This is a genomic window from Lactiplantibacillus sp. 3062, from assembly GCF_055413545.1.
This window is the reverse complement of sequence record NZ_JBVAYE010000001.1, coordinates 403,201-518,543: the sequence shown is the minus strand read 5'-3', so window position 1 is coordinate 518,543 and position 115,343 is coordinate 403,201. Positions and strand designations below refer to the sequence as shown.

At 44.3% G+C, this 115,343-nt stretch carries 103 protein-coding genes and 1 tRNA gene (1 of these 104 running past the window's edge); 60 read left to right on the top strand and 44 right to left on the bottom strand.

The window, feature by feature from the left end; genetic code table 11:
* Positions 1 to 22: 22 nt before the first annotated feature.
* From ACWQAU_RS02350 to ACWQAU_RS02290, 13 genes are all read right to left on the bottom strand, one after another.
* On the bottom strand, positions 23 to 400 hold the full coding sequence (locus tag ACWQAU_RS02350; protein ID WP_003641596.1) for a PTS glucitol/sorbitol transporter subunit IIA: 378 nt from the start codon (positions 398 to 400) through the stop codon (positions 23 to 25).
* A gap of 27 nt (positions 401 to 427) precedes the next feature.
* Positions 428 to 1,447 carry a PTS glucitol/sorbitol transporter subunit IIB gene (gene srlE, locus ACWQAU_RS02345; RefSeq protein ID WP_015826192.1) on the bottom strand — a complete coding sequence of 340 codons (1,020 nt, stop codon included), beginning with the start codon at positions 1,445 to 1,447 and terminating at the stop codon, positions 428 to 430.
* Between the two features lie 23 nt (positions 1,448 to 1,470).
* On the bottom strand, positions 1,471 to 2,022 hold the full coding sequence (gene srlA, locus ACWQAU_RS02340; RefSeq protein ID WP_003641598.1) for a PTS glucitol/sorbitol transporter subunit IIC: 552 nt from the start codon (positions 2,020 to 2,022) through the stop codon (positions 1,471 to 1,473).
* A gap of 4 nt (positions 2,023 to 2,026) precedes the next feature.
* On the bottom strand, positions 2,027 to 2,533 hold the full coding sequence (locus tag ACWQAU_RS02335; RefSeq protein ID WP_003641599.1) for a transcriptional regulator GutM: 507 nt from the start codon (positions 2,531 to 2,533) through the stop codon (positions 2,027 to 2,029).
* Entirely contained in the window at positions 2,533 to 4,398 is a 1,866-nt protein-coding gene (locus tag ACWQAU_RS02330; RefSeq protein WP_027821611.1) for a BglG family transcription antiterminator, read from the bottom strand. The genes ACWQAU_RS02335 and ACWQAU_RS02330 overlap by 1 nt, the downstream gene beginning before the upstream one ends.
* 33 nt (positions 4,399 to 4,431) lie before the next feature.
* Positions 4,432 to 5,235, bottom strand: a complete 804-nt coding sequence (locus tag ACWQAU_RS02325; protein WP_003641601.1) for an SDR family oxidoreductase — start codon at positions 5,233 to 5,235, stop codon at positions 4,432 to 4,434.
* Between the two features lie 304 nt (positions 5,236 to 5,539).
* Positions 5,540 to 6,424, bottom strand: coding sequence for a ribose/proton symporter RbsU (gene rbsU, locus ACWQAU_RS02320; RefSeq protein ID WP_003641602.1), 885 nt, complete (start codon positions 6,422 to 6,424; stop codon positions 5,540 to 5,542).
* Positions 6,425 to 6,453: 29 nt separating this feature from the next.
* Positions 6,454 to 6,849 (bottom strand): D-ribose pyranase, encoded by a 396-nt coding sequence (gene rbsD, locus ACWQAU_RS02315; RefSeq protein WP_003641603.1) that lies wholly within the window; start codon positions 6,847 to 6,849, stop codon positions 6,454 to 6,456.
* Between the two features lie 2 nt (positions 6,850 to 6,851).
* Positions 6,852 to 7,772: a ribokinase gene (gene rbsK / locus ACWQAU_RS02310; RefSeq protein WP_013356083.1), complete on the bottom strand. Its 921-nt coding sequence runs from the start codon at positions 7,770 to 7,772 to the stop codon at positions 6,852 to 6,854.
* A gap of 103 nt (positions 7,773 to 7,875) precedes the next feature.
* Positions 7,876 to 8,874, bottom strand: a complete 999-nt coding sequence (gene rbsR, locus ACWQAU_RS02305) for a ribose utilization transcriptional repressor RbsR (protein ID WP_003643604.1) — start codon at positions 8,872 to 8,874, stop codon at positions 7,876 to 7,878.
* Positions 8,875 to 9,133: 259 nt separating this feature from the next.
* Positions 9,134 to 11,737 carry a bifunctional acetaldehyde-CoA/alcohol dehydrogenase gene (gene adhE / locus ACWQAU_RS02300; RefSeq protein WP_027821609.1) on the bottom strand — a complete coding sequence of 868 codons (2,604 nt, stop codon included), beginning with the start codon at positions 11,735 to 11,737 and terminating at the stop codon, positions 9,134 to 9,136.
* A gap of 288 nt (positions 11,738 to 12,025) precedes the next feature.
* The gene (locus ACWQAU_RS02295; protein ID WP_003641607.1) at positions 12,026 to 12,487 is read right to left on the bottom strand and encodes a universal stress protein; all 462 of its coding nucleotides are present in this window, start codon (positions 12,485 to 12,487) and stop codon (positions 12,026 to 12,028) included.
* 190 nt (positions 12,488 to 12,677) lie between these two features.
* On the bottom strand, positions 12,678 to 13,223 hold the full coding sequence (locus ACWQAU_RS02290) for a PadR family transcriptional regulator (protein ID WP_003641608.1): 546 nt from the start codon (positions 13,221 to 13,223) through the stop codon (positions 12,678 to 12,680).
* A gap of 115 nt (positions 13,224 to 13,338) precedes the next feature.
* Between ACWQAU_RS02290 and ACWQAU_RS02285 the strand changes: the two genes are divergently transcribed.
* Positions 13,339 to 13,875, top strand: coding sequence for a phenolic acid decarboxylase (locus ACWQAU_RS02285; protein WP_003641609.1), 537 nt, complete (start codon positions 13,339 to 13,341; stop codon positions 13,873 to 13,875).
* Positions 13,876 to 14,036: 161 nt separating this feature from the next.
* Here the strand turns inward: ACWQAU_RS02285 and ACWQAU_RS02280 are convergent, their stop codons facing one another.
* Complete coding sequence (locus ACWQAU_RS02280; protein ID WP_027821608.1) at positions 14,037 to 14,831, bottom strand: 2-keto-4-pentenoate hydratase; 795 nt, start codon at positions 14,829 to 14,831, stop codon at positions 14,037 to 14,039.
* 794 nt (positions 14,832 to 15,625) lie between these two features.
* Positions 15,626 to 16,108: a GNAT family N-acetyltransferase gene (locus tag ACWQAU_RS02275; protein WP_003641611.1), complete on the bottom strand. Its 483-nt coding sequence runs from the start codon at positions 16,106 to 16,108 to the stop codon at positions 15,626 to 15,628.
* Positions 16,109 to 16,265: 157 nt separating this feature from the next.
* Between ACWQAU_RS02275 and ACWQAU_RS02270 the strand changes: the two genes are divergently transcribed.
* Positions 16,266 to 17,132: a DegV family protein gene (locus tag ACWQAU_RS02270; RefSeq protein WP_003641612.1), complete on the top strand. Its 867-nt coding sequence runs from the start codon at positions 16,266 to 16,268 to the stop codon at positions 17,130 to 17,132.
* A gap of 98 nt (positions 17,133 to 17,230) precedes the next feature.
* Here ACWQAU_RS02270 and ACWQAU_RS02265 read toward each other — a convergent pair whose 3' ends face one another.
* The 12 genes from ACWQAU_RS02265 to rpmH form a co-directional block, all read right to left on the bottom strand.
* Positions 17,231 to 17,653, bottom strand: a complete 423-nt coding sequence (locus ACWQAU_RS02265; RefSeq protein WP_003641613.1) for a helix-turn-helix domain-containing protein — start codon at positions 17,651 to 17,653, stop codon at positions 17,231 to 17,233.
* A gap of 12 nt (positions 17,654 to 17,665) precedes the next feature.
* Complete coding sequence (locus ACWQAU_RS02260) at positions 17,666 to 18,982, bottom strand: C1 family peptidase (RefSeq protein WP_003641614.1); 1,317 nt, start codon at positions 18,980 to 18,982, stop codon at positions 17,666 to 17,668.
* A gap of 227 nt (positions 18,983 to 19,209) precedes the next feature.
* On the bottom strand, positions 19,210 to 19,797 hold the full coding sequence (lepB, locus tag ACWQAU_RS02255; RefSeq protein WP_003641616.1) for a signal peptidase I: 588 nt from the start codon (positions 19,795 to 19,797) through the stop codon (positions 19,210 to 19,212).
* Between the two features lie 208 nt (positions 19,798 to 20,005).
* The gene (locus tag ACWQAU_RS02250; protein ID WP_003641617.1) at positions 20,006 to 21,544 is read right to left on the bottom strand and encodes a cell surface protein; all 1,539 of its coding nucleotides are present in this window, start codon (positions 21,542 to 21,544) and stop codon (positions 20,006 to 20,008) included.
* Between the two features lie 380 nt (positions 21,545 to 21,924).
* Positions 21,925 to 22,950: a DUF916 and DUF3324 domain-containing protein gene (locus ACWQAU_RS02245; RefSeq protein ID WP_003641619.1), complete on the bottom strand. Its 1,026-nt coding sequence runs from the start codon at positions 22,948 to 22,950 to the stop codon at positions 21,925 to 21,927.
* 182 nt (positions 22,951 to 23,132) lie between these two features.
* Complete coding sequence (locus tag ACWQAU_RS02240; RefSeq protein WP_003641620.1) at positions 23,133 to 23,870, bottom strand: WxL domain-containing protein; 738 nt, start codon at positions 23,868 to 23,870, stop codon at positions 23,133 to 23,135.
* A gap of 255 nt (positions 23,871 to 24,125) precedes the next feature.
* On the bottom strand, positions 24,126 to 26,036 hold the full coding sequence (gene mnmG / locus ACWQAU_RS02235) for a tRNA uridine-5-carboxymethylaminomethyl(34) synthesis enzyme MnmG (RefSeq protein WP_003641621.1): 1,911 nt from the start codon (positions 26,034 to 26,036) through the stop codon (positions 24,126 to 24,128).
* 18 nt (positions 26,037 to 26,054) lie between these two features.
* A complete protein-coding gene (gene mnmE / locus ACWQAU_RS02230; RefSeq protein ID WP_003641622.1) occupies positions 26,055 to 27,446 on the bottom strand; it encodes a tRNA uridine-5-carboxymethylaminomethyl(34) synthesis GTPase MnmE in 1,392 nt (463 codons plus the stop codon).
* 231 nt (positions 27,447 to 27,677) lie between these two features.
* Positions 27,678 to 28,646 (bottom strand): RNA-binding cell elongation regulator Jag/EloR, encoded by a 969-nt coding sequence (jag, locus tag ACWQAU_RS02225; RefSeq protein WP_003641623.1) that lies wholly within the window; start codon positions 28,644 to 28,646, stop codon positions 27,678 to 27,680.
* A 433-nt stretch (positions 28,647 to 29,079) separates the two neighbouring features.
* On the bottom strand, positions 29,080 to 29,913 hold the full coding sequence (gene yidC, locus ACWQAU_RS02220; protein WP_003641627.1) for a membrane protein insertase YidC: 834 nt from the start codon (positions 29,911 to 29,913) through the stop codon (positions 29,080 to 29,082).
* Positions 29,914 to 29,928: 15 nt separating this feature from the next.
* Entirely contained in the window at positions 29,929 to 30,273 is a 345-nt protein-coding gene (rnpA, locus tag ACWQAU_RS02215) for a ribonuclease P protein component (protein ID WP_003640224.1), read from the bottom strand.
* Between the two features lie 110 nt (positions 30,274 to 30,383).
* A complete protein-coding gene (gene rpmH, locus ACWQAU_RS02210; RefSeq protein ID WP_003640225.1) occupies positions 30,384 to 30,518 on the bottom strand; it encodes a 50S ribosomal protein L34 in 135 nt (44 codons plus the stop codon).
* Between the two features lie 506 nt (positions 30,519 to 31,024).
* Between rpmH and dnaA the strand changes: the two genes are divergently transcribed.
* From dnaA to ACWQAU_RS02095, 23 genes are all read left to right on the top strand, one after another.
* Complete coding sequence (dnaA, locus tag ACWQAU_RS02205) at positions 31,025 to 32,392, top strand: chromosomal replication initiator protein DnaA (RefSeq protein ID WP_003641628.1); 1,368 nt, start codon at positions 31,025 to 31,027, stop codon at positions 32,390 to 32,392.
* A 177-nt stretch (positions 32,393 to 32,569) separates the two neighbouring features.
* Entirely contained in the window at positions 32,570 to 33,709 is a 1,140-nt protein-coding gene (gene dnaN / locus ACWQAU_RS02200; RefSeq protein ID WP_003641629.1) for a DNA polymerase III subunit beta, read from the top strand.
* Between the two features lie 523 nt (positions 33,710 to 34,232).
* Positions 34,233 to 34,466: a S4 domain-containing protein YaaA gene (gene yaaA, locus ACWQAU_RS02195; protein ID WP_003641630.1), complete on the top strand. Its 234-nt coding sequence runs from the start codon at positions 34,233 to 34,235 to the stop codon at positions 34,464 to 34,466.
* The gene (gene recF / locus ACWQAU_RS02190) at positions 34,467 to 35,591 is read left to right on the top strand and encodes a DNA replication/repair protein RecF (protein ID WP_003641631.1); all 1,125 of its coding nucleotides are present in this window, start codon (positions 34,467 to 34,469) and stop codon (positions 35,589 to 35,591) included.
* Positions 35,588 to 37,534: a DNA topoisomerase (ATP-hydrolyzing) subunit B gene (gyrB, locus tag ACWQAU_RS02185; protein ID WP_003641632.1), complete on the top strand. Its 1,947-nt coding sequence runs from the start codon at positions 35,588 to 35,590 to the stop codon at positions 37,532 to 37,534. Before recF ends, gyrB begins: the two co-directional genes overlap by 4 nt.
* A gap of 164 nt (positions 37,535 to 37,698) precedes the next feature.
* Entirely contained in the window at positions 37,699 to 40,260 is a 2,562-nt protein-coding gene (gene gyrA / locus ACWQAU_RS02180) for a DNA gyrase subunit A (protein ID WP_079111760.1), read from the top strand.
* 622 nt (positions 40,261 to 40,882) lie between these two features.
* Positions 40,883 to 41,182, top strand: coding sequence for a 30S ribosomal protein S6 (gene rpsF / locus ACWQAU_RS02175; RefSeq protein WP_003637271.1), 300 nt, complete (start codon positions 40,883 to 40,885; stop codon positions 41,180 to 41,182).
* Between the two features lie 36 nt (positions 41,183 to 41,218).
* A complete protein-coding gene (gene ssb / locus ACWQAU_RS02170) occupies positions 41,219 to 41,821 on the top strand; it encodes a single-stranded DNA-binding protein (RefSeq protein ID WP_003641634.1) in 603 nt (200 codons plus the stop codon).
* Positions 41,822 to 41,859: 38 nt separating this feature from the next.
* Positions 41,860 to 42,096: a 30S ribosomal protein S18 gene (rpsR, locus tag ACWQAU_RS02165; protein ID WP_003641635.1), complete on the top strand. Its 237-nt coding sequence runs from the start codon at positions 41,860 to 41,862 to the stop codon at positions 42,094 to 42,096.
* Between the two features lie 180 nt (positions 42,097 to 42,276).
* Positions 42,277 to 44,289 (top strand): DHH family phosphoesterase, encoded by a 2,013-nt coding sequence (locus ACWQAU_RS02160; RefSeq protein WP_003643610.1) that lies wholly within the window; start codon positions 42,277 to 42,279, stop codon positions 44,287 to 44,289.
* A gap of 12 nt (positions 44,290 to 44,301) precedes the next feature.
* Positions 44,302 to 44,754 carry a 50S ribosomal protein L9 gene (gene rplI / locus ACWQAU_RS02155; RefSeq protein WP_003641637.1) on the top strand — a complete coding sequence of 151 codons (453 nt, stop codon included), beginning with the start codon at positions 44,302 to 44,304 and terminating at the stop codon, positions 44,752 to 44,754.
* 15 nt (positions 44,755 to 44,769) lie between these two features.
* Positions 44,770 to 46,194: a replicative DNA helicase gene (gene dnaB, locus ACWQAU_RS02150; RefSeq protein ID WP_003641638.1), complete on the top strand. Its 1,425-nt coding sequence runs from the start codon at positions 44,770 to 44,772 to the stop codon at positions 46,192 to 46,194.
* 221 nt (positions 46,195 to 46,415) lie between these two features.
* The gene (locus ACWQAU_RS02145; protein ID WP_003641639.1) at positions 46,416 to 47,639 is read left to right on the top strand and encodes an MDR family MFS transporter; all 1,224 of its coding nucleotides are present in this window, start codon (positions 46,416 to 46,418) and stop codon (positions 47,637 to 47,639) included.
* Positions 47,640 to 47,660: 21 nt separating this feature from the next.
* Positions 47,661 to 48,458, top strand: a complete 798-nt coding sequence (proB, locus tag ACWQAU_RS02140; RefSeq protein WP_003643611.1) for a glutamate 5-kinase — start codon at positions 47,661 to 47,663, stop codon at positions 48,456 to 48,458.
* Between the two features lie 18 nt (positions 48,459 to 48,476).
* Entirely contained in the window at positions 48,477 to 49,715 is a 1,239-nt protein-coding gene (locus tag ACWQAU_RS02135) for a glutamate-5-semialdehyde dehydrogenase (RefSeq protein ID WP_012778280.1), read from the top strand.
* 460 nt (positions 49,716 to 50,175) lie between these two features.
* A complete protein-coding gene (locus ACWQAU_RS02130; RefSeq protein ID WP_003641642.1) occupies positions 50,176 to 51,792 on the top strand; it encodes a peptide ABC transporter substrate-binding protein in 1,617 nt (538 codons plus the stop codon).
* Positions 51,793 to 52,143: 351 nt separating this feature from the next.
* The gene (gene glgB, locus ACWQAU_RS02125) at positions 52,144 to 54,027 is read left to right on the top strand and encodes a 1,4-alpha-glucan branching protein GlgB (RefSeq protein ID WP_033608078.1); all 1,884 of its coding nucleotides are present in this window, start codon (positions 52,144 to 52,146) and stop codon (positions 54,025 to 54,027) included.
* Positions 54,017 to 55,156, top strand: coding sequence for a glucose-1-phosphate adenylyltransferase (locus ACWQAU_RS02120; protein ID WP_003641645.1), 1,140 nt, complete (start codon positions 54,017 to 54,019; stop codon positions 55,154 to 55,156). The genes glgB and ACWQAU_RS02120 overlap by 11 nt, the downstream gene beginning before the upstream one ends.
* On the top strand, positions 55,153 to 56,325 hold the full coding sequence (gene glgD, locus ACWQAU_RS02115) for a glucose-1-phosphate adenylyltransferase subunit GlgD (protein ID WP_003641646.1): 1,173 nt from the start codon (positions 55,153 to 55,155) through the stop codon (positions 56,323 to 56,325). The genes ACWQAU_RS02120 and glgD overlap by 4 nt, the downstream gene beginning before the upstream one ends.
* Positions 56,318 to 57,757, top strand: coding sequence for a glycogen synthase GlgA (gene glgA / locus ACWQAU_RS02110; protein WP_016511086.1), 1,440 nt, complete (start codon positions 56,318 to 56,320; stop codon positions 57,755 to 57,757). Before glgD ends, glgA begins: the two co-directional genes overlap by 8 nt.
* A gap of 19 nt (positions 57,758 to 57,776) precedes the next feature.
* Positions 57,777 to 60,173, top strand: a complete 2,397-nt coding sequence (locus tag ACWQAU_RS02105; RefSeq protein WP_027821604.1) for a glycogen/starch/alpha-glucan phosphorylase — start codon at positions 57,777 to 57,779, stop codon at positions 60,171 to 60,173.
* A gap of 17 nt (positions 60,174 to 60,190) precedes the next feature.
* Positions 60,191 to 62,008, top strand: coding sequence for a glycoside hydrolase family 13 protein (locus ACWQAU_RS02100; protein WP_027821603.1), 1,818 nt, complete (start codon positions 60,191 to 60,193; stop codon positions 62,006 to 62,008).
* Positions 62,009 to 62,340: 332 nt separating this feature from the next.
* Positions 62,341 to 63,108, top strand: coding sequence for a Cof-type HAD-IIB family hydrolase (locus ACWQAU_RS02095; RefSeq protein ID WP_021357483.1), 768 nt, complete (start codon positions 62,341 to 62,343; stop codon positions 63,106 to 63,108).
* Positions 63,109 to 63,259: 151 nt separating this feature from the next.
* Here ACWQAU_RS02095 and pgmB (ACWQAU_RS02090) read toward each other — a convergent pair whose 3' ends face one another.
* From pgmB (ACWQAU_RS02090) to ACWQAU_RS02080, 3 genes are all read right to left on the bottom strand, one after another.
* Positions 63,260 to 63,931, bottom strand: coding sequence for a beta-phosphoglucomutase (gene pgmB, locus ACWQAU_RS02090; protein WP_003641651.1), 672 nt, complete (start codon positions 63,929 to 63,931; stop codon positions 63,260 to 63,262).
* A 17-nt stretch (positions 63,932 to 63,948) separates the two neighbouring features.
* Entirely contained in the window at positions 63,949 to 66,669 is a 2,721-nt protein-coding gene (locus ACWQAU_RS02085) for a glycoside hydrolase family 65 protein (protein WP_027821602.1), read from the bottom strand.
* Between the two features lie 387 nt (positions 66,670 to 67,056).
* Positions 67,057 to 67,506: a pyridoxamine 5'-phosphate oxidase family protein gene (locus tag ACWQAU_RS02080; protein ID WP_003641653.1), complete on the bottom strand. Its 450-nt coding sequence runs from the start codon at positions 67,504 to 67,506 to the stop codon at positions 67,057 to 67,059.
* 197 nt (positions 67,507 to 67,703) lie between these two features.
* On the opposite strand from ACWQAU_RS02080, the gene ACWQAU_RS02075 reads away from it, so the two are divergent.
* Positions 67,704 to 67,904 (top strand): cold-shock protein, encoded by a 201-nt coding sequence (locus ACWQAU_RS02075; RefSeq protein ID WP_003643615.1) that lies wholly within the window; start codon positions 67,704 to 67,706, stop codon positions 67,902 to 67,904.
* Positions 67,905 to 67,995: 91 nt separating this feature from the next.
* Positions 67,996 to 68,220, top strand: coding sequence for a hypothetical protein (locus ACWQAU_RS02070; RefSeq protein WP_003641655.1), 225 nt, complete (start codon positions 67,996 to 67,998; stop codon positions 68,218 to 68,220).
* 177 nt (positions 68,221 to 68,397) lie between these two features.
* On the opposite strand, the gene ACWQAU_RS02065 is transcribed toward ACWQAU_RS02070, so the two are convergent.
* Positions 68,398 to 68,470, bottom strand: a tRNA-Lys gene (locus ACWQAU_RS02065).
* Positions 68,471 to 68,794: 324 nt separating this feature from the next.
* On the opposite strand from ACWQAU_RS02065, the gene yycF reads away from it, so the two are divergent.
* The 12 genes from yycF to ACWQAU_RS02005 all read left to right on the top strand — a co-directional run bounded on the left by yycF (position 68,795) and on the right by ACWQAU_RS02005 (position 81,914).
* Complete coding sequence (gene yycF, locus ACWQAU_RS02060; protein WP_003637294.1) at positions 68,795 to 69,502, top strand: response regulator YycF; 708 nt, start codon at positions 68,795 to 68,797, stop codon at positions 69,500 to 69,502.
* Positions 69,503 to 69,515: 13 nt separating this feature from the next.
* Positions 69,516 to 71,390, top strand: a complete 1,875-nt coding sequence (walK, locus tag ACWQAU_RS02055) for a cell wall metabolism sensor histidine kinase WalK (protein ID WP_003641656.1) — start codon at positions 69,516 to 69,518, stop codon at positions 71,388 to 71,390.
* Complete coding sequence (locus ACWQAU_RS02050; RefSeq protein WP_027821601.1) at positions 71,371 to 72,696, top strand: YycH family regulatory protein; 1,326 nt, start codon at positions 71,371 to 71,373, stop codon at positions 72,694 to 72,696. The genes walK and ACWQAU_RS02050 overlap by 20 nt, the downstream gene beginning before the upstream one ends.
* 11 nt (positions 72,697 to 72,707) lie before the next feature.
* A complete protein-coding gene (locus ACWQAU_RS02045; RefSeq protein WP_003646175.1) occupies positions 72,708 to 73,562 on the top strand; it encodes a two-component system regulatory protein YycI in 855 nt (284 codons plus the stop codon).
* Positions 73,563 to 73,920: 358 nt separating this feature from the next.
* The gene (locus ACWQAU_RS02040; protein ID WP_003641659.1) at positions 73,921 to 74,736 is read left to right on the top strand and encodes an MBL fold metallo-hydrolase; all 816 of its coding nucleotides are present in this window, start codon (positions 73,921 to 73,923) and stop codon (positions 74,734 to 74,736) included.
* A gap of 110 nt (positions 74,737 to 74,846) precedes the next feature.
* Positions 74,847 to 76,109 (top strand): S1C family serine protease, encoded by a 1,263-nt coding sequence (locus ACWQAU_RS02035; protein ID WP_003641660.1) that lies wholly within the window; start codon positions 74,847 to 74,849, stop codon positions 76,107 to 76,109.
* Between the two features lie 554 nt (positions 76,110 to 76,663).
* Positions 76,664 to 77,143, top strand: coding sequence for a 23S rRNA (pseudouridine(1915)-N(3))-methyltransferase RlmH (gene rlmH / locus ACWQAU_RS02030; RefSeq protein WP_027821600.1), 480 nt, complete (start codon positions 76,664 to 76,666; stop codon positions 77,141 to 77,143).
* 478 nt (positions 77,144 to 77,621) lie between these two features.
* Positions 77,622 to 78,197 (top strand): TetR/AcrR family transcriptional regulator, encoded by a 576-nt coding sequence (locus ACWQAU_RS02025; protein WP_003641662.1) that lies wholly within the window; start codon positions 77,622 to 77,624, stop codon positions 78,195 to 78,197.
* Between the two features lie 67 nt (positions 78,198 to 78,264).
* The gene (locus ACWQAU_RS02020; protein WP_003646173.1) at positions 78,265 to 79,692 is read left to right on the top strand and encodes a coniferyl aldehyde dehydrogenase; all 1,428 of its coding nucleotides are present in this window, start codon (positions 78,265 to 78,267) and stop codon (positions 79,690 to 79,692) included.
* A gap of 207 nt (positions 79,693 to 79,899) precedes the next feature.
* Entirely contained in the window at positions 79,900 to 80,532 is a 633-nt protein-coding gene (locus ACWQAU_RS02015; protein WP_003646171.1) for a uracil-DNA glycosylase family protein, read from the top strand.
* A 248-nt stretch (positions 80,533 to 80,780) separates the two neighbouring features.
* Complete coding sequence (locus ACWQAU_RS02010; protein WP_003643638.1) at positions 80,781 to 81,431, top strand: nitroreductase; 651 nt, start codon at positions 80,781 to 80,783, stop codon at positions 81,429 to 81,431.
* Between the two features lie 114 nt (positions 81,432 to 81,545).
* On the top strand, positions 81,546 to 81,914 hold the full coding sequence (locus ACWQAU_RS02005; RefSeq protein WP_003641666.1) for a 6-carboxytetrahydropterin synthase: 369 nt from the start codon (positions 81,546 to 81,548) through the stop codon (positions 81,912 to 81,914).
* Positions 81,915 to 81,980: 66 nt separating this feature from the next.
* Here ACWQAU_RS02005 and ACWQAU_RS02000 read toward each other — a convergent pair whose 3' ends face one another.
* A complete protein-coding gene (locus tag ACWQAU_RS02000; RefSeq protein WP_003643639.1) occupies positions 81,981 to 82,628 on the bottom strand; it encodes a FusB/FusC family EF-G-binding protein in 648 nt (215 codons plus the stop codon).
* 347 nt (positions 82,629 to 82,975) lie between these two features.
* A complete protein-coding gene (locus ACWQAU_RS01995) occupies positions 82,976 to 85,345 on the bottom strand; it encodes an FAD-binding protein (RefSeq protein WP_003643640.1) in 2,370 nt (789 codons plus the stop codon).
* 465 nt (positions 85,346 to 85,810) lie between these two features.
* Here ACWQAU_RS01995 and ACWQAU_RS01990 point away from each other — a divergent pair, with 465 nt between their 5' ends.
* From ACWQAU_RS01990 to ACWQAU_RS01980, 3 genes are all read left to right on the top strand, one after another.
* Positions 85,811 to 87,226, top strand: coding sequence for a DASS family sodium-coupled anion symporter (locus tag ACWQAU_RS01990; RefSeq protein ID WP_003641669.1), 1,416 nt, complete (start codon positions 85,811 to 85,813; stop codon positions 87,224 to 87,226).
* Between the two features lie 109 nt (positions 87,227 to 87,335).
* The gene (locus ACWQAU_RS01985; RefSeq protein WP_228402964.1) at positions 87,336 to 87,857 is read left to right on the top strand and encodes a LysR family transcriptional regulator; all 522 of its coding nucleotides are present in this window, start codon (positions 87,336 to 87,338) and stop codon (positions 87,855 to 87,857) included.
* Positions 87,832 to 88,224, top strand: a complete 393-nt coding sequence (locus ACWQAU_RS01980; protein WP_225868869.1) for a LysR substrate-binding domain-containing protein — start codon at positions 87,832 to 87,834, stop codon at positions 88,222 to 88,224. Before ACWQAU_RS01985 ends, ACWQAU_RS01980 begins: the two co-directional genes overlap by 26 nt.
* A 69-nt stretch (positions 88,225 to 88,293) precedes the next feature.
* Here ACWQAU_RS01980 and ACWQAU_RS01975 read toward each other — a convergent pair whose 3' ends face one another.
* A complete protein-coding gene (locus ACWQAU_RS01975) occupies positions 88,294 to 88,719 on the bottom strand; it encodes a flavodoxin family protein (RefSeq protein ID WP_003641671.1) in 426 nt (141 codons plus the stop codon).
* Between the two features lie 335 nt (positions 88,720 to 89,054).
* Here ACWQAU_RS01975 and arsC point away from each other — a divergent pair, with 335 nt between their 5' ends.
* From arsC to pgmB (ACWQAU_RS01945), 6 genes are all read left to right on the top strand, one after another.
* Positions 89,055 to 89,480, top strand: coding sequence for an arsenate reductase (thioredoxin) (gene arsC, locus ACWQAU_RS01970; protein WP_003641672.1), 426 nt, complete (start codon positions 89,055 to 89,057; stop codon positions 89,478 to 89,480).
* Between the two features lie 319 nt (positions 89,481 to 89,799).
* Positions 89,800 to 90,660, top strand: a complete 861-nt coding sequence (locus ACWQAU_RS01965) for an SDR family NAD(P)-dependent oxidoreductase (RefSeq protein ID WP_003641673.1) — start codon at positions 89,800 to 89,802, stop codon at positions 90,658 to 90,660.
* A 31-nt stretch (positions 90,661 to 90,691) separates the two neighbouring features.
* Positions 90,692 to 91,537, top strand: a complete 846-nt coding sequence (locus ACWQAU_RS01960; protein ID WP_003641674.1) for an acetoacetate decarboxylase family protein — start codon at positions 90,692 to 90,694, stop codon at positions 91,535 to 91,537.
* Between the two features lie 27 nt (positions 91,538 to 91,564).
* Positions 91,565 to 92,218, top strand: coding sequence for a nitroreductase family protein (locus ACWQAU_RS01955; protein WP_003641675.1), 654 nt, complete (start codon positions 91,565 to 91,567; stop codon positions 92,216 to 92,218).
* Between the two features lie 168 nt (positions 92,219 to 92,386).
* On the top strand, positions 92,387 to 93,922 hold the full coding sequence (locus ACWQAU_RS01950; RefSeq protein WP_003641676.1) for a PucR family transcriptional regulator: 1,536 nt from the start codon (positions 92,387 to 92,389) through the stop codon (positions 93,920 to 93,922).
* 329 nt (positions 93,923 to 94,251) lie between these two features.
* Positions 94,252 to 94,923 carry a beta-phosphoglucomutase gene (gene pgmB, locus ACWQAU_RS01945; protein WP_003643642.1) on the top strand — a complete coding sequence of 224 codons (672 nt, stop codon included), beginning with the start codon at positions 94,252 to 94,254 and terminating at the stop codon, positions 94,921 to 94,923.
* A gap of 85 nt (positions 94,924 to 95,008) precedes the next feature.
* Here the strand turns inward: pgmB (ACWQAU_RS01945) and ACWQAU_RS01940 are convergent, their stop codons facing one another.
* A complete protein-coding gene (locus ACWQAU_RS01940) occupies positions 95,009 to 96,025 on the bottom strand; it encodes a choloylglycine hydrolase family protein (RefSeq protein WP_027821599.1) in 1,017 nt (338 codons plus the stop codon).
* A 273-nt stretch (positions 96,026 to 96,298) separates the two neighbouring features.
* On the opposite strand from ACWQAU_RS01940, the gene ACWQAU_RS01935 reads away from it, so the two are divergent.
* Together ACWQAU_RS01935 and ACWQAU_RS01930 are read left to right on the top strand one after the other, a co-directional pair.
* Positions 96,299 to 97,642, top strand: coding sequence for a threonine/serine exporter family protein (locus ACWQAU_RS01935; protein ID WP_003641680.1), 1,344 nt, complete (start codon positions 96,299 to 96,301; stop codon positions 97,640 to 97,642).
* A 148-nt stretch (positions 97,643 to 97,790) separates the two neighbouring features.
* Positions 97,791 to 98,537, top strand: coding sequence for a tyrosine-protein phosphatase (locus ACWQAU_RS01930; protein WP_003641681.1), 747 nt, complete (start codon positions 97,791 to 97,793; stop codon positions 98,535 to 98,537).
* Between the two features lie 72 nt (positions 98,538 to 98,609).
* Here the strand turns inward: ACWQAU_RS01930 and ACWQAU_RS01925 are convergent, their stop codons facing one another.
* Together ACWQAU_RS01925 and ACWQAU_RS01920 are read right to left on the bottom strand one after the other, a co-directional pair.
* Positions 98,610 to 100,046 carry a 4-hydroxyphenylacetate 3-hydroxylase N-terminal domain-containing protein gene (locus ACWQAU_RS01925; protein ID WP_003641682.1) on the bottom strand — a complete coding sequence of 479 codons (1,437 nt, stop codon included), beginning with the start codon at positions 100,044 to 100,046 and terminating at the stop codon, positions 98,610 to 98,612.
* Positions 100,047 to 100,128: 82 nt separating this feature from the next.
* Positions 100,129 to 100,578, bottom strand: a complete 450-nt coding sequence (locus tag ACWQAU_RS01920) for an ASCH domain-containing protein (RefSeq protein WP_003646159.1) — start codon at positions 100,576 to 100,578, stop codon at positions 100,129 to 100,131.
* Between the two features lie 143 nt (positions 100,579 to 100,721).
* On the opposite strand from ACWQAU_RS01920, the gene ACWQAU_RS01915 reads away from it, so the two are divergent.
* Positions 100,722 to 101,390: a type 1 glutamine amidotransferase gene (locus ACWQAU_RS01915; RefSeq protein WP_003641684.1), complete on the top strand. Its 669-nt coding sequence runs from the start codon at positions 100,722 to 100,724 to the stop codon at positions 101,388 to 101,390.
* Positions 101,391 to 101,477: 87 nt separating this feature from the next.
* Here the strand turns inward: ACWQAU_RS01915 and ACWQAU_RS01910 are convergent, their stop codons facing one another.
* Positions 101,478 to 102,398, bottom strand: a complete 921-nt coding sequence (locus ACWQAU_RS01910; protein WP_003641685.1) for a helix-turn-helix transcriptional regulator — start codon at positions 102,396 to 102,398, stop codon at positions 101,478 to 101,480.
* A gap of 117 nt (positions 102,399 to 102,515) precedes the next feature.
* Here ACWQAU_RS01910 and ACWQAU_RS01905 point away from each other — a divergent pair, with 117 nt between their 5' ends.
* The 6 genes from ACWQAU_RS01905 to ACWQAU_RS01880 all read left to right on the top strand — a co-directional run bounded on the left by ACWQAU_RS01905 (position 102,516) and on the right by ACWQAU_RS01880 (position 107,706).
* Positions 102,516 to 103,163, top strand: coding sequence for an FMN-dependent NADH-azoreductase (locus ACWQAU_RS01905; protein ID WP_003641686.1), 648 nt, complete (start codon positions 102,516 to 102,518; stop codon positions 103,161 to 103,163).
* Positions 103,164 to 103,424: 261 nt separating this feature from the next.
* Positions 103,425 to 105,443, top strand: a complete 2,019-nt coding sequence (locus ACWQAU_RS01900; protein WP_003641688.1) for an elongation factor G — start codon at positions 103,425 to 103,427, stop codon at positions 105,441 to 105,443.
* A gap of 17 nt (positions 105,444 to 105,460) precedes the next feature.
* Positions 105,461 to 105,736 (top strand): hypothetical protein, encoded by a 276-nt coding sequence (locus tag ACWQAU_RS01895; protein ID WP_003641689.1) that lies wholly within the window; start codon positions 105,461 to 105,463, stop codon positions 105,734 to 105,736.
* A 29-nt stretch (positions 105,737 to 105,765) separates the two neighbouring features.
* Complete coding sequence (locus ACWQAU_RS01890) at positions 105,766 to 106,137, top strand: DUF3658 domain-containing protein (protein WP_003641690.1); 372 nt, start codon at positions 105,766 to 105,768, stop codon at positions 106,135 to 106,137.
* Between the two features lie 5 nt (positions 106,138 to 106,142).
* Positions 106,143 to 107,027: an EamA family transporter gene (locus ACWQAU_RS01885; RefSeq protein ID WP_003643649.1), complete on the top strand. Its 885-nt coding sequence runs from the start codon at positions 106,143 to 106,145 to the stop codon at positions 107,025 to 107,027.
* A 187-nt stretch (positions 107,028 to 107,214) separates the two neighbouring features.
* Entirely contained in the window at positions 107,215 to 107,706 is a 492-nt protein-coding gene (locus tag ACWQAU_RS01880; protein WP_003641692.1) for a GNAT family N-acetyltransferase, read from the top strand.
* 30 nt (positions 107,707 to 107,736) lie between these two features.
* Here the strand turns inward: ACWQAU_RS01880 and ACWQAU_RS01875 are convergent, their stop codons facing one another.
* Both ACWQAU_RS01875 and ACWQAU_RS01870 read right to left on the bottom strand, forming a co-directional pair.
* Positions 107,737 to 108,411: a type 1 glutamine amidotransferase domain-containing protein gene (locus ACWQAU_RS01875; RefSeq protein ID WP_003643650.1), complete on the bottom strand. Its 675-nt coding sequence runs from the start codon at positions 108,409 to 108,411 to the stop codon at positions 107,737 to 107,739.
* 37 nt (positions 108,412 to 108,448) lie between these two features.
* On the bottom strand, positions 108,449 to 109,453 hold the full coding sequence (locus ACWQAU_RS01870) for an NADP-dependent oxidoreductase (RefSeq protein ID WP_003641694.1): 1,005 nt from the start codon (positions 109,451 to 109,453) through the stop codon (positions 108,449 to 108,451).
* 166 nt (positions 109,454 to 109,619) lie between these two features.
* On the opposite strand from ACWQAU_RS01870, the gene ACWQAU_RS01865 reads away from it, so the two are divergent.
* Complete coding sequence (locus ACWQAU_RS01865; RefSeq protein WP_027821598.1) at positions 109,620 to 109,961, top strand: ArsR/SmtB family transcription factor; 342 nt, start codon at positions 109,620 to 109,622, stop codon at positions 109,959 to 109,961.
* Between the two features lie 152 nt (positions 109,962 to 110,113).
* On the opposite strand, the gene ACWQAU_RS01860 is transcribed toward ACWQAU_RS01865, so the two are convergent.
* Both ACWQAU_RS01860 and ACWQAU_RS01855 read right to left on the bottom strand, forming a co-directional pair.
* On the bottom strand, positions 110,114 to 111,448 hold the full coding sequence (locus tag ACWQAU_RS01860) for an MATE family efflux transporter (protein WP_003641696.1): 1,335 nt from the start codon (positions 111,446 to 111,448) through the stop codon (positions 110,114 to 110,116).
* Positions 111,449 to 111,650: 202 nt separating this feature from the next.
* Positions 111,651 to 111,806, bottom strand: coding sequence for a hypothetical protein (locus ACWQAU_RS01855; RefSeq protein ID WP_003641697.1), 156 nt, complete (start codon positions 111,804 to 111,806; stop codon positions 111,651 to 111,653).
* 1,001 nt (positions 111,807 to 112,807) lie between these two features.
* Here ACWQAU_RS01855 and pepI point away from each other — a divergent pair.
* Positions 112,808 to 113,692 (top strand): proline iminopeptidase, encoded by an 885-nt coding sequence (gene pepI / locus ACWQAU_RS01850; protein WP_033608020.1) that lies wholly within the window; start codon positions 112,808 to 112,810, stop codon positions 113,690 to 113,692.
* Positions 113,693 to 113,873: 181 nt separating this feature from the next.
* Here pepI and yaaA (ACWQAU_RS01845) read toward each other — a convergent pair whose 3' ends face one another.
* The gene (gene yaaA, locus ACWQAU_RS01845; protein WP_003641700.1) at positions 113,874 to 114,620 is read right to left on the bottom strand and encodes a peroxide stress protein YaaA; all 747 of its coding nucleotides are present in this window, start codon (positions 114,618 to 114,620) and stop codon (positions 113,874 to 113,876) included.
* Between the two features lie 169 nt (positions 114,621 to 114,789).
* Between yaaA (ACWQAU_RS01845) and ACWQAU_RS01840 the strand changes: the two genes are divergently transcribed.
* Entirely contained in the window at positions 114,790 to 115,224 is a 435-nt protein-coding gene (locus tag ACWQAU_RS01840; protein ID WP_003641701.1) for a pyridoxamine 5'-phosphate oxidase, read from the top strand.
* Positions 115,225 to 115,326: 102 nt separating this feature from the next.
* Here the strand turns inward: ACWQAU_RS01840 and ACWQAU_RS01835 are convergent, their stop codons facing one another.
* On the bottom strand, positions 115,327 to 115,343 hold the end of the coding sequence (locus ACWQAU_RS01835; protein ID WP_027821596.1) for a peptide ABC transporter substrate-binding protein. The gene runs 1,627 nt beyond the window's last position; the window shows 17 of its 1,644 coding nt (coding positions 1,628–1,644); the start codon falls outside the window, past its right edge — the gene reads right to left on this strand; the stop codon is at positions 115,327 to 115,329.

Sequence of the window (115,343 nt, the reverse complement as noted above, 5' to 3'; positions counted from 1 at the left end):
AAAATAGCATCTGCCAAGTTAATTATTCAGCTATAATCCGTACCACGCTACCGACTTTAAAATCAGGATAATCGCCCTGCTCAACATATAACGTCCCAGGCAATTTAGCCTCCTTTGCACCCGTAAAACTAATAGCCGTATGGCCTAATCTTCCAAGGTTAGTCTGGACTTCACCACCAACTGCTGTAATTTGATAGACTTGATTGTCGACTTCAAGTTTCATTCCTGCTGTGATTTGCTCACTTATTGGGACAACTTCGATAATAAAGCAAGAAGGCCGTAATGCGTCTGGAGCTTCATCACCAAATAATACTGCCATGCCAATCGATTTAAAATCAGCAGATTCCGCACCTATTTCTAAGACCTTTGTTGAAAAGATAATTCTCTCTTTTGTCATCATACAATACACCTCAAACCTTCTAAAAATTTATTTTGAATATAATCCAAAACTTGCAATCCAAGCAATAAAGACCCGCGGAACGCCGTTGATAAACCGACTATATAACACTGATGGCACCCCAACTTCAACCGTCTTAGAATCAGCCTCAGCTAGTCCTAAGCCAACTGGAATAAAGTCACAACCATTTTGCGTGTTAATCGCGAATAATGCTGGTAATGCATACTGTGGTGGAATATTACCTTTCCCGATTTCAACGCCAATCAAGGTCCCGATAACTTGACCGATAACTGCGCCTGGCCCAAGCAATGGAGATAAGAATGGTAATGAGCAAATAAATCCTAAAACCATCAAGCCCCAGACATTGCCTGCTAACGGCTCCATGACACTGGCAAAAACCTTACCAATTCCAGAGCCATTAATAATCCCAATAATTAATGCCACAAATGCCATAAATGGAATAATAGTATTAATAACTGTTTGAACAGCATCTTTTGCGGCCTGATTAAACGTCGAAACGACTCGCCCAGCACCAATCCCAATCTTAGTTAAGATCCCAGGATTTTTTGTTTGTGCTGTTAGTGTCTTTGTATTATCGAATTTCGTATCGTCATCTACATTCTCAAATTGGTTAGCGCTTTCATTTTGACTGTCAGAAAATTGCTCCTCCTCAGATGTTACCAACATAATCTGATCAACATCTACATTGGAAACATAATTAGCTTCATTCATAAATTGCGCTAAGGGACCGCTCTTACCAGTCGGTAATACGTTAATTGTTTTGATACCCTTCTTGGGATAAATTCCACACCTTAATGTCCCACCACAGTCTACAACCGCTAATGCTGTTTCTTCATCAGGAATTGACGTCTTAAAGCCATCAACAGCTTCCATTCCTGTCAACTTAGCAATCTTATCAACAATTGCTGGTTTATTACCTCCAGTGACATAAACAAATTTATGCTTCGTGATAGTTGGTGTAATAATTAGCGGGCCACCCCAGCCACCAGAGCCTTTAACAACTTTGATACTATGATATTCCTTTGCCATGATCTCATTCCTCACTCTCTCAATTAGCCGTTAAATTCAACTTTCTTGGACAAGGTAATCCCTTGTTGTTTGCAGACATAGGCTGTTGTAAAGTCAGTAATCCAACCACCGATAAAGTTCATTACTAGGCCGACTAATAGATATCGAATCGCCAAATCCATTGTATTCAATCCTAACTTCTGAACCCCTTGCGCAATCCCTAACCAAATGAAATACTCGGAAGGATTGATATGTGGGAATACCCCATTACTAGTGTGGCAAAATTGAGCAATCGATGCATACCAACTAGGTTTATAGTATTCTGGCAAGAACCGTCCCATTGAGTGCGCCATAGGATTACCGAGCATAAATGCCGAAACAAACGGTAAAATTAAATAACGGGTTACAGGATTCTTTGACGAAGCTCTGGCCAACTTGGCCATCTTCTTGTCACCAACAAAGGCAATAATCGCGTTCATCAAGACTAACAGCAATAGCACAACAGGAATAATTGATGTCATCCATCCAATTAATGTTTTACCACCACTCTGAAACAGCCCCATAAAGCCCGAGGCCAAATCTGTGACTACTTTCATAGTATTAATGCTCCTTTACGTTCACTTGTTTTTTTCGCAAACTTGCTAAGCCTTTATAATAAATAGATTTCAGCTTTTCAATCATTGGTAGGCTCCAAATTTTGACACTACCATCGAAATCTTGTGGCGTTAGCTGATTTGCTTTGTAATTTAAATAGTTCTTATAGGCATCCAATAGACAAACTCGCGTTAGCTTATCGAATTGTTTTAATTGCTGGTATGAAGCAGCAATTTCCGCAATATTTTTCTGCCGAAGTTGATGCAATTCCCTAAACTTTGCAAAAATCGTAACCCCCTTCATCATTTGAGCCTCTAAGATCGTGCCGTCATCCTTTATCGCTAATAGAATTAGTGTCCCCGACCGTAATTTTTTAGGATTTTTGCCAATTGCTACTGGCGCCAACACTCGTAATTGATGAAAGGTTTTAGAAAAATTCTTAATTTGTCTTAGTCCAAGGAAACCTTGTAATAGAAACGCACTGACTAGGATCACGCCAAAATAAATTAACATTAAATCGCCTCCATCAACTGATTTAATCCTTGATTTTCATCATAATTTTTCAAGTTATTATAAATATTGCTGTTAGCTGTGATACTGCGAATTAGATCGTATACTTGTGCTAATATTTTGCTTAATGTTGCATCTAGTTTATACGGAATTGCGACCAAAAAAACCACGTTTACCTTTTGATTATCGAATACTACCGGTTTTTCAAACACTCCTACTGTTACAAGGATTCGATTTAGTCCAGATTTATCAATAACGTGTGGCAATGCAACCCCATCACCAAAAATACTACTCGATTGTTGCTCTCGATTAAGCCAAGCTTGCATAAAATCTGGTGTCAGTTGACCATGTTGTATCTCTTGATTAATTAATTTTTTCACTCCAGTGACGTAGGTCTCCTGTTCATCAAACTGCGTGACATCAAATCGACACTGCCCCTGATTAACAGCTTCATCAACCAACGAAATTTGAAGACGTTCACGTAACGTTCCTTGATTAAAAATAGAATTCAACCGAATAATAGGCGCGTGGTTAATTAATTCATTATCTGTTAAAAAACTGTTAGAAAAAATCAGTAAATATTTTTCTGGACTCTGCTCCCATTCACTAATTGAGTTAAAAACATCAATCTGCAAATCATCATCTAACATTTCTTTCAATTTCTCGGAAATAAACTTTTTCATACTAGTATTAATGGGCTCAACTAGTGCAACCCGATGAATAATTGGCGCTGCCATGTATTCTTCAAGCTCCATCTGAAAATAGACTGTTAAATAACCAACCTCCTGGGAACGAATCCGAATATTCAATTTAGTGGCAATGGTTGATAATGTTAATTGCGCTAACTCCGTTGAAACTGGATACTTACTTAACATGTCTACCGAGATAAATCCTTCTGACTTGACATCAAAAATAGCCCGATTAATGAGAAATAATAAATGATATCGCAACTCCATCAACAACCGTTTAAAGTCCAAATTCACATCTAATTTTTGCTTAAGGATTGGAAAAACCGACTGCATTAAATCCTCAACTTCGACCAATCCCACTTGAACTAACTGATTATCATCCTTCGGTAGCTTTCTGATGTTTAATGGGTATGAAATAAATTCCCATTCGCTAGTGCTTAACGAGCTACCAATTATCTCAGTAACTAGATTCCGCAAGGACGCCATCGTTACATCACTAAGAAGTGGATGATAGTTATTAATACGATCATTGATTTGAATGTTATATTTACGTAACCAATTAATAACCGCAATATTTCTTTTAATCATGGTCACAGTATCATTATTATGATCAAGTTTTTTAACAAGATTAAGCAATTTGACATCTGTCGCTTTATCCCAGGTTGCTTCCAGTTCGTAGTATTTCCCGACTAAAGTTCGTGTAATTACTGCATACATATAATCATGTTCAACCGCTAAATGAATCCCACGATTAGTTTTTGTCTCAATTCTGACTTGGTAATAATCAAGCTGTTGTTTGAGCGCTTTTAAATCCTTATTGATAGTGCCACGACTCACAGCCAATGATTCTGCCAAATCATCCAGAATAACGTAATCCGTGATTTGCTGTAACAATTCTTTTAAAATCGTTGCTTGTCGCTTTGAGGGATCATTGAAATCTAAATCCTTTTTCAAGAAATTAGTTTGTAGCTTAGCCATGGCAGAATAATTATTGATAACTAGGTAAAACTTGGCTTGATTAACGTTGATTTTTGCAATACCCACCAAATAATCATTGATTGCACGAATATTCTTGGTAATTGTGACTCTCGAAACAGAAAAATGGGATTGTAATTCTCTTAGTGTCAATGCATCATTATTAATAAAAAAGTTTAATATTTCAAAACTTTGCCTATCCATTGCCTCACCATGCCCCCAACTAAAATTTAAAGGTTAACCACGACTCTTGCCTCCCGCAACGTTAATCGTAACCCCGGTAATGTAACTGGCACGTTCTGATAGTAAATAGTTAACTGCATCCGCAACTTCTGATAGTTTGCCACTCCGACCAAGAGGTGTGGTTGACGTACTCTTATAGCCTGCCCGAATGTCATCAACAGTTTTATGCCGGGTATAAGCTAACGCCTCTTCATAAGAGCGTGTTCTTAGCCCAGTAGCTTCCATAATACCTGGCGCGACACCAACGACCCGAATATTATGTTCACCTAATTCTTTAGCCCACGAACGAGTGAACCCATTAATCGCTCCCTTAGTTGCTGAATAAACACTCTGTCCTTGTGAACCTTCAAGTCCAGCTTCTGAGGACATATTAACAATAACACCGTACTGTTGCTTCTCGAATTGATGGGTAACTGCCTGCGATACAAGGAAGACGCTTTTCACGTTCACGGCAAACATTTTCGCAAAATCCGATTCTGCAAATTCATACTTACCGTGAGGATCCTTGGCGTCAGCCAATAAACGTGGCAAATTGATACCAGCATTATTTACAAGCCCGTCAATTTTTCCTTGTTCATCAACAACCTTTAAGACCAGCCGATTAACCGCTTCCGCATCTGTGACATTGGTTTCAACAAAGTGTAAATTATCATTTTGCTGATCACCTTGATTGAGGTCAGCATTATAAACAATCGCCCCGTTATTCAATAATTCAGTTACAATTGCTTTACCAATACCGGATGAGCCCCCAGTAACAACGTATACCTTACCCGAAATATTAATCCATGAATTATTCATCAAAATCGCTCCTTAATCATTTCTTTTCTTCACAGATAAATATATACGAAAGCGCATACATTATTAATGCACTCTTTTTTCATTGGCTTTTTAAATTAATGGACTAATGATTCATCAAACATTTAGATGTCTGACATAAACTATAAATATTATGCCGAATTATTTTCATTATCGCCATATCATAAAGCAAATTTTGTAATCGACCATTGTAATCAATAACCGTAAAAATAGAGTCGCTTTAAAGAAGCGTATAACTCCTTCAAAGCGACTCTATTAAATAGTCTTATAGCCATATTAATTTGTTTTAAATCGTCACCGTAACAGCTGCTGCCGCAATAATTAGTATCAGTCCACCAATCGTGACCCACATTTCTTTGGTAGTCTTCTTTTGGCCTAAGAACCAAATACCGGTTAACGTTGCCAATACAACGGAGGTTTGTGAAAGAATAAAGCCGGTTGCTAATCCGTTCATATTTGGTTGCGCAGAGATTAAGTAAGTCAACGCCGCAAACGCGAAGAAGAAACCTGAGATGATGTGCGTGTATGACACCCCTTCAACGAGGGCTAACTTTTCACCTCGTGATGCTAAGAACAGGGCATATACGATCGAAACAATAACCATCCCAATTGCTTGGGGAACGAAGGCTTCCTCCCCACCAATATTGGTTGCTTGGGGCGCAGCCGAATAAGCCCAGTACCCGATTTCACCAACTGCTAACCAGATAACAGCTTGGCGTAAGGTCCGGGCGTTACCTGCATCCTTATGTTCAGACCACACTGTTAGCCAGGCACCAATGATAATTCCAACTAAGGCTAGGCCACCCAAGACCTTGTCCATTGCCCCAGGCCAGTCACCTAAGGCGAAGACGCCCCACAGTGATGCGCCCAACAGCTGGAAGGCCGTCGTAATTGGCATTGCTCGTGAAGAACCAACCATCGTAAACACTTTAAATGTCACGATTTGGGCACTTGCCCAACCGATCCCTGATAGAATTGAAAACCAGAGATTCATGCCGCTTGGAAAAGCAATCCCTTGCACCCATGCATAAATCAGCGCAAAGATTAACGTTCCAATAGTTGAACCCAAGATCTGATTAACAGGCCGACCACCAATTTTCGACGCAATCGTGGGGTAAAGTCCCCAACCAAGTAACGGCCCTAAGCCAATTAGTAAAGCGGTAGTATTCATTCCAATCCCTCCATTAATCACCAACTACTTTAAAAAGTAACGCCACTTTCCAATAAAATATTTGAATAAGGTGTCATTTCACCAGTCCGAACAAAGGCCTTGCAGTCAGCCAAGTCCTTCTTCATTTCTTCATGTGGAATGAAGGTAATTGGGGTGTCTGGTAAGCGCTTCTTGATGGCCGTCAACATCTTAGGATTTTGAACTTTAATTTCTTCTGCCAAATAGATTCGTTGTACTTCAAGCTCTTCCAAGACGTTATTCAAGACTTGCATAAAACTAGGAATACCATTATCAACGGCTAAATCGATTTTTTCGGTTGAACTTGGTACTGGCATGCCAGCATCACCAATACTCAACTTATCGAAATGGCCCATCGTTGCAATAACTCGTGACAAATCTGAATTAATAACTTTTGTTTTTTTCATAATTATTTACCCTCCGCGGCTGTAATTTCATTTTTATAAGGAATTGATGGTTGCGCACCGAAACGTTGTACGGCAATCGATGACGCCCGGTTACCATAGCGAATCGCATCTTCAAGATTACTAAAATCTTTATTTAACACACTACTCATCGCGCCAATAAACGTATCTCCGGCTGAAGTCGTATCCACGGCTTCGACTTTAAAAGCTGGTACGATACCATGTCGCCCATCGATATCATAAAACGCACCCTTACTACCAATCGTAATGATAACAGCTGAAATACCGAGGGCGTGTAATGCAGCGGACGCCTTTAACATGCTGGCTTCATCGGTGATTGCAATCCCAGTCAAAGTTTCCGTTTCCGTCTCATTTGGTACAATCATGTCAGTAACTGCTAAAAGTTCAGCGGGGACTTTTTCCATGGCTGGAGCGGGATTCAAGATTGTTCTTACGCCAGCGGCCTGTGCAATTTTAAAGGCTTCGACCGTACTATCGACAGCGCTTTCAAATTGTGCAACCACAAAATCACTAGTTTCAATGATATCACGGTGGGCTTCAACGTCTGCTGGCGTAAAGGCCATGTTGGCACCACCATGAATCATAATTTGGTTTTCACCGGCATCATCAACCGTGACGTAAGCTTGACCTGTCGATTGATTAGTCATCTTTGTGATCCCTGCCAAGTTGATCTTTTCCTGCGTCAATAAATCAAGCATGGTTTTACCAGCAGCATCGTCACCAACCGCACCAATAAAGTGGGTATTAGCACCAGAACGTTGCGCTGCGACGGCCTGGTTCGCGCCCTTACCACCACCGGCTGAAAAGATTTCCTTAGTGTGAATCGTTTCGCCAGGCTTTGGCATGTTTTCAACCCGAATCGTCCGGTCTAAGTTGATACTCCCAATAACGGTTACCGTATTCATAATGGTCCCTCCAAATAGTTAAATTAATCTGAATTTAGTTTTTATTAAAACGTTTTATGAAAACGTTTTAATAACTCGTAAAAAATATAACACATCTGAATAATTAATTCAAATGTGCCGTCGAATTTCTTTCAATTAATTTAACTGGTAAGTGGTGTTCTTCCCATGGCTGCTGCGGATTAGCAATACGGTCGAGTAACTGGTTGGCTGTCGTTTGCCCCAACTCAAAAATCGGTTGTGCGATGGTTGTAAGCTGTGGCGCGACATATTGGCACATTTCGACATCGTCATAGCCAATGACACTGTAATCATCCGGTATCCGCTTATCATGTTCAGCCATGCCTAAGTATACACCGAATGCGATTTCGTCATTGACTGCAAAGATCCCCGTAACTCCAGTCGCCAAAATTTCCGGAACAACTTGGCGACCACCCACTTTAGAAAGCGGCGTCGCGATGACATGTACCGCTGTCCGCGGATACACACTATAAAAACCACTAAGCCGCTTTTGGACATTGGCTGACGGTTTTGCTGGAATAAGAACGGCGACTTGCCGGTGTCCCAAATCTTTTAAGTGTTGAGCAGCTTGCCGCCCCCCATCATAGTCATCAGTCAACACAGAATCGCTGAACCCTTCGGCGCGCTTTTGGTCTAAGACGATAAATGGGTGACCCTTCTGCCGTAGAATATCATTAATCGCATTATTGGAAACGGCCGAACTTGCGATAATAAAGCCATCCACACCCCGGCGGCTGAGTTCATCCAAATAGACGCGTTCTTTGTCTTCATCCAGATCAGCATTACACAACATCGTGATGAAATTTTGCTGATACAAGACGTTTTCAATGCCTCGAAGCAGCTCACCAAAAAAGGGATTCCGAATATCAGGCACAAGGACCCCAATTGTTTTGCTGGTCTTCTTAATCATCCGCTGAGCAAAGTAATCAGGCTCATAATTTAATTCATCCCGGGCCGCTTCCACCTTAGCAACCGTCGCCGCACTAAACTTATCACCATGCCCGTTTAAAATTTGTGACACGGTCGCAATTGAGCGTTCTGCAAGGCGCGCAACATCTTTGATTGTGACTGCCTTATTTTTCATGGGCTTCTCCTCCGTAAAATTAACTCTTGCATTATTGTAGCCTAGAACGCCGAATTTTCCTAACCGAATCTCAAAAATATTTAGTACACCTATAAGTATATCTATATAGTGTGCAAGCCGATAATTTATCCATATCAAGTCTTCATTTTCTCCTCCTCTGAAAACAAACAGTAAAAACTTTCCAGGTAGTTATTCTAAAACCACATGACAAAAAAGCCCGCGCTCATCATGAGCGCGGGCTCCCTTAATTCACAAAGGGCTATTTTTCAGTACCTTGGCCGTCCCATTCACGTTCAATAATCGCCTTTAATTCACTGATTAAAGGTTCGCGTGGGTTAGCGGTCGTGCATTGGTCTTCATAGGCCAGTTCGGCTAATTCGTCGACGGTGGCGTCAAAGTGCTTCTTTTCGACCCGGTTGGCTTTCAAGGATAAGGTCACATCCATTGAATGAGCCAAGTCAATGTAAGCTTTAACTAAGCTTTCTTTGAGTTCTTCGTCGGTCTTGCCTGGTAACCCTAAGGCCCGGGCAATGTTGGCATAGTCGGCTAAGGCAGTATTATGGTTGTACTTCGGCCACATTGCTAACTTCGTTGGGATTTCAGCATTGTAACGAACGACTTGCGGATAAGTGATCGCAATTGCCAATCCGTGTGGTAAGTTGAATTCCCCGCCTAATTTATGGGCGATCGAGTGGTTGATACCCAAGAAGGCATTGGCAAAGGCCATCCCAGCTAGCGTTGAGGCATTGTGCATCTTCTCACGAGCCATCTTGTCACCATCATAAGAAGCTTTCAAGTACTTGAAGGCTAATTGCAAAGCTTGAATTGACCAGCCGCGTGTGAAGTCAGAAGCCATCGTTGAAACATATGCTTCGGTTGCGTGGGTAATTACGTCGAGACCAGTCCAAGCCGTCGTCCGCTTTGGCACCGTTTCAACAAATTGTGGGTCAACGATCGCAATATCTGGTTGCATTGCGTAGTCCGTAATCGGGTATTTGACGTGCGTCTTGGAGTCCGTAATAACCGCGTATGGCGTTACTTCAGAACCAGTCCCAGAAGTCGTTGGAATCCCAATATAAGTTACTTTTTCGGATACTGGTACTTTGTACGTCCGCTTCCGGATATCCAGGAACTTCTGTTTAGCACCTAAGAAGGAAGCTTCTGGGTGTTCATAGAAGAGCCACATCCCCTTAGCGGCGTCCATTGCAGAACCACCACCGAGTGCAATGATTGTATCTGGCTTAAAGGCCTTCATCCGGGCAACCCCTTTGTAGACTGTGTCAGTCGACGGGTTCGGTTCAACTTCTGAGAAGATGTCGATATCAACCGGATCAGTCCGCTTGTTCAAGACCGCCGTTACTCGATCAGCATAGCCAAATTCAACCATCCCAGGATCACAAACTAGGAAAACCTTCTTAATCCCGGCCATGTGTTCCAAGTAGCGAACGGAATTGCGTTCGAAGTAGACTTTGGGAGGCATTTTGACCCATTGCATGTTATTACGCCGTTTTGCCACAGTTTTGATATTAATCAGATCCATATCTGTAACGTTATGAGAAATCGAGTTGCCACCATATGATCCCGTGCCCAGAGTTAATGAAGGCGCCATGTTATTGTAGATGTTACCTAACCCACCAACTGAAGATGGCGTGTTAACTAAGATCCGGCAAGCTGGCATTTGTAAGCCAAATTCTTTGACCAATGCATCATCGGTCGTATGAATCCCAGCAGTATGGCCTAAGCCACCATAGTGAAGTAATTCATTAGCCCGTTTGAACGCCGCTTCATGCGAATCCGCTTTGTAAACGGTCAGAACTGGTGATAATTTTTCGCCGGATAATGGGTACTTGATACCGACACCATTAATCTCCGCAATCAAGACCCGGCAGTCCTTAGCGACATCTTTCAAGCCAGCCATTTGTGCGATTTGATAAGCTGTTTTACCAGCAACTGGACCACGAACTGTGTGCCGGTTAGGATCAATGACAGCATCACTCAAGGCTTGCACATCTTTAGGTTTAACGTAGTAGCAACCCAAACGAATAAATTCAGCTTTAACTTCAGCATAAATTTCCTTGTCGATAATGGCACTATTTTCAGAAGCACAAATCATCCCATTATCAAACGTCTTCGATAAAACAATGTCGTTAACCGCCTGCTTAATGTCAGCTGTTTTTTCAACATAAGTTGGGCCGTTACCAGGACCAACACCCAGTGCTGGTTTACCTGATGAGTAAGCGGCTGTCACCATACTTGGACCACCGGTAGCCAAGATCGTCGCAACATCCGTATGGTACATCAAGGCGTCGGTTGCTTCAATGCTTGGGTGTTCGATGTATAAAACAGCATCAGCTGGACCACCAGCAGCTTTAATCGCTTCCCGCATCACATCAGCAGCCGCAGAACTACATTTCTGAGCTTGAGGATGGAAACCAAAGACGATCGTGTTACGCCCCTTTAATGAGATCAACGTCTTGAAAACCGTTGTTGAAGTTGGATTCGTTACGGGTGTAACCCCGGCTACGATACCAACTGGTTCAGCAATTTCCATTAGTTGCTCTTCATCGTCTTCTTTAATGACGCCGACTGTCTTATCATGGCGCATGCTGTTCCAGATATATTCGCTGGCGTAGATGTTCTTAATCGCCTTATCTTCAACAACACCCCGACCGGTTTCCTCAACCGCCAACTTGGCTAACTTCATATGATTGTCCAGTGCGGCAACCGCAACCTTTTCACATAAATCATCGATTTGTGCTTGGGTATATGACTTCAAAATAGCTAATGCTTTCTTAGAACGTTGAACTAATTGATCAACTTCATCAGTAACTTTGCTTGTTTGATTTTTTTCTGTCTTAATCATGAAGTGCTTCCTCCGTTCAATTCCTTTGTGAATTAATTTACAAACTTTATTATAGCCATCCTTGCTCATAATGCAACAAGAATTTGAAAAATTATTTAATATCATCCAAACAGTACACTTATAAACTCATGTTTAGCAGTATTTATAGCCAATAAAAAAATTAAATTGTTAAGTTCATTAATGAACAATAGCAGTCAAAAACAACCGCAAGCTCCTCATTAGCCATGATGAGCTTGCGGTTGTTAAAATTTCATCAGCTTGGATCTTAATCCCTGTCCCGAGTCTTGATTACCGAACAACGATAACTGAAATAGGTGCTTTTCGGGCTAAACGCGGACCAATTGCCCCAGCAATCTTAGAATGTGGAAATTCGGTATCGGCACCGGTCACTAATAGATCTGGTTTAAATTCTGGAATAACTTGCTCTAAAATGACGTCATCCACATCACCGCCTTCATAGACAAGCGGCTCTACTTGATTAACGCCTCGTTGTTCAGCAAGCTGAACATACTCGGCAACGACATCTTCAACGTGTTTCCGTTTAGCTTGGATTTTCGACGGTGTTAATGAATCAAAGATATTGATATCTTCGCTTTCCAGCACCGAACAAATTCCTAACGGAACATCATAGTCGTGGGCCAAAGTCGTTGCGTATCGAAACGCACGTTCTGAAGAGGTATTATCGTCCTCATCAACGGTCAGTAAAATTCGCCGATAGACAAGTGGCTCTTGCATTTTTTGATTTTCCATAGTTAATCTCCTCATTGAAGTGAATTGATATTGACCACTGCCATTATACCAGTTTCAGAATTCAAACGGCACCATTTCTCACACGCATATAATCATAAGCTGATTTCCTTCAAACGCCGCTCTAAATAATTAAGGGTAGCTTTTAACGCTATGATTCCAGCCACCAGTTAGAGCGGCAGCACTCTCCCCATTACTCCGGTAAGGCTTTCAACGTCTGCTTCAACCAATTCACATAGTAGTCTTCTCGTCCGATCGCATGTTGTAAGATCAAATAGTGACCATAATGTTGCTTAGCAGCTTTAGCTTGCGGGAAAACGGTCGCCAATCGCTGTTGTAAGTGTGCTAACTTAGCTGTGTGCAAGGTGAGCTGTTCCTGTAACATCGCTAGTAGGCGTGGATCACGATCCGTTTGAATAAAGTATAGTTTTAAAATAAATTCATCTTTCGTAGCGGTTAAGTCTGGTGTACCGACACTGATCCACTCATGTAACAGCTGCCGACCAGTTGCGGTGATGTGGTAGAGTTTCTTTTCAAGTTTTTCGCCACTGACCGTAATTTCATGCGTGACGTAACCTTGTTCTTCTAGTCGCTTCAATTGCGGATAAATTTGACTATGTTGAGCTTGCCAGAATTCACCGATCTCGTCATCAAAGGCTTTAGTTAGATCATAGCCCGTTAATGGTTGCTGGTTTAATAACCCTAGAATAATAAATTGTAACTTGTTTTTTTGCGCCATTGGAAATTCCTCCTTGACGATTCCTTGATAACAGTATACACTAACCTTGTTGTTTAAAACATGTAATAAATTACATGATTAAAATGACATATTAGACATAAGGAAGGTAATTCTAATGACAAAAACTTTTAAAACACTTGATGACTTTCTCGGCACACACTTTATCTACACTTATGATAACGGCTGGGAATACGAGTGGTACGCCAAGAACGACCACACCGTTGATTACCGAATCCACGGTGGGATGGTTGCCGGTCGTTGGGTCACTGATCAAAAAGCTGACATCGTCATGTTGACCGAAGGCATTTACAAAATTTCTTGGACTGAACCAACTGGGACTGACGTTGCACTAGACTTCATGCCCAATGAGAAGAAACTACACGGTACGATTTTCTTCCCAAAGTGGGTTGAAGAACACCCTGAAATTACGGTCACTTACCAAAACGAACACATCGATTTAATGGAACAGTCTCGTGAAAAGTATGCCACTTATCCAAAACTAGTTGTACCCGAATTTGCCAATATTACTTACATGGGCGACGCCGGCCAAAACAATGAAGATGTAATCAGTGAAGCACCTTACAAAGAAATGCCGAATGATATTCGCAACGGCAAGTACTTTGATCAAAACTACCATCGTTTAAATAAGTAATGTTTCACGTGAAACATTCTGGTCTACAAATTGGATAATTAGCAGTCTGTCCAATCTTTGAAAATTACTAATCATCTGAAAAACATTCATTTAGCAACACTTCAAAAAGGCCTTCATAAATGTCATGACATTTATGAAGGCCTTTTTCGTAATTATTTTACTTAGGCTTCCGTTACATCCAGTGCGACCTGTCCCAGCCCGGCATCGAAGTCGGCTTGCCAGTGCCCCGCGGTCAAATGTGGTGGTAGGACAAACGTCCCCGACGAAACTCGTTGACCAGCCGTTAATGTCTTACCTTGCTCTGCAAGCTTGCCGACTAACCACTTCAATGACTCAAGCGGGTTACCCAACACTTCACTCGCTTGACCAGTTTTAACCGTCTCCCCATCATGGACTAGCGTACACTTTGGCGTTGCCACTGCATCAGCTGAAGCGAACAACTCGGCAGTCTCCCGTTCAGTTCCATATACCACTAGCCCACCGACTGCGGCATCCGCGACCACCAAATTTTTAGGCAAATCGGGAAACCAGTCAGCAAAACGTGAATCTGGCAATTCAAGTCCCGGCGCGACAGTCGTTTTTTGCCATAAATCGGTCAATGAATCGGTGGTTGACAGGTCTTCTTTAGCCTTAAAGACCAACTCAACTTCGACGAGTGGGTCCATTAGTTGCCCGCGTCGAACCGTGGTTGGTGCCGCCAAAAAGTGATCTGCAACCTGGGCACCGTACAGCGGCGCATGAGCATCAAACATCTTTTGAGTTTCCGCACTCGTCAACGAGACCTTGTATCCACCAACCGGCTGCTGTTTTAAGGCCGTTAATGCGGCTTGAACTCGATACGCAGCGTCTTCGTCAGCGACACTACTTGTAAAATCAGCCATTGTTAACGCATGCTGTGTCTGATAGGCCGTAAATAGCTGTTGTGCAACTTGAGTTTCTGTGGTGGTAGTTGTCATTATAAAACCTCCATTATGTGTTTGTGGTTACTGTTATCCCAATATGTGTTCGTAATGAGGCCGTCTAATCATTGCTAATACGTTAACTCATTACAATTAATCTAGTTGTCACTTCATTATTTGGATGTATTCAGTGCGCCAGCTAATTGTACGGGCGTCTTAAATACGAATTATTAAGACTACGGGTCATAAATATCGTTCATGTTAAAACTATGTGTGCCTAAACGTATAAATTGCACGTTGCTAAAACTATGTGTTAATCGATACACGTGGTATCGTATGTGATCTACCCGGAGTACTCAGTTATACTATGTGTTTTTGATTCCTTGTTGACCTATGTGTTACTCGAGGAGCAAGTCCTCGTGCGACTAGTTACCATTGCCCACATTTGTTGGTAACTAGCCACCTGAATGTCCGATTCCATACTCCTCACCACCTTTAAATCATAAAAAAACGTCCTTTAACTAACTCCTATGAGTTAATTAAAGGACGTCCAGAACGGGTTACCACCTTTATTCGCGACTACTTCACAATAGTCACCTTAGTACGTACAGCAATTGCGATACGCCGGTACATTAATGGGTACCATCCAGCACCATCTCCACGAATTTCGAGGCGCAACTCCAAGGTGATCTATGTTAAGTGGTATTGACTGCCTTACACCAATCCGCAGCTCGCTAACTAACCAGCTTAGCACCGTTCCTTATCACGGTTTTTAATCTAAATTTAATTAATGATTAGATTCTAGCGCCAGATTATCACAATGTCAACCTTAAAATTAAAAATAAATTAGATTAATTAAGTTTGCGTTCATTGGCCATAACATCCACTAATGCCACGTACTGCTCAGTATGCGTATCACGCAACGTATAATTTGGTGGGAGCGCGTCCGCATCTGCTTTGACAATTCGAAACCCTACTTGCGCATAAAATCGCAGGGCATTTTCGTTGGCCATCACACACTTCAACGTGAGTGGTTCGGTTGCATACTGGCGCATTTCTGTCAGTAGCCGTTCACCAACTTTCAAGTGGCGGAAATCTGGGGCCACAAAAAGCAGATGAATGAAGTTGGCCAGCCGGTACAACGAACAAAAGCCAGCCCGCTGACCATCAATCCACGCGACCAGCACGAATTCACCACGGCTGTCTTCGTTAAAATCTTGCAGTTGTGGATCAGTGACCCATGGAAAATCTTGCTGACGGTCCACTAAATATATTTCAGCCAGCGCTGCTTGATCCGCAGCTGTTGCCGGTTTTATCTCAATTCGTTTGGTCATCCTGTGCCCTCCCCCATTTAATGATTCTCATTATGACGTTAGTTGTTGAGAATTTCAAACATTAATCGCCTTAATCTATTCATCAAAGCTAGCTTTCAACTACTGACAAGCGTTATAATGTTAGGCAATACTTTCACCAAATGAAAGCGGGGGAAAAATGAAAACCGCAATTGTAACGGATAGCGCAAGCTACCTCTCAGCGGCCGATGTTGAAAAGTATCATATTCACGTCGTCCCAATTACTGTTATTTTTGGTCACCAAACCTACTTAGAAAACGTCGAAATAACGTCCAAAGAATTTTATGAACGAATGCGTACCGCGCCTGAGTTACCAACGACCACTCAGATTACCCTTGGTCAGATGCAAACGACTTATGATCAGCTGGCAAAGGCGGGCTATGATGCTGTCATTAGTATCCATCTTTCTTCTGGTATCACCAGCTTTATTACTAATCTCGAAAGTTACCTGCCAAACGTAACCAACATCAAGGTTTATCCGTTTGATTCACTAATTACGGCTGGTGGAGAAGCTTACATGGTCTTGTTAGCTGCTAAATTAGTCGCTGAAGGATACTCACCCGAACAAGTTATTGCTCAGCTCAAAAAAATCCGTGAAACAACCGGCGTATATTTTGTTGTCGATAATCTCAGTCACTTGGTTCGGACTGGTCGGCTCTCAAACGCTTCTGGACTCGTTGGCAACCTCTTACGCATTAAACCCGTTCTGACCTTTCAAGATGGCAAGATCGTCGCTATTCAAAAAGAACGAACGATGCGGCGGGCATACGCAGCCATCAAAGCCAAGCTGGCTGCCGAGATTGCTGCCGTTGACTATCCACTTCGCGTCACAATCGAAAACGGCAACAATCCGAAACTCCAAGCCGAATGGACAGCTGACTTGAAGGCTAGCTTTCCTGATCTCACCATCGATGAAGGCGAGATCGGTCCCGTCGTTGGGGTTCACGTTGGAGAAGGCGTCATGGGACTGATTTGGGCGCGTGACTGGGAAAAATGGACCATTTAGTTCACCATTATCAACCCCTAATCATTCATCATGACAGTCAAAAACAACTTTTGTTCCTCACGACGAGCTGAGGAGCAAAAGTTGTTTTTTGCATTGCCTTATTTCCGTTTCTTGCCTTTTTTCTTTTTCTTGTTCTTTTTCCGCTTTGTGTTGGGCTGTTCGGCCGACTTAGTCAACAACTTCCGTGCCTTTTTGATCAACTTAGATCGTTGTTTGGTATCCAGCTGTTCCCACAATGTTATTAATTCGGGGTCAACGGCAGGGGTTGGCGTGACCGATACTGGAATCGGTACCGCTTCCGGGGCCACCGCTGTTGCAACATCAGTCGTACCTAGCAGCCAATCTGGCGACACATTCAGTACCGTCGCTAACGCCGTAACCTTATCATGTTTAGCCACGTATTTATTACTTAACCACTGGCTGATTGATGAACGACCAATTCCCGTTTGTTTAGATAACTGAGCAGAGGTTATGTTCGCTTGTTGCATCGCTTCTTTTAATCGTTCTGAAAATATTCCCATCACATTACCCTCCTAGTGCAACGGATCCCATGCGGGTAGCCGCTGTGCACGTTCGTTAAGCAGCGCCTGAAATTCCGGTGCCAAGAAATGCTTGTGAACAACTACTTCATAGACGTACTCATTAAACCAATCTTGGCTCATTACGAAGTAGCCTTGATCACCTACTTGCTCACCCCAACTATTTTCGACCTTCCACTTAGTTGGCGTATCAGCCACTAAGTCAACGCCGGTTAACGTCATGGCATGGCTAACTTCACCTTCACCTGTTAACAGCCGTTGCGCCTTAGTCAGATGATCGTTGGTTCCAAATAACTTGCCAGTTTCAAATAAATGAGCATCCAAGTATCCCGTCTTCCGGTCCATCTGTCGCAACACATCGTTGCCAAACCAAACCGTTTCGCCAGCCTGTAACTGTTGCACAGCAACGTCCGTCAGCACACCCATATCAAGGTTCAAAAATTCGATAGGCTTACCACCAATCACGTTATCCTCGTCTGGCAAGCTATAAAGTCGATTAAACGGCTTATCTGGTGAATTAGTAACGACCACGTAATCATCCAGATCAGTTTCAAAGTAGTCCTGATAGAATTGCTGAGGCGTTAAATTAGCCGTACGATGGTACTGTTGCTCATCATCACGATATTCTAAATCAAAGCTAGTTGGTGGTTCACCAAATGAGTACGCCGTCATCCGATAGACCGTTTGCAACATTGATTTCTCCAGTGATTGTAGCTCGGCCTCGCTTGCACCATCCATCACGAGTTGCCGAAGTTTTAACCCATCTTTACGAAGCTGCCGTGATAAACTGGCTTGAAATGCCGTCGTATTATCAGTGTTGAAGGACTCTGGCATCACACTAGCTGGAACGACGCCATACTTTTGAACCAAGCTGGCCGCCATCGCCCACTGACCACCATCTTCGCCCGGATTAGCAAATAAGAACTGAACAAGCCGGTCATCAATCGGCTGACGCGCCGTTTGTTCAACATTCCGATAAAAAATATTAGCCCTTTCAATCTTATCCCAGAAAAACAAATAGTTTTGTGATAACTCAAAGTCTTTGACGTGATACCGGGTCGCAAACTTATGCCGGAGCGTGTTTAATAATGAAAACTCCCAGCAACGACCGCTGTGCTTCTGATTACTGACCTTACCCGTTGGTACTTCAACAGAAAAAGTCCGTGCTAAGCGACTCGCAGCTTGATTATCAAAACTTGCAGCCTCAATCCCATTCTTCGTAATCGCTCGCGTCAATACTGGTGCCATTCGATCCTGCGCATGCGTTGTCCGTAAAGCGGCAAGTGCATCCGGTGTTAGTTCAGTTGCCATATTTACCAGCCTCCATCGTGATACTTGCCATTATTCTAGGCTTATTGACCATTAAATTCAATTTAGATGCTACCTTTTGTTTGCTTTTCTGAACAACATTAGTCACTTTAACCATCCCACGTTGTTCTCCCTGTAAAGAATGACTAACCAACTTAGTTCCCCCCTACCATTCAGTTGGTGAGCATACAAAAAAAGCGCGCTCACTAACGAGTCGCGCTGGCTGCTATTCAGTAACTAATTGAATTAATATTATGGCGCTTAGTTTTATTCGAGTCCCAAAATGGCACTTTGACCACGCCCAATACCTTATTGGCTGGGACAAATCCCCAGTAACGACTATCATTTGACACTGACCGATGATCACCTAACACAAAGTACGAATGCTTAGGGACCTTAGTTGTTTTCAGATTCCAACTGTAACGGTTCTCCAGCGTACTCAAATCCCAATTTGTCGTTCCCTGCGTCCGCTCATACTGACTGATGAACTTCTGCGGGACAAGCTTGCCATTGACATAGAGTCGGCCGTCTTCAGATTTAACTGTATCACCGGGCATTCCGATCACTCGTTTGACATATTTGACCGTCTTGGAGCGTGCGTCTGGATCAACTTGATAGGCGTTAAAAACGATGACACTGAGGTGCTGAATCTTAGCTGTCTTGACCACGGCGACGCGCTCATTGTCATCTAAGTTAGGTTCCATTGACGGTCCATCCACCCGAACCATCGTAAAAATAAAGTGCCTGATCACCATGGCGACGAGTAACCCCACTACAATTGGTAGTACCCAGCTCATAATACTCTTAAAAGTTTTCATCAAACGTTCTCCCTTACCCCGCTATAACTTCCAATCATTATAGTCCAATCAACTCAGCTTGTCTGGTATTGGTGAATCGTTTTTACAAATTTATAAGTAACCTTGCAACGATATCACACTAAAATGACCGCCAAAACAATCTTGACGGTCATTCATAATTTCCTTAATGACTAACTAACACATCTTGATGACATCTTTCTTCCACTCATCAAGATTGTGGTGTATCTTGCAAACTCCAATTGATCTTTCCATGATAGGATCCTGCATACAATTCGGGCTGAACATCGAGAAAAATACCTTGTCGCGCTTGCCAGGTTGCTGCAATATTTGTAGTTTGTTGATTAGGATTTGTATGTGTGCCATGGCCTACCAACGTTTCCTGATTGGTCATCACATGTTTTTGACCAGCAGCATCAATATAGACCAAATCCCCAATTAATGAGTGTTGAGCAGACTTCATTTTAGTTGCGGTGGCATACACATACCACTTTGAAGCAACTGATCGCGTATCATGAACCTCAATTTGCCACTGATTTGTGGGCGATAATAAGCGCTCGCTTTGTGGAATCGTGTTACTCCGAAAACGCATTTGAGCATTGATTTGACCAAACATGAGTCCTGAATTTACATTAACTGTTAACGTATCAATATTAGATCGTTGGCCGTGTTGATCTGACACCCACACTTTCACATCATTAGGCCCTTGTTTAAGCGATTCAGTGGGTAATTTCAGATGAAAATACCCCGCCTTATCTGGCTCATTCACCGAACCATTAGCCTTATAATTAGCGATGGGCGTTCCATCAGCATGGGCAAAGTGGATGGTTAGTGCGTTATTTTTTAAAACAACATCGCGATCAAAATCATTCTGATCAGTCCCCAAGATCATTCCGGTCACTAATACCTTGCGTCCCTTAGCGGTTGAAAAGGTATGACCATTAGTTAAAAACAAGTTGAGCTTAATCGTCGCATCCGTTCGTGGAGTTCCGTTATTAATCACCGTTTCAGTGTGCCCTGGAATATCATCATACGCATTTGTTTCCGTTACCATCAAGTGACCATTACCGCTAAAGCATTTCATCTGCCAGCGCCCCTCATGATCGACTCGTGTTTTTTTGATCTGATTACCAAATTTAGCCGTGATTAGATCACCACCTTGTGTGCCCGTCCCGGTAATGATGCGCTTATTAGCCTCAAATCCAGTAATATGTGGTGATAATTTAATCTGACTAACCATTTGACAGTACTGCTTCGTTACCATGTAAGCAGGCAGTGTTCGAATGGGATTACTGCTCGCATTAGTACTGCTCTTATTACCAATCCAAACCGGCTGACCTGCTTTGATTCCATGCGTCTTGATAGTATCTGTTCGATGCGGTCGCCAAACTCGATTATTGATATTATAAGCCAGGAAAGTTGCACCATACTCTTTGCCTTGGCGATTCAAAACCAGATCCCATAAATTATATAATCCCTTACCATTCGGCGAATGTACTACACCTTTCCCTAAAGTAATTTTCACTCGACTAGTCTTGTGCGTCATGTGACCATCTCGCACATAATTAGCCGCAATGTGTGTAATGGGCCATGGCACTCGACCAATTGTTCGTTGTTCGAAATTAGTTGTAATATCCTGCATCGCACTGGTCGGCTCATCGACAACCTTTGCCTGCCCATTAACAGCCATGAGGCAAACTACCAATAACAGCCCACCCACGACCAACGTGCCAGTAAGTAACCTTCTCACTTCTACGGTCCCTCCTTACCTAGCAATAGCTTTCTTTATTAAACCAACGGATAACCATCAATAATATCAGTAGCACGCTACCGAAACTCGCATAAAACCAGGTTAAGAGCTGCTCATCAGTCTGTGGCAATTGATAATACCCCTTTGGTCTTGTCAACGTCTTTTCTGTCACCACACGATATGGCCTGGTCCCATTAGGAATCTTAACGTTGCGATTATCTATCTGTTGCTGAGTTCTCTGACCAGCATAAAAGCTAACGGTGACTGTTGACCGCCCCCCAACGGCCGCAACTCCCGTTATTGTTAACATTATTAAACTGATTAAAATGGTTGCTACACACACGCTAAACCGTTGCACCATCCTACCCCCATTAATTAACCTAATCCTTCGACCGCCGTTGTCGCCGCCATAGCCAGACGATTACGCCTAACCCTAACCCCAGTACTAGCATTGAAATTGCGCCAATTCCAATTAGCATCCACATACTAACCCCCTTATTATCAATTGACTCATGATTATATTTTTGAGCTGCTGTCATACTAATATGAAAATCTCGTTTAAATCGCCAATGATGACGCTGATTATTAACCGTCATTTGTAACTGATAATCACCCGGTTGTAATTGTTGTGATCCTAATGGCATTGGTGCTTTAAAAACTGTGTTTGGCGCCATCATGACACCCGTTTTCGTATTCTTAATAATGACCTTTTGATGCCGCTTATTAATAATCACCGTTCGGATTTTTAAATTCGGAATGATTCTTGCGACGGGATTACGTAGCGCAACAATAATGCTTCGATGATAATTGTTCAAGCCAGCTTTCACCGGCCCTAGACACAAATTAGGAATTGGCAATTTTCCTGAAGATAATTTCAACCCAATAACATACGAATACTCATTCTTAACGTTGATACTTTTCTCCGTTACTCCTGTTACCTTGTCATCAACCCGTTTAAAATACCATCCACCCAACAAGACGCCATTTACTGGCTGCTTAGGTAACTTCACCTTGATTGCGACCGTTTTGGAGCCTTCAGCCGGAATCGTTATTGTCCGCTCACCCTGAATTGTGGCTAAATCACTGACTCGGTATTTTAACGACTGATCGTACGATTTGGCCGGATTAATATATTCAATCGTCCCATTAGTATTCGTATACGCGGTATGAATAGCCGTTCGAACCTTAATATCCTTATTAGTGACATTGTAAATGACTGTCCGTAACGTCTGCTGTTGACCGCTTGCCATTTTCAAATCAAAAAAAGAATTTTGTTTATGAATCTGATTTTTTGGTATCTCAGCGGCAACACTAAAACCGACATTGTTGTTGTGGACCGATTGTTGCCGATTAGCCGACACTCCTGTCTGTCCGATTAAAATACTAAATCCAAGACTCACACCCATTAGTCTTATGAATTGGATAACCACTTTCAATCTCAACACACCCCATATTATGACGCATCTTTTAAAGCTATCATTTAATAAAAGGGAAGCCACTGCTCGCGATTACATCAACGATTACTTTATCCATAATAACCGTTAGCCATCGCCATCTGCTTTAGCTTCCCCTCTTGGTTATATTCTAACTAACTTGCTGGTGTATCACTCAAACTCCAGTTCAAAGTTGTTTGGTACCCCTGCGCTTTAGCCGTGTTTGCCGGCACCGTTAACTTAACATTACTTGGATCAATTTGATCAACAGTTACACCAGCACCATGATCTTTCGCTGCCGATAATACTGTCGCCGAATTACCATCTAACACGTTAAGAGCCTCAGTGGACTGCACGCCATTATTAGTTGCACCAGAATTAGTTACCGTACCTTTTGGTAGCTGAAGCGTTGCCCCTTTCATTACAGAACCGTCTGTACCAGTCAAACTACTCCCGGCAACGGCCAGTGTCCAACCAGCATTACTTCCTCGGACATCAGATACTTCTGTGACTGCTTTTTTGTTCCATAAACCTGATAAATCCGAATCAGTTTCTGCGGCAGTGTACGTTTCTGGATTTAAAACATCGATCTCATGGCTTCCAAAATCTAATTTATTAGAAACGTAGATCAGCGATAAGCCGCCACCGGCTTTAGCACCGTTACCACTATCACCGCTATTATCAGGCTTATTGGGATTATCCGGATTAACTGGTGATACCGGACTACTATTACCTTTAAACATCGCCTGAATATCAGTCGTACCAGTCGTATTGGCCGTACTATCTGCGTTGGGAGCAGCGGGCGTATCTGCCTGAGCGATGACACCCGAACTCACTAATAAACTACTTGCCACTAAAATACCACTGACTAACTTACTAACTCTTACCAACAATAACTCCCCCTTTATTTTGTAAACACTGTAAACAATGTTTACTAGTTCTGAAGTATAATACCTTAATTTAATTTAGTCATCATTAATTAAAGTGTTGTTGTTTTTTTAATGAAACGTGTACTAATTAAAAAGTAAGCTCACTAAAAAAGCACAATTCCAAGTTGGAATTGTGCTTTATCGTTAAAAATATTAATTTTTTCTTTCATCATTCGTTAATATCAACTGAACACACCAGTCATAACCTACTACTGATGATTATTGAACTTTAGCGATTCGCCCCTGTTGAATATAAACACTCAGAATTGCAATATCCGCGGGATTAACCCCACTGATCCGTGAAGCTTGTGCAATCGTTGTCGGCTGAATCTTCTTTAGCTTCTGATGAGCCTCAGTCGCTAATCCGTCGATCGCATCATAATCGATCCGATCCGGAATCTTTTTAGCTTCCATCTTTTTCAATCGATCAACACGTTCCTCTGCTTTTTGGATATAACCGGCATACTTGATCTGAATTTCAACTTGCTCAATAATATGCCGTTCTAGTGGTTCGGGTGCTGCCGGGATAAATTTCATTAAATCAGCATATTGTACTTCTGGCCGCTTTAAGAAATCTGCCGCCAACACACCATCCTTAAGCTCACCAGAGTTATGAGCACGTAAGAAAGCATTGACCTCATCATTAGGCTTGATTCTGATTTTGCCTAAACGGTCAAGTTCATTCTTGATTGCTTGGCGTTTCGCCTCAAATGCCGCATACCGTTCATCATCAATCAATCCTAACTCGCGGCCCTTATCCGTTAACCGCAAATCAGCATTATCATGCCGTAAGATCAACCGGTATTCAGCCCGACTCGTTAGTAACCGATAGGGTTCATTGGTGCCCTTAGTAACTAAGTCATCAATCATGACTCCAATATAAGCATCACTACGCTTCAAAGTGAATTGACCACGATCAAGGGCTCGCAAACCAGCGTTGATACCGGCAATTAATCCTTGCCCAGCGGCTTCTTCATACCCAGAAGTCCCATTCGTTTGACCAGCAGTATAGAGATTCTTGACCAACTTTGTTTCCAAGGTTGCCTTTAACTGGTAAGGCGCCACCACGTCGTATTCGATGGCATAACCTGGGCGCATCATTTCAGCGTCTTCAAGACCCTTAATGGAATGTAAAATCCGCTGTTGAACTTCTTCCGGCATCGACGTTGAAAGGCCCTGAACATACCATTCATCCGTATTACGGCCTTCTGGTTCCAAGAATAATTGGTGCCGCTTCTTATCAGCGAATCGCACGATCTTATCTTCGATCGATGGGCAGTACCGTGGTCCGACCCCTTCAATCACGCCTGTAAACATTGGTGCTCGATCAAGATTTTCACGAATGATCTTATGAGTCGTCTCATTCGTATAAGTTAACCAGCAAGATAATTGATGCTTTAGATCAATGTAGTCAGCATCCTTCGTTTCAAAACTAAAATGATGTGGTTCAGGATCACCAGGTTGTTCTTCCGTAACACTGTAGTCGATCGTATTACCATCGACTCGTGGTGGTGTACCGGTCTTAAACCGTTCCAAGTTAAATCCAAGTCGTTCCAGATCACCAGATAACTTCATCGCTGGTTGCGAATTATTTGGACCCGAAGAATACATTAGTTCACCAATGATAATCTTGCCACGAGCCGCCGTCCCAGTCGTCAAAACGACACTCTTGGCACTATAGCGCGCTCCCGTATTCGTGATAACGCCCTTGCAGACCCCATCTTCAACAATTAAGCCATCGACAATTCCTTGCCGTAACGTCAGATTCGGTTCCCGTTCAATCGTGTGTTTCATTTCCGCATGGTAAGCATGCTTATCAGCTTGGGCCCGTAAAGCTCGAACAGCTGGGCCTTTACCCGTATTAAGCATCCGCATCTGAACGTAAGTCTTATCAATGTTACGGCCCATTTCACCGCCCAAAGCATCAATCTCACGGACGACAATTCCTTTAGCCGGACCACCAACCGATGGATTACATGGCATAAAGGCCACCATGTCTAGGTTGATCGTCATTAAGAGTGTCCGGTTACCCATTCGGGCAGCGGCCAATGCTGCTTCAGAACCGGCATGACCAGCACCAACGACGATAACATCATAGTCGCGGCCTGGGTACTGCTTTACTTCTGTCATTCCAATTTCCTCCTACCACTACTTACCCAGACAGAACTGACTAAATAGCTGGTCTAATAATTCATCTTCATAGCTATCCCCGGTAATTTGACCGAGGAATTCCCAGCAACGGGTCATATCGATTTGAACCAAATCAACTGGCATACCAGCCGCAAGTCCCGTTTGAACATCTTGCAACGCTTGTTTGGCTTGATTCAACAAACCGATGTGACGCGCATTGGTCACCATCACGTTATTTTGACTACTTTCGATACCTTCATTGAAGAACATCTTGGCAATCCGTTGTTCAAGTTGCGTGACGCCACTTTGTTCCAAGACTGACATGCTTAAAACGTCACTCAAATCGACTAATTGCGCCAATTCAGCTTGATCAAGACGGGCTGGTAGATCAGTCTTGTTCAAGATAACGATTCGTTTTGACTGGTCAGTCTCTTGCAACAACTCTCGGTCTTCAGCCGTCAACGGTTGGCTATTATCCAACACTAATAAGACTAAATCGGCGGCCCCGATTGCTTTGCGACTTCGCTCGACCCCAATCTTTTCGACCTTATCTTCAGTGTCCCGAATTCCTGCCGTATCGACGAGTTTCAATGGCACTCCACGAACATTGACGTATTCTTCAATCACATCGCGGGTCGTCCCGGCAACATCCGTCACAATAGCTTTGTCTTCATGCAAAAGGTGGTTAAGCAGACTAGATTTACCGACATTGGGACGCCCAATGATCGCCGTTGCCAAACCTTCGCGTAAGACCTTACCTTGCTTAGCCGTCGCTAACAGTTGATTAATGCTTTGGGCGACCTCGGTAGCCTTCTCCTTCAGCATCTTGGTGGTCATTGTTTCAACCGCGTCATACTCTGGATAATCAATATTGACCTCTACTTGGGCTAATACGTCCAAAATATCTTGCCGTAAATGTCGAATCAGCTTAGATAGATCACCATCTAATTGGTTTAACGCGACCTTCATGGACTTATCCGTCTTAGCACGAATCAGATCCATAACTGCTTCCGCCTGTGACAAGTCCAGCCGACCATTCAAGAATGCCCGCTTGGTAAATTCACCGGGTTCCGCCATTCGCGCACCGTGACTCAAGATCAATTGTAAAATTTCATTAGTTGCCACGAGTCCCCCGTGACAGTTGATTTCAACTACGTCTTCACGCGTATAAGTTTTAGGCGCGCGCATTACGGTCGCCATGACTTCGTCGACTTCCTGATGGGTATCAGGATCAACAATATGTCCATAGTTGATTGTGTGTGATTGCACTCGACTGAGATCTTTACCCTTAAAAATCTGGGTCACCACGTTAAACGTTTGGTCCCCACTAATCCGAATAATTGAAATACCACCCTCACCAGGCGGCGTTGAAATTGCCGCGATCGTGTCAAATTCTGTGGTCGTTGGCATACCATCATGTCCTTTCTTGTCAGCGTTTCATCGCCTAATACCATACCAAATTTACTTACAATTAGTTAATAATATGTCCTAAAATGCAGAAAAAAAGCGCCTAGTCCACGCCACCTTAAAGCGTGGATAAAGCACTTTGACTACTTTATCTAAAAGATAAGAATGATTAACACCTACTATAATAGCTCACCCGGAGTTTGTCAAACGCCTGTTTGCGTTACTTTGAATAAACTATTTGCGAATCGCCACAACCACGGCCCGGTGCGGATCGCGGCCTTCTGAGAATGTGGTTACATGGTGATTATTCGCTAGTTCAGCGTGAATTAATTTCCGTTCAAACGATGGCATCGGGTCCAAGAAAACTTGTTTGCCCGTTGCAATCACTTCTCGAGCCGTACTCTCGGCTAACCGCTTAAGTGTCGCAGCCCGGCGCTCCCGATAATCATCCACATCTAGCACCACGTTAACGTGTGACGCGCCATGATGATTCATATAAACTTGCGCCAAATCTTGCAGTGCATTGATCGTTCGACCGTGTTTGCCAATCAACAAACCCTGCTTAGTTGTATCGAAATTCAATGTCGCATAGCGGTTGCCGAAGTCGACGTCAAGATCCGCCGTGACACCTAGTTCTTTGACCACCGCAAGCAAGTAATCACACAACGCCCGCACCGCGGTCTCGTTAGCCGCTTGGCGCGCTGCTATTTCTGCGGGTGTCCGCGGCGTCTGGCTCTGGTCAGCAGCCACTGATTTGGTCTTACTAGTGGTCGCTGGTTTAGATTGGTCGGTATCAGCGATAACCGGGCCGGTGGTAACCGCCATTGAAGCGGGTTTAGCCACTGCTTTCGCCTTGCTAGTCGCTGGTTTTGCGGCACTGGTCGTGGCCTGACTAGTTTTAGCTTGTCTGGTCGGCGTTGACTTTGGTGTCCGCACGGTAGGCCGCGGCATGGTCGGTGCTGTCGTTGATTCAGTAGCTACTGACTGTTGCGCTGTCGCCGTAGCGGAAGTTGGCGTCGTTGCAGGTGCTGCGGAGGCTGGCACCACCGTTAGCCGTACTTGGGCGGAGTGTTTGCCTAGCCCCAGAAATCCTTTTTTTGCTTCAGCGATCACTTCAACTTCAACTTGATCGCGTGTTCGGTGCAGTTGTTTTAGACCAGCCGCGATTGCGGCCGCGACGGTATTACCTTCAAATACTGTCATGCTTGAATCCTCCTCGTTAAAAATCCTGCTTTCATTATAGCATTACCATTCGCCATGCGAACACCTGAGTATGAACACTTAATGAACCCTTACAACGATTAGGACTTCGGCCGTTCTACTACCCCTGAAAACTCAGACTAGCAAAATCTAGTGCTTATTATGTCAATAACCAACCTGTTCATGGCACGTTTCAGAGACGCGCCACAATATTAAAAACATGTGATCAAACGGTGCAAGACAAGCATTATTGTCAGCCGCTTGATTACCAGCACCTGATCGTTCATTACAATTTCCTCATCACGGACCGTCCAGGGGCCTTACATAAACGCACATTAGCATCCTGCCATCACAGTCCAAATCATATTGACCGATTGGTAAAAATGATACAGAACCAACAAAAAAGACCCACCACACATGGCAGGTCTACTTGTATTTAACGTTTATGATTACGAATCGCGCGCTTTCTAGCTTTTTCAAGCGTTCGCTTACGATCACGTTCAGCTTGCTTCTTAGCTTCCCGTTCGCGATTAATCTTGAATGGGTTTTGTAATAACAAGGTTTGACCAACTTGGAACGCGTTGGAAATCACCCAGTACAAGGACAACGCTGATGGCACGTTAATGGCCGTAATCAAAATAATCACAGGCATCAAATACGTCATTGACGTTGTCATCCCGTTTTGTTCTGGCTGCGACTTCATCGCTAACCAGGAACTAGCAAACGTAAAGATCGCCGCTAGAATTGGCAAAACGTAGTACGGATCCTTGCTACCTAATTGCAACCATAAGAACGAACCGGTCTTCAAGGCTTGTGTCCGCCAGATTGCTTGGTACAACGCAATCAAAATAGGCAACTGAACTAGTAATGGCAACATGCTGGCCATTGGATGCACACCATGCTTGGCATACAACTTCTTCATTTCCGCTTGGAGCTTTTGCTGAGTTTCCATATCGCGTGACGAATACTTCTTTTGCAAAGCCTTCATCTGCGGTTGGACTTCTTGCATGGCTACCATGTTGCGGGTTTGGAAGATCATCAATGGCAAGATAATGATCCGGATGATCAACGTAAAGACGATGATCCCGAGACCATAACTATGACCAAACAAGTTTGATAACCAAATAATCGCCCGTGAGAAGTTCAAGATGATTAAGCCATCCCAAAACCCGGTGCTCTTATCCGTGATTGGGGTATTACTACACCCACTCAAAACTAGTACAATCGCTAGTACGGCCAGCATTGCCAGTATTTTTCTGTACTTTTTCAAACGAATGTCCTCACTTTAATCATTGTCCAGCAGGTGCGCTAGCTTTAGCGCATGGCTTAGATAAGCTTTGGTTTCGGCTTGCGACTTACCAGCAACGGTTGGTCGGGCAATGACGAGAAAGTCTGCATCTTGCTTAAGCTGCGGCTTTAGCTCGGTGATTGATTGCCGAATCCGGCGTTTGACCCAGTTACGCGCAACGGCGTTCCCGATCTTCTTACCGACCGAAATACCGACGCGGAAATGGGGTTGCCCCGGTTTTTCCAAAACGTAAATGACAAATTGACGATTGGCATACGAGTTGCGGGTCTCAAAAACTTGTTGGAACTCAGTTTCTTTTTTTACCCGATATGATTTTCGCATAATCCATCTCCATGTGTGCGCTCAAGCTCTTGAGCGAATTGCTACACAACTTTACAGCCCTAAACACCTGGTCTAGGACTGTAAAGAAAAAGCCACTGATTATCAGTGGCCTATGCAGACAATACTTTTCTGCCTCGTTGGCGTCGACGGGCTAACACTTTACGGCCATTGCTGGTGCTCATCCGTTTGCGGAAACCATGTACACGTTGACGATGGCGCTTCTTTGGTTGGTAAGTTCTCTTCATCATGACACCTCCTTCTCCATAATGACATGAATCAATTCGATTAAGTCGTTATTTTCAAAACGCAGTTTACATCTAAACGCATTTCCTGACTACTATAGCATATTTTTATTTGTTTGAAAACCAGTAAATTAAATTTCTCCGTAGTAATTTCGAGGTCAAAAAATTATTTAATTGCGAATTTATTTGTGGATTATAGCAAAGTGACTTTCCGTTATTCGCAATTTACCCACAAGTTTTTCGACAAATTAACGGGTTGTTATTTAGTTATCCACAGGGCGTATTTGTTGTGTGCATAACTCCGATAAACGCTTTTATTGCGGCTTTAGTTTTAAACTCGTTTTTGTGGATAAGTGCTGTTTTATAAAATTCATTCCTAGTTTTCGACAAGCTGTGTATATTCAAATCCCAGCCTGTGAATTCTCTTAACTTTAACTTGTCCACTTGTGGAAAACTCTATATGTTCATGCTAAAATAGAATTACGTTTTTTAAGAAAAGGGGTATCCACGTGCTGGAACGTAATGACTTATGGAATCTCATTAAGTTCTCTATGGAACAAGATCTGTCCAAGATCACGTTTCAAACGTTTGTCGAACCGGCAAAACCACTCCAACTCGATAAAGCCCAAATGACGATCGAAGTCCCAACACAACTTCATCGTGACTATTGGGAGAAAAACTTGGCCGCAAAGTTCACGGACATTGCGATGCAAGCGACTAACGAGCAGATTCGGCCGGTCATGATAACGGAAGAAGAACGTCAGCAACTTACGAGAGACAAGGACTCGCAAGTGACTACCGGTAACGTTGCGGGACAACAACCAACAACCGCAACTACCCCCACATTTATGCGGGAAACGAAACTCAACCCGAAATACACTTTTGATACTTTCGTGATCGGTAAAGGCAATCAAATGGCCCATGCCGCTGCGTTAGTTGTGTCGGAAGAACCCGGCACCATGTATAATCCGTTGTTTTTCTACGGGGGCGTTGGTCTGGGAAAAACCCACCTAATGCACGCTATCGGTAACAAATTGTTAGAAACCGATCCGACTAGTAACATTAAATATGTGACTAGCGAATCTTTTACGAATGAATTAATTAATGCCATTCAAACTAAAAAACAGGAGGCGTTCCGCGAAGAATATCGGAACGTTGACCTGTTATTAGTCGACGACATTCAATTTTTTGCCAATAAGGAAGCAACCCAAGAAGAGTTCTTCCATACATTTAATGCTTTATATGAAGATGATAAGCAAATCGTGCTTACATCCGATCGCTTACCGAACGAAATTCCGCAACTCCAAGATCGCCTAGTTTCTAGGTTTAAGTGGGGATTATCCGTTGATATTACCCCACCTGATCTCGAGACGCGGATTGCTATTTTGCGCAATAAAGCCGATCTTGAAGGGATCGAAATCCCTGACGATACGTTAAGTTATATCGCCGGTCAGATCGACTCAAACGTGCGAGAACTCGAAGGTGCCTTAGCACGAGTGCAGGCATACTCACGACTGAATAATTCACCGATTACCACCAGTTTAGTGGCGGATGCATTGAAGAGTTTGCACCTTAGCAGTAAACTATCAGAGGTTTCGATTCCCGTCATTCAGGAAAAAGTCGCCAAGTACTTCCATGTAACAATGGCTGACCTTAAGGGAAAGAAACGCAATAAACAAATCGTGATTCCACGTCAAATTGCCATGTATTTATCACGCGAACTGACTGAAAGTTCACTTCCGCGCATCGGTAACGAGTTTGGTGGTAAGGACCATACGACTGTGATCCATGCGCATGATAAAATCACTAAGGCACTCAAAACTGATGCTGAATTACAAAAAGCCGTGGGTGATTTGACAGGCCAGCTCAAATCTTAGTGTGGATAAAAAAGGATAACTCAAAAAGTTTTCCACAACTTATACACATGTGGAAAACTTGATAACGCCGAGTCTTTACTCGGTTTTCCACAGTACCCACTGCTCTACTATTACTACGAACTTTTATTATTAATATATATCTAGTGCCCGTCGCTAGAATAAAGAGGGGATTAACTTATGAAATTCACGATCAATCGATCTGCCTTCATCAAAGAATTAAATAACGTCCAACGGGCCATTTCTTCAAAAACGACCATTCCAATTTTGACTGGTCTTAAACTTGACGTTAATACTGACGCTATTACCTTAACTGGTAGTGATGCTGATATTTCTATTGAAACCACCATTCCAGCAAGTGATGACAACAATACGTTAGTCGTTGAAGATGCCGGTTCAATCGTTTTACCTGCCCGTTTCTTTAGTGAAATCGTAAAAAAATTACCAGAAGACACCATGACTGTTAACGTGGTCGACGGTTTTCAAACACAAATTACTTCAGGAGCCGCTTCCTTTACAATCAACGGCTTAGACCCTGAAAACTACCCACACTTACCTGAAATTGATACGACTAATACCATCACGTTAGCTGGTGATGTACTTAAAGAGTTGATTGGTCAGACCGTTATTGCCGTTTCCAATCAGGAAAGTCGGCCAATCCTGACCGGGGTTCATTTTATCTTAGCTAACGGTGAGTTCTTAGCGGTCGCAACCGATTCACACCGCCTAAGTCAACGCCGGATCAAGTTGCCAGAAGCCAATAATGCCAATTATGATGTAATCATTCCTGGTAAAAGTTTGACAGAATTATCTCGGATGATCGGCGACAATAATCCTGACGTGCAGATGCGGTTATCAGAAAACCAAGTCCTATTTGTGCTGGGGAATACGTCCTTCTATTCTCGCTTACTCGAAGGAAATTATCCCGACACGTCACGGCTGATTCCTAAAGAATCTAATACGACTGTTGAAATTTCAGCACCCGCACTTTCAGCAGCAATTGAACGGGCATCCCTGTTATCACACGAAAGTCGCAATAATGTGGTTCGCTTCTCCGTTAACCCAACGGACAAAACGATTACGATTTTCGGTAACTCACCAGATGTCGGGGAAGTAACGGAACAACTACAGCCCACTGATTTGTCAGGTGACGAACTTGAAATTTCGTTTAACCCAGACTACATGAAAGAAGCGTTACGTTCGTTTGGGCAAGCTATGATTAAAATCTCATTCACGATGGCATTGCGGCCATTCACTTTAGTGCCAACTGAAGAAGGCGAAAACTTTATTCAGTTGATTACACCAGTTCGAACGTTTTAATTAGCTGAATAAATATACAATTCTAAATAAAAGGCCCGCATTTCACCGTGAAATGCGGGCCTTTTATGACGGCTAAAACTAGCTAAAGATGGGGTAATGAATAGGCAATAGCAATGATGTAACTTTTGAAGTTTTAACTTATGCATATTATATTAGCTGCTGGTGAATTATCACGCTAACTATCGATGTTGCCCTACTAAAATCCCACCATCTGATGAACCCCAGTCCTTGCACTCGTTGCTACAAACGCTCGCTTTCAGATAATGAATGCTGGCTTTAGCCAATTTTTATAGGTAAAAAACAAGATATTTTATTAAAATCCGCAAAATTAGGGAATTTCAGCAAATTTACCCCTAGGCTAGTATCCCGATATTAAAAAGCCCTAAATCGTCTTAAAATGGCTCTGAGTGCGGTTATAAATTGAATTTTCATCAAAAAACAAGTATAATATAACCTGTTAGGAGTGTGTGTAGCACGCCAGACAGTCGTTTAATAGCTTGTAATCAGATAGGCAGGTGACATTGTGAAACAGCCAATAGATATTAAAACCCCATATATGACGTTGGGGCAACTCTTAAAAGAAACGGCCATCATTGGATCGGGTGGTCAGGCGAAGTGGTTCTTAAAAGAAACAACCGTGTTAGTTAATGGTGAACCAGATGATCGGCGGGGTCGGAAACTTTATCCAGGCGATACGATTGAAGTTGAAGACAACGGGTCATTTTTTATTCGCTCAAATCAAGAAACGACTGATTAGATGTACTTAGAAAACTTAGTCTTGCATGATTTTCGGAACTACGCGGATTTGACCATTAATTTTAGTCAGGGCGTTAATGTTCTATTAGGTGAAAATGCGCAGGGAAAGACGAACCTGTTGGAAGCCATTTATGTGTTGGCGTTAACGCGTAGTCACCGCACCGCTAACGATAAGGAATTAATTCGGTGGCAAACCACCACGGCAACGTTGCAAGGCCGGTTACATAAAAGTACCGGTGCTGTCCCCTTGGAACTTGAATTGGGGCGGCGGGGCAAGCGAGCGAAAGTCAATCATCTTGAGCAAGCCAAATTATCCCAGTACGTCGGAAATTTGAACGTGATAGTGTTTGCACCTGAAGATTTATCCATCGTTAAAGGGGCACCCGCGGTTCGCCGTCGGTTTATGGATATGGAATTTGGTCAGATGAGCCCTAAATACCTCTATAACCTAAGTCAGTATCGCACGATTTTAAAACAACGTAATCAATACTTACGGCAATTAAATCGGCAGCAGGCCAAGGATAAGGTTTATTTGGGTGTCTTGTCGGATCAATTGGCTGCATTTGGTGCGGAAATCATCCATAAACGACTACAACTGTTGCAGCAACTTGAGAAATGGGCGCAAGCTGTTCACAGCGAGATTACGCAAGAACAGGAACAATTAACGTTTCACTATGTCACTCAAGTGCCAACTGCCGACCAGACGTCGGTCGATCACATTTATCAAACGCTACAGGCCTTATATCAGCAACAACAAGCCAAAGAAATTTTTCAAGGGACGACTTTATTAGGTCCTCATCGCGATGATTTACAATTTGGTGTTAACGGCAAAAATGTGCAGACTTTTGGCTCCCAAGGCCAACAGCGTACAACTGCTTTGTCCGTTAAGCTTGCTGAAATTGATCTGATGAAAGCTGAGACGGGCGAGTACCCGGTCTTATTATTAGACGATGTCTTATCAGAATTAGACGCTGCACGGCAGACTCATCTGCTGACAGCGATCCAAGATAAAGTGCAGACCTTTTTAACCACGCCAAGTCTTGACGGGGTGGCCCGCAAATTAATTAATGCGCCAAAAGTATTTGAAGTTAGCCATGGCACTTTACATGAGGAGGAACCGCATTGACCGAAAACGAAAAAGAAACCAAACTTGAACAGGCTCGCGAATATGATGCTAGTCAAATTCAAGTTTTGGAAGGTTTAGAAGCTGTCCGGAAACGTCCCGGAATGTATATCGGTACGACGAGTAGCCAAGGACTCCACCACTTAGTTTGGGAAATTGTTGATAACGGAATTGATGAAGCCCTAGCAGGGTTTGCAAACGTGATCCACGTGACCGTTGAAAAGGATAATAGTATTACGGTTACTGATAACGGTCGTGGGATTCCTGTTGATATTCAAGAAAAAACGGGTAAACCAGCGCTTGAAACGGTTTATACGATTTTACATGCCGGTGGTAAATTCGGTGGTGGCGGTTATAAAGTCTCTGGTGGTCTTCACGGGGTCGGGGCTTCCGTTGTTAACGCCTTATCATCGACCCTGGACGTCAAAGTAACTCGGAATGGTCATGTTTATTACATGGACTTTGAACGTGGAAAGGTTAAAACACCGATGAAGATCATTGGTGATGCGCCTGATGATGCTCATGGTACGGCGGTTCATTTTGTTCCGGATCCTGATATTTTCCGGGAAACGACCACCTATGACATTAATATTTTGACGACTCGGATTCGCGAACTCGCTTTCTTAAATAAGGGATTACGGATCACGATTCGGGATAATCGCCCTGATGAACCCACTGAAGATGACTTTCTCTACGAAGGTGGGATTCGTCACTATGTTGAATATCTAGATAAGAATAAGACCGTTCTATTTCCAGAACCGATTTATGTGGAAGGGGAACAGAATGGGATTACGGTAGAAGTTGCGTTGCAATATACTGACGACTACCACAGTAATTTGATGACCTTCACCAACAATATTCATACGTACGAAGGTGGGACGCATGAAGAAGGTTTCAAACGTGCTTTGACGCGGGTCATCAACGACTATGCTCGTAAGAATAACTTGTTGAAGGAAAGCGATGCGAACCTATCTGGCGAAGATGTTCGTGAAGGGATGACGGCTGTTGTCAGCGTCAAGCATCCGGATCCTCAATTTGAAGGTCAAACGAAGACGAAACTTGGTAATTCCGATGCTCGGGCAGCAGTTGACCGGTTATTCTCAGAACACTTTAGCAAGTACTTGATGGAAAACCCAAGTGTTGCCCGTAAAGTGGTCGACAAAGGGTTACTTGCATCCAAGGCCCGGGTCGCTGCTAAGCGTGCGCGGGAAGTTACGCGAAAAAAGAGTGGCTTGGAAATTAGTAATTTACCAGGTAAGTTGGCGGACAATAGTAGTAAAGACCCTGAAATTAGTGAGTTGTTCATTGTCGAAGGGGATTCTGCCGGTGGGTCGGCTAAGCAGGGACGTTCCCGGTTGACGCAAGCGATTTTACCGATTCGGGGTAAAATTTTGAACGTTGAAAAGGCCAGCATTGATAAGATTTTAGCCAATGAAGAAATCCGGTCATTGTTTACGGCAATGGGAACTGGCTTCGGTGGTGACTTCGACTTGAGCAAAGCCAATTATCACAAATTAATTATCATGACTGATGCCGATGTCGATGGGGCACATATTCGGACCTTGTTATTGACGTTGTTTTACCGGTACATGCGGCCATTAGTTGACGCTGGCTTTGTGTACATCGCTCAACCACCGTTGTACCAAGTCCGGCAAGGTAAATTTGTGAAGTATATTGATTCAGATGAAGAATTGAGTGAGGTCATGGGGCAATTGGCACCATCACCGAAACCAGTTGTTCAACGGTACAAGGGGCTTGGTGAAATGGACGCGGAACAATTATGGGAAACGACCATGGATCCAGACAAGCGGCGCCTATTACGGGTTCGTGATGAAGACGCTGCGGATGCCGATGGGGTCTTCTCGATGTTGATGGGGGACCAAGTCAAACCACGGCGAGAATTTATTGAAGATAATGCCAAGTTCGTCCAGGATCTGGATGTTTAGTGTGTCAGTTTAGTCATTTTGACCTAAGAACTGAGGCGCAAGCTGTTAATCAGACTTAGGGTCGTAATGGCACGACGGTTGTCTTAATGGCGACTTTTACTTGAGACATGTAAAGCTTAATCAAGCTTTAATAGCGGCAAAACGGATGAAGGAGGACGAATATTTTGGCTGATTCAGATTTATCGAACAATCGTATTTCGGATGTGAACCTTTCGAAGACCATGCGAACGTCATTCTTAAGCTATGCCATGAGTGTTATCGTGGCACGGGCACTGCCGGACGTACGTGATGGGTTAAAGCCAGTGCACCGGCGGATTCTTTACGGTATGAGTGAATTAGGTGTGACGCCGGATAAGCCGTATAAGAAGTCGGCCCGGATTGTTGGGGATGTTATGGGGAAGTATCATCCCCATGGTGACTCCGCAATTTATGAGTCAATGGTGCGGATGGCCCAAGACTTTAGCTATCGCTACATGTTAGTGGATGGTCACGGGAACTTCGGTTCTGTCGATGGTGACGGGGCTGCCGCGATGCGGTATACCGAAGCCCGGATGAGTAAGATTGCGGTTGAAATGCTCCGCGATATTAACAAGGATACCGTTGATTGGCAACCAAACTATGATGATACAGAACGGGAACCAGCAGTCTTACCAGCACGTTTCCCGAACTTACTCGTTAACGGTGCCACTGGGATTGCTGTTGGGATGACAACAAACATTCCGCCACATAACTTAGCGGAAGTCATTTCAGCAATCCACCTGTTGATGGATAATCCTGATGCAACAGTTGCTGACTTGATGGAAGTCTTACCTGGACCAGATTTTCCAACTGGCGGGATCGTAATGGGAAAGTCCGGTATTCGTAAGGCTTACCAGACTGGTCGTGGGAACATTATTGTTCGTGCGAAGGTCGATATTCAAGACCAAAAGAATGGTAAGCAACGAATTATCGTGACCGAATTACCATATATGGTCAATAAAGCTAAATTGATCGAACGGATTGCTGGTTTAGCTCGAGACAAGGAAATTGAAGGTATCACTGATATCAATGATGAAAGTGACCGTGAAGGGATGCGGATCGTCATTGATGTTCGGCGGGACGCCAGCGCCTCGGTTATCTTGAATAACCTTTACAAGATGACATTGATGCAGACTAACTTTGGCTTTAACATGTTAGCCATCGTTAAGGGTGCTCCAAAAGTCTTAAGCTTAAAGCAAATCTTAATCTATTACCTGGAACACCAAGAAGACGTGATTCGGCGTCGGACTGAGTTTGACTTGAAGAAAGCCCAAGCACGGGCCCATATTCTTGAAGGCTTACGGATTGCCCTTGATCACATTGATGAAATCATTGCGATTATTCGTCAATCACAAACGAGTGAAATTGCGAAGAACCAATTGATGGATAATTACGGCTTGTCTGATAAGCAGGCACAAGCCATTCTTGATATGCGGTTAGTCCGGTTAACTGGTTTGGAACGTGAAAAGATCGAGAGTGAATACCAGGACTTATTGAAAGCCATTGCTGACTACAAAGAAATCTTAGCTAGCAAGGATCGTATCAACCAAATTATTTACGAAGAATTAATGGAAATTCAACGTAAGTTTGGTGATAAGCGTCGGACCGAATTGATGGTCGGTGAAGTCCTCAGTATTGAAGATGAAGACTTGATCGAAGAAGAAGAAGTGGCTGTTACCTTAACTCACAATGGCTACATCAAACGGTTACCAACGACTGAATTTAAGTCGCAACACCGTGGTGGTCGTGGGATTCAAGGGATGGACGTCCATGATGATGACTTTATTGAACATCTACTGACGACGTCGACCCATGATGTCCTACTCTTTTTCACTAATGCGGGTAAAGTTTACCGGATGAAGGCTTACGAGATTCCTGAATACGGTCGTACGGCCAAAGGAATCCCGGTCATCAATTTACTGGGAGTCAATTCTGGTGAAAAAATTCAGGCGGTCGTTAATGTCACGGGCGACGCGAGCGCTTCTGATAACTACCTGTTCTTTACAACCGTTAAAGGGGTTGTCAAACGGACACCAGTTCAAGAATTTGCCAATATCCGAAGCAATGGTTTGAAGGCCATTACGCTTAAGGATGATGATGAATTAATCGGGGTTACAATCACGGATGGTCACCAAAATATAATCATCGGGACGCACGACGGTTATGCTGTCAGTTTCGACGAAACCACGGTGCGGTCCATGGGCCGGACGGCTTCTGGGGTTCGCGGGATTCGCTTACGCGATGATGACTTTGTGATTGGCTTTGACGTTTTGAAGCCCGACAGCAACGTCTTCATCATCACGGAAAAGGGTTATGGGAAACAAACGCCAGCTGCCGATTACCCAATTAAGGGGCGTGGTGGCAAAGGAATCAAGACCGCTAACGTGACTGAGAAGAATGGTCATTTAGCTGGTTTGACGACGGTTGATGGTCAAGAAGATATCATGGTAATGACGAACCAAGGGGTCATGATTCGCTTCAATGTCGCAACCGTTTCTCAGACTGGTCGGGCAACCTTAGGTGTTCGTCTCATGCGGTTAGGCGATGATGGTCAAGTCGCAACGATGGCCAAGGTTGATCCAGAGCCAGAAGTTGATGAGACTGTCGCAACGGATGCAACGACTGAGGCACCAGTTGACGATCAAACCGTCAACGCCGATGCCACTACGACAGAACCAACAACTGATTCAAACGATTCAAACGAATAAATTGATAAAACAAGCGTGGTCGACAATCTTGTCGACCACGCTTGTTTTTTTATGCGAGTCAAGAATTATTTTGGCAACGGGTCGTGTGTGATTTACCGGTCATCGGTCCTATTCTGGCCTCCAAAGTCTTGTTTTGAACCGGTAGAAAGAATCTTCCTGCGAAGAATAATTTGACTGCTGGAGGCTCATCACTTAGTCCTGTCATCTTCCGGTGATTGGCAGAAATGCCGATAAATTGGGAGAGGACAACATGAAGTAAGCAATTTTAGATTTACGCGGTCAAAACTGGCTTGTGCGATTGAGAGGATTACAGCAGTGCGTGTTATTCTGACGTCGACTTGGTTTAAATTAATGCTGTGTGGGTGTGGGAAAATGTAAGCGAAGGGGAGAATTTCAGAAAAAAGAAATATTTCCCGGGAAATAAAATGAAATATCGCTCAATTGACGTAATTGATTGGTGTAACGGATTCAGGATCTTTTTGTAACAGTCGGCCGCTTCAACCCTTGCAACAAACTGATTTAGATGCTATACTTTAAATTCGTGAGTATCTAGCATTAGCTAGATTACTTTCCTTGCTCTTCAAAAAGAAGGGCCTGAAGTCCATAAGGAGGTGCAAATTTCATGAGTGAATCAAAGAAATATGAAATTACTTACATCGTACGTCCCGACATCGACGATGCTGCCAAGACAGCTTTAGTTGATCGTTTCGACAAAATCTTAACTGATAACGGTGCGCAAGTAATTGATTCAAAAGACTGGTCAAAGCGTCGTTTCGCATACGAAATCGGTGGCTTTAACGAAGGTACTTACCATATCGTTAACTTAACAGCAACTGACGATGCTGCTTTAAACGAATTCGACCGTCTTTCAAAGATCAATGATGACATTTTACGTCACATGATCGTTAAACGCGAAGACTAATAGACAAAATTAATTTTAAGAGAGGAGCGCTTCTGCATGATTAACCGTACAATTCTTGTTGGCCGACTGACAAGAGATCCGGAATTACGTTACACGAATGGTGGTGCCGCCGTCGCGACGTTCACTATTGCCGTAAACCGTCAATTCACGAATCAAAATGGGGAACGTGAAGCAGATTTCATTAGTTGCGTCATTTGGCGTAAAGCTGCTGAAAATTTTGCGAACTTTACTCATAAAGGTTCACTTGTTGGTATCGATGGCCGGATTCAAACCCGGAACTACGAAAACCAACAAGGGGTACGTGTTTACGTTACAGAAGTTGTCGTTGAAAACTTCTCATTATTAGAATCACGGGCAGAGTCTGAACGTCATCAGTCTGCCAATGGTGGTAGTGGTAATAACAATTACAACAATGGTAATTCGAATTACAACAACAATAATAATGGGTATAGTAATCAAGGCCAAAATGCGGCTCCTCAACAATCATCAGCGAATAACAATAACCCATTTGGTAATGGTAATACTGGTAATGCTAGCAGTGCGGCACCATCAAGCAGTGCTAACAACAATAATCAGGCTGACCCATTCGCTAATAATGGCGATCAAATTGATATCTCGGATGATGATTTACCATTCTAGTCTAATTGCTTAGACAGATAACGAGGAGGGAAATATCAATGGCACAACAAAGAAGAGGTGGCCGTCGTCGTCGTAAAGTCGACTTCATCGCCGCAAACCATATCGAATACATCGATTATAAAGATACTGACTTATTACGTCGCTTTATTTCAGAACGTGGGAAGATTTTGCCACGTCGTGTAACGGGGACTAGTGCTAAGAACCAACGTTCTTTAACTATCGCCATCAAGCGTGCACGGATCATGGGCTTATTAGCCTTTGTATCTGAAGACTAATTTTTAGTCATTCAAAAACCACAGACTTCGGCTCTGTGGTTTTTATTTACCCTTGACTTGACTAGATAGGGTGGTGGCCGTTCAATGAAGCGTTTACGGTGATTGACACGAAACGCTGAAGCGGACGGTGGTTTGTGATAAAATATAGTCATTACTGAGAAGGCTTGAGGGATTTTTAATATGAAAAAGATCTTTTCGCGTGAAAAAATTCCATTTTTCCTACAAAATCAGCAGTTACGACTCTTAGCGTTGGTTATTTTTAGCTTGTCGTTAATTATGCTCGTCACTGGTTATTTAATGAACTGGATTTTTGGGACCGTTGTCCTCATCTTGATTGTGATGGCTGTGGTGATATCTTATAATACGTTGATTGAGCTCAGTTCGAGTGCAAATGAATATATCTCAGACTTGTCGTATCGTATTAAGCGCGGCGAACAAGAGGCACTGATTCAGATGCCTATCGGAGTAATGATTTTTAATTCCGACCAGACCATCGAATGGATCAATCCTTATCTTCAGCGCTATTTCGGTGATAAGGACGTCTTAGGATACCGCTTGGAAGATATTGAGCCAACACTGGCAGCGACGCTGAACGCTCATCTGGACGAGCCCGCGACGATTCGTTGGCAAGACTACCAGTTTGATGTACGTGTCCAGCAGAGCACTAATACGGTCTATATGATGGATGTGACCAAGTATGCTGAGCTGACGGATCAATTCGAAGATGAAAAACTCGTGATTGGACAAATCTTTTTGGATAATTACGATGAAATCACCCAGTCGATGACTGATACGGATATTTCCAACCTGAACAATTACGTGACCAATGAATTGTCTAAGTGGACCCAGATGTTTGGGATGTACCTGAAGCGCTTGGATGATGATCACTTCTTCTTGTTGGGCTATGCTAGTAGTTTACGACGTGTTGAAGAGAATAAATTTCGCATTTTAGATCGAATTCGGGAGTCGACTTCTAAGCAAAATTTCCCACTAACATTGAGTATTGGGATTGCTTATGGTGAACGGAACATGAACAATTTGGCCGATTTAGCGCAGAGTAACATGGACCTTGCCTTAGGGCGGGGTGGTGACCAAGTTGTGGTGAAGTCTGAGGACGAACCTGCTCGTTTCTACGGTGGTAAAACCAACCCGATGGAAAAACGGACGCGGGTACGGGCCCGGATGATCAGTCAGACGTTACAAGAGTTAATGAATCAATCTGACCAGATCTTTGTTCAGGGGCACCGCCAACCAGATATGGATGCCGTTGGGGCCTGTCTCGGGATTCGCCGAATTGCTGAAATGAATGGTAAACAGTGTTGGATCGTCTTGGATGAGCAAAATGTGCATTCAGACATTCAGCGCTTACTGGACCAGTTGAAGTCTGATGAGAACATCGAGTCAGCGATTATCTCGCCGGAAGAAGCACTTGAGAAGGCCACTGACCAAAGTTTATTGATTATGGCTGACCATTCTAAGCCAAGTATTTCAATGTCACAGGCCCTTTATGAGCGGCTCGAAAATCGCGTTATGATTATTGATCACCATCGACGGGGCGAAGAATTTCCAGAAAACCCAGTTTTGGTTTATATTGAACCGTATGCTTCGTCGACTTGTGAGCTGATTACCGAGATGTTTGAATATCAATCGCACGATGCCGAACCAATCAATAAGATTGAGGCAACCGCAATGTTGACAGGAATCGTTATCGATACGAAGTCGTTTTCATTACGATCAGGATCGCGGACGTTTGATGCTGCTAGTTATCTACGATCAGCCGGTGCGGACTCGTTACTCGTTCAACAATTTATGAAGGAGAACGTTGATAGTTATCTACAACGCAATCATCTGATTGAAACCGTTGAATTTGTTAACCAGGATATGGCATTATGTGTTGGTGAAGATGATCAGGTCTATGACCCAGTAACGGCGGCTCAAGCTGCTGATTCACTATTATCTATGTCTGGTGTCGACGCATCATTCGTGATTACACGTCGTGAAGATGGACGGGTCGGAATTTCGGCACGATCACTTGGCGAGATCAACGTACAAGTTTATATGGAAAAATTGGGTGGTGGCGGTCATTTATCGAATGCTGCAACCCAGATTGAAGGGCAGTCAGTTGAAGCCGTCAAACAATCGTTGATTGATTTGTTAACGGCAACTGATGAGCCGACCACAGAATCTAATTAGGAGTGAGTCTAAATGCAAGTTATTTTTTTGAATGATGTCCGTGGTAAGGGCAAGCGGGGCCAAATCAAGAATGTCCCGGATGGTTACGCGCAGAACTTTTTAATTAAAAAGGGATTGGCCAAGGAAGCCACTAAAGCGGCAATCAATACGTTGAAGGCTGAACAGAAGTCTGAAGCAGCACGTGCCGCTGAGGAATTAGCCGAAGCTAAGCAAGTCAAGACAGTTTTGGAAGCTGATGAAACGGTTGTTGAATTGAAGGCCAAAGCTGGTACTGATGGTCGGTTGTTTGGGTCAATTCCTAGCAAACAAATTGCAACGGCGTTAGCTGACCAATACCAAGTTAAGCTTGATAAACGCAAGATCGAATTACCAGAACCAATTCGGGTATTAGGTTACACAAACGTGCCCGTTAAGTTACATCCAGAAGTAACGGCGAAAATTCGCGTGCACGTTGTCGAAAAGTAAAAGGACGGATCACAAATGAACAACGATGTGCTGGATCAAACCCCACCACAAAATATTGAAGCTGAAAAGGCAGTCTTGGGGGCTATTTTCTTAAACAGTGACGCCCTCGTGGAAGCGATGGAGTTTGTCGAAGCGCAAGATTTCTATCGGCGCGCACATCAGATCATTTTTGCCAGCATGGTGACTTTAAATGACCGTGACGAGGCTATTGATGCGGTGACCGTTAGTGATTTATTAACGGCCCAAAATCAATTGGATGATGTTGGTGGGATGAGCTACATTGCTGAATTAGCTGGGTCCGTACCGACTGCGGCTAACGCTGGCTACTATGCTAAGATTGTGGCGCAAAAGGCGACGGTGCGGCGGTTGATCAAGACGGCCACGGAGATTACGCAAAAGGCCTATACGGAAAATGATGACGTGACCACGTTATTAGATGACGCGGAACGCGACATTATGAACGTGTCTGAACAGCGTAATCAGAGTGGGTTTAAGTCGATTTCAGATGTGTTGAACGCGTCGATTGAAGAAATTGACCGCTTGTATCAAAATGATGATGACATTACCGGTTTACCGACTGGTTTTGCGGAGCTGGATAAAATGACCGCCGGCTTACAACCGGATAATCTGATTATTTTGGCTGCCCGGCCAGCCGTTGGTAAGACAGCCTTTGTCCTGAATATTGCCCAAAATGTGGCGACTAAAACGGATACGACAGTGGCCATTTTCAGTTTGGAAATGGGTGCCGAATCCTTAGTCAACCGGATGCTGTGTGCAGAAGGTAGTATTGACGCTGGGCATTTACGGACGGGGCAACTGAACGAAGAAGAGTGGGAACACTTGGTGGTTGCCATGGGGAGTTTGTCTAAAGCTAGTATTTTTATTGACGATACCCCCGGAATCAAGATGTCAGAAATCCGGGCCAAAAGTCGCCGCTTAGCGAAAGAGCAAGGTAACCTCGGCTTGATTGTGGTCGATTATTTGCAACTGATCGAAGGTAGTAACACAGAAAGTCGGCAACAGGAAGTTTCCGAAATTTCGCGGCAAATGAAGAAACTGGCTAAGGAACTAGGTGTTCCAGTCATTGCCTTATCACAGCTATCTCGTGGTGTTGAACAGCGTCAAGATAAGCGGCCAGTGCTTTCCGATATTCGTGAATCGGGTTCAATTGAACAAGATGCTGACATCGTTGCCTTCCTATACCGGGAAGATTATTATGATCGCGAAGGCGGCGACGATGATGATGGCGGTAATTTTGGTGGCGGTGGTGACTTTAATGGCGGCGATCCGCGGGACGAAGATGCTTCTGAGGATGTTGGTGAAGTTGAAGTGATTATCGAAAAGAACCGTGCTGGGGCGCGGGGAACGGTCAAACTATTATTTGTGAAACCATTTAATAAGTTCTCCTCAGTCTCTTATGCGCAGGATCCCCAAGCTTAATTGCAGTCGATCAATAAATTTGTTATCAAATTCCTCTTAAACTAATTAAGAGGAATTTTTTGTTTATCACGTGCCGAGGCTACTTGTTTTCCGCCAATTGGTTGGGCTGATGCACCAATTTGGCCGTGATAATAATGAGTTAGTGAGATAAATGTCCCTGTTATTTTAAATAAACTTTGCTATGATGAAAAGTAGACAGATTTAATAATGGTGGTGATGGCGTGGCACAAAAGCAACTCATTAAAACGCCGTGGCTAATTGCCGGGCAGTTTATGAATAACATTGGTATGAGTTTCATTTGGCCGTTAACGACGATCTACATGCACAATGTGTTAGGTAAGTCGTTGACGGAGACTGGAATTGTCCTGATGCTCAATTCAGTTGCCAACGTTTTGGCAAGTACGATTGGTGGGCGTATATTTGATCGAGGTAATCCTTATCACCTGTTACTGATGGGAATCACGTTGAATGGCCTCGCGAACTTTGCTCTGATCTTTTTTCATGGATGGCCGTGGTATCCGATGTTGTTAGTCGTGACCGGGTTTGCTAGTGGCTGGCTAAATACGATGTTTAATGCTTTGGCTGCCAGTGTCCCCCGCGATAAAGTGCGGCGAACGTTTACGTTGATGTATCTCGCTGCCAATCTCGGAGTTGTTTTCGGCACGATGCTGGTTGGTATCGTGTATAGCATGGGGATGGCCTTGCTATTCTCGATGACCACGAGCCTCTTCGTGATTTTCTTGATTATTGCATTATTTGAATACAATGTGGATTCGTCGAACGTGACCGGGGTTGATCCGCGCCAAGGACAAGATGTGCACTTGCCACGGGCCAATTTTCACATTGTCTGGACCTTCTTTATTAGTTTATTTATTATCTGGTTGCTATACGAACAGTGGGTCAGCAATTTATCCGTCTACATGACGAATTTGGGGATGCCGCTGCGGAATTACAGTTTTCTATGGACAATCAACGCGGGCTTACTGGTCCTTATTCAGAGTATTTTAAGTTTGCTGGGGAATCGGATTAAAAATTTATATAATCAATTTTTCTTCGGCATGCTATTCGTGGGCTTATCATTTCTATCACTTGTGATTGCGCATGATTACCCACACTTTATCTTTGCCATGATTTTATTGACGATTGGTGAAGCAACTTGGTCACCAGCCATGCCAACACTAGTGAGTCAGTTATCACCAGTTAGTGCTAAGGGGCGTTACCAAGGACTAGTACAAGCCTTTTGTGCGTTAGGGCGCTCGCTAGGGCCGTTATTTGGTGGTGTGATTATCGATAATTGGTCTTATAAGGTGCTGTTTTTGTTGGCATTTGTGGTTTTATTGATCGTGTTGGCAGTTAATATCGGTGTCGTTCACTTTAATTTACGCAAGGCCGTTAATTATATGAAGACGGACGTTCAGACCGATGTTTCACGTGAAACAAAATAATTAGAGAAGTTGGTGGCAGTAGTGAAAGTGATACGAAAACTAAAGGCTAAACGAGTCGTGATTAAAGTCGGGACAAGCACGCTAGTTTATCCAGATGGATCGATCAACTTACGGGCAATCGATCAATTAGCCTTTGTTATTAGCGCAATGCGACACCGTGGGCGTGAAGTTGTCTTGGTTTCGTCAGGGGCTATTGGTGTTGGCTTGAATTATATGGGACTCAAGCAACGTCCAAAAGCAATTCCTGAACAACAGGCGATTGCGGCGATTGGGCAAACTGAATTGATTTCGATTTACAAAGAACGTTTCGCCATTTATGAACAAAAAATTGGCCAGTTGTTATTAACACGTGATATCTTTGTTTATCCTAAGAGTCACCATAATGTGTTGAATACATTTGAGGCGCTATTAAAACAAAACGTGGTCCCAATTGTTAATGAAAATGATACGGTCGCGGTCGATGAATTGGATCATGAAACAAAGTTCGGTGATAACGATCAACTATCCGCAATCGTGGCCACGAATATCGGGGCGGATTTGTTAATCATGCTATCCGACATCGATGGCTTTTATGATGGTAATCCCAATGCGGATGCCCGAGCCCAGTTATTAGGGCACATTGAGAAGGTTGATCAACATACTTATAAGCTAGCTGGCGGTAGTGGCAGTCGGTTTGGTACTGGTGGGATGGTCACTAAGCTAAAAGCGGCAGAACGGATGATCGATGCGAATGGTCAAATGATTTTAGCCAATGGTGCGGATCCCACAATTATTTTTCAAATTTTAGCAGGCGAACCAGTCGGAACGCTATTCGGTTAAGTTGGGGAGGTTATCAAAATGGTAGATTTAGAACAGTTGGGTCAGCAGGCTCAACAAGCTAGCTATACGCTGGGGTTACTTTCAACGGCGCAAAAAAATCAAGTGTTGACCGCAATGGCAACGGCGTTAACGAGCCATCAAGATGAGATATTGGCAGCTAATGCGCAGGATTTAGAGAACCCGCAAGTACCAGTTAAGTTTGTTGACCGGCTCCGGCTAACAGCAGACCGCATCCAGGATATGGCGACCGGACTCAAACAGGTCGTGAGTTTGCCAGATCCAATTGGAAATGTTGACCGCGCGTGGCGCAACGAGGCCGGGTTGATGATTGCCAAGGAACGGGTACCATTAGGTGTTATCGGCATGATTTTTGAAGCGCGCCCCAATGTGACGGTGGATGCATCAGCACTGTGTTTTAAAACCGGAAACGCTGTAATCTTACGTGGTGGTAAGGAAGCCCTTCACTCTAATCAAGCACTTGTCCAAGTCTTACGTGGTGCATTACGGGCCGAAGCGGTCGATGAGAATGCGATTCAACTGATTACGGATACGTCGCATGCGACTGCGGCTAAGTTCATGCAGCTCACTGATTACGTGGACGTCTTAATTCCACGCGGGAGCGCCCGTTTGATTCAAACGGTGTTGGCTAAAGCAACGGTACCCGTTATTGAAACGGGAGCCGGTAATTGTCACGTATACGTGGACAAAGACGCGCAATTGCAAATGGCAACCGATATCGTGATCAATGGGAAAGTTCAGCGACCATCAGTTTGCAACGCCACTGAAAAGCTTCTAATTCATCGTGAGGTTGCGGCCGATTATTTACCTAGCATGATTCAGGCACTTCGTGAACAAGGCGTAGAAGTACGCGGGGATGCCGCAACTCAAGCCATTGTTCCTGATGTGGTTCCAGCAACGGATGCGGACTGGGGAACGGAATATAATGATTTAATTATTGCAGTGAAAGTTGTTGATTCAGAAGCAGCGGCCATTACGCACATCAATCGTTACAATACCCAACATTCCGAAGCTATTGTGACGGATAATTATCAAGCTGGGAAGCTCTTCCAGCAACGGGTCAACGCAGCGTGTGTTTATATCAATGCTTCCACCCGGTTTACGGATGGCTTTGAATTTGGGTTTGGCGCTGAAATCGGGATTTCAACGCAGAAGTTACATGCTCGCGGTCCGATGGGATTAGCGGAATTAACATCTTATAAATACGTCATTGATGGCAATGGTCAGATTCGCCATTGATGAGCAAGTATCGTTATTAGTCAGTATATCGGCTAATAGCGATTTTTTTATTGCCGATTGGGGGGACAAGTGTTTATCCGTTTTTTGACTTCTTGATTTGATAACCCGACATAGCCGGTCTAGTTTTAAGCTCGCGTACCATACGTTTGGTTCAAAAGCGCAAGCTAGTTTCGGCCTGAATAGTGAAGGCATAATACCATGGTGACTTAGAATGCTGAGCGAAACTTTTAGTTGACAGATGTAAACTTAAAAGCTAATCTTATCTTAATTAGTTTTTAATCTAAGGGGAGGAATCATGATGATGAACGCAGGATTGCAAAACGTTATTGTAGTCGTGAAAACCAGTAATTACCGGTTTACCACGGATAACGGAGGCTTACCGTTGATGTGTTGTTGTCGGCGCCAATCGAAGTATCGTTGCCAGTAACCGACATCATCGTTAAGTTAGGAGTCATCATTCATGAAAAAAAGAATATGGATCAGCAGTATTGCTATTGTAGCCCTAGGATTAGTGTTAACTGGCTGCGGTAGCCAGCAGAGTAGTCAGCAGAAGACGTTGAACGTAACGGCGACCCAGTCGATTGCGACCGCTGATCCTAATAAGGCCGACGATATCGCTAGTCAGGCCGCTATTGCTCAGTTTATGGAAGGCTTGTACACAACTAATCAAAAGGGGAAAGTCGTGCCGGCAATTGCCAAGAAAGTCGTCAAACCGACTAATAATGGGAAGACTTATACCTTTAATTTGCGGCACAATGCCAAGTGGTCGAATGGAAAAAAGGTCACGGCCGCTGACTTTGTTTATTCCGTGCAACGCCAGGTCGATCCGAATACCAAGTCACAGGAAGTCGGACACGTTGCTGAAATCAAGAATGCAACAGCAATCACGGCTGGTAAGAAGGCGGTGAAGACCTTAGGCGTTAAAGCGTTGGGTAAGTATAAGTTACAAATTACATTGCAACAGCGCGTGCCGTATTTTAATTATCGGCTAGCCACAGAGATCTATCCGTTAAACAAACAATTTACTGAGAAATACGGGAATAAGTATGGGACATCGGCACAGCGAACGCTCTCTAATGGTCCCTATGTCTTGAAGAGTTGGAATGGGACGAATGACACGTGGAAATATGTGAAGAACCCGTATTATTATGACCGTAAACAGGTCCGAATCAAGAATATTAAGGTGCAGACGGTCAAAAATAACAGTACGGCCGAGAACCTCTTCCAAAGCAATGAGGTCCAAGTCACCCAGATTACGGGCACCCAAGTATCGGCAGCTGAGCAAGGGTCACTAAAAAGTCAGATGAAGGTTACGAAGTTAAATCAACTCTACTTCATGTTGTGGAACCAGAAGCGCTCAGCATTGCAGAATACTGACTTGCGGCGTGCTGTGAGTTACGCTTTGAATCGCCAGTCATTGGTTAAGAACGTTCTCAAAGACGGCTCAGTAGCGGCGACGTCATTAGTTCCTGCTGGCAATACCAAGAACCCGACAACAGGGAAAGATTTTAATACGGATACCGGAAATTTGTATCCATACAGTCCAGCAAAGGCTAAACAGTATTGGCAGAAGGCTCAGGCAAGCTTAGGAAAGCAAAAGTTAACACTGCAATTATTGACGAACGATAATGATATTAATAAGTCGGTGGCAGAATATATTCAAGCTGCAATTGAGAAAAATCTTAGTGGTGTCACGGTCAATGTCAAGTCAGTACCACTGACAAATGAGATTTCAACTTTAAGCAAGGGTGATTTTGACTTTGCCACGTTGTCGTGGTCGAGTGATTTCCAAGATCCAGTTGATTTCTTGAATAAGGCTTCGATAACTAATTCTGTCAACTTTGGGAAGTTTAACAATGCGAAATATGAGCAATTAATCTCAACGATTACGGCCGATAAGCAGTCAACTAAGGCCCGATATCAGACGATGCAGCAAGCGGCTAAGCTAGTCGCTCAGCAACAGGGGGTCACACCGATTTATCAAACTGCTGCTGCTCACTTGATCAGTAACAAGGTTGGTGGGGTTCACTTCACATTGTTGCGAGACGCCCTTTATCGCTATGCCTACTGGAAGTAATCAGTCAGATAAATATTATTAATTTGATAGAAATGTAATTGAATAAATCAACTAGCCCGAAAAAACGCGTTTTTTCGGGCTTTTTTTGATGTTTTGGCAAACGGCGCAATAAAACGGATAACCACGGGCTTAACTGTGAATAGTTGTCCTGAATCAGTTTGCAGCGGTCTGGGTGACTAGTCATAATAATCGTTATCTTTTAGGGGTTTGTGCCCTGTTTGATCATTAAGTAAGGCGACCTTATCAAGGATAGGCAAACACCCTGTCACCTTCTTATAATAAGATTAATTTTATAATCTGCTCAGTTAATCACATAGGGGGTGTGATGCTTTGGTTAAACAAACTACGGAAATGAATGATGCAAGTTACTTATTTAATACCGGCGCAGGATTTAATAGTCAGGATTACTTAGGCTGTCATTTGGGCGCATCTGGTCGGGCGGTATTTCGCGTCTGGGCGCCGCATGCTAAGGCTGTCGGGGTTGTTGGCGATTTTAATGACTGGCAACCAAGCGCACTAAAGTTATTAGGGGCGACGGGGATTTGGCAAGGACAAGTTCCGAACGTTCATGCGGGTCAGTTATACAAGTTTCAGATCACAACACCAACTGGCCAAGTGCAACTAAAGATTGACCCGTTTGCACAACAGTTCGAACGAAAACCGGGGGATGCGGCCGTAGTTGTTGAGCCGATGACGATGCGTTGGCACGATAGTTTGTGGCTAGCTCGCCGGAAGAAGTCGCGCGCTGCCAATCGGCCAATTAACATTTATGAGGTGCACTTAGGTTCGTGGCGCCGTCATCTTGATGGTAGCTACTACACTTATGCGGAATTAGCCGCTGAACTGATTCCCTATGTAAAACAACGGGGCTATACCCACATTGAATTAATGCCCGTGATGGAACATTTGTTAGATGCGTCTTGGGGTTATCAGCAATTAGGGTATTTTGCGCCAACCAGTCGTTTTGGCAAGCGTGACAGTTTTCTCAGCTTTGTTGACCAGTGTCACCAAGCGAATATCGGGGTATTCGTTGATTGGGTACCGGGTCACTTTATTCGCAATTATGATGCGTTGTACCAGTATGATGGTACGCCGACATTTGAATACGCTGATCCTGAGCGCGCGAATAACCGTCGTTGGGGGGCATGGAATTTTGATCTCGGTAAAACACAGGTTCAGAGTTTTCTGATTTCAAGCGCCGAATATTGGCTCGATCAGTGTCATCTAGATGGCTTGCGAGTGGATGCTGTCTCTAACATGTTGTATTGCGACTATGATGAAGGGCGCGAAGGGCAGGCTAATCAGTATGGGGATAATCGTAATTTAGAAGGCATCGCCTTTTTACAAAAGTTGAACACCACGGTCTTAACCCACCATCCCGATATCTTGATGATTGCGGAAGAGTCGTCCGCCTATCCGCAGGTTACGGGTTCGGTGGCCAATGGCGGATTGGGATTTAACTATAAGTGGAACATGGGGTGGATGCACGATACCCTGGATTTCTTCATGATGGATCCGTTATATCGGCACGACCACTTTAATCTACTGACATTTGCATTCGTGTACATGTTCGATGAACGGTTTATTCTACCGTTTTCACATGATGAAGTCGTGCACGGCAAGAAATCATTAATGCATAAAATGCCGGGGGACCGCTATAATCAGTTTGCAAATTTGCGGACGATGCTAACTTATATGGCTGCCTTCCCAGGAAAACAACTGAATTTTATGGGCTCAGAGTGGGGGCAGTTCCTAGAGTGGCGGGACTGGAGTGCGTTGGAATGGGTCGACTTAAAGGATGATCTCAACCATCGGATGCAACAGTTCACAACGCAACTGAACGCGGTCTATCGGCACAATCGGCCGTTGTGGGAACAGGACCATGATCCTGCGGGGATTATTTATACACATACCGATGATCCTGACAGTTCGACCATGGGGTTTATCCGGCAGGCCAAACGGAAATACAGTTTTGTGGTCGCTGCTTTCAATTTTGTTCCTGTTGAACGTCAAGATTACCGGATCGGCGTACCGTATCGTGGCCGTTATGAGTTGTTACTCAACACTGAAGCGCAGGCTTTCGGCGGCACGTGGACAAAGCTAGAAACAACGTTTACGGCGGTCGATAAGCCGTATCGGGGGCAACCAGCTAGTTTTACCGTGACCTTGCCGGCGATGGGTGCATTGTTGATTCGACCAGTTAAAGTGATAGGGGGAGTTAAGCATGCAAGATGAAATGTTAGGGATTATTTTAGCGGGCGGTCAGGGCACCCGGCTTGGTAAGTTGACGAAGGATACGGCTAAGCCCGCCGTGCCATTCGGCGGTCGTTACCGAATTATTGATTTTACACTCAGCAACTGTGCTAACTCGGGTGTGAATACCGTTGGGGTTATCACGCAATATCAACCCCTAGAACTGAATGCACATATTGGTAGCGGTGCGAGCTGGGGCTTTGATAGCTTAAATGGTGGGGTGACGGTTTTACAACCATACTCGTCTAGTGAAGGTGAGAAGTTCTTTCAAGGGACGGCGCACGCCATTTATCAAAATATTGAATATATTGATCAACAAGACCCCAAGTACCTGCTCGTCTTATCTGGCGATCATATTTATAAGATGGATTATGACGCTATGCTGAAATATCATCAGGAGAAGAAGGCTTCGTTGACCGTTGGGGTGATCCACGTGACTAACGAAGAAGCCAAACGCTTTGGCATGATGAATACGGATGCGACGGATCGAATCATTGAGTTTGAGGAAAAACCGGAACATCCTAAGAGTGATAAAGCCTCGATGGGCATTTATATCTTCAATTGGCCGACTTTGCGGGATTACTTAGTTAAGAGTTATGCTACCGATAAGTCACTTGAAGACTTTGGTAAAAATGTCATTCCATCATACTTAGCCAATAATGAATCCGTTTACGCTTATGCTTTTAAGGGTTACTGGCGAGATGTTGGAACGATTAAGAGCCTGTGGCAAGCCAATATGGAATTCCTATCGCCCCATAACCGGTTAAATATCGGCGATCGTTACTGGCGGATTTACTCTAAAGCAGAGGTGCTACCACCGATGTTTTTGACGGAAACGAGCCAGGTCAATAATGCCATGGTCGTTGATAGTTGTTACGTTGCGGGCGAAATTGATCATTCAATCTTATCGCAACGCGTGTCAGTTGGGATGGGTAGTCGCGTGGTCGACAGTATGATTATGCCCGGTGCAACGATTGGAAAAAATGTGGTGATTGACCACGCATTGATTGGCGAAGATGCAGTTATTGGTGATGATGCCCAGATTATTGGTACGACTGATAAGATTGCAGTTGTTGGGTATCACGAAACGATGGGGGTGGAACAACCATGAGACGTGAACAAGTGAGTGCCATTATTAATTTACTGGAACCAAGTGACGCGTTACAACCATTGACTGCAGTTCGGCCAGTTGGAATGTTACCCTTTGGTGGTCGTTATCGGTTGGTTGATTTTCAATTATCGAGTGTCATCAATGCGGGGATTCAAAATGTGATGGTGACGGTCCCGCGGTCAGGGCGTTCCGTGGCTGACCATTTGCGTAGCGGGCGTGACTGGAGCCTGAACACAATTCGCGGCGGCCTATTCTTGTCCCCATACAATGACTTGAAATTAGTGGCGCCAGAAAAGAAGGCCGCATTACTGCACCATTACTATGATAATTCGATTCAGTTTCTGAAATGCAGCCAGAGTGAGTACTCGGTAGTGATGAGTACTCGCAATGTCGGTAATATTGATTTAAAGGCGCTACTACGGTATCACGAGGAACGTAACAGTCCCGTGACGGCGGTTTATAAGCGCGTTGATCCAGCTAGTTTGATTCCCGAAAATACAATCTTACAATTGACTGCTAAGGGAGAAGCAACGGCGGTCGTTCCGATGAGCAAGGCCAAGATTAGCCCGAAGACGAAACAAGTTGCCAAGAGCATGGCTATTTACTTGATGAGTACGGTCGATTTAATCGAATTATTGCAGTCGGCCAATCAACGGGGTGACATGATCAGCCTAGAGGAATTGATGCGGCAAGCAGTCATCCAACATAACGCTAATGCTTTTGAATATACGGGCTTTCAGGCGAATATTCATGATATCAACAGCTACTTTGCGGCCAATATGGCCGTTTTGGATGAAGCTAATTTCCGAGCGTTATTCTACAGTTCGCGCCGTATTTACACCAAGGTCAAAAATGAAATCCCGACGTTCTTTGCGACTGGTTCACAGTGTCGTGATAGTTTATGTGGTACTGGGGGCTATATTGAAGGGCAACTTGACCACTCCGTCATCTTTCGGGATGTACTGATTAATCGTGATAGCCAAGTTAAAAATGCCATCATTATGCAGGGGGCCCGGATCGGTGCCGGTTGTAAGTTAGAAAACGTCATTATCGATAAAGACGCCGTAATCGGGCCCAACCTAGTGCTTAAAGGAACTTCAACGACACCGTTAGTCATCAGCAAAGGGCAGCACGTCTTTCAACAAGCGGAGGTGGCTGTGCATGACTAGGGTATTATTCGCGGCGGCAGAAGCGGCCCCTTTTTATAAGACTGGTGGCTTAGGCGATGTTAGTATGGCGTTACCGCGCGCCTTGCAAGCGGAAGGAATCGAGACGCGTGTAGTGATTCCGTATTACCCTCACCAGATGCCGACCGAATATCAGCAGCAGTTAGTGCCAGTGACGCATTTTACTGTTCAAGTGGGTGAACATGCGATGTATTGCGGTATTAAAACTCTGACAGTCGCGCACGTTCAGTATTATCTAATTGATAATTTAGATTATTTTGGCCGTGAAGGATTATATGGTTATTGGGATGATGGTGAACGCTTTGCCTTCTTTCAGATGGCGGTTTGTGAAATGATGGAGCGGATCGATTATATCCCTGATATTTTACAACTCAATGATTGGCATACGGCGTTTATTCCTGTCTTGCTAGCGGAAAAGTACTATTGGATCGAAGCGTATCGTGATATTAAAACGGTGCTGACGATTCATAACTTACAGTTTCAAGGTGTCTACGATCCGATTATTTTGGATAGTCTCTTTCGAATCGGAACTGAGACTTACACCGAAGCCGGCGTGGCGTTTTACGATCAAGTGAACTGGCTGAAGGGCGGTATTAACTTTGCAGATGCCGTTAATACGGTGTCACCGACCTACGCACAAGAGATTCAAACACCAGCTTTTGGGGAACGTCTCGACGGGGTGCTGCGGGCCAATCGGTACAAACTGAGTGGGATTCTTAATGGCATTGATATGCAATTATACGATCCCGCAACCGACCTGGCACTAACGGCGAATTATTCGGCTAAGAATTTGAAACCTAAGCGTCAGAATAAACGTGCTTTACAGCGCCGATTAGGGTTGCCTGTCAAAAACGTGCCGGTATTGGCAGTCGTTTCTCGGTTAACGAAGCAAAAGGGTATCGACCTCTTGCTGGATGCATTGAATCCATTCTTGCAGCAACAAGATGTGCAACTCATTGTTTTGGGAACGGGTGACCCAGCATTGGAACGCGCGTTACGCACCTATCAGTCGGCGTATCCGCAAAAGGTGGTCGCCGCGATTCAATTTGATACGCAGCTAGCTCAGCAAATCTATGCGGCCAGTGATATCTTTCTTATGCCTTCTGCCTTTGAACCGTGTGGCTTGTCGCAGATGATGGCGATGCATTACGGGACGTTACCGATCGTGCACGCGGTCGGTGGGTTGCGGGACACGGTCATTCCGTACAATCGCTATACCGATCAGGGAACCGGCTTTAGCTTTGACGACTACCAGCCAGCGGTTCTACGTAAAATTATGGTTCTAGCCGTGACCTTATATCGGCAGCATCCACTGGTTTGGCGGCAGCTGCAGCACCAAGCAATGACTTGTGATTTTGGCTGGGAACATTCTGCACAGCAGTACCGTGCGACTTATCAGAAGCTAATGCGTTAGGTTTGATGGGGGTGTGAATTTGAAATTAACGTGTGCGCAATTTAAAAAGGACTTTCTAAGTGAAATTGAGACCTTGTATTCAACATCGCTGAGTGACACCTCGACGATTGGGCAATTTATTGCACTGGGACAGCTAGTTCGGCGCTATAACAGTCAGAGTTGGACACGAACAGCTAAATTTTACCGCGATCATCATCAGAAACAAGTCTATTATTTTTCCATCGAGTTCTTGCCGGGACGCTTACTCGCTTCTAATTTGTTGAATCTCAACTTATTGACGACGGTAAAAAAAGGGCTAACGGAATTAGGCTTAGACTTTGAGACAATCAGTCAGGCTGAACCTGATCCGGCGCTTGGTAACGGAGGATTAGGTCGGTTGGCAGCCTGTTATATGGACGCGATGGCTAGTTTGAAAATTGCCGGCAACGGTAACGGCATCCGCTATCGTTACGGCTTGTTCAAACAAGTTTTCATGGATGGCTATCAAGTAGAATTACCCGATGATTGGCTCCATCATGGCAACGTGTGGGAGACCCGGCGCGATAACAAGAGCTGCATTGTCCAGTTCGGCGGCAATGTGTGGTTACAACCGCAAGCGGATGGTAGTTTACAACCGCAATCTGAAAATATGGAAGACGTGCTAGCGGTTCCTTACGACGTTGGTATCGTCGGGTATCACAACGATATTACGAACACCTTGCGTTTGTGGTCCGCGGAGTTACCACCCAGTGCGACCTATTCTTCGCAGGATCAGCGTGATCGAATCAGTGAGATTACCAAGGTCTTGTATCCTGACGATTCTAACTCGGCCGGGCAACAACTGCGTTTACGCCAAGAATACTTTTTCTCTTCTGCGGGTGTTCAAAGTATCGTGCGTGATTTTTGTGCGACGCACCATGGCATCAAATTGTTAGGCAAAAAGGTCGCGATTCACATTAACGATACGCACCCGACGCTGGTGATCCCTGAGATGATGCGGCTATTAATGGATGAACATCACTGTTCATGGGAAGTCGCGTGGACGTTAACGACGCAAGTCATGAGTTACACGAACCATACGATTTTACAAGAGGCCCTCGAGACTTGGCCAATCGATATGTTTAAAAACCTGCTACCCCGGATCTATCAGATTATTGCGGAAATCGACCGGCGCTACCGGGAACAACAAACGCCGATTTTTGGCAAAGCGCTCGTTGATCAGACGGCGCCTTTAGGCAACGGACAAGTACGGATGGCCTACCTAGCTGTGATTGGGAGTCACAGTGTGAACGGTGTCGCGCCACTGCATACGGAATTACTGAAAACGGATGTGTTACGGGGCCTGTATCAAGTTTATCCGGAGCGGTTTAATAATAAGACGAATGGCATTGCAACCCGGCGGTGGGTTCAATTGGCGAACCAACCACTAGCGCAATTGATTGATCAGACGATTGGTTCGGACTGGCGGCGGCAACCAGATTTATTACAGACGCTACTGCCGTATCAACAAGATGATCACTTTTTGTACCAGTTAGGTCAAGTTAAACTGACTAACAAGCAAGCTTTAGCCGCGTACGTTCAGCGTACTATGGGGATCAAGATTCGCACCGACGCGATTTACGATGTTCAAATCAAACGGTTGCATGCTTATAAGCGGCAACTCCTACACGTCTTTGAAATCTTGCGCGAGTATTTTGCCATTAAGGATCATCCGCAACAGCCAGTCGTGCCGCGAGTACACATTTTCGGTGCCAAGGCGGCTCCTAGTTATCACTATGCCAAGGCGATTATCAAACTCATTAATGTCGTCGCTGACATGGTGAATCAGGACCCGGCGATTGGTGATCGGTTAAAGATCGTCTTTATTCCGAACTACGGGGTCTCCATTGCCGAACTGATCATTCCCGCCGCCGACGTTAGCGAGCAGATTTCAACGGCCTCCAAAGAAGCGTCGGGGACTAGTAACATGAAACTGATGGTCAACGGTGCATTATCATTGGCAACGTATGACGGCGCGAATATCGACATTATGCAAGCGGCGGGTGCTGAAAATGAATATCCGTTTGGGCTTAAGGTCAATGAAGTGTACGACTATTACCATCGCGGCAACTATCACGCCGCTGACTTTTACGATGCTGATCCTGAATTAAAACGGCTCTTAGATAGTTTGATTGATGGCACGATTCCGGGAATTCCAACGGTTGGTCGGGAAATCTATGATTCATTACTGCGGTATAATGATGAATTCTTTGTCTTAGCCGATTACCGGGCTTATGTCACCCAACAACAGCAGATCAGTCGTGATTTTCAAAATCAACCCACTTGGCAACAACGCTCGTTAGCCAACATTGCCGCTTCGGGACACTTTGCCGCGGACTTAGCAGTGGCGCGGTATGCTGACGATATTTGGCAAGTGCCCCACGAACGACTGAATTAAGAAAGGAAGGGTGACGGATGCAGGTAACGTATAACTCATTTTTACCCACGTATAAGACACCCTTTGGTGCCGTGACCCGCCAGACACCCGTTCAATTCACAATCAGTGTTCAGACAGTAACGCCGGTTAAGCAGATTGATTTATGCGTGGCTCATGATGGTCAGTGGGATGATGAACAGGCCTTACCGTTACATCCAATCAGTCCCACAATGTATACGGCCACGTTTATACCGACCCAGGTTGGCCTGTACTTCTACTATTTTCGGATTGAAACGGCGACCATGACCGCTTATTATGGTTGCGTTGATGGTGGTTATGGTGGCCCGGGCGTTCAATACGTCTTGCGCGAGCATGTTCAAATGTATCAATTGACAATCTTGAAAGCAGTAGAAACATTGCCACAATGGTATCGTGAAGGGGTTGCTTATCAGATCTTTGTTGACCGCTTCAATAATGGCAACGCGGATGGCCACGTTAATGCGCCCAAGCCAAATAGCTTTATTTATGGTCAACTAACGGATCGCCCACTATACGTGCGTGATGAACACTGGGCGATTTTACGCTGGGATTTTTACGGTGGTAATTTGCGCGGTATTAGTGCTAAGATTCCATATTTACAGCGACTCGGTGTGACAATTATTTATCTGACGCCGATCTTTGAGGCCAGCAGTAATCATCGGTATGATACGGGTGACTATCTGAAGATTGATCCGGTCGTCGGCGATTTGACGGACTTTGATAACCTGGTCGCGGCCGTACACCGGGCCGGTATGCGACTGATCTTAGACGGTGTTTTTAACCATGTTGGTGTGGATTCTAAGTATTTCAATCAGGCGGGCCATTACCCGACGGTTGGGGCAACTCAGTCGACCACGAGTCCGTACTACCCGTGGTTCACATTCATTCATTATCCCCACGATTACGATAGCTGGTGGGGCATCCGTGATCTGCCGACAGTTGATAAAGACGATCCAACATACCGCGATTTTATCTTTGGTAAACCCGATTCGGTCATTGACTATTGGACGCAACGCGGTGTGGATGGCTGGCGCCTAGATGTCGCGGATGAGTTGCCAGACGATTTCATTGCTGGAATTCGACGGACCCTTGACCGTTATCCGGATAAGGTTTTGATCGGTGAAGTTTGGGAGGATGCCTCTCATAAATTAGCGTATGGGATGCGCCGGCACTACTTAGAGGGCGGCGGCTTACAGGCTGTCATGAATTATCCGCTCCGCCGCTTGATTATTCACGTTTTAAACGGCACGCTAACACCGGCCGAATGGTGGCGTGAACTAATGACCCTCAAGGAAAATTATCCCGCTACGACGTTTCGCTTTAACTTCAATAACATCGGTAGCCATGATACGCCCAGAATCCTGACTATGTTAGCCGAAGATCGCCAACGCCTACGTTTGGCCGTCCAACTACTCTTGACGCTTCCAGGTGTACCGTGCCTGTATTACGGTGATGAGGCGTTGATGATGGGGGGGAAAGACCCTGATAACCGTGCGTTTTATCCGTGGCAGGACGCAGATCAGGCGCAAGTTCAGTTTGTCGCTGACTGGGCGAATTGGCGTCAACGGCACCCGTGGTTAAACACAGCCCACTTTGTGCCGTTTTACTTGGCAGATTATGGCATTGGCTACCTTTATTGGCAGGCTGATCAGACCGTGATGGTGATTGTCAATGTGACTACTGAGCCGCGAACCATGACGAGTCACGATTTAAAGTTGAGTGGTGTGCCCATAAAATTAGCACAAGCGATTCAACGCTCCCTTGTGACGCAGACGCTGGGTGGTGAACAGTTGCGCCTTATTGAAAACTTTACCTAAATTTTACAGGAACTTGATGATTGTTAGTACGGTTCAGCCGTATAGTATAATTGTACTTTTTAATAGCACCCCGCTATTGATTATGTATTACGAAGTACTCATCGATCCTTAATGAGACGTAGGCACATTAGTGCGTGGCTTTCCTTGATTGGCCACGCATTTTTGTGCGCTTATAAGCAGAATGTCTGCGTTGTTCAGACGAGGTGCTTATAATAAAGGTAAACACTAAAGCACCTTTTCGGATGGTTTTAAATAGACGTCATCACGAAGGTAATTAGTGTATTGGTGGCGCTGGTTATTGGCCAGTGACTGATTAATTAGGGGGTAATTGGTTGTACCAAGCAGTAGTGTTTTTTGATTTGGATGGAACGTTAATGCAGGACGATAAGACGGTTGCGGCCAGCAGTGTGCGGGCAATCCAGCAATTACGAGCTAACCACGTCCTACCCGTCATTGCCACGGGTCGCAATGTATTCGAAGTTCAAGATGTGATGACAACGACGGGGATCGATTCAATCGTCAGTGCGAATGGGAGTTACGTCGCGTATCAAGGGCAGTTTTTGAGTGCGCACGAACTGGATAAGGAGCTTTTGACCGATATTACTCATTTTGCCAATCGCCAACAGAATGCGCTAGCTTATTATAATAACGCCGGTTTTGCGTTAAGCCATCGTGATGCATTGACAACCAGTAATTATCGGGCACTCAGACAGACGGCCCGGGTCGCACCGCACTTTTTTGAACATCAACATATTAATTTCTTACTGACGTTTGATCCGTTGAATGCGGCGCAATATCGGCAGCGATATCGAGGCCGACTACATTTTGTTCGTAATAATCCGCGTGCGCTGGACACTATGCAATGGGGCGTCTCCAAGGCGGTTGGAATTCAGGATATCTTAACCAAGGCGCATTTAACTAAGGTACCGACCTATGCGTTTGGTGATCAATTAAATGATATTGAGATGTTCCGAATGATCCAGACACCGATTGCAATGGGCAATGGTCATCCGCAGGTCAAACAACTCGCGCGGTACGTGACCGCTGACAACATGCACGGCGGGATTGCCCAAGGATTGCAACATTTTGATTTGATTTGAGAATTGACAGCTAGTCTGATAATTATAAGCTTCCAGTGAGCAGTCCAACTGGTGAGATTAGCGACTGGCTTAAACAAAACAAACCGGATTTGGTAACCATGACGTGGTCGCCAAATCCGGTTTGTTTTGTGATGAGTTTAATGGAAATACGTTAGTTTAGTTGTGCCTTAATATTGGCGAGTGTGAGCTGAGTCGTATCGGTAAAATTGATATCTGCCGCCGCTAAAACGGTCGGGTCACCAATACCGATGGCAGTTTCGCCAGCGCCTTTGATCGATTGTACGCCAGCCGCCGCGTCCTCGACACCAATACAGTCAGCTGGATTAAGGCCTAAAATCTCAGCACCGCGCCGAAAAATCTCGGGATCAGGTTTACCGTGTTTGAGACTAGCGGGGTCGACGGCCTTCGTAAAGTAGTCACTAAGACCGAGTTTACGTAGCACAAGCGGAGCATTTTTTGATGCTGAAGCGAGTGACAATGCGTAGCCAGCCGTTGTTAATTCAGTCAAAAAGGCGGTGATGCCTGGTAGAATGTTGGCTGGGGTCATTTGGTTAACGAGCTGCAAATAATTGGTGTTCTTTTCCGTAGCTAGCGCTTGTTTTTGGGCCGGTGTGAAGTCATTTTCTCGGTGCCCTTGAGCTAGAATGAGGTTGAGTGAATCCATCCGACTGATACCTTTGAGCGCGTCAGCTAATTGATCATTCCAACTGACCCCGACTTTATCGGCGATCTGGTGCCAAGCTTGGCTATGAAAAGTAGATGTGTCCGTGATAACGCCATCGAGGTCAAAGACAAACCCCTTGATTGCTGCAAATTTAACCATGTTGATTGCCTCCTAGATTAATCGGTATAAGTGACGGAAAGTGGTTTCTTAGCTTGTAATTGGTAATGCTGTTTTCCAATCATAATCGTGCTGGGTTGGTCCGCAGTGACGGTTACCCGTTGATGATCGATAACGAAAACATAGTGAACACCCCGAAAGAGATGCTTGAATTTCAATGTTTGCCAGTGTTCAGGTAGCCGTGGGTTCACCTGTAAGTGGGCACCTAGTGGATTGACCCCGCCAAAGTTCCGTGTCGTCAGGTTTAAGGTCGCACACATGACGCCGAGGTGAATCCCTTCAGCGGTCGTCCCACCTTGAATGTCGTAATAGTCGGATGCGAGGGCCTCTGAGAAAAGCTTCCAGGCATCATCGTCGTTATCGTCAAGCTGATTCAAAACGGCGTAAACGATCCGCGAGAGAGTGGAACCATGCGTTGTGCGCGCTAAATAGTATTGAATGTTATGGGTCAGATACTCTTTAGGAAGTTGATATCCCATTTTTTCAATAATCTTCTGAACAGTTGTGACATCGAAGTTATAAAAGGCCATCAAGGCGTCTGCTTGTTTGGCCACTTGGTAAGCATCGGGTGTCTTAGACTCTGCTTTCAAGATCCGGTCCATCCGGGCGATGTCACCGTACTTTTGCCGATAAGCTTGAAAGTCAAGCGTCGGTAGGTTGAAGTACCCCTCAAATTGAGCAATGATTCCCCGACGATTGATTTCAAGTGTTAATTGATGACTGATCGTCGTTAACGCTTGCTCAGCCGTTGAGTCAAATTGTGCGGCCTGAGCTGCCGCTTGAAAAGCAGCTTGGGGCATCTGAGCCCGAAGCATGGTGATCGTGTCAAAGAGCCACGCAACCATGATATTGGTATAGGCATTATTCTTCAATCCAGCGGTCGTGCTGTTTGGATAGTTTTCATGGAATTCATCTGGTCCCATGACCCCACTAATGTTATAACGGCCATTAGCTTGGTCATAATCTGCTTTACTGATCCAAAAGGCTGCGATCGATAGCAACATTTCCATACCATAATGAGTTAAGAAATCACGGTCCTGAGTAACGTGGTAGTAAAACCAGACGTTGTAGGCAATATCTAACGAGACGTGTCGCTGGAGCCGGCTATTATCTGGATCCCAGGTTTTAGTAATGGGATTTAAGTGAGTGAATTGAGATTGTTCATCACCCTTGGATGCTGATTGCCAGGGGTACATGGCTCCCGCATAGCCTTCTGCTTCGGCATTTTTACGCGCCATTGGTAGTCGCCGGTAACGATAAGCTAAGAGTTGTTTGGCTAGTTCCGGTCGGTGCAACGTGTAGAATGGTAAAATGAACATTTCGTCCCAAAAGACGTGTCCCCGGTAAGCTTCTCCGTGGAGCCCCCGAGCACCAACGGAAGCGTCTAATTGGCCGCTTTCAATTGCGGCAGCGGAAACGAAACTGTGGTAAATATTGACGCGCAGTAAGCGTTGGCTTGTAATATCGCCACGGATCTTAATATCTGTGGCGCGCCAAGTCGCTTCCCAATAGTCCTTGCTAGTGGTTACCGTATTGTCAAAACTGGACTGGTCGAGCTCGGCTTGGACGTGGGTCAACTGGGGATCACTATGGTCATTACTAGTTGCAATGACGACGTTCTTATCGAAGGTATACGTTTTACCAGCTTCTACCGCCAGTGAAACGGTTTGCTGAACGCCCTGAGGTTGTTGCGTGCTATTAAAGTTCTCAATTGCAGGAACGTCTGGGCTAGTTAGTTTGGCCCCAATCGTGTAATTGATATGTGATGATTTGGTCTGACCAGAAAGGTAGACGGTATTAGCAGCCGTTTCGATGCCCATAGTCTTCAGATGATGCTGATCGAAGACGTTATAGCGGCTAACGTTGCTATTCACGACGCTACCGTCGATTTCGGTATAGATTTGTAGACTACCCGCAAAGTTGAGTGGGGTGACTTGGTAACGAATGCTGTAACGGTGCCAATCACGCATGTTGGCGACTTTCTGCGACCGGATTCTGAGTTGATGTCCGGAAGCGAGCTGAATCAATTTAGTGGTCGTCAAGAGTCCCGTTTTCAAATCAAGGCTCCGATAAGCATCTTGTAAATCATGTTCGTTGAGTGTAAAGGGAGTCTGATGATCAATACCGAAAGTCATGAACTGAGCGTTCGGTAAATTGACTAAATCTTCATTCTTCACTTGGTGGTCATGAACAGTCGTGGTGGTTTGATCATAGACCCCGGCAACGTATGTCCCAGGATAATTGTCCTTGTCGGCGTGACTTTCCAAAAAGGCGCCCCGTAGACCAAAATAACCGTTACCAATGGTCAACATGGCTTCTTGACCATTATTACGGACACCGTGGTATTGGCCGTAGTAATCCAAATGCCATTTTAAATAGGCACTTTTAGCTTTAACTGCGGCTACTAGTCCAAGTTGATCAACGGCAGCTTGGCTAACGACTGGGATATTAAGCAAATTAGTCAAAGCTAGCCCGACATCAATGCGATCATAGTTGACACCGACGATTGTGTCTGAGAATGGATAGGACAGTCCGTTTTCAAGAATAGCAGCATCGAATTGAAGTCCGGCTAAGCGAACCTTGATGTTCTCTAGATTTTCACCAATTGTTTGGTCAGAATTATAGGCAATCAGGTAATGGGCCGTTGCGGCTTGCCCCGATACTGGATGATAAGCGATATCCATCGCGTCATTTTCAATTCGCAATCTAATAAGTTTCATAAGTCCACACTCCTTAGTTCGGTCATTAAAAATTGCAATAAGTAATCCTAAATATAAAAATATTAACCATAACTACAGCCTAGTCTCTTTTTACAAGACTCGCAAATATTGGTGATGAAAGTAGGGGCTGACGAGGTTGAAAGTGGCGTTGTTTTCGAAGGTGAATGAACAAAGTGTTCTGGCTTGTGCTGATGATACTTGGTCTTTGATGCACGTCCGGAATAGTCGGACGTGCTTGCATTAATAACTGGTTTGAAAGTGATATCACGCTTCGAGCCATGCTAGTTGTTGGGTGACCAAAGCACGAAGCGCCACAACTAGAATTTGCGTAGAATCTAGTCGTGGCGCTTCGGTTGTGTCTTTCTGAGAAGGCCTAATTTGTAACGGCTAATCTAAGTGAGCGGGGCCGTCAGTGGGCTGATCAACGAGTTCGAGATGGTCGATCGTCATCATCTGGCGAATCTTGATTGAACTTGTCTGAAACCTGAGAATGACGGGGTCTTTGTAATTTAGTTGCTGCTGAAAGTCCGTTAGTTCAGCCCGCCAATCTTGTTCAAAAACGTTGGTACCGACTAATGAGAGTTTTCCCCGAAGCATAATTGACGCATAGTCTGACAGTTGGTAATAGAATAAACTCGCTTGACGCCAGTTTTGAATGTTCTGCGTTGTTGAAGTTTGACGACTAGTATAGAAGTAAAGTTCTTCTAGGCTCCGTTTGATAGGTAAGGGACTGAGCGCTACCATGGTCGGAAAGCCGTCCGCATCAACAGTTGCTAACGTGAAGACGGGGGCGGTTTGGATCATATGTAGGGCTGCCTGACGAGTCGTGTGTTGCATACTTAGTCACCCCTTTACACCTCAGTATGCAGGAATCATGGGGGAAAGTCATACGTTATGCACACCGTTTTCAGCGATTAAAAACTAGGGATGTGATATACTTAAACCACTTAACGCGTGGAACGTTATGATTGATTGGCGCTCCCAAGGTTAACGATGTTGTTACTGCAGTCAGTTCTGAGAGGACTTATCTAATAATGAAGAATGGTACAGTAAAATGGTTCAATGCGGATAAAGGGTTTGGTTTTATTACGGGTGAAGACGGTACCGATGTCTTTGTTCATTTTTCAGCGATTCAAACTGATGGCTTTAAAACCTTAGATGAAGGTCAAAAAGTAACTTATGATGAAGAACAGGGCGATCGTGGCCCCCAAGCAACGAACGTTCAACCACAATAGTAACTGTTGGGCCGAACCATTATCATTAACTGGTTCGGTTTTTATTTGAAGTGACGGGTTGTCAGCTAAACAAGAAAGCTAAGTGGTCGGAATGGATTTTGTAGATGTTTACGGCATTAAGCATGAGAATTGTACGTTAGTTGCACCTGCGCGTGAATATCAGCGGGTCGTTATTTTTATGGACGCATTGGGCCGGCGCTTTGTTGCAATGGGACCGGATCCACAACCAACTAAATATGGAAGTAGTAGCCAACATTGGCATCAAGCACAGCCGAGTGCAGCTCCTGAAGGTTATTTTCATATTGATCAAGAATAACCCTAGCAATTGAGTTACTTAGCTACACTGATGGTAAACATTAGATCGTTAGAAAAAGCCCCAGGGACGTCACACGCACTTTGCGTTGTGCTTCCTGAGGCTTTTTTGTGGGAATAAAAAAATCAGCTTTCACGGTGGATTATCACGGCGTGAAAACTGATTAGTGTGGTTATATGATGGGCAGTCAGGGGATCGAACCCTGGACCCACGGATTAAGAGTCCGTTGCTCTGCCAGCTGAGCTAACTGCCCATAACTCAACAAAAAATATAATATCATGAATTTTGAGTTCTGACAACACTATTTCGAAAGTTTTTTCAAAAAAAGTGATTTTTTGAGTAATTAAATTGGTGAAAACGATTGCTTGAACTGGCAAATGATTTCCCGGGAAATACTACGGCCACGCGGATTAGCAATCAAAGAAAGCCAACTACATTTGTGATATACTAAAACCAGTGTTGAATTTAGTTTCAACCAACCCTGACACGAGAAAGGACCTGTTTTCTCGTAATATATCGCGAATCACCCTAAAAATTGAAATGTAAACCTGTTTTCCCCTAAGGAGGAAGAATCGTTATGAAAAAAATCTTAGTAGTAGATGATGAAAAGCCCATCTCTGATATCATGAAATTTAATCTGACCAAAGAAGGCTATGAAGTTCACGTTGCAGCTGACGGAGAGGAAGCCTTACAAAAAGTGGATGAAGTCCACCCTGATTTGATTTTGTTAGATTTGATGTTGCCTAAGATGGATGGCTTGGAAGTTGCTCGACAAGTACGGAAGAACTATGATATGCCAATTATCATGGTAACGGCAAAGGACTCTGAATTAGACAAGGTGTTGGGCTTGGAACTGGGCGCGGACGACTATGTGACCAAACCGTTCTCAAACCGGGAACTCGTGGCTCGAGTCAAAGCAAATCTGCGGCGGCAAGGTGCACCAAGTGCCCAACCAGCTGAAGTTGAAGAAAATTCAGACATTGAAATTGGCGATCTGGTGATCCATCCAGAAGCTTATATGGTTTCCAAACGCGGTGAAAACATCGAATTAACGCACCGTGAATTTGAACTGTTACATTACTTAGCCCAACATATCGGCCAAGTCATGACGCGGGAACACTTGTTGCAGACGGTCTGGGGCTATGATTACTTTGGTGATGTCCGGACAGTTGATGTGACCGTGCGGCGGTTACGTGAAAAAGTTGAAGATAACCCGAGTCATCCAAAATGGCTGGTGACGCGGCGGGGCGTGGGTTACTATCTCCGCAATCCTGAAAATGAGTAGAGGTTGCTAAACCGTGTTGAGATTTAAACGGAAAAATTTTTTTAAAACAATTAATTTCAAAATTGCGCTCGTGTTTGCCCTTCTATTATTGATTACGTTGGAAATCGTGGGTGCAATCTTTGTGAAACAGTTGGAATCAAAGAACATCCAGGATTTTAAACAGTCGGTGCAAATTCCAACTTATATTGATAATTCGTTGTCCGAACAATTGACCGTCAGCAGTACGCGCAAGGCCAACGGCCAAATCAAGACGATTTTGTCGAACTACAACAATACGAATGTTGATGAAATCCAAGTTGTTGACAGCAAAGGAACAATTCGTGGGACGAGTGATGTTAATGATCAGTCAGTAGTTGGACAAAAAACGACCGATCGAAACGTCAAGAATGCGATCTATAATAATCGAACTTACACTAAAAGTACCTATGACACTCAGAATAATGGACGCTACTACGTTTCAATCGTGCCGCTATATAGCTCCAATTCAGCGGGTAATAGCAGTCAGTTAGTTGGGGTACTGTATGTACGGGCAAATATGAAGTCTGTCTACAGTACGATTAACAACATTATGGGAATCTTTGTGATTGCGTCACTTGCTGCGATGGTCTTGGGACTGGGAATTGCAATCATTATTGCCCGGGCAATAACTCGTCCAATCGAAGAAATGAAGCAGCAGACGCAACGAATTGCCCGTGGTGATTATGCGGGGCAAGTCCGAGTTTATAGCGATGATGAGTTGGGCCAGTTGGCTAAAGCCATTAATAACTTGTCGATTCGAGTGGAAGAATCGCAAGAGTCGACAGAAGCTGAGCGGCGCCGGTTGGATAGTGTGCTCTCACACATGAGTGATGGCGTGATTGCCACTGATCGCCGGGGTAATATTACCATCATCAATGAAACAGCCTCGGACTTTATGGATGTTACGGCCGAAAAGGCAATCGGTAACTCGATTTTAGATATTTTAAAAATCCGTGATGATTATTCATTGCGTGATTTGATTGAAAATCAAGATGAATTGATGCTTGATTTTTCTTCGAACGAGCGTGACCTAATCTTGAATGCCTACTTCTCGTTAATTCAACGGGAGTCTGGGTTTATTAGTGGGTTAGTCTGTGTGCTCCACGATGTCACGGAACAACAAAAGATTGATAATGACCGGAAACAATTTGTTTCGAACGTGTCTCATGAATTACGGACACCACTGACTAGTTTGCGGAGTTATATTGAAGCACTGAGTGATGGTGCGTGGAAGGATCCTGAAGTGGCCCCAGGATTTTTGAAGGTCACTCAAGAAGAAACCGATCGTATGATTCGAATGATCAATGAACTCTTAAGTCTATCACGGATGGACTCAGGGACCACCCGGGTCGATATGGAATTGGTCAATATTAATGAGATGTTCAATTACGTGCTTGATCGGTTTGATATGATCTTAAAGAAGGATGATAATCCAGCTAAGTATTACACTATTAAGCGCGAGTTTACCAAGCGTGATCTGTGGGTTGAAATTGATACCGATAAATTCACTCAAGTATTGGATAACATTATGAATAATGCGATCAAGTATTCACCTGATGGCGGTGTCGTGACTTGTCGCCTGTTAGAGACGCATAACCAAGTGATCATTAGTATTAGTGATCAGGGCTTGGGTATCCCACGGGCCGACTTAGGACACGTCTTTGACCGATTCTTCCGAGTCGACAAGGCGCGGTCACGGGCCCAAGGTGGGACGGGCCTCGGTTTGGCGATTTCAAAAGAAGTTGTTCAGATGCTCGGCGGTCGTATTTGGGTTGATAGTGTTGAAGGTAAGGGGTCTACGTTCTATATCTCCCTGCCATACGAACCTTATGAGGAGGAGGACCTTTGGGATGACGACTCACAAGCTTAGACGCTTTATCTTACCCATTTTATTGACGATTCTGATCTTATTGAGCGTGGTTTTATCCATGTATATCTGGTTGAATCCGTCACGCTATGAGCATGAAAGCAAGGTTAGTACGACGTCATCGAACTCTTCGTTGACAACTCGGACAATCGATGATATTTATTTACCGACACAATTAATTCACACTAACAGTCAGGGTGGCCAATCCCTGCTGATTAATAAAAATGTCAGCTTAGTCAGTCAATTTAGTGAGCAGTTACGCAAATGGGATGCGCGGAGTATCTCTAAAGTTCGCATTACGTCGGCAAAAAGCTACCGTGCGCTCTTAAATGGAACTGATTCGTACGTATTGAACTTTCCTGACAGTATTACTGTCAGTATGTTTAATACGGTCTTCAGGCAACATCTCAGTAATTTTCGCTCCTCGGAATTTAGTCGGATCGTGATTCCAGTCAATGATACGAATCACATCTACTTTTTGAATGATGACCATCATGAGATTTATAGTGTTCGGTTGAAGAAAAAATCTCTGTCGTCGTTGAAAAAAGTTTTGGCAGTCGACAAGGTCAAACGGATTGCTGTCAAGATGACCTATGAGGATAATACAACGTATATTGATTATCCAAAGCAAGTTACGATGCAACATTATAGCTACTTGATGAGTAAAGCGGCTGCGAGTGAGATTGCCAACCGATTACTAGATGCGGATGGTAATTCGACCGTTTCAGTGCATAATCGCAGTGGTAAACAGGAGTATACAACGGGTAGTTACAAGCGCATGACGGTGGATTCTAAGCTAGGAACAGTGTATTTCGAAGATTATAGTGATTCAGGAACCACGCGGAACCTATCACTGACTAATCAGCTAAAGAAGAGCTTCAATTTGTTAACTAGTCTCGGTGTCCCAATGGATAATATCCGCTACTACGGTTTTGACGCAACGAGTAATAGTGTCATTTACCGAAGCTATGTTGAAGGGTTCCCGATCTTTAATCAGACCGAAAATGGCGATGTCCGGATTCAGCTCACTTCTAACGGGTTAGACCGTTACTACTTCTCACTGTACAGTTTGCAGGTGCCAGTACCAACTACTGGTCAGAAGCAAGCGGTGACCTTACCGAGTTCGACAAGTGTGTTAAAACGTCTGAAGGCCGCTGGTTATAAAGACAGTAAAATTGGCAGTATTGAACTTGGCTACGAATGGTCACAGAACAAGTCGTCCAAACTCGTGATCGACCTGACGCCGACGTATTATGTCTACTATAATGGCACTTGGCGGACATATACGTCGATGTTAAGTGGATCTTAGGAGGTGGCCGCATGAATTTTCGGAGAATTGAGTGGATTTTCCTACTAGCATTTGTTGTTCTAGATATCTTCTTGGGTTTTATGTTCGTGCAAACGAGCTCTAAGTCGACACAAACGACTGGTGATACGGCGACCACGATAATTCGTGAAATGCGCGCAGATAATATTAGCTTTAAAAACCCGGACACGAGCGAAGGGACGGGTTACTATATTGCGGGCAGTAACGAGAGTGGTCTCAAACAATTGTTGAGTCAGTTAACTGAACAGACAGCCCGGGTGCAAAGCGGCGGTAAGCTCGTGAGCACACTACGGGCAACCACCACTATCGATACCCGCAATCCTAAAGCGGACTTGACGACGTTTATGAGTCAGCGGACCAATGTAATCCATGGAACCGAGTACGTCTATGATGCGGATTTGTCGTCTAACGGCGATTACGTTTTTGTTCAAAAGGTTGCGGATGGCGAGATCATGACTGGCGCTGGGCAAGTCCACCTATTTGTTAATAAAAACAAGCAGCTGACAAGTTATACTCAGACGTACGTCAATCACGTCAAAACTTTACGCGAAAAGGCTGTTACGATCAGTGAAAAAAAGGCCCTGGTTGCGTTGTATCAATATAATCAGGTGGCAAGTAGTTCCCGGATCGTTTGGGCAAAGCTTGGGTATTCTCGGTTATTGAAATTGAAGGATAGTAGTGTTTACGTCCCAACGTGGATCTTTGCGGTCCGGGGTAAGAATAGTTCTAACGTTACACTGCACCGTATCAATGCCTTTACTGGTTCTTCAATGAAGAACGGTAGTACGGCTAGTGATACGAGTAGTTTAGATGCGACGGTCGGAATGATGTGGAATGCAATTGATTAGTGAAAACCAGTTTAACGACTAGGTGTCGTTGTCGAATAACGGGTGCTGTGAAGAAGAGTGTTTTTCCTAACAGGCCCGTTTTTTGGTGACTAGATTTTTGACTAGTTGTGATACGCCAATGTCGAGGTGGCATGACGTAGCGTGGATTGCTCAGCGTTGATGTTCGCGGTTTCGTGTGAGTTTAATGGCCGGTAAACTAGTGTGCGCATACACGACAGTAAACTAGACTAACCGCGTGATGGCGATAGTCGTGGACGTTAAGTTTGAGCACTTGCAGGTGGCTTGCTTTTCAACCCCGCTAAAAGCGTGTATCATATGAAGATAGTAATGGATTTCAGAGATAGGAAGAGCCTAAATAATGGTATTAAAATTAGCAACGGATGATATGAAAGTAAGCATTCTGGCATCGGGTAGTACGGGTAACGTGACATACATCGAAACGCCAGAGCACAAAGTATTGGTTGATGCGGGGCTAAGTGGCAAAAAAATTGCTAATTTAATGGCGTCGATCGATCGTGATATTAATGAAGTCGATAGTTTATTTATTAGCCATGAACACACTGATCACTGCCATTCTGCGGGGATTTTAGCGCGGAAGTATGGTATGGATGTTTATGCTAATCAGGGGACCTGGGACGCAATGGCGCATAAAATCGGCAACGTTCCTGCCGAATTATGTCATGTCTTTGACCCGAACACGACGCTTGGACTAGGTGATCTCGACGTGGAATCATTTAGTGTGTCACATGATGCGGCCGAGCCACAATTTTATGAACTACATCATGCCGGAAAATCGTTTGTCATCATTACGGATACGGGCTACGTTTCAGAGCACGTTGAAGGTGTAATCAAAGACGCTGACGGCTATTTATTTGAATGTAATCATGACTTAGAAATGTTGCGGATGGGTCGGTATCCATGGCCATTAAAGCAGCGAATTATTGGTGATGAGGGCCATTTATCGAATGAAGATGGTGCGAACGCCTTGATGGATGTGATTGGCCGGCATACCAAGCGGATTTACTTAGGGCATCGTAGTCAGGATAATAACTTGAAGTCCTTGGCGCATTTAACGGTTGCTTCCATGATGACGGAACGAGATTTTGGCGTTGAGCATGATTTTCAATTGTACGATACGGAGCCAGAACAAGCGACTAAGTTAATCACGTTATAGGTTAGCTTTAATGTTTCACAACGCTTCAGTCATAAAAAAATCACACTTTTTCGCTAAAATAAACTTAAAATAAGCATTAGTAGGGAGGGATCGCGTTTCGACGCGCAATTATGGCTAATAAATCATTAATCAAAGTCGCAGTAACCGCACTAGTAGCTGGTTTAATCGGTGGTGGTGTTGCTTACGGCGGTATTAATTATTTCCAAAACAATAACATCGCAACGTCATCGACCAGTGTACCAACTGGTTCTAATAAATCGGGGTCAACGTCAACGACGAACGTTAAGGTCAATGTCAGTTCACAGGCGACCAAGGTGTTTGAAAATAACAAGGCGGCCGTTGTATCGGTCATTAATCTCCAAAAGAAGAGCTCTTCAAGCAGTTGGAGTGGTATTTTGGGTGGCGATGACTCGTCTGGCAGTGATAGTTCATCCAGTTCAGATTCTAGCTCTAGTAAGCTGGAAGAGTACAGTGAAGGTTCTGGGTTGATCTATAAGAAGAGCGGTGACGCGGCTTATATTGTAACGAATAATCACGTGGTGAGTGGTTCAAGTGCCATTCGAGTGATTATGAGTGATGGGACTAAGTTGTCAGCTAAAATTGTCGGAACCGATTCTGTGACTGACTTGGCCGTTCTGAAAATCAATTCTTCTAAAGTAACGAAGACGGCTAGCTTTGGTAACTCAGATAATATCAAGGTTGGTGAAACGGCCTTAGCCATTGGGTCACCGATGGGCTCTAATTACGCAACGACCTTGACGCAAGGAATCATTTCAGCGAAGAAGCGGACCGTGGCGACGACGAATACATCTGGTCAAACGACGGGGTACGCGACGGTTATCCAAACAGATACGGCAATTAACTCTGGAAACTCTGGTGGTCCGTTGTTCAACATTGCTGGACAAGTTATCGGGATCAACTCGATGAAGTTGGCCTCAGATAATTCTGGGACTAGTGTCGAAGGGATGGGCTTTGCAATTCCAAGTAATGAAGTTGTGAAGATCATCAATGAATTGGTTCAAAAGGGTGAAGTCGTTCGGCCGGCTTTAGGGGTTGCAACCTATGACCTATCCAATATTTCTTCTAGTGATCAGAAGTCTGTTCTTAAGTTACCAACCAGTGTGACGAAGGGTGTCGTCATCATGAAGACGTACTCAGGTTCACCGGCTAAAGCTGCTGGGTTAACGAAGTACGATGTGATTACGGAGCTAGGTGGCAAGAAAGTGACCAGCTTAGCCACGTTACGGAGTGCCCTGTATGCCCATTCGGTTAATGATACCGTGACGGTGAAATACTACCATAACGGAAAACTCAAGACAGCCAACATGAAGTTGACGGAAACTACCAAAACGTTAACTAAACAAAGTAACTAATAAATGAGAATTTCATAAACGTCCCTGACTGGATAAAGCAGTCGGGGGCGTTTTTTTAGGTTAGTAGCTGAAATCATGAAAAAACGAAGAATCGATTTTCAATAATCGACTAAATTTGCGAAAGCTGGCAATGGTTGCGACAAAAGCCGAACAAACTGGTTGAAATAGCAGAAAGCATTTATTGTCGAATTTGATGGTGTGCAAAAGTGTGGACAACTTTGGTGATAAATTTTAGCCGCGTTAGTCGAAATTTATGAACAGCCGGAACCACGGGGTTGAAGCTTGTTTAAAAGTTATCCACAGGCGCCGGACTGGCCTGTGGATTTAATTTTAAAAAGTTATTTTAATAGGCCTCGGTTCTTGATATAATAGGATTTGTAACCGGAACCCACGAACAAGTGTTGCTGTGCAAAACTGTGGATAAGTCGGAAAGGTCTTGACAAAACGAGGCTAAATAAATATTGTGGCGAACTGGCGTTCAACACAATATATTGATTATTGAGTTATGCACCTGTGGATAACTATGTTAATAACTTGTGTAAAGGCGGTCAATTATGAACATCAAAATTATCTGTGTCGGGAAATTAAAAGAGAAATACTTCAAACAGGGGATTGCGGAATATGCGAAAAGAATGAGTAAATTTGCAAAATTCCAGATTGTTGAAGTGCCAGATGAAAAGGCTCCAGAGTCATTAAGTAACGCAGAGATGGAAAATGTGAAGGTCAAAGAGGGCCAACGGATCCTAGAAAAGATCAAGGATCGCGATTACGTATACGCGCTAGCAATTTTGGGCAAAGAACGCTCGAGTGAAGAATTTGCGGCGGAAATTGATAAACTAACGACGTATGGTCACAGTGATATTGATTTCGTAATCGGTGGTTCGCTGGGGTTATCACCGGAAGTGCTGAAGCGCGCGGATACTCAGATTTCGTTTGGGCGTTTCACGTTACCTCACCAATTAATGCGGTTAGTGCTGTCGGAGCAGGTTTATCGGGCGTTTATGATTAATGTGGGAAGTCCGTATCATAAGTGATGCTAAAATTTGTTTTTCAATAGTTACGGATTTATTAGGTGAATAGGAATTCTAATCTGTTTTTGATGGTCGTATTTATAACAGTTTAGATAAGGCTGCAAAGAATTACAGTTACCTTACTAAAGTGTAAGCAGTATATAGATATGCAATTACCATTAAATAATGGCGAAATAAGAAAGGACGGAACGATTTTTCAGATGCTGATATTAAGGCTAGATTGAAATAGCCTGGTTATCACTATACTCAATTGATTGATAATAGCAAAGTAAGCGGCAGGTGCTCCTCAAAAAGGCTTGCCGTTTTTGAGTATACCCAATCCTCAAGATGCTGATTGTAGATTCTCAGGTATATATAGCTAGTGATTTTTTGCGTACAGGTGCCACATCCATAAAATTTCTAATAATTTTAATTGACATTTATTAGGGATAGTTTTATATTATTAATCGAACGTTCAATCGATTAAAAGAGGGTGCCAAATATGCGGGAAAAAGATTTAGACAAAGAGAAGAGTATTATCGATGAAGTAAGTCGTATTATTCTAAAAGAGGGAATTGCGGATGTTTCGATGTCCAAAATTGCCAAAGCGAGTGGTATTTCTTCGTCAACTATTTACGTTTATTTTTCAGATAAAGAGGATCTTCTAAAGCAGGTCTACCTTGCTAAAAAGCGACAGTTAGCAGCATTTTTAAGTCAAAATATCAATACCAAACCCAATAACTCAGTTAAGTTTGTCCAACAGTTTATGTATGCGTTATACGATTTCGGCATGCAATATTACGAAGCATTAATGATTATTGAACAATTCAATAATTCGCCCATTCTTGATAGCTTAAAAATCAAAAAGGAGGAATCCTATCAAGGTTTCGAGCAACTTTTTGAAGCAGTCAAACATACACCTGAATTTGTCATTTCTTCACCGGCAGTTATTTTAGGTTTTGTTTACGCACCAATTGTTTTGTTTGTTAAAGCCTTAAAAACACGTCAAATTGATAATAAGACAATTATGATCGATCAAGTGGTTGTGATGTGTATGAATGCACTATTGAAAAAATAAAATATCAGAACATGATATTTTTTTGTCTATAATTAAACGATTGTTCGATTAAAAAAGGAGAGCTATGATGACTACAATTAATGAGATGCACCAAATTTTTAACTTGCAAAAGACACAGTATGACCGTGCGCAACCAATGACCTATGAAGAGCGTGTGACTGTTTTAAATCAGATTGAGGCATTGATTCGGGATAATATTTCAGAATTAATCACGGCACTTCAAGCAGATTTTGGGCAGCGTGATCCGCTACAAATTGTAAGTGCTGATTTAACCGGACCACTAGCGACGATTGCATATATTAAGAAGCATCTTCGTAAATGGATACTACCAGCTAAGCAACGGTCGGGTTTGATGGCATTAACTGGAACTAAACAGTATGTTTATAATGAACCATTAGGTGTAGTTGGTATCATGTCGCCGTTTAATGCACCAATCGATCTTGCGCTAGATCCAGCGGTAGAAGCGATTGCAGCGGGGAATCGAGTGATGGTAAAGATCTCTGAGTATACCCCTAAGACAGCGGCACTGGTCCAGAAATTGTCACAACAGTATTTAAATGAAAAGAACTTTGCAGTAGTGACAGGAGAAGCTGATATTGCGGCTCAGTTTTCAGCACTGGATTGGGACAAACTAGTTTTTACAGGTGGCTCTGAAACTGGTAAGAAGGTATTATCGGCGGCGGCTCCTAATTTAACACCGGTTGTTTTAGAACTGGGTGGTAAAAATCCAGCCGTTGTTTTACCAGATGCTAACAAGCAAATGACAGCTGCCAAGATTGCGCGTAGTCGTTCTGGTAATAGTGGTCAGATTTGTTTGGATACCGATTATGTGTTACTTCCCACTGACCAGTTGGATGAATACGTGCGCTTAATCACTGCACAACTTGCGCAAGCATTTCCAACTTACATTAATAATTCTGAATATTCTGCCATTATCAACGATCGTTCTTACGATCGGATTTTGAGAATGCTTACTGAAGCTCGGCAACGGGGAACTAGGCTGATAACGATTAATCCAAATAATGAATTGGTTCCGGACGTGAAAAGACGGCTAATTCCATTAACGTTGGCGATTAATCCTGATCGAGATTTACAGATTGCCAGAAATGAAATTTTTGGACCTATTTTATCGATCTTTACGTATGATTCACTTGATGAAGCCATCGCTTTTATTAACTCTCATGAAAAGCCGTTAGCCATGTACTTATTTGGTAGGAGTTCAAGGCATTTGAATCAAATTATTTCGCAGACATCATCTGGCGGAGTAGATATTAATGAGTTATCCTTGCATGCGGGTTCGCATTCAATGGGTTTCGGTGGTGTGGGTTATTCTGGAATGGGACGCTATAAAGGCGGTAAGACAGGCTTTGAGACGTTTAGTAATCAAAAATCTGTGTATAAGCAAGGTGTTTTGGCAAAATATACTACGCGCTTAATGGTGCCGATCCATAATAAACGTAATGAAAAGCTGCTGAAGCGAATGTTGGGACTATGAAGTCGTGTTTAATCTAGGGCAATAACATGGTTAGGACTTTTCTTCGTGTCTATGACTAATTGATGTAAAATACTAGTATAAGTATGAACATTAATATGGATTTTTATAAATTGAATAAGACAAAGTAGCACTGGTCATTGGAGATTATGAAGTAATTATAAAAGATGATACTCAGATTGAATATATTCTGAGTTTAATCAAACAGGCATGGGAAAAGTATCGTCACTAAAACTAAAAACGAATCGCAGGTGCATCTATATCACAACAATCAAAGAAATTACTGAAGCTATCAAGGCTGATCCCGATAACGCTGAATATACGGCGAAGGGGTGGGACCCATTATTTCATGTGTTACCGACAGCCACTATTTTAGTGATTAGTCAGGCACCGGGACGTATTGCCCAAAATACCAAGACGTATTTCAATGATGCGAGCGGGGACCGACTTCGGGATTGGATGGGCGTGACGCGGGAGCAATTCTATCAAAGTGACCGCATTGCAGTTATGCCACTAGATTTCTACTATCCTGGTAAAGGCAAAAGCGGTGACTTGCCACCGCGCAAGGGCTTCATGGATAAATGGCATGAACCGCTGCTAGCAATGATGCCTAACGTTCAACTGACGTTACTTGTGGGCCAATATGCAATTAAGGCTTATTTAGGACGTTCACGGCAAAAGACGTTGACTGCAACGGTTCAAAATTATCAGGATTACTTGCCTGATTATTTCCCATTAGTGCATCCATCGCCCCTAAATTATGGCTGGCAAAAGAAGAATCCATGGTTCCAAGCGACCGTGGTGCCAGATCTTCAACGACGGGTACAGATTGCATTAAAATAAGGTCTACGACAGCCTTGTTAAGGCCAGTGTTCATAGCTTGTTGACTGTAACTTCAAGGGCCTGATTTGGTTAAAAACGTGGTAATACTGAGCATGAATGGCTCGGTATTACCACGTTTTTAGTTTACTGGTTTATGACGATGCGCTTAGCTAGCCAAGTTTCCTTGCTTGAAAAAGATAGTTCTATCTTTTATAATGATATTTATTCTCTTTGTTCATCACTATTTAAAATATAGGAGCTAAAAATTCATGGAAACAATTAAAGCGATTCACACCCGGCATTCAGTCCGGGCTTTTAAAGACGACCCTATTGAGCCACAGTTATTAACAACGATTGTTACAGATGCTCAGCAAACCCCCTCGTGGGGTAATTCACAACCATGGCAAGTCTATATTGCAACGGGGCACGCACTAACTAATATTAAGCAACACTATGCTACTGCCGCTGAGCAAGGGATTACGGAAGACGCTGATCTCGCCAAAGTACACCGGGGTGATTTTTCGGCGTTTGCTAGCCAAAATATGGGGCACTGGGTCGGAACTTTTCGGCCCGTGATCGACTCAGACCCGACCACTTATTGGGATAGTCGTGCTAATCTTTATCGCGCACCGGCGATTGCCTATCTCGTGCTCGACGCTAACCCTAATAGTTGGTCAATCTATGATTTAGGCGCTTTTTCGCAGACGTTAATGTTAGCCGCAACTGCTCGCGGAGTACAGTCAGTACCATCTTATGAACTGGTTAAATATCCGGCCATTGTACGAAACGCACTCGGGATGCCTGCAGATAAAGTAGTGGCGATGGGGATTGCTTTAGGCTATGAGAAACCTGAAAAACCGTTAAATCAATTTCGAACTGACCGAGTTGCTACGCCGCAAGTCTTGCACATCATCAACTAATTTAGACTCACTTTTGCAGCAGAAACCAGCTGTTTACCAGCAGACACTATTGCCAACTGACACCGTTTCATCTAAGATGGAGGGTAACTTGAACCTGATAGGGGAGGCTGGGCAATGACGACTAAACAACGAACGTACAAAATTAAGTCCTATGTCAACGCTAGCCATGCGGTGCGGTGGGCAACTGGCTCCGGAAAAAAGCACACGCACACGTGGGAAATTGTTTGTGAATTGCACACGGTTGATGCGATGGTTGCTTTTTATGATATTGAAAAAAATTTGCATCAAGCGTTGGATGAATTGTCAGGTAAATTTTTGAACGACTTACCTGAATTTAAAACCGTTAATCCAACTGTGGAAAATGTCACGGAGTATTTGTTTACCAAGATTGATAAGACATTGCGAGACAACGGGGCGCAACTGTTGCGAATTGAAGTTAGTGATTCGCCAACACGCGCTTATTGTATTAGTGTCACCGAATAAGATTAATGAAGGGGCCACCAAGAACGACAGTTGCAGCTGTTCTTGGTGGCCCTGATTTTTATTTAATTATCGTTTTGGACGGACAACTGCTAAAAAGTCAGCTAAAGCCTGCGGGTCGGTCAATTGTCGATTACACTGATTACTGTCACGACAAATGTAATTGCCGTTACGCGTGTAAGGTCCGAGACCAGATGACTTGGTTGTCGACATAAAGAGTGCGACGTTGCCAATTGTTTGGCAAATGGCACAGACGCCCTTGACTGTTTGTGGTGCTAGATCTCCCTGGATACCAATGAGACGATCATGATCCGGGATTACTAAATACTTTTTCTGGTTACCACCATCATTCCAACCTAGGTAAGTCAATTCGTGTAATGCTAATTGTGACCATACAGGCTGCTTCAACTTTTTGACCTTGCGAAACAACTTGCTTAGTTGCTTTGTCGTCAAGGATGGAAACGGAATAATTAGCGGAATTAGCGTTTCTAGTAGTTGAGGGGCCTTGGCACGGGTTAGCCGGTCCGTTTGCAAATGGGACAAGAAATTAGCGGTGATTGGATCGTCACTAGGAAGCAGTGGTGTAATCCGCTCGATAGCTTGTGCCCGTACGACGGCTCTAATTTGAAGATCGTTTACGGCGAGCTCGGCGCTAATTAACTGATTGACTTGCTGAGTAATATAACTGTATTGATAGGTGGTAATTGTCGGTTGCATAATATAATTCCTTTCAGATTCAAACCAGACACTTCTCTGAAAGGTTCTGTCGAAAAGTGTCGCTAACGAGCAGCACTTTTGCGTACAGATAATGATGCCATCATCATTAATCATCTCCTTATTTGTGGCCGATTATAGCCACAGCGATAAACAGTATAACGGATGTTGTTGATTTTGGCAATAGATGGTGTCTGTTTTGATAGGCACCTTGCATAACTTATATTTGGAAATCAAATACCGTAAGTCCTAAAATGTTTCACGTGAAACTTTCGCCACGGGACACTAAAACATCACGCAACTCGTGAGTTACGTGATGTTCTCAAATACATATTCGCTTTGAATTGTGCTTAATTCGTGACTGAATCTTTGACTTGTTTCAGCGCATTTTGGACCGCTTCTTTAATAGCTCGGCTAGATGCAGAGGCACCTGAAACGGCGTCAACGCTAGTGGAGTTGGCTGCCACAATTTCTTGTGGAATTTGATCGATAGCGGTTAAACCAACATCTTCACTTTCATGGTGTTGAATAACATCGACTGCTTGAATTTTATGGTCGTTGTAAGTCACACGCACAATAACTTTGCCACCTAGCCCGGCATTAGAACTGCCGAGATATTGATCAGCGGCCAGTTTAACATTAGATGCTGTTTCGCCATCAACAAGGTCATTAATTCCGTTGGCTTCGTTGGCGGTGACAGATTCACTATCTACCTTTGGACGAGCAGCGTTTTCACCGGCTAACTTACCAAAGATCAAACATTCGGCTAAATTACCACCACCTTGATAGCAGTTTGCAACGATACCGCCTAATTCACCAGCGCCGAACAAGTGTGGAATAGGTTCGTCATTGACGTTGAGAATTTGGGCATTTTCATTGCGTTGTGGCCCCCCTTGCGTGTTGAGGACGTCATTGGTCGTAGCAATGGCATAGTAAGGGCCATCGTCCAGTTGACGCATCGTTTGCGGATCACGATCAAATTCAAAATCACGTCCCACTTCTGTGTAGTGATTAAAGTCAGTTACCGTCTGTTGTAGATTATTAGCAGGAACTCCCAATTTGGCGGCCAATTGTGCAATCGTTGGCGCGGAAACGAGTTTGGTCATGAATTTCGGATACGGTAACTGACCAGCCTGACTTTCTTCTTGTTTGAAGGCATCGTACTGGGTTTGATCAAAAATTAAGTAGGGGTGCTGATTATTCATTGGGATTAGCCAAGAGCCATGTGTGTAAACGTGTCCGTGACGGTGCTTAGCGTCTTCTTGGAAGTAGCGTGTCCCATCATCAGCGATAACGAAAATACTACCGTTCTTTAATAAAGGCCAGTGTTCAATTTGACGGCCCCGTTCATTGGCGTCTTCTTTGAAGGTGATTCCAGGTAAGATACCGTGAGATTCATAATTGGTCATGTGCCACATTTTGGCATCAACTTCTTGAGCCATTTTGATACCATCACCGCGGTTATAGAGCGTCCCAAGTGGTGTCAGATTATCACTGTGCAAGTAGGTTTGCTTTAACTCAGGATTGTTTTCAAAACCACCCATAGCTAAAACGACGCCATTATTGGCATGGATATTAAGCAGTCGTTCGCCCCGTTTGATTTGGACCCCTTGGATCACTTTAGTATTAGGATCTTGGATCAAATGTTGTGCCCGTGAGTCCAACCAAACGTCAATATTGTCAGCTCGTTCAAGGACTTTTTGCCGGAGTAGTTTCCATAATGCAGCGTCTTTATCACGTTTGTGAACGAGGGCAAAGTCAATCGTATCACTTCCGGCTAGTTCTGGGTATTCCGCCATGGTTTTCTTGATGGCAACGGCATCACCGGGTTTAATATCATGTTTCCAACTAACGGCTTTAATCCCCAGATATTTTTCAAAATATGCTGGAATTTTACTCATACCGCTTAAATAGGCGTTGAGTGTCTTAGTAGGGGTACTGAATGGCGCGCCCAGTGCTTGATAATAAGCGGTTAGTTTATCTAAGCTTTCACCCGTAACGACGTGTTGGGCGGAGTAGCGGGTGTTGCCACCTTCACGGCCAAATGGTGCCGCATCAACTACTAGTACGTGGGCACCATTATCAGCAGCAAAACGAGCCGCTGAAGCACCGGCACCACCAAAGCCTAAAACGATAACGTCGTAGTTACCGTGCCAGTTCACATTGAGCGCGGGCGTGCCGTTGAGTGCCTTAACGTATTTTTCAAAGTTATCGAAGCACCGTTCCAAGAACTTGATAGAAGGGGCATCGGTCATTTGACCATTCTGATCAAAGGCTTTAGCAGCGTAGCTTAACATGTATTCATTGCCAGGGAGTACCTGAGCATCAACTCCGGGCGCATTGAGAATATTGCGTAAGTCACCTTGAGCACGGCACGTCCCCTGTACGCCAAGGGAAGTACCAACTAACATGACCGGTTTATTAGCAAAGGGGTGGAGCTGGTAAGAAAGCCATTCAATAACGTTCTTGAGTGCGGCCGGAATGGCATGATCGTATTCGGGTACCCCGATGATCACCCCATCGGCCTGGCTAATTTTATCATTTAAGGCTTGAACGGTCGCCGGGATATGATTTTGAGTTGGTTCATTAAAAAGGGGAATCCCTGTAATTTCATTAACGTCAATGGTAGCCCGTTGACTAAAATGATGCTTCATAAATTGTAATAATTCACGGTTGTAAGACTGTTGTGCCGCCGTACCAATCAAGGCAATATATTTCATAATTAACATTCCTTTATTAGTTTTTTAGTTGGATAAGTACACGGATTGTTTACGCTTTCAATATAAATAGTTACCTAGAAAAAACAACCGTTAATTTTAACGAAGCCAACAGAATGCTATTGTGACAAGGATAACAAGCTGTGATTAATTTGACGGGTTGTCGAAACTTTAGTGAGAATTAAGCAAGTGGCAAACTTTATTTTAGCTTTTTATAAATTCTATTTATAAAAGTGTCCGATAAAAGGCACTAGTCGCTATGATAATTTCAGGTATTTTTAATCGCAAACAGGTCCCTGTAGGCTGTATATAACGGGTTTTATTGCGACACCTCAAGCAACTACAACTAAATTTAAATTGACAGACTTATAAATTAAGTTATGGTGATATTGAAAAACGGCAAACAACCGTTAATGGCAAGATATGTGAAAATCTTAACAATTATATGAAGATTAGGAGGAAGTGCAGATGTTGAGTGAAATAAAATGGAAGGGCTTTCTGTTACCGCTAATTTTTGGAATTGGGTTATGGCTAGTTACGCCACTACGACCAGTAGCAATTAGTATTATGGCGTGGCACTTATTTGCAATTTTTGTGGCAACGATTATTGCTTGTATTACCAAGCCATTACCGATGATGGCCGTCACGCTGATTGGGATTGTTGTCGCGACGTTAACGGGTGTTTTTACGATGGACGAAGTCGCTACTGGTTTTGGTAATTCGACGGCGTGGATGGTTGCCATGTGCATGTTCATGGCTGCTGGTTTTATTAAATCAGGACTTGGCAAGCGGATCGCCTATCTGTTTGTCAGTTTATTTGGCAAGCGCACGCTGAGCTTAGCATACGCCTTATCCTTTGTTGATGCCGTATTGGCGATTGGTATTCCTAGCAATAATGCGCGGGTCAACGGGATTATGTATCCCATTATTGATAATCTTTCTCGTGAAATGGGATCTGATCCGAAACAGGGCACACAGCGAAAATTAGGCTCATTTCTAGTTTTTAATGAATATGAAGTTAATAATATTACATCAGGCTTGTTTTTGACCGGTTTAGCTGGCAACATGGTGGCTATTGGTTTAGCTAAGATGCAGGGAATCACGGTAACTTGGATGCAATGGTTTATGGCTGCTTGTGTCCCAGGTATTTTATCGCTACTAATTATTCCATGGGTACTATATAAAGTCTATCCCCCTGAGGTGAAACAAACGCCAGACGCGCACCGCTGGGCAACGACGCGTTTGGCCGCACTTGGAAAAATGACAGCTAGTGAAAAAATTATGTCAATTACCTTTATTTTAGCGATTGTTTTATGGTTGATCGGGACTAAAATTGGCATCGATGCGACCGAAGTAAGTTTTATTGCAGTTGTTATTTTGCTGATTACGGGCGTGTTAACGACTAACGATTTGCTCAATGAACATTTTGCTTGGAATATTTTAGTCTGGTTATCGATCATCATGATGATGTCTAAGAAGCTAATGACACTAGGCTTTTTCCCATGGTTTTCCAAAACGTTAGGTCATTTACTGAATGGTATGAACTGGATTAGCGTGCTCATTATCCTGTTTTTAGCTTATTTTTACTTACATTACATGTTTCCGAGTGTTTCAACACAGATTTCGGCGTTATATGCTGGCTTTTTATCCATCGCCATTGGTGCCGGTGTTCCCCATGTTTTAGCGGCGTTACTATTGGCATTTGCTGGTTCAATCAACTTGTCAACGACGCCGTACTCGGCCGGGCCCGCGGCATTATTGTCAAGTACAGGCTATGTGACTAGTGCGGAGTGGTGGCGATTGAGTGCAATTATTGGGGTTATTTTTAACGTCATCTGGTTAGGTGGGGGCTTGCTGTGGACCAAGTTATTAGGCTTTTGGTAAGACTAACTGAGCAATATAGATGCGGTAAGTCGTGATTGATCCTGACCACGATTTGCCGCATCTTTCGTGTTAAAATTAGGTATTAAATAGATTGAATGGGGGCGTTGACGTGAATGAACGCGATTTAAAGTACTTCTGTTCATTAGTTGAGACGGGAAATTACACGGCCACGGCGACCAAGTTTCACGTCACACAACCGGCTATTTCTGCAGCTTTACGACGATTGGAAGAAGAATACCAAGCAGTATTACTAACGCAGGCCAACCATCGGGCCCAACTAGTAACGACGGCAGCGGGGCGGACCTTGTATATTAAGTCTAAGCAACTCTTAAAAGACGTTGCGCAGATGGCACTGGAAGTTCATCACGCTAATGAGCAGCAAGTTCGGCTCGGATTTTCCAATGTTGCGGGTGGTATTTGGCTTCCCCGGGTGATAAAAAAATTTATCTCAGTTGATTTATTAGACCAGGTCACAACGACCGTTGCTGATTCAGAACAATTGTTAGTTGACTTGCGGCAAGGCAAGTTAGACGCAGCGGTTTTTTCAACTTTGGTCCCAGAACGTGCCACGGATTTACGGGTGAGCATCTTAGAGGAACCATCAGATGCAGGTCTTGGCCAATGTCAATAGTCCATTAAGTCACTTAAAAACGATTCGAGCAACTGACTTACAAGGAGTGCCTATCATCGCTCGTCCTAAACACGCATTACCACGGTTAGCATTAGAACAATATTGTCAGCGCGGCCACATACAGCCTAAAATCGTCTACGAGGCAGCTACCAACGCGTTAGTCGAAGGTCTAGTTGCTCAAAACGTTGGTGTTGGGGTGGTCATTGCAGATTCCGTAGTGCTAAGTGATCAGGTTGTAGGGATTCCACTAGCTGCCCAAGAGCAATTACACTGTTACATGCAACTGGCGGTGCGGAAGTCCTTTTTGCCTAACGCTAATCAGCAGCGGTGCATTGACGTCCTACGTCAAATTAGACGGGCTAATTAGGTCTTCAGCACTAATCCAAAAATAGCGCTCGCATTGACTTTTTCAGTCAACGCGAGCGCCGTCAAATCATTATTGAGCTAACATTTTTTGAGCGAATTCCTTAACGAGTTCAATCTGCTCATCTTTGAGCTTGCCGCCAGTACTGCCGATGATTTTCATTCCTTTGCCACCCATGACTTGGTGGAAGTGGCCGATGACGGGAATGCCCTTTTCGGTGGCAATCTTTGTCAGGGCTTTGTCTGAAACCATTTCTGGTCCGCCAGAAGTTGTGAATAGGGCGATTTGTTTGATCTTAGTCGGATCAAGGTTCTTCATAAAAGCAGATGCGGTTTTGTCGGGTTTCATAAAATAAGTACCGCCGCCAAAAAAGAGTGTGTCAGCTTGTTCGACAGGTGTATCGATGGATTGTGCTGGAACACCTGCCACGCTAGCGATTTGTTCGGCAAATGCTTGTGTATTGCCATTGCGAGTTTGATAACGAATTGCTACTGTCATGGAAAAGACCTCCGATAAATTAGTTGAAATAAGACCGTTCTCGCGATGAGTAACTGCTCAGGGGGACTGGTTATAAGTTTAGAATAATATTGTAATATCAATTCTAGTATAAATCGTTTTGAAATCGATTACAAAAATATAGTGAGCGCATTCTTGAGGGTTAAGGCTAGCTTATTCGATTGCTGGAATAGTCACAGCAATCTATCGCGGTTACGCGCATGACGATGTTGTATCTTAATGGTTATTAGCGGAGCAAGCGGGATTCTTGCGGGCATAATATTGGTGATGATACGCGATTAGTGTCGTTGTCGTCAGTAATTTAGGAGGACGGCGAAATGCCAAAAATATATTTTTTATGTACGGGCAATGCCTGTCGCAGTCAGATGGCAGAAGGCTTTGCACAGCAATTATTGGGACCAAACTGGCAAGTTGCTAGTGCTGGGGTGGAGACACATGGCCTGAACCCACTAGCTGTTCAAGTAATGAGCGAGGTGGGTATTGATATCAGTGACCAGGTTTCTAAATTAATCGACCTGACCTATCTTAATCAGTGTGCAGTCGTGGTGACGTTGTGTGGTGATGCACGGGATCGCTGCCCCGTCACTCCGGCAACGGTGACCAGGCTACACTGGCCATTGCCTGATCCGGCTCGCACGACTGGCAGTGTTAGTGACCAATTGCTAGTATTTCGACAGGTCCGAGATCAGATCAAAGCACGAGTGATTGATCTGGCACGGACCTTGAATGTTTCGGCAACGTAGCCGTGCACAATGAACGGTTGCAGTATTAAGAAAATAAATCCAATTATAATGATGCGCATGTAAGCTAAGAAGGGCTGGCATGCGTTTTTATTAGCTAATTAAAGTTGGAACCACACTTTAGTTAGTTATAATTGTGAACCAACACACATGTATAAAAGCTACAGTTTAATCGTCGTAAGACTAGTACTTTTATCCATTACTCAAACAAATTTAGTGGGTTAATATGAAAGCGTAGTCAAGATAAATGACCGGTCATCAGGTTAATGTTTACTGATAAGTTAATAAAATCACAATTTCATCGAGGAGGACGCAAAACATCATGAAAGATTTTAAAGATAAAGTTATGTTTATCACGGGTGCGGCCCACGGATTTGGTCAAGTTATTGCTGAAGGCGCCGCGGATCGGGGTATGAAGCTCACGATTGTTGATATCGACGAACCAGCTTTGAAGAAAACGTACCAACATATTCTCGACAAGGGTGCCGAGGTGTTGATGGTTACCGCTGACGTTACAAAGGAAGCTAGTGTCGACGATGCGGTTGAGCAGGCCATGGAAAAGTTTGGGCGGATCGACCTACTGATTAATAATGCCGGGATCGCGCTACCTGGCCGAATTTGGGAATTGCCGACTCGTGATTGGGAATGGATCATGCATATCAACTTAATGAGTCAAGTTTATGCGATGAAGCGCGTTATCCCAATTATGATTCAACAGAAGACCCATGCGGATATTCTTAACGTGGCTTCGATTGCCGGCTTAGTTGATACGCCCGGAATGCCTTCTTATCATGCTAGCAAGTTCGCTTCTGTTGGGATGACTGAAGCGACCGCCTATGACTTACAACGGGCTAATATTGATATCGACATGCACGTGATGTGCCCTGGCTTTGTTCAGACGGATCTCTATCACACTGAAAATCACCGGCCAGCGCAATACAGCGACCCAACGGACCCGTATTATCAAAGTGAAGCGTACTTAAAGGGACAACAATTTGCGAAGTATGTCATTACCAACGGGAAACCAATTGATACGATTGCCGATACCGTCTTTAAAGCCTTAGAGGATAACCGTTTCTACATTTTGACCCATCCAGAATATAATCCACTGATTGAAGACCGAGTTAAACGGATCGTGACGGATGGCGCACCAGACGTGCACATCATGGACGGTATCATGTAAGCTAATCACGCAAACAAAGGAGTGTTTTACCATGGCAAGTTTTATTGCAAGTGATCAGGATGTTAAGAACTTTTTGACAGCACCAAGCATGAATGACCAGGAAGGTATTGGGTTTGCTTATGCCACTGACGAAGCGGTGCTTAAGGCTTTAATTCCAGCACCATTAAAATTAATGGCACCGGTGGTTTGCGGTTATGTCGTTCATATGGGAAAACCGACTTTTAGTGCCCCATACCTTGAAGAAAGCCTATTTGCGTTAGTTAGCTACAAGGATAAAATGATGGGCGCTTACCCGATTAACCTCTTACTCCACGGTCCCGGGGCGGAGAGTGGTGTGATTGCAGGTCGGGAAGGTGCTGGGATTCCTAAGAAATTAGCGGATGACATCGAATTGCGCCGGAATGACAACAGTGCGACAGCCACGGTCGAACGCCATGGCAAGACATTACTGAACGTTTCGTGGACGGCCGGTGAACTGAATGATCCGTCAATTATGAAACAATTTGCGGGGCAGCTCGCGTTAGGTAAGGAAGCCGAAATGAATAGTTTCTTCTATAAATATGACATTGATCAACATGAAGATGGGACGAACCATTTCAGTAATGTCCAATTAGTTGCGACTCAATTACGGTCCTTAGCTGATCAAGTTGAACCTGGGAACCTAAGTATTCAGTTGGAGTCAACCGATGATGATCCATTTGGCGAATTGAAGGTCTTGAAGCCACTCGGTGCCGCTTGGTTCCACTTCGACACGTCAGTTATGTTCAACACACTGAAGTTGGACGAAGTTGATGCTGCGACAACAATGCCAAAGCTCTTAACGGGTCGGTATGACCGGAGTTTCTTCAATCCCAAGGCAGCGACTTACATTATTTAGGCCGATTACGAAAGCGAGGAATAGCTGATGTCAGAAGCAGTAAAAAATTTGGTGAACAATGATTTAGCAGACGTGATGTTTAACCGCCATTCAGTTCGGCAGTTTGACCCGAACGTTAAAATTGGACGTGATGAGTTACAAAAGATGATTGCGGAAGCAGCCACCGCGCCATCGGCATGTAATTTACAGTCATGGCACTTTGTCGTCGTGGATACCCCCGAGGCAAAGGCTAAGTTCAAACAAGCCGTGATGAAATTCAACTACCCACAGGTCGACAGTGCATCGGCCATCGTCTTTATTGCCGGTGACACCCAGTCGCATTATGTTTATCGCGATGTCTGGAACAAAGTTTATGAGGATGGGAATATTACGAAGGAACGCTTGGATCAGATTCTGGGAACCTTCTTACCATTATATGAAAATGCCACACCAGATTTCTTGAAATTCGATGCGACGATTGATTGTTCCGTTGTCGGGATGCAGTTGCTGCTAGTGGCACGGGCTCATGGGTATGATGCCAATGCGTTCTCCGGAATTGACTTTGAAAAGATGATTCCGACGCTGGGTCTTGATCCTAAACGATACGTGCCAGTAATGGGGATCGCAATCGGGAAAGCAGCGCAAGAACCGCTCCATACGACTCGGTACGATGCCAAAACACAGACTGATTTCTTAGCCTAATAGGTTTATGAAAAGAGCGGGATTCCCGCTCTTTTTTGTCCGAATACGGGCCTAAGAAAGCTGAGGGCCTTTCGAGTGGGGTGGTGGGTTGTCAGTAGGCCTCTTTACAAAAGCGCTTACATTATTTATGATGAAGGCGACAAGCGTGAATAAGGAGGTTACTTGAGTATGCAATTAAAGCCGTTATTGCGGCAGTTAGCCACAACGTTTGAGGTGACTGTCGATCCAACATTTACACATAATCCCGAAGTTACTCACGTCCAATTTGTTGATCCGACGGAAGTGTTAGCAAGCCACCGGTTATATTTGTCCCCCGACTCGGGTCAGCTAGTTCAACTTGCTTATAGTTGGCACGGCCATCGTCAGTCGGTCGGACTAGTAAATCTGGGAACCGGTCTGACTACGATCATTGCGGCACAAAATCAGTTATTGAAATTATTAATGACGCTTGGTCAGTGCTTACACCACGATGTTCAAATTCAAGCAGCCATCAATCAGCTCGCTATCCAAGCAATCACGGCGGATTTTGATACCACACTGGCCCAAGCAGTACACTTATTAGAGAATCCGCTGGCGATTATTGATCTGAACGGGGAGATTCTGACACGGTCGCATACGACGCAACTCAATGGGACTAGTATTCACGCTGCAGTTGAGACGAATCGAGTCGGACGCTGGCTGTTAGACCACGGATTTGCACCGGATACGCCGGATTTTTTAACGCAAGTCTATGTGGCGGAAGATCAGTTGTCGGCGGGGCCCATGCTAATTACGCCGTTAGCAAATGGCACCGAGCCGATCGGTTATTTGGTGATGCCAGCACTCAATAAACCACTGAATGATCGACAAGCACTACTGATCAATTCGATTGGTCAGGTTATCGCTGGCTCGTTAGTTAAAAATCAGATTATGCCAACAGCTGAATCGCAACGGGACCGGTTATTAAACTTATTATTGACGGAACATCAAGGGGGAACGTTTGCTGATCAGTTTGCTGAACAACACGTGCAATTACCGACAGCCATGGTGTTAATCCGCTGCGAACCACTAGCTGATCAAGCACCGATGATTTTACAGCAGCGACTACAGTACTTGATGATGCCACGATTCAAACAAGTGTTGGTTTCGACTTATCAGCAACAATGTGTGGCACTGATCCCAATTAGTCTGGTCGCATATAATCAGAATCAATTTAAACTAACGTTGCAGCAAATTACGAAGCAAGCGGATTGCCGCTTGATCGTGTCTCAGCACTACGTTAATCCGGAAGATACCTTTGCCGCGTATACAGTTTGTGAACGAACGGCGCAACTGAAGACTGGCCGTGGTCGGGTGATTTTTTGTGAAGACCAATTCTATAATCTTGCGTTGGCACGAGTTAATCATCTTGAGATCTTACCGTTCTTTATTAATCCAGCCCTACGTTTGTTGTTAGCCTATGATCAGCAAAACCATACAGAACTGGTACCAACATTAGATGTCTACTTACGGGCGACTTGTAATTTGACCCGCACGGCTAAGCAATTATACGTTCATCCAAATACACTGCGTAATCGACTGCACCATATCACAACACTGACCGGATGCGATTTACGGGATGCGGAAACGTGCTTTAAATTGGCTGCTAGTTTTAAATTACGGCAATTTTTAACCCAGCATCAGTACCAGTATCGACCGGATATTCCAATTCCGACCCAAGATTAAGTGGGCATAAAAGCGTGCAACCGTTTGTGGAAAAATGGTTGGATCAGTCATTATTAGTAAATCCGTAAATTCAGGATGGACGGCAATAATGGGGCCGCCATTGCGATTTGATCGGCGGGCAGGCATGTGATTAGCAACAGTCGTCATTAAAATTGTTATGCAACCGGTTGCATTGAAACTGAAAGCGTTTTATAATGTTAAGTGAACATTAACGGTGTGCTTCAAAACAAGACGGGTAGCCGTCACTCTTGGCGCATCTATTGATGATTGCGCAGTTGTCCGGTACCCAGCAATCAATTGTGCTGGTAATTAACGAGGAGGAACCATTAATGAGTAAATTTGCAGATATTAAAGGGTTTGTATTTGATTTAGATGGCGTGATTGCGGATACGTCCGTTTATCACTCACAAGCTTGGCATCAATTAGCTGACGAGTTGGGCGTTGCCTGGAGTGAAGAACTTGCCGATAATTTAAAGGGTGTTAGTCGAATGGACTCGTTGAACTTAATCTTAAAAACGGGTGGTAAGGAAAACGACTATACGGAAGCTGAAAAAGTGGCTTACGCAGCCAAGAAAAATACTAATTATCTGAACCTGTTGAAGGGAATGGATAAAACTGCAATTTTACCTGGTATCGAAGACTTCTTAGCCGATCTCGCCAAGCATGGGTATCGTTTATCCTTGGCCTCAGCTTCTAAGAATTCACCATTGGTTCTGGAACAGTTAGGCTTGGCGCATTACTTTGAAGCCCGGGTGGATCCCGCAACCTTGAAACACGGTAAGCCAGATCCAGAGATCTTCGCACGTGGCGCGGAAGTGCTTGGCTTGAAGCCTGAAGAATGTGCGGGCGTTGAAGATGCTAAGGTCGGTATTCAGTCAATTAATGGTGCTGGTGAAACGTCGATTGGGATTGGTGATCCTGCCATTTTGACGGGTGCGGATGTTAACTTCACTTCAACGAGCGAATTAACCTTAGCTAATCTAAAAGCCGCGTTAGCCTAAGTTTAAATAATACGAAAAGCTTACTTCACAAAGTCAACTAGATTTGTGATGCAAGCTTTTTTGAGTTACTGCTTTTCTGAAAGTCTTAATGGGCCGCTGGCAAGGTGGCAACATCGGGAGTTAGTAACTGGACGTGTGGGGTGCGACTAAGGACGTATTCTAACGGAACGGTCTGTTTTTCTAATAAATGATCCGTTAAGTTAACTTGCTGAATCACTCCCGGATTTTCGTACAGATCTAGTGCGTACGTTTGATGATTCAAGTCCATGTAGCTACGGTACTCAGTATAGGTTGCTTGGCCGTTGGCGGCTACTTTGGCGCCCTTGGGAATAGTCACAGCATTCAAGATGTGTTGAAGTAAGTTGACTGTATCTGTTGTTGTCGCTGGCACTAGCGCATAGTGTTTCAAGAAGACGGTCCGTGCAAAGCGAGACATCGAAGTATAGTCACCAGGTAGACCTAATGCGCCCGTACCAGGTCCCTGTGAACCAGGTTGGTAGTTAATGAATTTATTTAGTGGCCGCTCGGTGTTAGTCAGGGTGCCATACTTACTTAAGTTTTGTAGCTGCCATTTGAGGTTCGGTGAATTGGTCAGGACGCCGACTGGGTTATTAATCAGGCGAAGCTCGCCACTAGTTGGTTCCAAGACGGCGGTTTCACCGGTTTGGTCACTAATGATAAAGTGAAGTGGTGGAATTTCGTTAATTAATTCTGCCGTGCTACTAATCAATTGAACGTCTTTGACGCGCTCACGTAGGTCAGCAACACTAGTGATTTTTCCGAGTACCCAGGCGACGAAATCGTGGGGTGCGAGATCGATTTTGTCTTGGTTACTGTGAGGCTGGTAAATTGCATGATTCGGAAAGTAGAGTGCTGCGATGCTGACACCACATTCGTTAACGCCGTCCGTGAAAATTTCATGGTTCAGTTGGCGACCCGCGCCAATAAAGCCATAAGTCGTGGTGAAATCACCAAGGTCACCCGTCACGCGGTAATGTCGAGGTATGAACATAATACGGGTCTCAAAGTCAACGTTAAAATCCATTGTACGAGCTAAGAAGTGGCCTCCATGACTATTTGTATAAGTTAGACTAGTGCACATACAAATCGCTCCTTTATTAGATGATATCGGTAACTTATCATATGATTGCGGATAGCGGCGAAAATTGTGACGCTTAAATTAACGAATGGTAATCAAGTTTACTTTTGAGGGGGTAGTTCAATTAACAAGCTGGGGAAACTCATCATGAGGCTAATGTTTCACGTGAAACATTATGCTTTTAAAATGACAAAATCGCTATCATAAATGATGTTAGTAGCCTAAAATAAGGGGGAAAGCTACTAACATAATGAACGATCTAAGACGGAGGAAGAAATGAATAAAGAGCGTAAGTCGGTGATGCCGCTATCACAACGACATCATATGACAATTCCATGGAAGGACTTTATCCGTAATGAAGATGTTCCCGCTAAGCATGCTAGCTTACAAGAGCGAACATCAATTGTTGGTCGAGTTGGCATTTTAATGTTGTCGTGTGGGACGGGAGCGTGGCGGGTTCGTGATGCGATGAATAAGATTGCTCGCAGCCTGAATTTAACGTGCTCGGCAGATATCGGGTTGATTTCGATTCAGTACACGTGTTTTCATCATGAACGTAGTTATACGCAAGTATTATCGATACCAAATACTGGTGTAAATACGGATAAACTAAATATTCTTGAACAGTTTGTCAAAGACTTTGATGCGAAATATGCACGGTTAACGGTGGCACAAGTGCATGCAGCAATTGATGAAGTTCAGACGCGTCCTAAACAGTATTCGCCACTGGTTCTTGGGTTGGCAGCTGGCTTAGCCTGTAGTGGATTTATCTTCTTACTTGGTGGGGGTATTCCCGAGATGATTTGTTCCTTTTTGGGCGCGGGTCTTGGTAACTATGTTCGGGCGCTGATGGGTAAACGGTCGATGACGACGGTTGCCGGGATTGCGGTCAGCGTTGCGGTAGCGTGTTTGGCTTATATGGTTAGTTTTAAGATTTTTGAATATAATTTCCAAATTCTTGCCCAGCATGAGGCGGGGTATATTGGTGCCATGTTATTCGTGATTCCGGGTTTTCCGTTCATTACGAGTATGTTGGATATCTCTAAGTTGGATATGCGCTCAGGACTGGAGCGCTTAGCTTACGCGATTATGGTTACCCTGATTGCAACTCTCGTCGGCTGGCTAGTCGCGACACTGGTGAGCTTCAAGCCAGCTGATTTCTTACCGCTAGGACTTTCACCGTTAGCGGTACTTTTATTACGATTACCAGCTAGTTTTTGCGGTGTTTACGGGTTCTCAATAATGTTTAATAGCTCGCAAAAAATGGCCATTACCGCGGGATTTATTGGGGCCATTGCGAATACATTGCGCCTTGAACTAGTTGACTTGACAGCAATGCCACCGGCCGCGGCCGCCTTTTGTGGGGCGCTCGTTGCCGGCTTGATCGCATCGGTGGTTAATCGTTATAACGGCTATCCCCGGATTTCATTGACGGTACCTTCAATCGTAATTATGGTTCCGGGATTATATATTTATCGTGCAATTTATAGTATTGGCAATAATCAAATTGGTGTCGGTTCACTATGGCTGACGAAGGCCGTGTTAATCATCATGTTTTTACCGCTCGGGCTATTTGTAGCGCGTGCGTTGTTGGATCACGAATGGCGACACTTTGATTAATTGAGTCTATCAAGTTAGCGGTTAAAAAGTCATTTAGTCACCAGATCAGTTAGGTCTGGTGACTAAATGACTTTTTAAATGGCCTTTGACTGAAAATTTAACGGTGACAGTTTACAATTAAGTTATCAATCTAGCTGGGGGCTTGGTCATGGAAGGGATTACTAATTTACGGTCACTAGGTGGTTATCGCAATAAAAATCAGCAAGTAATCAAAGATGGTTTAATTTACCGGTCAGGACAATTGGATCAATTAACACCGGCACAGACGCAGTATCTAGCAACCACGCTTGGCATTACGCGAATCGTGGACATGCGTAGTGCTGATGAGCGTCATCAATTTCCAGATGCGACATGGCCACACGTCCAGTATCACGTGCTGGATGTGCTAGCACAAGTCATGACGAACGACGCAAGTTTACAATCGATGATTAGTAGTACGGGGGCGGTCCATGACCGCATGGTTCAGTTATATGAACAGCTAGTGTTAGATCCTACTGCCCGTCAAAGTTATTGTCAATTTATACAGCTACTACTGGTTCCAGATCAGCCACTACTGTTCCATTGTTTTGCCGGTAAGGATCGCACCGGCGTCGGGGCCGCCTTATTTCTAAAAATTTTGGGTATTAGTGACGAGCAAATCATGGCTGACTATCTGCTCACAAATCAAGCACGTGCGGCTGCTAATCAACAAATCTTGGCGACGATGGCGTCGCAATTATCTGATGAGCAACAACGGGCCGTGAACCAGGCATTATTAGTAGACGCTGATTACCTGAGCCATTACTTTGAAGTCATCAAAGCCCGGTACGACACATTTTCAAATTACTTGCAGACGGGTCTAGGGCTGACCTCAGCGGAATGTCAACAGTTACGCGAATTATATTTGACTAAATAGTCAATAATATAAAGGCGCAAAAAATCACACCAATACTCACTTAAGGACTAACCTGGGTATTGGTGTGATTACTTATTCATGGGTGTTTGCGTTGTCCGCTGACAATAGTCGGTCAATCATCTGATTGCCAGCCTGTAAATCGGCGCGTTGATAATGTTGGGCACGAATACGCATTGGATCACCACCATGATAGTATTCGTACATCAATTGGCGCTGACCAAAGCCAGAACTTGTTAAATCGAAGGCTAAGTTCAACAAGCGCGTGCGGGTTTTAGCGGTGGCTCGGTCCGTCGTGAGTGCCTGGTTGAGGATTGTCGCATTATCGCCGTCAAATTCCGCAAAACTTGGCACGCCAACCATGGAACCGGCCGCTAAGTGTTGAGTCACGCGCAAGGCCTCGTCATAGTATTCGGGAAGGGTCGAGCGAACCGCTTGCAAAGCTTGGAGACTGGGCGTATAGATACCGAATTCGTCCAGATGACCGTTGTCTTCTGAACGGGTGATGGTACCCTTGATGAGTTCCAGATTAGCGGTTAACCGACCGAGTTTTTCTTGGACACCTAAGAAACCATCTAATCCTAAGATATGAGCAATCCGAAGCGCTAAACTGGTTGCTAACTCAAGCTTAGTAATACCTCGAACCTCATCTTGATGGGAAGTGTGGCTAAACATGCCTGAATCGATGAAGAAACGATTACTCATTTCAACATTATTTTCAACAAATACTTTTGACCACGGAATAAAGGCGTGATCAAAGACAATGTAGGCGTCAATCTCATCAAGGGCGTTGCTGAGTGGGTAATCCGTAATGGAAGCGGTGGGATGATCTAATAATTTGCGACAAATGATCTTGACGCCCGGATTATTGAGTGGCGTAGCAAAGGCGACAGCATAACTACTATCGCCGTTTTCTAACAACAGTTCCGGCGGATTAAAAATCAGGAGGTCATCAGCAATTGGGGCCATCGTATTGACCATTTTGGCACCAGAAACGAAGATTCCATCTTGATTACGTTCAATGGTATGAACACCCGCGTATCCAGACGGAATGGCATTGATGGCTTTTTGACGGTTGAGTTGTGGGTTTTGAAGCGCATGGCTAATGAAGATATCGTTAGCTTTGACCTCCTTAGCGTAATTGCGGGCATTAGCTGCAAAATCAGTATATTGATTTTGCCCGAGGAAGGCAGCGCGTTCTGCTAAGACGGCCATCCCAGTATTAAGAAAATCCGGTGTGCGGCCTAACATGCCGCTGTTACTTTGCGCAATTTCTTGATAAGCACGGTGCTTTTGTTGTAAATCAGCGACGGTGCGTGGCACTTTGAAAGCAATATCGTAGCGGTGACCATTTTCCTGATAAGTATGTACTTCGGGATGGTTGTGTTGCAGGTCATAGTACTGATTATTGAGTGCTAAAGTTTTACGAAAAATGGGCACATCGGCGACATTGACGCGGTGACCATTTAGATAGACCGCGCGCCCGTCATTGAGTTGTTCGATAGTATGCATGTGTCGTTCCCCCTAATGAAAGTTCTATTCCAATATACCACTAATGGAAGCGAATTCACCAGTGCTGATTGGAACGCTATTTTTAGTGAACGGGATAAACGACGTGGAAGCGTTCCAGAACCATTTGTGCAGTATGGGGATCAAAGCGCTGATGCTCGCTTTGGTACTCCTGCTTGAAGAAGGCATCATGAACACGGCGCCAATAGGCATAAGTACGATCGCCTTCACCTTCTAAGTAAGCGTGGGTTGCATCGATGTCCAAGTAAGGCGTAATCATGACTTGATCGGTCCGGGTCACACAGACAGGCTGATTATGAGCATCTAAGATGACGTCATAAGCGCCCACTTTTGGCAGTGGTTCATCAGTTTCGTATAGGTCATAAGCGCTGGTGGTAGCCGTTTTTGTGCCAGTTAGTACGAGCTGTGCAAGTTTATCAGGATCGCTGCCAAACTGATAAGCACTTTGTAATGGGGTACTTTGTGTCAATTTGAGCGTCGTTTTAGCTTGTTCGAAAAAAGATTGGACGTCCATTATTATCACCTCTAAATTATGATCGGTTTTAAGTTTAACATAAGCGCCCATGGCTCAAGTAATTAGCGTGGTATAATGACTCTATCTTGGGTAATTGCAGGCGATACCCAGACCAAACATTGCCGTTGTGGAAAGGACTAATCATGCGAATTAATGTGTTGCAACATACCCCCAATGAGGGCCCTGGAATGATTGCTGATTGGGCGCATGCCCATGGTCATACCATGTATGTCTATCACCCGTATCAATTCGGTGTTCTCCCAACGGCGGATGAGACGGAGATGCTTGTTATCCTCGGCGGACCGATGAGTCCCAACGATACGCTGCCATGGATCAAGCAGGAACGAGACTTGATTCAACAATTATTGGACCGCGATATCCCAATGTTTGGTGCGTGTTACGGCGCGCAACAAATTGCGAAGACCTTAGGATACCCAGTCACTAAGGCGCCAGCTAAGGAAGTAGGTTGGGCACCGATTTACCGACAGAGTCCCGTGATTCCGGGGATTCCAGCAAAACTGTCGGTCTTGCATTGGCACGAGGAGATGTTCACCGTTCCAGCCGAAGCAACGCTGTTGTTCTCTAGTGATCGTGTGACCAATCAGGGCTTCGTATGGAAGCATCGGGTAGTGGGGTTACAATTTCACTTTGAGCCGGCTGCGGACAATGTTCGTGAGATGGTCGTCAATGATTATCGGTATATTGCGGGGTCGGTCCTAAACCAAACAGCAGCAGAAATTTTACAAACGCCGGTACCACGAGAGAATCAACAAGTTCTGAATGCAATTTTGAATTATATTACGGCTGAATAAAGCAGTTAAGAAGAGAATAATCAGGTTAGTAAAAATGTCGGTAGTCCTTGACGGGGCTACCGACATTTTTGTTCAGAAAACCAAACGTTAATAGAAATCTTGAATTTGCTGCAGTTCTTGCAGATAGGCAGTTTTTAACGCTTCCGGATAAATAATTCTAACGTTGCGGCCAAGTCCCAGTAAATAGTCGACCATATAGGCTAATTCATCTTGATTATAACCACCAATGAGATAATCTTGGTCGTTCTGATGTGTTAAGTGCATATTAGGATAATTATTCTTTTGTACATGTTCACGGCCTAGAGGTGTTAGTGCACATTTATAACGTATATTGTGATGATGGTGATCGTAGGACCGTTGCCGTTGCGCGAGCTGTTTCCAAGTATACCGAGCTGGTTGCTCACTGGTTTGAAATGCTTTGATCGTATCACAGCGATAGATGCCCCAAGCATTGTTATCGAGATTGACGCCACTGAAAAACCAAATGCCATGCCGATATAATAAATCAAAAATCTGAAACCCAGCTGTCACAGTAGTCATCGTTAACTGGACAACATTTTCATCAAGGATAGCCGTTAATAAATCACTTAAATGGGTTGGGGCATCCAAGTTAGGAATTGAGTAGTAGTTAACCACACGTTGCAATTTGGCGACCTGGCGCTGGTTGCTTAAAGATAGTGTTGCCATGAGTTTTTTGTAAATTGTATGGTAGGACTTTTCAAAGGGGGTCGCCGACAATAAACTGAGTGCTTTGAGCGCAAAAAAGAGCGCATTAATTTCCTGGCTGTTTAATAAGATGGGTACCCATAGTTGTTGTTGCATGATTTGGTAGCCACCGTAACGTCCCGGTTCAACGTAAATGGACAAACCAAGTTGTTCTAACGAGTTAACGTCGCGCAAGGCGGTCCGTTTGGAGATATTGAATTCTTGCATGAGTTCTTTGATGTGGAATTCTTGTCGGTAACTGAGAAAGATCAATTCTTGATTAAGACGTTCAGAGCGGTTCATATAAATAACTCCTAAAAATGATTTTAATGGTGACATGGATTGGCACCTTTCGACTGTAGTATATAACTGTTGTCAAAAACAACCAATAAATAGATTATTAATTAAGGAGATATTTAAATGACTAAGACTTTGATTGTTAATGCACATCCCGATTTTCGTAATGCGGCGCACTACTCAGTTCAACTAGAACAAGCTTTTTTGCAACTTTTTCAGACTCGCTTTCCTAATGATACTGTGGATGTGATCAATTTGTATGATACGGTGATTCCCCAAGCAACGGTACCTGAATTGCTGGGAATCTGGGAAAAGCAAGCGCAACATGTAAATTTATCGATTGAGGAACAACGCCTGTTTGCAATCAAGCAGCAACTCCTACAACAGTTTAAAGCTCATCATCGGATTGTGATTGCGATGCCGTTGCATAATTTCAACGTGCCGGCACGGTTAAAGGACTATATCGATAATATCTTAGTTGCCAGGGAGACTTTTCGTTATACCGAAAATGGATCAGTGGGTTTGATGACCGATAATTATCGTGTCATGTTACTGCAGGCCAGTGGGTCAATCTATACTCGTAATGACCGTTATACACCCATGGAATTTTCTCGGCTGTATCTTGACAAGATGTTTACTGAAATTATGGGGTTTGATCGGTTTGAGATTGTCCGTGCACAAGGACTGCAAACGAACGGGGTGGCGGTATCACAGGCATTAAAGCAAGCTAAAATGGACCTGAAGGCAGCTTTTGAGCGTTTTTATGATTAAGTCTGAAAATGATTTTAAGGTATCGGTAGTTGTAGGCTACGGATACCCTTTTTGCGATACTGCACGGGAAATGGGTCACCACTACTTTAAAGTGATCGCAACTATGGAAAGTAACTAGCCTGATTTTGGTGATTAACATTGGACTAAAACACGCCAAAATTCATGCATATTTAACGTTAGTGGCAGACCTTTACTAGCCGTTCAGTGCTGAGAACCGGTATACTGGAAGCAGTGATTCACTAATCGTGAAGGGAGCCCAATATGAAACGGATTGTAGCGGGAATTATTGCCCACGTCGATGCCGGTAAAACGACGCTGTCAGAAGCATTACTATACCGGTCTGGCGCGCTACGGCAATTAGGGCGCGTCGATAATGGCGATGCTTTTTTAGATACGGATGTGCTTGAAAAACAGCGTGGTATTACGATTTTTTCACACCAAGCTAATTTACAATATAAAGACATTAATTTAACACTCTTGGATACCCCGGGCCACGTCGATTTTGCGACCCAGACTGAACAAGTACTGTCGGTTTTGGACGTCGCAATTTTAGTCGTTTCAGCGACTGATGGTGTGCAGGGGTACACGCGGACGTTATGGCGATTATTAGCCCGTTATGACGTTCCTACCATTCTGTTTGTAAATAAGATGGATGCGCCGGGGACGGATAGCGACCAATTGATACAACAAATTCAACAGACATTATCGCCTGGTTGTGTGGCGTTTAACACGCCGGGAGCCGGGGACACGTTGGAAGATCGGCCAGTCATACCGACTGCGGCAGTTGAAGATATTGCGATGCAAAATGACGAAGTGTTAACGGATTACTTAGAAACAGGGACGTTAAGTGATGCCACGATTCGGCAGATGATTCAACGGCGGGAAGTTTTTCCGTGTTATTTTGGCGCGGCACTTAAGCTGGACGGGGTTGATGCGCTAATGGCTGGTCTTGATTATTGGACGACGCCACAATTAACGCGTCCTGAATTTGGCGCGCGGGTGTTCAAGATTACGCATGATGATCAAGGTGAACGGCTTACTTGGATTCGGATGACCGGTGGCACCTTACGACCTAAAGATATCGTGTATGATGACCAAAAAGTCAATCAGTTACGGGTTTACAACGGGACTAAGTATGCGACCACGTCCGCGCTGACGGCAGGATCCGTTGGTGCCATTACCGGTCTAACGGGAACGCGGCCGGGGCAAGGATTGGGACAGGCAGCAACTAGTCTACAACCCGTCATGCAGCCCGTACTGACTTACGCACTTGATCCTCAGCGTGAGGAGTTACACACCTGCTTAGCAGTCTTGCGTCAACTTGAAGATGAGGATCCACAATTACACGTGACTTGGTCAGAACCACTTCAGGAATTGCGAGTACAGGTCATGGGAACGATTCAACTGGAAGTTTTGCAACAAATCTTGCAGGATCGTTTTCAACTGACTGTAAAGTTTGGAACGGGGAGTATCTTGTATCAAGAGACGATTACCCAAGCTGTTGAAGGTGTTGGGCATTTTGAACCGTTACGACACTACGCGGAAGTACATTTGTTGCTGACGCCCGCACCGCGGGGAAGTGGGCTTCAATTTACGACCGATTGTTCATTGGAAGTGCTTGGCCGAAATTGGCAACACCAAGTCGTGTCAAACCTACAAGCCAAAACACAAGCGGGTGTCCTGATTGGCGCACCACTAACGGATGTTAAGGTAACACTGGTTAGTGGTCGGGCTAGCAATGTTCATTCGGTTGGTGGTGACTTTCGTGAAGCGACGTGGCGCGCGTTGCGTCAAGGCTTGATGATGTTAAAACAACGTGGTGATTGTCAGTTGTTGGAGCCGTGGTATCGGTTCCGTCTAGAAGTTGGTCAGGAACAAGTTGGCCGGGCGATGACTGATATTCAGCGGATGAATGGTCAGTTTGACGCACCAGTCGCTAATACAAGCGTAGCCACGGACGGGACTGACTTGACGACAATTACGGGAACGGCGCCAGTAGCAGCGATGCAGGACTATTCACAGACGGTTCGAGCTTACACGCATGGGCAGGGGCAATTGGAATGTATCGTGGATGGCTATCGGCCGTGTCATAACGAGATGGCTGTTGTCGATAAGGCCAAATATGTCCCCACAGCAGATTTAGAAAATACACCGGACTCGGTCTTTTGCGCACATGGTGCGGGTTATCCGGTAGCTTGGAATCAAGTGCCAGAGATGGCGCACGTCCCGTACGTTTATTCGAATACGGAATTGGCACATTTTAAGGCGCCATCAAAATAGAAATTGAGGAAAGTCAGATGATGGATGTGACGTTTAATTCGACGTTCGCGGTAACCTTGCAACATGAGTTGCACCAGCCAGTATTGAGTTTGCCATTGTCGTTACAAATCGGTGATTTAACTCGATTGACAACTGATGATCCAGCACAGCTTGCTATCATGTCACACAGTACCGATGCCACGGTTGTCAAGCAAGCGTTGGTAATATTAAAGTCTCAAGTTGAGCAGGGGGGCGTGCTACGAGTATGGTGGTCTACCATGCCCGATGATTCGACTGGTTGTGTCAGCAGTTAGCAGACACAGACGCGCAATTGAGACAAGTGATGGTACCGCTAAGTCAAGTGATAACTCGGCCAGGTCTAGCTTTACAGACTTTGTCGGATTTATCGGAAGTATTGCCAGCGGATATTGCGCATTACTTACAGTTGGCACAAGACGTTTCTGAGGACGAACAGCGTGCTCATAGTTATGAATGGCAAGCGCTCGTGGTAGAAAATGAGCCGTTACGGGTCAATCTTAACGGGCACTTAGTCAGTGCCCCAGAGGACTTTTATGACAGCTTGTTAGAACGCCAAATACAACCGGGACGCCCAATTGTGCAAATTATTGGTGAGATGCTGATGCGCTACTCACTGGGCTTGCCAGACTGGTGGTATCGTGCCCGGCTCCAACATATCTTGTCAACGAGAGGATGATTAATGTGAAGAAAATTGCGCCCCTGTTCGTTGGCTTAGGGGCCATTAGTTTTGGAATTCCGGCGTCACTATTTAAAATTGCGCGTCGGCAGGGGGTTGTCAATGGCCCATTGCTATTCTGGTCCTTTCTGAGTGCGGTTGTGATTTTAGGTGTGATTCAAATTTTACGCCGTGCACGTTTGCGTAATCAGCAAACGAATTGGAAGCAAATCGGACTGGTAATTTCGGCTGGAACGGCTTCGGGATTTACTAACACCTTTTACATACAGGCGTTAAAGCTTATCCCAGTTGCTGTGGCCGCGGTAATGTTGATGCAGGCGGTCTGGTTATCAACATTACTAGGAGCAGTGATTCATCATCGGCGTCCCTCCCGACTGCAAGTGGTTAGCATTATTTTGGTATTGATAGGCACGATTTTAGCTGCTGGTCTGTTTCCAATTACGCAGGCGCTCTCGCCGTGGGGCTTGATATTAAGTTTTTTAGCGGCATGCTCGTATGCTTGCACGATGCAGTTTACGGCTAGCTTAGGCAATAACTTAGACCCGTTATCGAAAACATGGTTACTGTGTTTGGGCGCTTTCATACTCATTGCTATCGTGTGGTCACCGCAATTAGTTACGGCACCCACCACGCCAGCAACAGTCGGCTGGGGAGTACTGATTGCACTATTCTCAATGGTTTTCCCACTGGTTATGTATTCATTGTTTATGCCGTACTTAGAGCTTGGCATTGGCCCAATCCTTTCTTCTTTAGAATTACCAGCCTCGATTGTTGTTGCATTTGTACTGCTTGATGAAACTATTGATTGGGTGCAAATGGTTGGCGTGGTCATTATTATTACGGCCGTAATTCTGCCAAACGTGTTAAATATGCGACGAGTTCGGCCATAGTTCAGGTCAATACCAAACTCAAAATGAACATGTTGTACTGGATTCATTTTTGTACTGTGTTTTTTGTTTCACGTGAAACATTCATCTAATTGATGCTCTTTATGAATAGTTGGTGGATACCTTATTTATATAAATGATTAAATGTGCCTCACTTAGGGACAACTTGAATTGAAAGGTGGTCAGGCTGATGGCACTAACCTATCGGATCGTCCGCGCTGAAGCAGACAGTGATTTTGGAAAAATTCGACAGTTATATTATGAGACCTGGCAATCAGCATATCGTGATTTGATGCCTGCAAGTTATTTACAGCAATTGACGCCAGCAACTTGGCGGCCGGAACGGCGGTGGCAAAATATGTTGCTGGCAATGACGGCTGATGGTGAAGTTGTGGGTGTTTGCACATTTGGTCCGGCCAGACATGCGAACTATGAGGGGTGGGGCGAACTGTATTCGCTATATGTTCACCCGAACTATCATCATCATGGCATTGGTCAGCAATTAATAATCCAGGCCCACCGTCGCTTAAAGGCGGTCTATCCACAGAATTATCTACTTGTTCTGGCAAATAATGCTGTGGCCCAGCGTTTTTATCAACGTAATGGATTTCACGACACTGGTCAGATTTATGTCGATCATGCGCCGTTTGGTGTTTTGCATGAGCGGATTTTTGAAGATTAACGCAAAAAAACGAGCCTTGTGCTCGTTTTTTTATAGTTTAGCAATCAATTGGCGTGCGACCGCGCGTGCTGAGAACGGATTTTGACCAGTGATCAATTGGCCGTCAGTAATTGCATATTCGCGATAAAATCGATGCTGACTAAAGATAGCACCGTGAGCAGTAGCTCGTTCACGGTTAAGGAACGGGACGATCCGTTTTTTGCCGGCAATCAGCTCTTCAGTTGCGGTAAAGCCCGTAATGGTTTTGCCAGCAATCAAGTATTGGCCCGTTTGGTCTTTGATGTTTAGGAGGCCAGCAATTCCGTGACAAACGGAGGTCACATATCCACCATGTTGATAAATGGCCAGTGCGATGGCTTGTAACTCAGGGTTGTCCGGAAAGTCCCACATCACACCGTGGCCCCCGGTATAGTAAATAGCAGTGTAATCATCGGGATCGACCTGACTAGGCTTGAGCGTGTTCTTAAGGGCCCGATTAATGAAGTCAGAATCTTCATACACGGCCATTGTGGCGGCATCGGTATATTTCATACTACGCGGGTCAAGGGGCACGAAGCCACCATTAGGACTAACATAGTCAACGGCAATTTGGGCTTGCTGCATTTCATCGACGAACTCAGCGGCTTCACCTAACCAAAGACCAGTCGGCTCATTAGTTCCTTGGTAACGAGTGATATTGGTTTCGACAATTAAAACTTTTTTCATTGATCATGACTCCTTAAAAAGATTGATTTGAAGTTAGCTAATTAGGTTGAATACTGATAATGATTTTACCGGTAGCATGACCGGAATGCGAGTATTCTAACGCGTCGTTGATGTCGGTGAGGGGGATAATCCGATCAATAACTGGCTTAATAACGTCCTGTTCAATTAGTTGTCGCAGGCGTACAAGTTGCTGGCCACTAGGTTGCATGAACAGAAACGAATAGGTAGCTTGGGCTTGTTGTTCCAGTTGACTCAGTTTCCGCGTTGCTAGACCCAATAACCATTGTTTCCATATTGGCAGTCCGTAATCCTTACCAAAACGCGCGTTTGGCAGTCCGGCAATGCTGACAATCTGACCGCCTGGTTTGATAATCTGAAAAGCGGCCTCGAGGGATTGCCCGCCACGAGTATCTAATACGGCATCGTAATGGGATAATACATCAGTAAAGTCTTGCTGATGATAGTCAATGATTTTATCAGCACCTAGTGATTGAACGAGGTCAAAATGTTTCGCACTGGTAGTGGTTGCGACGTAAGCGCCGAGATATTTGGCCAGTTGAATGGCAATAATCCCAATACCACCCGAACCGCCGGGAATGAAAACCTTCTGTCCCGGCTGGATGTTCATTATATCGTGTAGTGCTTGGTAACTGGTTAAACCTACTAATGGAATTGCAGCGGCTTCTTCAAAATTGAGATTGGCTGGTTTCAGTGCGATGGCTTGATGATCAATGGCGATAAATTCAGCAAAGGTTCCTATTCGATCTTTGGGTGCGCGACCGTAAACAGCATCACCAACTTTAAAGCCCGGTACTTGGTCGCCAACGGCAGTAATTACACCGGCAAAGTCACTGCCCATAATTAGTGGCATGGTGTATTGTAGTAACAATCTTAGATCGCCATCTTTGGTTTTCAAATCGATTGGGTTGACACTGGCGGCAACGATTTTGACGAGAACATCGGTGGGAGCTATTGTCGGAACAGGGACTTCTGTCACCATGGGGGTTATTTGCTTGTATTTAGTAATAATGGCAGCTTTCATAGTGGACTCCTAACATATTGGTTTAAATGTTTAACATCTTGAACAAACAATGCTGTTGATTCTAGTCGCTTACTTACAAAAAGTCAACGATTAATTCTTGACTTTCAATTTTAGCAAGCGTTAAATGGTTTAAGAATACGAACCGTAATTGGAAAGGTGTGATTTTTTGGCAGAACGAACGATGGCAATATTTAAGAAGGGTGTTCCGATTTTTACAATTCTTCAAGACGAAAATCGGCAACGAATTTTGGTGATGCTGTGCCGGACTGATCAGATGACGGTTAACCAAATTACAGCGCAAATCGCCTTATCACGGCCGGCCGTATCGCACCATTTGAAGTTGATGCTGGATGCCGGCATTTTAGCGGTTAGCAAAACAGGTACTGAACGTTATTACCGCGCTAACATGACGGCGACTCTAAAACTATTGAAGGCACTCACTGCGTCATTAGAAGCCGATTTAGCCCATACTCAGTCTGTAGACGAACAAAAAAATGAATCAGAGTGAAAAAAGCTGGTACTTTTGGAATGACGCCTCTCATTCCAAAAGTACCAGCTTTTAGTTCACTTATGCATTTCAGCGCACTGAATCACCAGTACTTGAAATGGATGGCGCCATTTAATGATTATCAGTGAGCTAACGACATGATATCGTTATTATTAATTTGAGGATGGCACTTGAATATCTTTGAAGGTGTGCCGATAAAGTAACCAGCCAAGTAAGCACGTTAAGACATCAGCGACCGCTTGAGCCCAAATAATACCAGTTAGTCCAAAGAACTGTGCCAGAATAACGATGGCGATACCTAGTAAGATTGCTTGCCGCGAAAGAGCCATGGCTAGGGCACTCAAACCCGCACCGACTGATTGAAAGACGGTCGTGAACACGAGGATGAAACCCACTAATGGTGTCGTAATCAACATCGCTCGCAACATCTGTGTACCCATAGTGACAATGGCTGGTTGATTCATAAATAGTTTAATAAGTTGAGGCGCAAAAATCATTAGAATAATCGCACAAATGGTTGCGTAGCCACCCTCGACTTTTAAATCGAAGCGCAACGTTGCCCGTAGTCTTTGCCAATTTTTAGCACCGTACGTGTAACCAACTAAAGGCTGGGCCCCAAAAGCAAAGCCGACCATGACCATCATAACGACCATGTAAACTTTTTGAACGATTCCCATGGCCGCCACGGCTTGGGCGCCGTATGCGGCTAAGTAGCTGTTTAAGATCATCATGCCAAAACTCTGGGTTAGGTTAGTCAGTGAGGCTGGGATTCCAACTGCGACAACGGCTTTAAGGGTCGGTCGCGAGATATGGGCTAACTTTGGTGCTAAGGAAAGCGTTTTGGCTCGGCGCATAAAAAAGACTAACAGACTGGTGTTGACCGCGTACCCCAAAACGTTGGCAAAAGCAACGCCCGAAGCACCCCAGTGAAAGCCAAATAAGAATAAGGGATCGAGAATAATGGTCAGAACCGTCCCACTGATGGTCGCAATCATGGAAAGTTGTGCCAGGCCCTCCGTTCGGATAATGTTACCGGGAACCAGTGAAACGATGATAAAGGTTGATCCTAATACCAATATACGATAGAAGTCCGCAATGTAGGGACGGGTAGCTGCAGTAGCACCTAGCAAGCCTAAAATTGGTTGTTCGAATAGTAATAATAAGGCTGTCAGTACTAAGCTAAGCGCGATCGCAATGTAAAAACAAAAGCTACTGATACGTGCACTTTGGTGATAATCATGACGGCCAAGGACTCTTGAAATAACGGCACTCCCACCGAGGCCAAAAATATCACCAACTGCTAACATAAACGAAAATAGCGGACTGCCGAGGGCAATACCAGCAACTAAATCAGCATTACCAGTTTGAGCAACAAAAAATGTATCTGCTAAGTTATAAATCATGCTGGCAACCATGCCAAGAACCACAGGAAAGGCTAAATGGAAATACGCTTTGGGAATCGGGGCCTTCTCAAATAAATCATTCATAAAAATAAGTCACTCCTTCTCTGAACGGTCGGTCGAAGCGTGACTAGACGAACAGAAAGATAATATAAGTTAATGATACGCTTGACTGTCAAGCTGCTCAATGCACCAAACTGATAAGGACGGTCAGCTAAAGGAACGACAAAAAAAGCATTGCCCAGTGTTTCAGCGGCAATGCTAAAAATTAACGTGAATTTTTAAGAGATTAACGTAAGTCGATTTGGTGAAGGTTAGCCGGCATCTGACCAACATGATGGCCGACCGTTCCTGCGTGCATCGCTTGTGCGCCATTGATAAAGTGCACACCAGTGGCTGCAATTAATCCCATTCCTAATACTGTAATAATACTTAATACCATCATTATTCACCCGTTTCTGATTATTTCTGCACTTCTATTGTAGCGCTTACATCACCATTGTCATTTGAGTTGTATTAGAATGGAATTAAGTTTTTCACTTTTTCAGGTGGACATTAGTATTGGGATGGAATAAGTACGCATTGTGCGAGTTAATTTGTCATCGATTATGATTAAAACGTGCCATTTTTTAAATTCAAAAGCAGCCAGCTTAGGTTCGCTGGGAACAGTTCGAGTTAGCGTAAACTTGCTTAGAGTGCGCGTCCTACACCGACCTCCAGGCATTTCTGCCAATTGCCGGAACGTGGTGGGCACAGATTTGAGCCGAAAACCCACGTCTCAAATACTGGCCTTTCACTAACCAAGCACAGGACGCTTGCTAAGTGAAATTTCACCACTGGGCATTGTCAGAAACGCCTTCCAGTCGGGACAGTATTCGAATGGCAGACAGTAAGGGACCTAACTTTTGTTGGACTCATCATTGTTCTTCATAAACAGCAATTTTGTCGAGCAGCTGTCAGGTAGAAAATGACATTGTGATAGCTCACTATTTCGGAATCGCCATAGTAATAATCGAACGTCTCAACAAAGTGGTTAATGTAACCCTAACGTTTCTTTTAAGGTTCCATCATCAAAATAGTCAGCGACCAATTGTACCAAGTTAAGTGGCTGTTCATCAGCCATTCGAGCGGCTTACCGACTGGAGGAGCTGGGTGACAATGCTCAGTAGCCAAATTATTCTTAGTCGGAAGTGGGTTGCTTCCGGCTTAGAATAAGACTCGTATTTGAGACTGGGCGGGTTGTGCACGGGCTCTAATCGACGTCGGCTTACGTTCCAGCAATTGTCACCCAGCCCCGGAGGTCGGAATCGGACGCGCATTGCTGACGAACAGGAATCCATCTGTTTGGCACGTTTTAATCAAGGCTAATGCTAAATAGCGGCTAGCATAACGCATAACGCATAACGCGTAACAAGTAAAAAATTAGTAACGAAAGTGAGTGATATTTTGGACGTGCAAGAAGGATACATGCCATTTAATGGTTATCAGACGTATTATCGAATCGTAGGGGATCGGCAATCAAATAAGACACCGTTAGTTTTGCTACATGGTGGTCCAGGATCAACGCATAATTACTTTGAAGGATTTGATGACCTGGCCGTTCAAACGGGACGACCAATCGTCATGTATGATCAATTAGGCTGTGGGCGTTCATCGATACCTGATGACGATCAATTATGGCAAGCCGCAACGTGGGTGGCAGAGTTACAGGCGTTACGTACGTATTTAGACTTACCCGAGATTCACTTACTAGGGCAGTCCTGGGGTGGTATGCTAGCTATTATTTATGGTTGTGACTATCGACCACAGGGGATTAAAAGTTTGATTTTAGCCAGTACCTTGTCTTCAGCCCGACTGTGGGCTCAGGAACAGCATCGGATGATTCGGTTAATGTCCCCAGCGGATCAGTCGGCTATTGCGACAGCAGAACGGTTACAGGATTTCACAGGTGCTGCCTACCTGACTGCTAATCAACATTTTATGACGCAACATGCGTCGGGCCCGATTACTGCTGATGATCCTGAATTCCTACGGCGATCAAAACGGGTGGGGACCACGGCTTATAATGTAGCGTGGGGTCCCAATGAATATAATCCGACTGGTACGTTGGCGGATTATGAGTATACCGACCGATTACAGTATTTGCAGATGCCAACTTTAGTCACCAGTGGAACGGATGATTTGTGTACGCCATTAGTCGCTAAGACCATGGTCGGCCAGTTACCTCATGCGACTTGGACGTTATTTCCCCGTAGCCGTCACATGGCGTTTATCGATGAAAACACGACCTATATGACGCGATTGCGTCACTGGCTAGCAGCCCATGATTAGAGAAATGAGCGTAATCATTTCCCGGGAAATAATTTGCTGAATAGCTAGATTGAGAAGTTTATCGGCGTGATCTGATTTTGTTTGGCTGTCACTATAATGATTATTAAAAGGTTTAAAGTAGACCAAAGCGCCTGTGGAAGTTAGCCTTCTGCGGGCGCTTTGGTGATTGCTGTGATGATGTTTAATGTTGATAGATAAAGACGAATCGATTGGCCGTCGAGCGCTTCTCGTCAAATTGATAATCGGGATGGTCAAATGTGCGAATGGCCGTCACATCATCGATTTGATGTTCAGCCAAAAAACGGACCATGGCCCCACGTGCCATCTTAGCTAATGTGGCTTTAGTCTTGAGTTTGCCGTCGATAAGGCTTGCAAAGACAATATCAATCATTGATTGATGCGGAGCCAGATAAGGTGCAATGGTCTTAGCATATTCTTGAGAAGCAAGATTGATAATTGGTTCTGGCCGCGGAGTCAGTGCCTGATAGAGGCGGTCGCCCCAAAACGCATAGAGGTTCTTGGCTTGACCAACAGCCAACCGTGCTTGCATTTCTAACCGATAAGGAACGATACCATCAAACGGTCGGAGAATGCCATAAAAGCCTGACAAGATTCGTAAGTTTGCCTGAATATAGTCAAGGGCTGGTTGGGTAAAGACGTCCGGGGCCATGTAACGGTACTGAATACCGCTGTAACTGAGAATAGCGGGAGTCAGATTGCGGGTCAGGTCAATTTTTTGAAGCCAATCATAATTAGGTTGGGCTAGTTTGTCACTGCAATGCCATAAGGTCTTGGCCTCAGGATAGGTGAGGTGTTGCAGTTGAGCCAGTAATTGTTGCGTCTGATCAAGATAGATTGGTTCAGTTAGGGCTGGAAAGGCATCTTGGTCGATAATCATTTTTTTCGCAGGTGCAATGATGATTTTCATAAGGTCACTACTTTCGAAGCGTTCAGTTTATAAATAATGTTGATAGCATTTAAAGCAAAAACTAAGCTATAGAAATATGATAGCACATTAGACAAACGTACGTTCCTAAAACTATCAATTGCGGTATAATGAAATTATGATACTAATTGAGTAAAAGGAGTTTGTCGGTATGGATATTTCACTATTAAAACAAGTGGTTCAATCAACTAATAAGATTGCCCTCAGCACGGCCGTCAATAATGAAGCAGATGTTAAAATTGTTAACTTTGTCTGGTACGAAGCACAACCAGATACGCTATACTTCTCATCAGTTAAGACAAGTCCCGCTTTGAAGGTTTATGACCAGAATCCGGATATTGCATTCATTACGATTCCTAATGATGGAACAGCGGGCAATCCATATCTACGAGCCCAACACGTTAAGTTACAACGGTCAACTAAGACGATGACTGACTTGCTACCCCAATATTTAGAAACAGTTCCGAATTATCAACAAGTCTGGGATGCTATTGGATCGACACTCGTTGTTTTTGAATTAAAACTAACTGATCTTTTTGTTGACGCGGGTGTTGGTGGCGAGAAGCAAACACTGACTTTTAATTAACACTGGATTCCTATACTAAAAGCGTTTCAAGGCCGGCTTAGGTTAAGCTACGGTCTTGAAACGCTTTTTGGTCGGGTAATTTTAGGAGCAACATATGAGGCGTTATTTCACATATGCGG

What these genes read in the sequence shown, in the direction of transcription:
- ACWQAU_RS02350 (WP_003641596.1), bottom strand. Translation starts at nt 400, where the DNA reads ATGATGACAAAAGAGAGAATTATCTTTTCAACAAAGGTCTTAGAAATA.
- srlE (WP_015826192.1), bottom strand. Translation starts at nt 1,447, where the DNA reads ATGGCAAAGGAATATCATAGTATCAAAGTTGTTAAAGGCTCTGGTGGC.
- srlA (WP_003641598.1), bottom strand. Translation starts at nt 2,022, where the DNA reads ATGAAAGTAGTCACAGATTTGGCCTCGGGCTTTATGGGGCTGTTTCAG.
- ACWQAU_RS02335 (WP_003641599.1), bottom strand. Translation starts at nt 2,533, where the DNA reads ATGTTAATTTATTTTGGCGTGATCCTAGTCAGTGCGTTTCTATTACAA.
- ACWQAU_RS02330 (WP_027821611.1), bottom strand. Translation starts at nt 4,398, where the DNA reads ATGGATAGGCAAAGTTTTGAAATATTAAACTTTTTTATTAATAATGAT.
- ACWQAU_RS02325 (WP_003641601.1), bottom strand. Translation starts at nt 5,235, where the DNA reads ATGAATAATTCATGGATTAATATTTCGGGTAAGGTATACGTTGTTACT.
- rbsU (WP_003641602.1), bottom strand. Translation starts at nt 6,424, where the DNA reads ATGAATACTACCGCTTTACTAATTGGCTTAGGGCCGTTACTTGGTTGG.
- rbsD (WP_003641603.1), bottom strand. Translation starts at nt 6,849, where the DNA reads ATGAAAAAAACAAAAGTTATTAATTCAGATTTGTCACGAGTTATTGCA.
- rbsK (WP_013356083.1), bottom strand. Translation starts at nt 7,772, where the DNA reads ATGAATACGGTAACCGTTATTGGGAGTATCAACTTAGACCGGACGATT.
- rbsR (WP_003643604.1), bottom strand. Translation starts at nt 8,874, where the DNA reads ATGAAAAATAAGGCAGTCACAATCAAAGATGTTGCGCGCCTTGCAGAA.
- adhE (WP_027821609.1), bottom strand. Translation starts at nt 11,737, where the DNA reads ATGATTAAGACAGAAAAAAATCAAACAAGCAAAGTTACTGATGAAGTT.
- ACWQAU_RS02295 (WP_003641607.1), bottom strand. Translation starts at nt 12,487, where the DNA reads ATGGAAAATCAAAAAATGCAAGAGCCACTTGTCTATCGGCGAATTTTA.
- ACWQAU_RS02290 (WP_003641608.1), bottom strand. Translation starts at nt 13,223, where the DNA reads ATGGCGCAAAAAAACAAGTTACAATTTATTATTCTAGGGTTATTAAAC.
- ACWQAU_RS02285 (WP_003641609.1), top strand. Translation starts at nt 13,339, where the DNA reads ATGACAAAAACTTTTAAAACACTTGATGACTTTCTCGGCACACACTTT.
- ACWQAU_RS02280 (WP_027821608.1), bottom strand. Translation starts at nt 14,831, where the DNA reads ATGACAACTACCACCACAGAAACTCAAGTTGCACAACAGCTATTTACG.
- ACWQAU_RS02275 (WP_003641611.1), bottom strand. Translation starts at nt 16,108, where the DNA reads ATGACCAAACGAATTGAGATAAAACCGGCAACAGCTGCGGATCAAGCA.
- ACWQAU_RS02270 (WP_003641612.1), top strand. Translation starts at nt 16,266, where the DNA reads ATGAAAACCGCAATTGTAACGGATAGCGCAAGCTACCTCTCAGCGGCC.
- ACWQAU_RS02265 (WP_003641613.1), bottom strand. Translation starts at nt 17,653, where the DNA reads ATGGGAATATTTTCAGAACGATTAAAAGAAGCGATGCAACAAGCGAAC.
- ACWQAU_RS02260 (WP_003641614.1), bottom strand. Translation starts at nt 18,982, where the DNA reads ATGGCAACTGAACTAACACCGGATGCACTTGCCGCTTTACGGACAACG.
- lepB (WP_003641616.1), bottom strand. Translation starts at nt 19,797, where the DNA reads ATGAAAACTTTTAAGAGTATTATGAGCTGGGTACTACCAATTGTAGTG.
- ACWQAU_RS02245 (WP_003641619.1), bottom strand. Translation starts at nt 22,950, where the DNA reads ATGGGTGTGAGTCTTGGATTTAGTATTTTAATCGGACAGACAGGAGTG.
- mnmG (WP_003641621.1), bottom strand. Translation starts at nt 26,036, where the DNA reads ATGACAGAAGTAAAGCAGTACCCAGGCCGCGACTATGATGTTATCGTC.
- mnmE (WP_003641622.1), bottom strand. Translation starts at nt 27,446, where the DNA reads ATGCCAACGACCACAGAATTTGACACGATCGCGGCAATTTCAACGCCG.
- jag (WP_003641623.1), bottom strand. Translation starts at nt 28,646, where the DNA reads ATGACAGTATTTGAAGGTAATACCGTCGCGGCCGCAATCGCGGCTGGT.
- rnpA (WP_003640224.1), bottom strand. Translation starts at nt 30,273, where the DNA reads ATGCGAAAATCATATCGGGTAAAAAAAGAAACTGAGTTCCAACAAGTT.
- rpmH (WP_003640225.1), bottom strand. Translation starts at nt 30,518, where the DNA reads ATGAAGAGAACTTACCAACCAAAGAAGCGCCATCGTCAACGTGTACAT.
- dnaN (WP_003641629.1), top strand. Translation starts at nt 32,570, where the DNA reads ATGAAATTCACGATCAATCGATCTGCCTTCATCAAAGAATTAAATAAC.
- recF (WP_003641631.1), top strand. Translation starts at nt 34,467, where the DNA reads ATGTACTTAGAAAACTTAGTCTTGCATGATTTTCGGAACTACGCGGAT.
- rpsF (WP_003637271.1), top strand. Translation starts at nt 40,883, where the DNA reads ATGAGTGAATCAAAGAAATATGAAATTACTTACATCGTACGTCCCGAC.
- ssb (WP_003641634.1), top strand. Translation starts at nt 41,219, where the DNA reads ATGATTAACCGTACAATTCTTGTTGGCCGACTGACAAGAGATCCGGAA.
- rpsR (WP_003641635.1), top strand. Translation starts at nt 41,860, where the DNA reads ATGGCACAACAAAGAAGAGGTGGCCGTCGTCGTCGTAAAGTCGACTTC.
- ACWQAU_RS02160 (WP_003643610.1), top strand. Translation starts at nt 42,277, where the DNA reads ATGAAAAAGATCTTTTCGCGTGAAAAAATTCCATTTTTCCTACAAAAT.
- rplI (WP_003641637.1), top strand. Translation starts at nt 44,302, where the DNA reads ATGCAAGTTATTTTTTTGAATGATGTCCGTGGTAAGGGCAAGCGGGGC.
- dnaB (WP_003641638.1), top strand. Translation starts at nt 44,770, where the DNA reads ATGAACAACGATGTGCTGGATCAAACCCCACCACAAAATATTGAAGCT.
- ACWQAU_RS02135 (WP_012778280.1), top strand. Translation starts at nt 48,477, where the DNA reads ATGGTAGATTTAGAACAGTTGGGTCAGCAGGCTCAACAAGCTAGCTAT.
- ACWQAU_RS02130 (WP_003641642.1), top strand. Translation starts at nt 50,176, where the DNA reads ATGAAAAAAAGAATATGGATCAGCAGTATTGCTATTGTAGCCCTAGGA.
- glgB (WP_033608078.1), top strand. Translation starts at nt 52,144, where the DNA reads ATGAATGATGCAAGTTACTTATTTAATACCGGCGCAGGATTTAATAGT.
- ACWQAU_RS02120 (WP_003641645.1), top strand. Translation starts at nt 54,017, where the DNA reads ATGCAAGATGAAATGTTAGGGATTATTTTAGCGGGCGGTCAGGGCACC.
- glgD (WP_003641646.1), top strand. Translation starts at nt 55,153, where the DNA reads ATGAGACGTGAACAAGTGAGTGCCATTATTAATTTACTGGAACCAAGT.
- glgA (WP_016511086.1), top strand. Translation starts at nt 56,318, where the DNA reads ATGACTAGGGTATTATTCGCGGCGGCAGAAGCGGCCCCTTTTTATAAG.
- ACWQAU_RS02100 (WP_027821603.1), top strand. Translation starts at nt 60,191, where the DNA reads ATGCAGGTAACGTATAACTCATTTTTACCCACGTATAAGACACCCTTT.
- pgmB (WP_003641651.1), bottom strand. Translation starts at nt 63,931, where the DNA reads ATGGTTAAATTTGCAGCAATCAAGGGGTTTGTCTTTGACCTCGATGGC.
- ACWQAU_RS02085 (WP_027821602.1), bottom strand. Translation starts at nt 66,669, where the DNA reads ATGAAACTTATTAGATTGCGAATTGAAAATGACGCGATGGATATCGCT.
- ACWQAU_RS02080 (WP_003641653.1), bottom strand. Translation starts at nt 67,506, where the DNA reads ATGCAACACACGACTCGTCAGGCAGCCCTACATATGATCCAAACCGCC.
- ACWQAU_RS02075 (WP_003643615.1), top strand. Translation starts at nt 67,704, where the DNA reads ATGAAGAATGGTACAGTAAAATGGTTCAATGCGGATAAAGGGTTTGGT.
- ACWQAU_RS02070 (WP_003641655.1), top strand. Translation starts at nt 67,996, where the DNA reads ATGGATTTTGTAGATGTTTACGGCATTAAGCATGAGAATTGTACGTTA.
- yycF (WP_003637294.1), top strand. Translation starts at nt 68,795, where the DNA reads ATGAAAAAAATCTTAGTAGTAGATGATGAAAAGCCCATCTCTGATATC.
- ACWQAU_RS02050 (WP_027821601.1), top strand. Translation starts at nt 71,371, where the DNA reads ATGACGACTCACAAGCTTAGACGCTTTATCTTACCCATTTTATTGACG.
- ACWQAU_RS02045 (WP_003646175.1), top strand. Translation starts at nt 72,708, where the DNA reads ATGAATTTTCGGAGAATTGAGTGGATTTTCCTACTAGCATTTGTTGTT.
- ACWQAU_RS02040 (WP_003641659.1), top strand. Translation starts at nt 73,921, where the DNA reads ATGGTATTAAAATTAGCAACGGATGATATGAAAGTAAGCATTCTGGCA.
- ACWQAU_RS02035 (WP_003641660.1), top strand. Translation starts at nt 74,847, where the DNA reads ATGGCTAATAAATCATTAATCAAAGTCGCAGTAACCGCACTAGTAGCT.
- rlmH (WP_027821600.1), top strand. Translation starts at nt 76,664, where the DNA reads ATGAACATCAAAATTATCTGTGTCGGGAAATTAAAAGAGAAATACTTC.
- ACWQAU_RS02025 (WP_003641662.1), top strand. Translation starts at nt 77,622, where the DNA reads ATGCGGGAAAAAGATTTAGACAAAGAGAAGAGTATTATCGATGAAGTA.
- ACWQAU_RS02020 (WP_003646173.1), top strand. Translation starts at nt 78,265, where the DNA reads ATGACTACAATTAATGAGATGCACCAAATTTTTAACTTGCAAAAGACA.
- ACWQAU_RS02015 (WP_003646171.1), top strand. Translation starts at nt 79,900, where the DNA reads ATGGGAAAAGTATCGTCACTAAAACTAAAAACGAATCGCAGGTGCATC.
- ACWQAU_RS02010 (WP_003643638.1), top strand. Translation starts at nt 80,781, where the DNA reads ATGGAAACAATTAAAGCGATTCACACCCGGCATTCAGTCCGGGCTTTT.
- ACWQAU_RS02005 (WP_003641666.1), top strand. Translation starts at nt 81,546, where the DNA reads ATGACGACTAAACAACGAACGTACAAAATTAAGTCCTATGTCAACGCT.
- ACWQAU_RS02000 (WP_003643639.1), bottom strand. Translation starts at nt 82,628, where the DNA reads ATGCAACCGACAATTACCACCTATCAATACAGTTATATTACTCAGCAA.
- ACWQAU_RS01995 (WP_003643640.1), bottom strand. Translation starts at nt 85,345, where the DNA reads ATGAAATATATTGCCTTGATTGGTACGGCGGCACAACAGTCTTACAAC.
- ACWQAU_RS01990 (WP_003641669.1), top strand. Translation starts at nt 85,811, where the DNA reads ATGTTGAGTGAAATAAAATGGAAGGGCTTTCTGTTACCGCTAATTTTT.
- ACWQAU_RS01980 (WP_225868869.1), top strand. Translation starts at nt 87,832, where the DNA reads ATGCAGGTCTTGGCCAATGTCAATAGTCCATTAAGTCACTTAAAAACG.
- ACWQAU_RS01975 (WP_003641671.1), bottom strand. Translation starts at nt 88,719, where the DNA reads ATGACAGTAGCAATTCGTTATCAAACTCGCAATGGCAATACACAAGCA.
- arsC (WP_003641672.1), top strand. Translation starts at nt 89,055, where the DNA reads ATGCCAAAAATATATTTTTTATGTACGGGCAATGCCTGTCGCAGTCAG.
- ACWQAU_RS01965 (WP_003641673.1), top strand. Translation starts at nt 89,800, where the DNA reads ATGAAAGATTTTAAAGATAAAGTTATGTTTATCACGGGTGCGGCCCAC.
- ACWQAU_RS01960 (WP_003641674.1), top strand. Translation starts at nt 90,692, where the DNA reads ATGGCAAGTTTTATTGCAAGTGATCAGGATGTTAAGAACTTTTTGACA.
- ACWQAU_RS01955 (WP_003641675.1), top strand. Translation starts at nt 91,565, where the DNA reads ATGTCAGAAGCAGTAAAAAATTTGGTGAACAATGATTTAGCAGACGTG.
- ACWQAU_RS01950 (WP_003641676.1), top strand. Translation starts at nt 92,387, where the DNA reads ATGCAATTAAAGCCGTTATTGCGGCAGTTAGCCACAACGTTTGAGGTG.
- pgmB (WP_003643642.1), top strand. Translation starts at nt 94,252, where the DNA reads ATGAGTAAATTTGCAGATATTAAAGGGTTTGTATTTGATTTAGATGGC.
- ACWQAU_RS01940 (WP_027821599.1), bottom strand. Translation starts at nt 96,025, where the DNA reads ATGTGCACTAGTCTAACTTATACAAATAGTCATGGAGGCCACTTCTTA.
- ACWQAU_RS01935 (WP_003641680.1), top strand. Translation starts at nt 96,299, where the DNA reads ATGAATAAAGAGCGTAAGTCGGTGATGCCGCTATCACAACGACATCAT.
- ACWQAU_RS01930 (WP_003641681.1), top strand. Translation starts at nt 97,791, where the DNA reads ATGGAAGGGATTACTAATTTACGGTCACTAGGTGGTTATCGCAATAAA.
- ACWQAU_RS01925 (WP_003641682.1), bottom strand. Translation starts at nt 100,046, where the DNA reads ATGCATACTATCGAACAACTCAATGACGGGCGCGCGGTCTATCTAAAT.
- ACWQAU_RS01920 (WP_003646159.1), bottom strand. Translation starts at nt 100,578, where the DNA reads ATGGACGTCCAATCTTTTTTCGAACAAGCTAAAACGACGCTCAAATTG.
- ACWQAU_RS01915 (WP_003641684.1), top strand. Translation starts at nt 100,722, where the DNA reads ATGCGAATTAATGTGTTGCAACATACCCCCAATGAGGGCCCTGGAATG.
- ACWQAU_RS01910 (WP_003641685.1), bottom strand. Translation starts at nt 102,398, where the DNA reads ATGAACCGCTCTGAACGTCTTAATCAAGAATTGATCTTTCTCAGTTAC.
- ACWQAU_RS01905 (WP_003641686.1), top strand. Translation starts at nt 102,516, where the DNA reads ATGACTAAGACTTTGATTGTTAATGCACATCCCGATTTTCGTAATGCG.
- ACWQAU_RS01900 (WP_003641688.1), top strand. Translation starts at nt 103,425, where the DNA reads ATGAAACGGATTGTAGCGGGAATTATTGCCCACGTCGATGCCGGTAAA.
- ACWQAU_RS01895 (WP_003641689.1), top strand. Translation starts at nt 105,461, where the DNA reads ATGATGGATGTGACGTTTAATTCGACGTTCGCGGTAACCTTGCAACAT.
- ACWQAU_RS01890 (WP_003641690.1), top strand. Translation starts at nt 105,766, where the DNA reads ATGGTACCGCTAAGTCAAGTGATAACTCGGCCAGGTCTAGCTTTACAG.
- ACWQAU_RS01880 (WP_003641692.1), top strand. Translation starts at nt 107,215, where the DNA reads ATGGCACTAACCTATCGGATCGTCCGCGCTGAAGCAGACAGTGATTTT.
- ACWQAU_RS01875 (WP_003643650.1), bottom strand. Translation starts at nt 108,411, where the DNA reads ATGAAAAAAGTTTTAATTGTCGAAACCAATATCACTCGTTACCAAGGA.
- ACWQAU_RS01870 (WP_003641694.1), bottom strand. Translation starts at nt 109,453, where the DNA reads ATGAAAGCTGCCATTATTACTAAATACAAGCAAATAACCCCCATGGTG.
- ACWQAU_RS01860 (WP_003641696.1), bottom strand. Translation starts at nt 111,448, where the DNA reads ATGAATGATTTATTTGAGAAGGCCCCGATTCCCAAAGCGTATTTCCAT.
- ACWQAU_RS01855 (WP_003641697.1), bottom strand. Translation starts at nt 111,806, where the DNA reads ATGATGGTATTAAGTATTATTACAGTATTAGGAATGGGATTAATTGCA.
- yaaA (WP_003641700.1), bottom strand. Translation starts at nt 114,620, where the DNA reads ATGAAAATCATCATTGCACCTGCGAAAAAAATGATTATCGACCAAGAT.
- ACWQAU_RS01840 (WP_003641701.1), top strand. Translation starts at nt 114,790, where the DNA reads ATGGATATTTCACTATTAAAACAAGTGGTTCAATCAACTAATAAGATT.